This is a genomic window from Enterobacter sp. E1, assembly GCF_016809815.1.
Classification (GTDB): Bacteria; Pseudomonadota; Gammaproteobacteria; order Enterobacterales; family Enterobacteriaceae; genus Enterobacter; species Enterobacter adelaidei.
Map to the genome: position 1 here is coordinate 687,396 of NZ_JAFBJM010000001.1, position 115,343 is coordinate 802,738.

General features: G+C 55.0%; 109 protein-coding genes, 5 tRNA genes and 1 riboswitch (1 of these 115 only partly in view). Of the genes, 52 read left to right on the forward strand and 62 right to left on the reverse strand.

The annotated features are described in order from the left end of the window. Nucleotides 1-411, forward strand: partial view of an undecaprenyl-diphosphate phosphatase gene (gene ybjG, locus JGF26_RS03430; RefSeq protein WP_028019332.1) — the 3' portion only. It extends 198 nt beyond the left edge of the window; the window shows 411 of its 609 coding nt (coding positions 199-609); its start codon lies beyond the left edge, outside the window; the stop codon is at nt 409-411. A 68-nt stretch (nt 412-479) separates the two neighbouring features. After that, nucleotides 480-1,238 carry a DNA-binding transcriptional repressor DeoR gene (gene deoR, locus JGF26_RS03435; RefSeq protein ID WP_028019333.1) on the forward strand — a complete coding sequence of 253 codons (759 nt, stop codon included), beginning with the start codon at nt 480-482 and terminating at the stop codon, nt 1,236-1,238. Between the two features lie 39 nt (nt 1,239-1,277). Here the strand turns inward: deoR and dacC are convergent, their stop codons facing one another. Continuing rightward, nucleotides 1,278-2,483, reverse strand: a complete 1,206-nt coding sequence (gene dacC / locus JGF26_RS03440) for a serine-type D-Ala-D-Ala carboxypeptidase (protein ID WP_128347873.1) — start codon at nt 2,481-2,483, stop codon at nt 1,278-1,280. A 241-nt stretch (nt 2,484-2,724) separates the two neighbouring features. Between dacC and JGF26_RS03445 the strand changes: the two genes are divergently transcribed. After that, complete coding sequence (locus JGF26_RS03445; protein WP_128347872.1) at nt 2,725-3,351, forward strand: glutathione S-transferase family protein; 627 nt, start codon at nt 2,725-2,727, stop codon at nt 3,349-3,351. On the opposite strand, the gene JGF26_RS03450 is transcribed toward JGF26_RS03445, so the two are convergent. Together JGF26_RS03450 and bssR are read right to left on the reverse strand one after the other, a co-directional pair. Further along, complete coding sequence (locus JGF26_RS03450; RefSeq protein WP_134707356.1) at nt 3,352-4,470, reverse strand: PQQ-dependent sugar dehydrogenase; 1,119 nt, start codon at nt 4,468-4,470, stop codon at nt 3,352-3,354. It lies immediately after the preceding gene. Between the two features lie 106 nt (nt 4,471-4,576). Further along, on the reverse strand, nt 4,577-4,960 hold the full coding sequence (gene bssR, locus JGF26_RS03455; RefSeq protein ID WP_028019337.1) for a biofilm formation regulator BssR: 384 nt from the start codon (nt 4,958-4,960) through the stop codon (nt 4,577-4,579). A 216-nt stretch (nt 4,961-5,176) separates the two neighbouring features. Here bssR and rimO point away from each other — a divergent pair, with 216 nt between their 5' ends. Further along, complete coding sequence (rimO, locus tag JGF26_RS03460; RefSeq protein ID WP_028019338.1) at nt 5,177-6,502, forward strand: 30S ribosomal protein S12 methylthiotransferase RimO; 1,326 nt, start codon at nt 5,177-5,179, stop codon at nt 6,500-6,502. A 63-nt stretch (nt 6,503-6,565) separates the two neighbouring features. On the opposite strand, the gene gsiD is transcribed toward rimO, so the two are convergent. Genes gsiD through iaaA form a run of 5 tightly spaced genes read right to left on the reverse strand, consistent with a single transcriptional unit; the run spans nt 6,566 to nt 12,788 of the window. Next, entirely contained in the window at nt 6,566-7,477 is a 912-nt protein-coding gene (gene gsiD / locus JGF26_RS03465; protein ID WP_028019339.1) for a glutathione ABC transporter permease GsiD, read from the reverse strand. 1 nt (nt 7,478) lies between these two features. Beyond that, nucleotides 7,479-8,399 (reverse strand): glutathione ABC transporter permease GsiC, encoded by a 921-nt coding sequence (gsiC, locus tag JGF26_RS03470; protein WP_049005410.1) that lies wholly within the window; start codon nt 8,397-8,399, stop codon nt 7,479-7,481. Nucleotides 8,400-8,404: 5 nt separating this feature from the next. Further along, complete coding sequence (gsiB, locus tag JGF26_RS03475) at nt 8,405-9,943, reverse strand: glutathione ABC transporter substrate-binding protein GsiB (protein WP_134707355.1); 1,539 nt, start codon at nt 9,941-9,943, stop codon at nt 8,405-8,407. A 23-nt stretch (nt 9,944-9,966) separates the two neighbouring features. Then, a complete protein-coding gene (gene gsiA / locus JGF26_RS03480; RefSeq protein ID WP_134707354.1) occupies nt 9,967-11,838 on the reverse strand; it encodes a glutathione ABC transporter ATP-binding protein GsiA in 1,872 nt (623 codons plus the stop codon). An 11-nt stretch (nt 11,839-11,849) separates the two neighbouring features. After that, entirely contained in the window at nt 11,850-12,788 is a 939-nt protein-coding gene (iaaA, locus tag JGF26_RS03485; RefSeq protein ID WP_134707353.1) for a beta-aspartyl-peptidase, read from the reverse strand. Between the two features lie 188 nt (nt 12,789-12,976). Between iaaA and moeA the strand changes: the two genes are divergently transcribed. Together moeA and moeB are read left to right on the forward strand one after the other, a co-directional pair. Further along, nucleotides 12,977-14,209 (forward strand): molybdopterin molybdotransferase MoeA, encoded by a 1,233-nt coding sequence (gene moeA / locus JGF26_RS03490; protein WP_134707352.1) that lies wholly within the window; start codon nt 12,977-12,979, stop codon nt 14,207-14,209. Nucleotide 14,210: 1 nt separating this feature from the next. Further along, nucleotides 14,211-14,963, forward strand: a complete 753-nt coding sequence (gene moeB / locus JGF26_RS03495) for a molybdopterin-synthase adenylyltransferase MoeB (RefSeq protein ID WP_134707351.1) — start codon at nt 14,211-14,213, stop codon at nt 14,961-14,963. An 89-nt stretch (nt 14,964-15,052) separates the two neighbouring features. Here the strand turns inward: moeB and fsa are convergent, their stop codons facing one another. Then, nucleotides 15,053-15,715, reverse strand: a complete 663-nt coding sequence (gene fsa, locus JGF26_RS03500; protein ID WP_023326972.1) for a fructose-6-phosphate aldolase — start codon at nt 15,713-15,715, stop codon at nt 15,053-15,055. Nucleotides 15,716-15,843: 128 nt separating this feature from the next. On the opposite strand from fsa, the gene JGF26_RS03505 reads away from it, so the two are divergent. From JGF26_RS03505 to JGF26_RS03520, 4 genes are all read left to right on the forward strand, one after another. Next, nucleotides 15,844-16,743 (forward strand): glycyl-radical enzyme activating protein, encoded by a 900-nt coding sequence (locus tag JGF26_RS03505; RefSeq protein WP_134707350.1) that lies wholly within the window; start codon nt 15,844-15,846, stop codon nt 16,741-16,743. Nucleotides 16,744-16,747: 4 nt separating this feature from the next. Next, on the forward strand, nt 16,748-19,180 hold the full coding sequence (locus JGF26_RS03510) for a formate C-acetyltransferase/glycerol dehydratase family glycyl radical enzyme (RefSeq protein WP_134707349.1): 2,433 nt from the start codon (nt 16,748-16,750) through the stop codon (nt 19,178-19,180). A 194-nt stretch (nt 19,181-19,374) separates the two neighbouring features. Further along, the gene (locus JGF26_RS03515) at nt 19,375-20,190 is read left to right on the forward strand and encodes a Cof-type HAD-IIB family hydrolase (protein WP_134707348.1); all 816 of its coding nucleotides are present in this window, start codon (nt 19,375-19,377) and stop codon (nt 20,188-20,190) included. Between the two features lie 149 nt (nt 20,191-20,339). Continuing rightward, nucleotides 20,340-21,596, forward strand: coding sequence for a DUF1479 domain-containing protein (locus JGF26_RS03520; RefSeq protein WP_049005400.1), 1,257 nt, complete (start codon nt 20,340-20,342; stop codon nt 21,594-21,596). Here the strand turns inward: JGF26_RS03520 and JGF26_RS03525 are convergent. After that, nucleotides 21,593-22,666 (reverse strand): LacI family DNA-binding transcriptional regulator, encoded by a 1,074-nt coding sequence (locus JGF26_RS03525; RefSeq protein WP_032667016.1) that lies wholly within the window; start codon nt 22,664-22,666, stop codon nt 21,593-21,595. The genes JGF26_RS03520 and JGF26_RS03525 overlap by 4 nt on opposite strands. A gap of 288 nt (nt 22,667-22,954) precedes the next feature. Between JGF26_RS03525 and JGF26_RS03530 the strand changes: the two genes are divergently transcribed. Continuing rightward, nucleotides 22,955-24,256, forward strand: a complete 1,302-nt coding sequence (locus JGF26_RS03530; RefSeq protein WP_028019351.1) for an MFS transporter — start codon at nt 22,955-22,957, stop codon at nt 24,254-24,256. 17 nt (nt 24,257-24,273) lie between these two features. Continuing rightward, nucleotides 24,274-26,637, forward strand: coding sequence for a glycoside hydrolase family 31 protein (locus JGF26_RS03535; RefSeq protein WP_134707347.1), 2,364 nt, complete (start codon nt 24,274-24,276; stop codon nt 26,635-26,637). Between the two features lie 82 nt (nt 26,638-26,719). Here JGF26_RS03535 and JGF26_RS03540 read toward each other — a convergent pair whose 3' ends face one another. After that, the gene (locus JGF26_RS03540; RefSeq protein WP_028021392.1) at nt 26,720-28,315 is read right to left on the reverse strand and encodes an ABC-F family ATPase; all 1,596 of its coding nucleotides are present in this window, start codon (nt 28,313-28,315) and stop codon (nt 26,720-26,722) included. Nucleotides 28,316-28,537: 222 nt separating this feature from the next. Between JGF26_RS03540 and ldtB the strand changes: the two genes are divergently transcribed. Then, a complete protein-coding gene (ldtB, locus tag JGF26_RS03545) occupies nt 28,538-29,458 on the forward strand; it encodes a L,D-transpeptidase (RefSeq protein WP_028019354.1) in 921 nt (306 codons plus the stop codon). Nucleotides 29,459-29,701: 243 nt separating this feature from the next. Beyond that, nucleotides 29,702-30,511 (forward strand): glycosyltransferase, encoded by an 810-nt coding sequence (locus tag JGF26_RS03550; protein ID WP_028019355.1) that lies wholly within the window; start codon nt 29,702-29,704, stop codon nt 30,509-30,511. Nucleotides 30,512-30,519: 8 nt separating this feature from the next. Here JGF26_RS03550 and JGF26_RS03555 read toward each other — a convergent pair whose 3' ends face one another. From JGF26_RS03555 to mntR, 6 genes are all read right to left on the reverse strand, one after another. After that, nucleotides 30,520-31,236 (reverse strand): GntR family transcriptional regulator, encoded by a 717-nt coding sequence (locus JGF26_RS03555; protein WP_028019356.1) that lies wholly within the window; start codon nt 31,234-31,236, stop codon nt 30,520-30,522. A 15-nt stretch (nt 31,237-31,251) separates the two neighbouring features. Beyond that, on the reverse strand, nt 31,252-32,574 hold the full coding sequence (locus tag JGF26_RS03560; protein ID WP_028019357.1) for a PTS transporter subunit EIIC: 1,323 nt from the start codon (nt 32,572-32,574) through the stop codon (nt 31,252-31,254). A 51-nt stretch (nt 32,575-32,625) separates the two neighbouring features. Further along, nucleotides 32,626-34,002 carry a glycoside hydrolase family 1 protein gene (locus JGF26_RS03565; protein WP_128347861.1) on the reverse strand — a complete coding sequence of 459 codons (1,377 nt, stop codon included), beginning with the start codon at nt 34,000-34,002 and terminating at the stop codon, nt 32,626-32,628. A gap of 146 nt (nt 34,003-34,148) precedes the next feature. Further along, on the reverse strand, nt 34,149-35,189 hold the full coding sequence (locus tag JGF26_RS03570) for an aldo/keto reductase (RefSeq protein ID WP_128347860.1): 1,041 nt from the start codon (nt 35,187-35,189) through the stop codon (nt 34,149-34,151). A gap of 101 nt (nt 35,190-35,290) precedes the next feature. Beyond that, nucleotides 35,291-36,391 (reverse strand): anion transporter, encoded by a 1,101-nt coding sequence (locus JGF26_RS03575; RefSeq protein WP_134707346.1) that lies wholly within the window; start codon nt 36,389-36,391, stop codon nt 35,291-35,293. Then, nucleotides 36,388-36,861 (reverse strand): manganese-binding transcriptional regulator MntR, encoded by a 474-nt coding sequence (gene mntR / locus JGF26_RS03580; protein ID WP_028019361.1) that lies wholly within the window; start codon nt 36,859-36,861, stop codon nt 36,388-36,390. Before mntR ends, JGF26_RS03575 begins: the two co-directional genes overlap by 4 nt. 183 nt (nt 36,862-37,044) lie before the next feature. Here mntR and mntS point away from each other — a divergent pair, with 183 nt between their 5' ends. Further along, nucleotides 37,045-37,173: a manganase accumulation protein MntS gene (mntS, locus tag JGF26_RS03585; RefSeq protein WP_032667017.1), complete on the forward strand. Its 129-nt coding sequence runs from the start codon at nt 37,045-37,047 to the stop codon at nt 37,171-37,173. Between the two features lie 283 nt (nt 37,174-37,456). After that, entirely contained in the window at nt 37,457-39,040 is a 1,584-nt protein-coding gene (locus JGF26_RS03590) for a phosphoethanolamine transferase (RefSeq protein ID WP_028019362.1), read from the forward strand. Between the two features lie 106 nt (nt 39,041-39,146). Here the strand turns inward: JGF26_RS03590 and ompX are convergent, their stop codons facing one another. Then, a complete protein-coding gene (gene ompX / locus JGF26_RS03595; protein ID WP_028019363.1) occupies nt 39,147-39,665 on the reverse strand; it encodes an outer membrane protein OmpX in 519 nt (172 codons plus the stop codon). Nucleotides 39,666-40,019: 354 nt separating this feature from the next. Here ompX and rhtA point away from each other — a divergent pair, with 354 nt between their 5' ends. The 6 genes from rhtA to ybiO all read left to right on the forward strand — a co-directional run bounded on the left by rhtA (nt 40,020) and on the right by ybiO (nt 46,618). Then, nucleotides 40,020-40,907 carry a threonine/homoserine exporter RhtA gene (gene rhtA / locus JGF26_RS03600; protein WP_128347857.1) on the forward strand — a complete coding sequence of 296 codons (888 nt, stop codon included), beginning with the start codon at nt 40,020-40,022 and terminating at the stop codon, nt 40,905-40,907. A gap of 299 nt (nt 40,908-41,206) precedes the next feature. Beyond that, on the forward strand, nt 41,207-41,710 hold the full coding sequence (gene dps, locus JGF26_RS03605) for a DNA starvation/stationary phase protection protein Dps (protein WP_010428924.1): 504 nt from the start codon (nt 41,207-41,209) through the stop codon (nt 41,708-41,710). Nucleotides 41,711-42,072: 362 nt separating this feature from the next. Beyond that, the gene (gene glnH / locus JGF26_RS03610) at nt 42,073-42,816 is read left to right on the forward strand and encodes a glutamine ABC transporter substrate-binding protein GlnH (protein WP_023310880.1); all 744 of its coding nucleotides are present in this window, start codon (nt 42,073-42,075) and stop codon (nt 42,814-42,816) included. A gap of 84 nt (nt 42,817-42,900) precedes the next feature. Beyond that, complete coding sequence (glnP, locus tag JGF26_RS03615) at nt 42,901-43,560, forward strand: glutamine ABC transporter permease GlnP (protein WP_003858462.1); 660 nt, start codon at nt 42,901-42,903, stop codon at nt 43,558-43,560. Beyond that, the gene (gene glnQ / locus JGF26_RS03620; protein WP_014069454.1) at nt 43,557-44,279 is read left to right on the forward strand and encodes a glutamine ABC transporter ATP-binding protein GlnQ; all 723 of its coding nucleotides are present in this window, start codon (nt 43,557-43,559) and stop codon (nt 44,277-44,279) included. Before glnP ends, glnQ begins: the two co-directional genes overlap by 4 nt. Nucleotides 44,280-44,404: 125 nt before the next feature. Next, a complete protein-coding gene (gene ybiO / locus JGF26_RS03625) occupies nt 44,405-46,618 on the forward strand; it encodes a mechanosensitive channel protein (protein WP_134707345.1) in 2,214 nt (737 codons plus the stop codon). Nucleotides 46,619-46,665: 47 nt separating this feature from the next. Here the strand turns inward: ybiO and rlmF are convergent, their stop codons facing one another. After that, on the reverse strand, nt 46,666-47,577 hold the full coding sequence (rlmF, locus tag JGF26_RS03630; protein WP_167587147.1) for a 23S rRNA (adenine(1618)-N(6))-methyltransferase RlmF: 912 nt from the start codon (nt 47,575-47,577) through the stop codon (nt 46,666-46,668). Between the two features lie 244 nt (nt 47,578-47,821). Between rlmF and JGF26_RS03635 the strand changes: the two genes are divergently transcribed. The 3 genes from JGF26_RS03635 to ybiJ all read left to right on the forward strand — a co-directional run bounded on the left by JGF26_RS03635 (nt 47,822) and on the right by ybiJ (nt 49,025). After that, entirely contained in the window at nt 47,822-48,088 is a 267-nt protein-coding gene (locus tag JGF26_RS03635) for a YdgH/BhsA/McbA-like domain containing protein (protein ID WP_028019367.1), read from the forward strand. A 124-nt stretch (nt 48,089-48,212) separates the two neighbouring features. Further along, the gene (locus tag JGF26_RS03640) at nt 48,213-48,479 is read left to right on the forward strand and encodes a DksA/TraR family C4-type zinc finger protein (RefSeq protein ID WP_028019368.1); all 267 of its coding nucleotides are present in this window, start codon (nt 48,213-48,215) and stop codon (nt 48,477-48,479) included. A 285-nt stretch (nt 48,480-48,764) separates the two neighbouring features. Beyond that, nucleotides 48,765-49,025 (forward strand): DUF1471 family protein YbiJ, encoded by a 261-nt coding sequence (gene ybiJ, locus JGF26_RS03645; RefSeq protein WP_028019369.1) that lies wholly within the window; start codon nt 48,765-48,767, stop codon nt 49,023-49,025. Between the two features lie 113 nt (nt 49,026-49,138). Here ybiJ and ybiB read toward each other — a convergent pair whose 3' ends face one another. Further along, nucleotides 49,139-50,101 (reverse strand): DNA-binding protein YbiB, encoded by a 963-nt coding sequence (gene ybiB, locus JGF26_RS03650; RefSeq protein WP_134707344.1) that lies wholly within the window; start codon nt 50,099-50,101, stop codon nt 49,139-49,141. Between the two features lie 256 nt (nt 50,102-50,357). Between ybiB and JGF26_RS03655 the strand changes: the two genes are divergently transcribed. From JGF26_RS03655 to JGF26_RS03675, 5 genes are all read left to right on the forward strand, one after another. Beyond that, nucleotides 50,358-50,894 (forward strand): fimbrial protein, encoded by a 537-nt coding sequence (locus JGF26_RS03655; RefSeq protein WP_108090546.1) that lies wholly within the window; start codon nt 50,358-50,360, stop codon nt 50,892-50,894. A 68-nt stretch (nt 50,895-50,962) separates the two neighbouring features. Continuing rightward, on the forward strand, nt 50,963-51,637 hold the full coding sequence (locus JGF26_RS03660) for a molecular chaperone (protein WP_128347853.1): 675 nt from the start codon (nt 50,963-50,965) through the stop codon (nt 51,635-51,637). 27 nt (nt 51,638-51,664) lie between these two features. After that, complete coding sequence (locus tag JGF26_RS03665; protein ID WP_134707343.1) at nt 51,665-54,220, forward strand: fimbria/pilus outer membrane usher protein; 2,556 nt, start codon at nt 51,665-51,667, stop codon at nt 54,218-54,220. 22 nt (nt 54,221-54,242) lie between these two features. Then, nucleotides 54,243-55,229 (forward strand): fimbrial protein, encoded by a 987-nt coding sequence (locus JGF26_RS03670; protein WP_134707342.1) that lies wholly within the window; start codon nt 54,243-54,245, stop codon nt 55,227-55,229. Next, complete coding sequence (locus tag JGF26_RS03675; protein WP_028019375.1) at nt 55,226-55,729, forward strand: fimbrial protein; 504 nt, start codon at nt 55,226-55,228, stop codon at nt 55,727-55,729. Before JGF26_RS03670 ends, JGF26_RS03675 begins: the two co-directional genes overlap by 4 nt. On the opposite strand, the gene dinG is transcribed toward JGF26_RS03675, so the two are convergent. Together dinG and rhlE are read right to left on the reverse strand one after the other, a co-directional pair. Further along, a complete protein-coding gene (gene dinG, locus JGF26_RS03680; RefSeq protein ID WP_134707341.1) occupies nt 55,716-57,893 on the reverse strand; it encodes an ATP-dependent DNA helicase DinG in 2,178 nt (725 codons plus the stop codon). The genes JGF26_RS03675 and dinG overlap by 14 nt on opposite strands. A gap of 97 nt (nt 57,894-57,990) precedes the next feature. Next, complete coding sequence (gene rhlE / locus JGF26_RS03685) at nt 57,991-59,370, reverse strand: ATP-dependent RNA helicase RhlE (protein WP_028019377.1); 1,380 nt, start codon at nt 59,368-59,370, stop codon at nt 57,991-57,993. Between the two features lie 236 nt (nt 59,371-59,606). Here rhlE and cecR point away from each other — a divergent pair, with 236 nt between their 5' ends. From cecR to JGF26_RS03710, 5 genes are read left to right on the forward strand one after another with little or no spacing between them, the layout of a single operon-like run. Further along, a complete protein-coding gene (gene cecR / locus JGF26_RS03690) occupies nt 59,607-60,284 on the forward strand; it encodes a transcriptional regulator CecR (protein WP_049008677.1) in 678 nt (225 codons plus the stop codon). After that, complete coding sequence (hlyD, locus tag JGF26_RS03695; RefSeq protein WP_049008678.1) at nt 60,281-61,276, forward strand: secretion protein HlyD; 996 nt, start codon at nt 60,281-60,283, stop codon at nt 61,274-61,276. The genes cecR and hlyD overlap by 4 nt, the downstream gene beginning before the upstream one ends. Beyond that, a complete protein-coding gene (locus JGF26_RS03700; protein WP_049008680.1) occupies nt 61,269-63,008 on the forward strand; it encodes an ATP-binding cassette domain-containing protein in 1,740 nt (579 codons plus the stop codon). Before hlyD ends, JGF26_RS03700 begins: the two co-directional genes overlap by 8 nt. Beyond that, nucleotides 62,998-64,131, forward strand: a complete 1,134-nt coding sequence (locus tag JGF26_RS03705; RefSeq protein WP_049008681.1) for an ABC transporter permease — start codon at nt 62,998-63,000, stop codon at nt 64,129-64,131. The genes JGF26_RS03700 and JGF26_RS03705 overlap by 11 nt, the downstream gene beginning before the upstream one ends. A gap of 9 nt (nt 64,132-64,140) precedes the next feature. After that, nucleotides 64,141-65,247 (forward strand): ABC transporter permease, encoded by a 1,107-nt coding sequence (locus JGF26_RS03710; protein WP_028019382.1) that lies wholly within the window; start codon nt 64,141-64,143, stop codon nt 65,245-65,247. On the opposite strand, the gene JGF26_RS03715 is transcribed toward JGF26_RS03710, so the two are convergent. Continuing rightward, entirely contained in the window at nt 65,209-65,619 is a 411-nt protein-coding gene (locus tag JGF26_RS03715; RefSeq protein WP_134707340.1) for a YbhQ family protein, read from the reverse strand. The genes JGF26_RS03710 and JGF26_RS03715 overlap by 39 nt on opposite strands. A 133-nt stretch (nt 65,620-65,752) precedes the next feature. On the opposite strand from JGF26_RS03715, the gene JGF26_RS03720 reads away from it, so the two are divergent. From JGF26_RS03720 to JGF26_RS03730, 3 genes are read left to right on the forward strand one after another with little or no spacing between them, the layout of a single operon-like run. Continuing rightward, nucleotides 65,753-66,514: an endonuclease/exonuclease/phosphatase family protein gene (locus tag JGF26_RS03720; RefSeq protein ID WP_134707339.1), complete on the forward strand. Its 762-nt coding sequence runs from the start codon at nt 65,753-65,755 to the stop codon at nt 66,512-66,514. Beyond that, nucleotides 66,511-67,749 carry a cardiolipin synthase ClsB gene (gene clsB, locus JGF26_RS03725; protein ID WP_134707338.1) on the forward strand — a complete coding sequence of 413 codons (1,239 nt, stop codon included), beginning with the start codon at nt 66,511-66,513 and terminating at the stop codon, nt 67,747-67,749. The genes JGF26_RS03720 and clsB overlap by 4 nt, the downstream gene beginning before the upstream one ends. Continuing rightward, nucleotides 67,749-68,711 carry a YbhN family protein gene (locus JGF26_RS03730; protein ID WP_134707337.1) on the forward strand — a complete coding sequence of 321 codons (963 nt, stop codon included), beginning with the start codon at nt 67,749-67,751 and terminating at the stop codon, nt 68,709-68,711. The genes clsB and JGF26_RS03730 overlap by 1 nt, the downstream gene beginning before the upstream one ends. A gap of 77 nt (nt 68,712-68,788) precedes the next feature. Here the strand turns inward: JGF26_RS03730 and JGF26_RS03735 are convergent, their stop codons facing one another. From JGF26_RS03735 to moaA, 6 genes are all read right to left on the reverse strand, one after another. Continuing rightward, nucleotides 68,789-69,496, reverse strand: coding sequence for a Bax inhibitor-1/YccA family protein (locus JGF26_RS03735; protein WP_028019386.1), 708 nt, complete (start codon nt 69,494-69,496; stop codon nt 68,789-68,791). Between the two features lie 64 nt (nt 69,497-69,560). Further along, a complete protein-coding gene (moaE, locus tag JGF26_RS03740; RefSeq protein WP_028019387.1) occupies nt 69,561-70,013 on the reverse strand; it encodes a molybdopterin synthase catalytic subunit MoaE in 453 nt (150 codons plus the stop codon). 1 nt (nt 70,014) lies between these two features. Beyond that, nucleotides 70,015-70,260 carry a molybdopterin synthase sulfur carrier subunit gene (moaD, locus tag JGF26_RS03745; protein ID WP_023310854.1) on the reverse strand — a complete coding sequence of 82 codons (246 nt, stop codon included), beginning with the start codon at nt 70,258-70,260 and terminating at the stop codon, nt 70,015-70,017. Beyond that, complete coding sequence (moaC, locus tag JGF26_RS03750; protein WP_049008689.1) at nt 70,253-70,738, reverse strand: cyclic pyranopterin monophosphate synthase MoaC; 486 nt, start codon at nt 70,736-70,738, stop codon at nt 70,253-70,255. The genes moaD and moaC overlap by 8 nt, the downstream gene beginning before the upstream one ends. Before the next feature lie 3 nt (nt 70,739-70,741). Then, a complete protein-coding gene (gene moaB / locus JGF26_RS03755; protein ID WP_049008692.1) occupies nt 70,742-71,254 on the reverse strand; it encodes a molybdenum cofactor biosynthesis protein B in 513 nt (170 codons plus the stop codon). A 24-nt stretch (nt 71,255-71,278) separates the two neighbouring features. Further along, nucleotides 71,279-72,268: a GTP 3',8-cyclase MoaA gene (moaA, locus tag JGF26_RS03760; protein ID WP_032667018.1), complete on the reverse strand. Its 990-nt coding sequence runs from the start codon at nt 72,266-72,268 to the stop codon at nt 71,279-71,281. Then, nucleotides 72,256-72,390: riboswitch (molybdenum cofactor riboswitch) on the reverse strand. Its footprint overlaps the gene before it by 13 nt. A gap of 225 nt (nt 72,391-72,615) precedes the next feature. Here moaA and yvcK point away from each other — a divergent pair. Next, nucleotides 72,616-73,524 carry a uridine diphosphate-N-acetylglucosamine-binding protein YvcK gene (gene yvcK, locus JGF26_RS03765; protein WP_028019391.1) on the forward strand — a complete coding sequence of 303 codons (909 nt, stop codon included), beginning with the start codon at nt 72,616-72,618 and terminating at the stop codon, nt 73,522-73,524. A gap of 41 nt (nt 73,525-73,565) precedes the next feature. Here the strand turns inward: yvcK and uvrB are convergent, their stop codons facing one another. Continuing rightward, on the reverse strand, nt 73,566-75,581 hold the full coding sequence (gene uvrB / locus JGF26_RS03770; RefSeq protein WP_049006456.1) for an excinuclease ABC subunit UvrB: 2,016 nt from the start codon (nt 75,579-75,581) through the stop codon (nt 73,566-73,568). Between the two features lie 753 nt (nt 75,582-76,334). Between uvrB and JGF26_RS03775 the strand changes: the two genes are divergently transcribed. Further along, complete coding sequence (locus tag JGF26_RS03775; RefSeq protein ID WP_028019393.1) at nt 76,335-77,057, forward strand: ATP-binding cassette domain-containing protein; 723 nt, start codon at nt 76,335-76,337, stop codon at nt 77,055-77,057. Here the strand turns inward: JGF26_RS03775 and bioD are convergent. The 4 genes from bioD to bioB are packed head-to-tail and all read right to left on the reverse strand — an operon-like array spanning nt 77,020 to nt 80,647. Beyond that, a complete protein-coding gene (gene bioD / locus JGF26_RS03780) occupies nt 77,020-77,721 on the reverse strand; it encodes a dethiobiotin synthase (protein ID WP_167587145.1) in 702 nt (233 codons plus the stop codon). The genes JGF26_RS03775 and bioD overlap by 38 nt on opposite strands. Next, on the reverse strand, nt 77,714-78,469 hold the full coding sequence (gene bioC, locus JGF26_RS03785) for a malonyl-ACP O-methyltransferase BioC (protein ID WP_134707335.1): 756 nt from the start codon (nt 78,467-78,469) through the stop codon (nt 77,714-77,716). Before bioC ends, bioD begins: the two co-directional genes overlap by 8 nt. Further along, nucleotides 78,453-79,610, reverse strand: a complete 1,158-nt coding sequence (gene bioF, locus JGF26_RS03790; protein WP_128347841.1) for an 8-amino-7-oxononanoate synthase — start codon at nt 79,608-79,610, stop codon at nt 78,453-78,455. Before bioF ends, bioC begins: the two co-directional genes overlap by 17 nt. Next, complete coding sequence (bioB, locus tag JGF26_RS03795) at nt 79,607-80,647, reverse strand: biotin synthase BioB (protein WP_134707334.1); 1,041 nt, start codon at nt 80,645-80,647, stop codon at nt 79,607-79,609. Before bioB ends, bioF begins: the two co-directional genes overlap by 4 nt. 68 nt (nt 80,648-80,715) lie before the next feature. Here bioB and bioA point away from each other — a divergent pair, with 68 nt between their 5' ends. Further along, on the forward strand, nt 80,716-82,023 hold the full coding sequence (gene bioA / locus JGF26_RS03800) for an adenosylmethionine--8-amino-7-oxononanoate transaminase (RefSeq protein WP_134707333.1): 1,308 nt from the start codon (nt 80,716-80,718) through the stop codon (nt 82,021-82,023). 48 nt (nt 82,024-82,071) lie between these two features. After that, nucleotides 82,072-82,548, forward strand: coding sequence for a kinase inhibitor (locus tag JGF26_RS03805; RefSeq protein ID WP_014883071.1), 477 nt, complete (start codon nt 82,072-82,074; stop codon nt 82,546-82,548). An 84-nt stretch (nt 82,549-82,632) separates the two neighbouring features. Here JGF26_RS03805 and hutH read toward each other — a convergent pair whose 3' ends face one another. From hutH to hutI, 5 genes are all read right to left on the reverse strand, one after another. Beyond that, nucleotides 82,633-84,153: a histidine ammonia-lyase gene (gene hutH / locus JGF26_RS03810; protein WP_134707332.1), complete on the reverse strand. Its 1,521-nt coding sequence runs from the start codon at nt 84,151-84,153 to the stop codon at nt 82,633-82,635. Further along, nucleotides 84,150-85,838 (reverse strand): urocanate hydratase, encoded by a 1,689-nt coding sequence (hutU, locus tag JGF26_RS03815; protein ID WP_134707331.1) that lies wholly within the window; start codon nt 85,836-85,838, stop codon nt 84,150-84,152. The genes hutH and hutU overlap by 4 nt, the downstream gene beginning before the upstream one ends. A gap of 127 nt (nt 85,839-85,965) precedes the next feature. After that, nucleotides 85,966-86,700 carry a histidine utilization repressor gene (locus JGF26_RS03820; RefSeq protein ID WP_108090563.1) on the reverse strand — a complete coding sequence of 245 codons (735 nt, stop codon included), beginning with the start codon at nt 86,698-86,700 and terminating at the stop codon, nt 85,966-85,968. A gap of 19 nt (nt 86,701-86,719) precedes the next feature. Continuing rightward, a complete protein-coding gene (gene hutG, locus JGF26_RS03825; protein WP_134707330.1) occupies nt 86,720-87,658 on the reverse strand; it encodes a formimidoylglutamase in 939 nt (312 codons plus the stop codon). Further along, nucleotides 87,655-88,878: an imidazolonepropionase gene (gene hutI, locus JGF26_RS03830; RefSeq protein ID WP_134707329.1), complete on the reverse strand. Its 1,224-nt coding sequence runs from the start codon at nt 88,876-88,878 to the stop codon at nt 87,655-87,657. The genes hutG and hutI overlap by 4 nt, the downstream gene beginning before the upstream one ends. A gap of 224 nt (nt 88,879-89,102) precedes the next feature. On the opposite strand from hutI, the gene JGF26_RS03835 reads away from it, so the two are divergent. Further along, entirely contained in the window at nt 89,103-90,386 is a 1,284-nt protein-coding gene (locus JGF26_RS03835) for a putative acyl-CoA thioester hydrolase (protein ID WP_134707328.1), read from the forward strand. Between the two features lie 91 nt (nt 90,387-90,477). On the opposite strand, the gene pgl is transcribed toward JGF26_RS03835, so the two are convergent. Further along, nucleotides 90,478-91,473 (reverse strand): 6-phosphogluconolactonase, encoded by a 996-nt coding sequence (gene pgl / locus JGF26_RS03840; RefSeq protein WP_028019406.1) that lies wholly within the window; start codon nt 91,471-91,473, stop codon nt 90,478-90,480. A gap of 140 nt (nt 91,474-91,613) precedes the next feature. Here pgl and JGF26_RS03845 point away from each other — a divergent pair, with 140 nt between their 5' ends. Then, complete coding sequence (locus tag JGF26_RS03845; protein ID WP_028019407.1) at nt 91,614-92,432, forward strand: pyridoxal phosphatase; 819 nt, start codon at nt 91,614-91,616, stop codon at nt 92,430-92,432. On the opposite strand, the gene modC is transcribed toward JGF26_RS03845, so the two are convergent. The 4 genes from modC to JGF26_RS03865 form a co-directional block, all read right to left on the reverse strand. Then, entirely contained in the window at nt 92,433-93,491 is a 1,059-nt protein-coding gene (modC, locus tag JGF26_RS03850) for a molybdenum ABC transporter ATP-binding protein ModC (protein WP_028019408.1), read from the reverse strand. Between the two features lie 2 nt (nt 93,492-93,493). Continuing rightward, nucleotides 93,494-94,183, reverse strand: a complete 690-nt coding sequence (gene modB / locus JGF26_RS03855; protein ID WP_028019409.1) for a molybdate ABC transporter permease subunit — start codon at nt 94,181-94,183, stop codon at nt 93,494-93,496. Then, the gene (gene modA, locus JGF26_RS03860; RefSeq protein ID WP_128347833.1) at nt 94,183-94,956 is read right to left on the reverse strand and encodes a molybdate ABC transporter substrate-binding protein; all 774 of its coding nucleotides are present in this window, start codon (nt 94,954-94,956) and stop codon (nt 94,183-94,185) included. The genes modB and modA overlap by 1 nt, the downstream gene beginning before the upstream one ends. A 179-nt stretch (nt 94,957-95,135) precedes the next feature. After that, on the reverse strand, nt 95,136-95,285 hold the full coding sequence (locus JGF26_RS03865; RefSeq protein WP_008501118.1) for an AcrZ family multidrug efflux pump-associated protein: 150 nt from the start codon (nt 95,283-95,285) through the stop codon (nt 95,136-95,138). A gap of 127 nt (nt 95,286-95,412) precedes the next feature. On the opposite strand from JGF26_RS03865, the gene modE reads away from it, so the two are divergent. The 7 genes from modE to gpmA all read left to right on the forward strand — a co-directional run bounded on the left by modE (nt 95,413) and on the right by gpmA (nt 103,161). After that, nucleotides 95,413-96,201, forward strand: a complete 789-nt coding sequence (gene modE, locus JGF26_RS03870) for a molybdenum-dependent transcriptional regulator (RefSeq protein WP_128347832.1) — start codon at nt 95,413-95,415, stop codon at nt 96,199-96,201. Nucleotides 96,202-96,268: 67 nt separating this feature from the next. Beyond that, nucleotides 96,269-97,741 (forward strand): molybdate ABC transporter ATP-binding protein ModF, encoded by a 1,473-nt coding sequence (modF, locus tag JGF26_RS03875; RefSeq protein WP_028019412.1) that lies wholly within the window; start codon nt 96,269-96,271, stop codon nt 97,739-97,741. Between the two features lie 201 nt (nt 97,742-97,942). Next, the gene (galE, locus tag JGF26_RS03880) at nt 97,943-98,959 is read left to right on the forward strand and encodes a UDP-glucose 4-epimerase GalE (protein WP_128347831.1); all 1,017 of its coding nucleotides are present in this window, start codon (nt 97,943-97,945) and stop codon (nt 98,957-98,959) included. 9 nt (nt 98,960-98,968) lie between these two features. Continuing rightward, nucleotides 98,969-100,015: a galactose-1-phosphate uridylyltransferase gene (gene galT, locus JGF26_RS03885; RefSeq protein ID WP_134707327.1), complete on the forward strand. Its 1,047-nt coding sequence runs from the start codon at nt 98,969-98,971 to the stop codon at nt 100,013-100,015. Nucleotides 100,016-100,019: 4 nt separating this feature from the next. After that, the gene (gene galK / locus JGF26_RS03890; RefSeq protein ID WP_108090572.1) at nt 100,020-101,168 is read left to right on the forward strand and encodes a galactokinase; all 1,149 of its coding nucleotides are present in this window, start codon (nt 100,020-100,022) and stop codon (nt 101,166-101,168) included. Then, nucleotides 101,162-102,202: a galactose-1-epimerase gene (gene galM, locus JGF26_RS03895; RefSeq protein ID WP_134707326.1), complete on the forward strand. Its 1,041-nt coding sequence runs from the start codon at nt 101,162-101,164 to the stop codon at nt 102,200-102,202. The genes galK and galM overlap by 7 nt, the downstream gene beginning before the upstream one ends. A 206-nt stretch (nt 102,203-102,408) precedes the next feature. Beyond that, nucleotides 102,409-103,161 (forward strand): 2,3-diphosphoglycerate-dependent phosphoglycerate mutase, encoded by a 753-nt coding sequence (gpmA, locus tag JGF26_RS03900; protein ID WP_028019417.1) that lies wholly within the window; start codon nt 102,409-102,411, stop codon nt 103,159-103,161. Nucleotides 103,162-103,222: 61 nt separating this feature from the next. Here gpmA and aroG read toward each other — a convergent pair whose 3' ends face one another. Beyond that, nucleotides 103,223-104,275, reverse strand: coding sequence for a 3-deoxy-7-phosphoheptulonate synthase AroG (gene aroG / locus JGF26_RS03905; RefSeq protein WP_134707325.1), 1,053 nt, complete (start codon nt 104,273-104,275; stop codon nt 103,223-103,225). Between the two features lie 183 nt (nt 104,276-104,458). On the opposite strand from aroG, the gene zitB reads away from it, so the two are divergent. Beyond that, nucleotides 104,459-105,388 carry a CDF family zinc transporter ZitB gene (gene zitB, locus JGF26_RS03910; RefSeq protein ID WP_049005796.1) on the forward strand — a complete coding sequence of 310 codons (930 nt, stop codon included), beginning with the start codon at nt 104,459-104,461 and terminating at the stop codon, nt 105,386-105,388. Here zitB and pnuC read toward each other — a convergent pair. The 17 genes from pnuC to cydB form a co-directional block, all read right to left on the reverse strand. Then, on the reverse strand, nt 105,385-106,104 hold the full coding sequence (gene pnuC / locus JGF26_RS03915; RefSeq protein ID WP_028019420.1) for a nicotinamide riboside transporter PnuC: 720 nt from the start codon (nt 106,102-106,104) through the stop codon (nt 105,385-105,387). The genes zitB and pnuC overlap by 4 nt on opposite strands. 22 nt (nt 106,105-106,126) lie before the next feature. Next, the gene (gene nadA, locus JGF26_RS03920; RefSeq protein ID WP_134707324.1) at nt 106,127-107,170 is read right to left on the reverse strand and encodes a quinolinate synthase NadA; all 1,044 of its coding nucleotides are present in this window, start codon (nt 107,168-107,170) and stop codon (nt 106,127-106,129) included. A 163-nt stretch (nt 107,171-107,333) separates the two neighbouring features. Beyond that, nucleotides 107,334-107,409 (reverse strand) — tRNA-Lys (locus JGF26_RS03925). Nucleotides 107,410-107,433: 24 nt separating this feature from the next. Then, nucleotides 107,434-107,509, reverse strand: a tRNA-Lys gene (locus JGF26_RS03930). A gap of 46 nt (nt 107,510-107,555) precedes the next feature. Next, nucleotides 107,556-107,631, reverse strand: a tRNA-Lys gene (locus JGF26_RS03935). 3 nt (nt 107,632-107,634) lie between these two features. Further along, nucleotides 107,635-107,710, reverse strand: a tRNA-Val gene (locus tag JGF26_RS03940). Between the two features lie 27 nt (nt 107,711-107,737). After that, nucleotides 107,738-107,813, reverse strand: a tRNA-Lys gene (locus JGF26_RS03945). A 161-nt stretch (nt 107,814-107,974) separates the two neighbouring features. Continuing rightward, nucleotides 107,975-108,775, reverse strand: coding sequence for a cell division protein CpoB (gene cpoB / locus JGF26_RS03950; protein WP_108090576.1), 801 nt, complete (start codon nt 108,773-108,775; stop codon nt 107,975-107,977). A 9-nt stretch (nt 108,776-108,784) separates the two neighbouring features. Then, complete coding sequence (gene pal, locus JGF26_RS03955) at nt 108,785-109,306, reverse strand: peptidoglycan-associated lipoprotein Pal (protein WP_003858578.1); 522 nt, start codon at nt 109,304-109,306, stop codon at nt 108,785-108,787. Nucleotides 109,307-109,341: 35 nt separating this feature from the next. Continuing rightward, nucleotides 109,342-110,634 carry a Tol-Pal system beta propeller repeat protein TolB gene (tolB, locus tag JGF26_RS03960; protein ID WP_028019423.1) on the reverse strand — a complete coding sequence of 431 codons (1,293 nt, stop codon included), beginning with the start codon at nt 110,632-110,634 and terminating at the stop codon, nt 109,342-109,344. Between the two features lie 134 nt (nt 110,635-110,768). Further along, entirely contained in the window at nt 110,769-112,070 is a 1,302-nt protein-coding gene (gene tolA / locus JGF26_RS03965) for a cell envelope integrity protein TolA (RefSeq protein WP_028019424.1), read from the reverse strand. Between the two features lie 28 nt (nt 112,071-112,098). Further along, nucleotides 112,099-112,527, reverse strand: coding sequence for a colicin uptake protein TolR (gene tolR, locus JGF26_RS03970; RefSeq protein ID WP_003858589.1), 429 nt, complete (start codon nt 112,525-112,527; stop codon nt 112,099-112,101). Nucleotides 112,528-112,530: 3 nt separating this feature from the next. Beyond that, nucleotides 112,531-113,223, reverse strand: coding sequence for a Tol-Pal system protein TolQ (tolQ, locus tag JGF26_RS03975; RefSeq protein WP_008501101.1), 693 nt, complete (start codon nt 113,221-113,223; stop codon nt 112,531-112,533). Next, a complete protein-coding gene (ybgC, locus tag JGF26_RS03980) occupies nt 113,220-113,624 on the reverse strand; it encodes a tol-pal system-associated acyl-CoA thioesterase (RefSeq protein WP_003858593.1) in 405 nt (134 codons plus the stop codon). The genes tolQ and ybgC overlap by 4 nt, the downstream gene beginning before the upstream one ends. 148 nt (nt 113,625-113,772) lie before the next feature. Further along, complete coding sequence (gene ybgE, locus JGF26_RS03985; protein WP_028019425.1) at nt 113,773-114,063, reverse strand: cyd operon protein YbgE; 291 nt, start codon at nt 114,061-114,063, stop codon at nt 113,773-113,775. Then, nucleotides 114,063-114,176 carry a cytochrome bd-I oxidase subunit CydX gene (gene cydX / locus JGF26_RS03990; RefSeq protein WP_003858598.1) on the reverse strand — a complete coding sequence of 38 codons (114 nt, stop codon included), beginning with the start codon at nt 114,174-114,176 and terminating at the stop codon, nt 114,063-114,065. Before cydX ends, ybgE begins: the two co-directional genes overlap by 1 nt. A gap of 14 nt (nt 114,177-114,190) precedes the next feature. Then, nucleotides 114,191-115,330 carry a cytochrome d ubiquinol oxidase subunit II gene (gene cydB / locus JGF26_RS03995; RefSeq protein ID WP_028019426.1) on the reverse strand — a complete coding sequence of 380 codons (1,140 nt, stop codon included), beginning with the start codon at nt 115,328-115,330 and terminating at the stop codon, nt 114,191-114,193. Nucleotides 115,331-115,343 lie beyond the last annotated feature (13 nt).

Sequence of the window (115,343 nt, forward strand, 5' to 3'; positions counted from 1 at the left end):
GCCCTTGCGGTAAGCGTACTGATGAGTTTTGCACTGGGGCATCTGTTCCCGCACGATCGTCCTTTTGTTGCCCACGCTGGCTATACCTTCCTGCATCATGCACCTGATGACTCCTTCCCGAGCGACCACGGCACGGTGATTTTCACCTTTGCACTGGCATTCTTGTTCTGGCATCGCCTGTGGTCTGGTGCACTGCTGATGGTGGTGGCGGCAGCTATCGCCTGGTCTCGTGTTTACCTGGGCGTGCACTGGCCGCTGGATATGGTCGGCGGTTTCCTGGTGGGGCTGATGGGTTGCGTGAGTGCAGCTATCCTGTGGAGCCTCTTTGGTCAGGCGCTCTACCGCGGGATCTCCCACCTCTATCGTATCCTCTTTGCGATCCCGATCCGCAAAGGCTGGGTGCGTGACTAACCCTGGCTCAACAGGTTACACTTGAACCCCCGCCCTGCGGGGGTTCACTTTTTCCACGACGAGGTTCTATGGAAACACGACGCGATGACCGCATAGCTCAGCTGCTACAGGCGCTGAAGCGCAGCGATAAGCTGCATCTGAAAGAGGCTGCCACGCTGCTTGGCGTCTCCGAGATGACTATTCGTCGTGACCTGAACAGCGATAGCGCGCCCGTCGTGCTGCTGGGTGGGTATATTGTGCTGGAGCCACGCAGTGCCAGCCACTACCTGATTAGCGATCAAAAAACGCGCCTGGTTGAAGAAAAACGTAAAGCCGCACGGCTGGCGGCTTCGCTGGTACAGCCGCATCAGACGCTGTTTTTTGACTGCGGCACGACGACACCGTGGATAATCGAAGCCATCGACAGCAGCATTCCTTTCACTGCCGTGTGTTATTCGCTGAACACCTTTCTGGCACTTCAGGAGAAACCCGAGTGTCGGGTGATCCTCTGCGGCGGTGAATTTCACGCCAGCAACGCCATTTTTAAACCGCTTAATCTCCAGGACACGCTCAGCAATTTGTGCCCGGATATCGCGTTTTACTCCGCAGCGGGCGTCAATGTCCGCCAGGGCGCGACCTGCTTTAATCTGGAAGAGTTACCGGTGAAACACTGGGCGTTAAGCGCGGCGCAGTATCATGTGCTGGTAGTGGACCACAGCAAGTTTGGCAAGGTGCGCTCGGCAAGAATGGGAGAGCTGGCGCAGTTCGATGCCATCGTCAGCGATTGCCGTCCGGATGATGAGATAGTCTCCCATGCCAAGGCGCAGCAGGTGAAGTTGATGTATTGAGGTTGTGCCGGGTAAGCGCAGCGCCACCCGGCAAAAAACTTAGCTAAACCAGCTGCCAAACCAGCTATGGAATTTCATTAATACAAAATCCCACATCCGGCTGAAGAAGCCGCCCTCTTCGACCGCCTCCATCACAATCAGCGGACGCTGTTCAATCGACTTGCCGTTAAGCTGGAAATCAATCGTCCCCACCACCTGGCCTTTTTTCAGCGGCGCGGTGAGCTGCGGTTCAGTCAGGGTATAGCTGGCTTTCAGGTTTTTAAGCTGACCGCGAGGAATGGTCACCGACCCAGCCTCACCGGCCCCCAGATTCACTTCGTTCTTGTCACCAAACCAGACGCGCTGACTGACGAACGTGGCATCCGGTTTAATCGGCGTCACGGTTTCAAAGAAGCGGAATCCCCAGGTCAGTAATTTTTCTGATTCGTTAAAACGGATACGGTCGGTTTTGGTGCCCAGTACCACCGAAATCAGGCGCATGTCGCCCTGGGTTGCAGAAGCGACAAGGTTGTATCCCGCCCCGGCCGTGGTACCGGTTTTCATCCCGTCCACGTTGACGTTGCTGCTCCACAGCAGGCGGTTGCGGTTCGGCTGACGAATTTTATTGAAGGTAAACTCTTTCTCTTTGTGGATAGCGTATTCATCCGGCACGTCGTGGATCAGCGCTTTACCCAACAGCGCCATATCACGGGCGGTGCTGAACTGGCCCGGCGCATCAAGACCGTGAACGGTTTTAAAGGTGGTGTTGGTCAGGCCCAGCTTTTGCGCATAGCCATTCATCAGGCCGATAAATGAATCCTGACTGCCGGCGACATAATCCGCCAGCGCGATACAGGCGTCGTTACCGGACTGGATAATCACCCCTTTATTCAAATCAGAAACGGAAACCTGATCGCCTGGTTTGAGGAACATCACTGATGAACCCCTCAGCGCCGGGTTGCCGGTCGCCCAGGCGTCCTTCCCGATGGTAACCATATCATCAAGCTTGATCTTGCCTGCTTTTAACGCCTGGCCGACCACATAGCTGGTCATTATTTTAGTCAGACTGGCTGGATCGAGTTTCTCGTCAGCATTGCCTTCCGCCAGCACTTTGCCGCTGGAGTAGTCCATCAGGATCCAGGCGCGCGCGTCCACCGGCGGCGCTTCGGGCGCAGCCTGCTCAGCTGCGTAAAGAGTTGGTGCAAACAGGAAAAGGAGCGCAGAGCCTGTCGCAAGGCTGCGCAGAGAAGTCATTTTTCGCGTCATAAATGCCACCCGAGTGTCCATTCAAAAATTACGTCACATCACCGTGTCGCAAGAAGCGATGAGTAATAGCGCACTAAAACCGTTAAAGAAACCCAACGAGGGTAAAGTTATTAAAGTTTATGCAATAACATTCAGATACGCTTTGATTAAGGCGATTTTTTTGTCTTCTGTTGCGTAATTGTTAGGTTTATCTCACCATGGCAAAAAGCTGACTCGGATTCACATCTCATCGGGAGTAAATATGATTACGCTGTGGGGCAGGAACAATTCGACCAACGTTAAGAAAGTGCTCTGGACACTGGAGGAGCTTGATTTACCGTTCAATCAAATCATGGCTGGGTTATCGTTTGGTGTGAACAAAGAGGCCGACTATCTGGCCATGAACCCGAACGGCCTGGTGCCGCTGCTGCGCGATGATGAAACAGACGCAACGCTTTGGGAGTCCAACACGATTGTGCGTTACCTTGCGGCTCAGTACGGCCAGGGTCGCCTGTGGGTAGAAAATCCGGCTCGTCGTGCTCAGGGTGAAAAGTGGATGGACTGGGCGAATCAGACGCTTTCGCCAACCCATCGCGTGATCCTGATGGGACTGATCAGAACACCAGAAGCCGAACGTGACTACCCTGCCATCCATGCCGCACAGGATGCCTGTGAAAACCTGTTTGCCATGATGGATGACGAACTGGCGAAGCACAAATGGTTCTCCGGTGACGTATTTGGTACAGGCGATATCGCCGTCGCGCCGTTCGTCTGGAACCTGACCAACATGGGCCTGAAGTGGACGCCGCGCCCTCACCTCGAGCGCTGGTTAAAGCAGCTTAGCGATCGTCCGGCATACCGTAACGTTGTGATGATCCCGGTAACCTGATTACGTTCCGGACGGGCTGACTCTCAGCAGTTGCCCGTCCGTCTCATCGGTCAGGACATACAGATACCCATCCGGTCCCACCCTCACATCACGGATACGCTGCTCCCGGTCGCCCAAAATCCGCCCGTCTTCAGTCACTTTATTGCCGCTCACGCTCAGCACAATAACGTCCTTTTCCTTCAGTGCGCCGATAAACAGTTTGTTTTTCCACTGCGGAAAGACGTTGCTGTTGTAGAACGCCATACCGCTCACGGCGGGCGAAACTTTCCAGACAAACAGCGGTTTTTCGGTTCCCTCAACGTGCTCACCTTTGGCTTCCGGAATTTTCAACCCGCTGTAATTAATGCCGTGCGTTGCCAGCGGCCAGCCGTAGTTTTTTCCTCTCTCCGGGATATTGATTTCATCTCCGCCGCGCGGACCATGCTCGTTAAGCCACAGCGTGTCGCTCCAGGGATTCATCGCCATCCCCTGCGGGTTACGAATGCCGTAAGACCAGATTTCGGGTCGCGCACCGGGGGTATTCACGAAGGGGTTATCCGACGGGACTTTCCCGTCTTCGGTGAGGCGCACCACTTTGCCCTGCAGTTTATCCAGTTCCTGCGCCGTCGGACGCTGATTGTTCTCGCCGAGCCCAATAAAGAGATAGCCTTTACCATCGAACACCAGTCGTCCACCAAAATGGTTCCCGGTAGAGAGTTTCGGCATCTGGCGGAACACCACCTGGAAGGCTTCAATGCGCGTCAGATCGTCGCTCAATCGGCCATAGCCCACCGCCGTTCCGGCTTTGCCGTCACTCCCTGCTTCGGCGAAGCTCAGCCAGATGCGGCGCGATTTTTCAAAATCCGGGGCGAGAGCCACGTCCAGCAATCCTCCCTGACCGTTCGCCCACACCTTTGGCACGCCGACAATCGGAGCGGAAAGCCCGCTCCCGGCCTGCCAGTGTTTGAGTTGACCTCCCCTGAGGGTCACCAGCAGCCCTTTGTTATCCGGCAGAAACGCCAGAGACCAGGGATGATCGAGTCTGTTTTGTAACACCTCGACGTTGACCGCGACCGGTGCAGCAAGAAGAGAAAATGAAAATAACAACGCAGGCAGGAAAATCAACGAGGATCGAGGCATAACGCGCTCCTTTAACGGCATATGGCTTAAAGGTTAGCCATAACGCCCGGGCACGTTATCACTTTTACAAAAGCTTAATCAGAAGGGGGAGTTGCCTCCCCCGGATTCAGTACTGTTCGAGCTTGTCGTGCTCGTTCAGACACATGATGCAAAGAGAGAGCGTTGTCAGGCAGTTTTCAAGCTTCTCCGCGTTAACAGCGATAAAATTCGGGCAGTCGTGGCGTCCGTTCATCAGGCACACCCCTGCAATGGAGAGCACCTCAGCGGCGCGACGGAGCGCTATCAGCTCACTTTCGCAGTATTCCGCTTTCAGGGTCGGTGCTTTTTCACGCATAAAATTACACAGTTCAAACAGATTATCACGCAGATGTTCGCTTTCGCTGACTGACATATACCCTTTTGCCTTCCTCAACTGCAGGTACGCGGCCAGGTCGATTCGGGCGTTGATCAGCTTGTTCAGCAGATCGCGTTTCAGTCTGTCAACGGACATTCTCTTTCCTCCTCTGTCAGCCATTTTGCATATTCAGAGTAAGGTTATTTTTTGTACAATTTAATGCCTCAGATCAATAAAACATAACTGATTAACATCATTTACAATGTTACAACACCAGCCAACCGCATCCACCTTGCAAAGAGTGTATAAATCCCCCGCGATACGCTGTAAAATCCCGCCCTGATAACTCCATAATTGATGAATTTTTAACCTATGAGCAATGTTACGCACCAGCCGAAAATCGGCTTTGTCTCCCTGGGCTGCCCGAAAAACCTGGTGGATTCCGAACGTATCCTGACCGAACTGCGCACCGAGGGCTATGACGTGGTGCCAAGCTACGACAACGCCGATATGGTGATCGTTAACACCTGTGGGTTTATCGACAGCGCGGTTCAGGAGTCACTGGAAGCCATCGGTGAAGCCCTGACTGAAAACGGCAAAGTGATTGTGACCGGCTGCCTGGGCGCGAAAGAGGATCAGATCCGCGAAGTGCACCCGAAAGTGCTGGAGATCACCGGCCCGCACAGCTACGAGCAGGTGCTGGAACATGTTCATCATTACGTGCCAAAACCAAAACACAACCCGTTCCTGAGCCTTGTGCCGGAGCAGGGCGTGAAACTGACGCCGCGCCACTACGCTTACTTAAAAATTTCTGAAGGCTGCAACCACCGCTGCACCTTCTGCATTATCCCGTCCATGCGTGGCGATCTGGTGAGCCGTCCAATTGGCGAAGTGCTGGCGGAAGCGAAACGTCTGGCCGACGCGGGCGTGAAGGAGCTGCTGGTCATCTCCCAGGACACCTCGGCTTACGGCGTGGACGTTAAACACCGCTCCGGTTTCCACAACGGTGAACCGGTGAAAACCAGCATGGTCGGCCTGTGCGAGCAGCTGTCTAAACTGGGTATCTGGACGCGTCTGCACTACGTCTACCCTTACCCGCACGTTGACGACGTGATCCCGCTGATGGCGGAAGGCAAAATTCTGCCGTACCTGGACATCCCGCTGCAGCACGCCAGCCCGCGTATTCTGAAGCTGATGAAACGTCCTGGCTCCGTTGATCGCCAGCTGGCACGCATCAAGCAGTGGCGTGAAATCTGCCCGGAACTGACCCTGCGTTCCACCTTTATTGTCGGCTTCCCGGGTGAAACCGAAGAAGACTTCCAGATGCTGCTCGACTTCCTGAAAGAAGCGCGTCTGGACCGCGTTGGCTGCTTCAAGTACAGCCCGGTAGAAGGCGCAACCGCCAACGAGCTGGCGGACCAGGTGCCGGAAGAGGTGAAAGAGGAGCGCTGGAACCGCTTCATGCAGCTGCAGCAGCAGATCTCTGCCGAGCGTCTGCAGGAAAAAGTGGGTCGCGAGATCATGGTCATCATCGACGAAGTTGATGAAGAAGGCGCGATTGGCCGCAGCATGGCGGATGCCCCTGAAATCGACGGAGCGGTGTACCTCAACGGTGAAACCAGCGTTAAGCCGGGTGATATTATTCGCGTGAAGGTTGAAAACGCGGACGAGTATGACCTGTGGGGTAGCCGGGTTTAATCATCCCACTCCGCTTTTGTATGCCGGGTAAGGCGTAGCCGCCGCCCGGCACATTTCACTGCACTACCCCTTAATCCTCGGATCCAGCGCGTCGCGCAGCCCGTCACCCAGCAGGTTAAACGCCAGCACGGTCAGAAAAATCGCCAGGCTCGGGAAGATCGCCACGTGCGGTGCAATCACCATATCTGCCCTCGCCTCGTTCAGCATTGCGCCCCACTCCGGCGTCGGAGGCTGCGCGCCTAATCCCAGAAACGACAGGCTGGCCGCCGAGATAATCGACACGCCAATACGCATGGTGAAATAGACCACGATGGACGACACCGTCCCCGGCAGAATATGGCTGAACAGGATGGTGGCGTCGCTGGCCCCCATGCTGCGGGCCGACTCGATAAACGTCTGCTGTTTCAGCACCAGCGTGTTGCCGCGCACCAGACGGGCAAAGGCCGGAATGGAAAAGACCGCCACCGCAACGATCACGTTCGCCATGCCGCTGCCCATGATCGCCACCACCGCAATCGCCAGCAGAATACCCGGGAAGGCAAACAATACATCGCAGATACGCATGATGATGCGGTCCCACCAGCCTTCGTAATACCCGGCAACGAGACCCAGCACGGTACCAATGGCCGCGCCGATCAGCACCGCGAACACTCCGGCGGCTAACGAGATCTGCGCCCCTACCAGCACGCGACTAAAAATATCGCGCCCCAGCGAATCCACCCCAAACCAGTGCATCATGGAGGGACCATCATTCAGCCGGTCGTAATCAAAATAATTTTCCGCATCAAACGGCGCTATCCACGGGGCAACGATCGCCAGAATGATGAGCAGTAGCACAAATAACCCCGCCGTCATGGCAACCGGCTGACGGCGAAAGCGCCGCCAGAATTCGGACCACGGCGTGCGGATATGTTCCGGTTTGAGCCCCGGCATAGCGTTTAAAACGGCCTGACGTCGCCAGTTTAACAATCGCATCTTACTTATACCTGATGGCCGGGTTAATGGCGGCGTAGAGCACGTCTACCACTAAGTTGATAAGAATAAACTCCAGCGAGAAAAGCAGGACTTCCGCCTGAATCACCGGGTAGTCGCGCATCTCGACGGAATCGACAAGAAGGCGTCCCAGCCCCGGCCAGTTGAAGACCTTTTCCACCACAATAGAGCCGCCCAACAGGAAGCCAAACTGTAGCCCCATCATCGTCACCACCGGGATCATCGCATTGCGGAACCCGTGCTTGAGAACGACCCACTTCTCGCTAACCCCTTTCGCCCGCGCGGTGCGGATATAATCTTCGCTAAGCACGTCAACGAACGAGGCGCGAGTAAAGCGGGCCATCACCGCCGCAACGGCAGCCCCCAGCGTCATGGAAGGCAGGATGTAATGCTTCCAGGTATCGGCGCCGACGGTCGGCAGCCAGCCCAGTTCGACGGAGAAGATCTGCATCAGCAGCATCCCCAGCGCGAACGCCGGGAAAGAGATACCGGTCACCGCCAGCGCCATACCGAGCTTATCCGGCCAGCGGTTGCGCCAGACGGCCGCGACAATTCCGGCCCCCAGCCCAAACAGCACCGCCCAGCTCATACTGGCTATCGTTAACCAGAACGTCGGCATAAAGCGGCTGGCAATCTCTTCTGATACGGGACGACGCGACACCATCGAAGTACCAAAATCCCCCTGCAAAACGTTGCAGATATAATGGAGAAACTGCATATACAAAGGTTGATCGAGCCCAAGTTGTTTTCGCACCAGCTCAATGACGGCGGCATCCGCTTCAGGCCCCGCAACCAGACGCGCCGGATCGCCCGGCAGCATATGGACAAACAAAAACACCAGCACCGCCACAATCAGCAGCGTCGGGATAAGCCCCAGCAAGCGTTTACAAACATAATTCAGCATGAGTGTTATTTTATATCCGCATCGTCAAAGCTAAAGCCGGTGTCCGGCATGATGTAGAAGCCGGTCAACGCTTTGTTATGGGCCGACACCAGTTTCTCGACCACCAGCGGCACCCACGGTGACTCTTTCCAGATGATATCCTGCGCGTCTTTGTAGAGGCGGGCCTTCTCTTCCGGTTTGGTGGTTTTCAGCGCATCGGCCAGATCTTTGTCCACCTGCGGGTTACTGTAGAACGCGGTATTGAACAGGGTTGGCGGCCAGTTCTGCGAAGCGAACAACGGTGATAACGCCCAGTCGGCTTCACCGGTCGAGGCCGTCCAGCCGGTGTAGAACATCCGCACACCACTCTCTTTTTGCCCTTTACCTTCCACTTCAGCCGCACGCTGTCCGGCATCCATCGCGGTGACCTGCACCTTAATCCCGACCTGCGCCAGCTGCTGCTGGGTGAACTGCAGCACCTTCTGTGCGGTACTGTGATTGTGCGATGACCACAGCGTGGTGCTAAACCCGTTCGGGAAACCCGCCTCTTTCAGCAGCTCGCGCGCTTTGGCCGGATCGTACGGCCACGGCTGATAGTTTTGCGCATACGCGATAGCCGGTGGCAGCACGCCGGTCGCCGGAATGGCATAGCCGGCAAAAGCGACTTTCACCAGCGCCTGACGGTTAATGGCATAGTTGATTGCCTCCCGCACCTTCGGGTTATCGAACGGCTTTTGCGTCACGTTCATGCTGATGTAGCGCTGCATGATGGACGGGCTGGCCACCAGCTCCAGCTTGCTGTTTTTCTGCAAAATGGCGGCCTGCTCATACGGGATCGGGAAAGCAAACTGCGCCTCGCCGGTTTGCAGCATCGCCGCGCGGGTGTTGTTGTCCACCACCGGGCGCCAGGTAATGGTGTCCAGCTTCGGCAATCCCTGCTGCCAGTATCCGGCGAATTTCTTCACCTTCACAAAATCGGTCTGGTTCCAGGTCAGCAGTTCGTAAGGGCCGGTGCCAACAGGGTGGAAGCCGATCTCCTTGCCGTATTTCTTCAGCGCGGCAGGGGAAATCATTGCCGTCGCCGGATGCGCCAGAATATTGATAAACGCGGAGAACGGCTCTTTCAGGGTGATTTTTACCGTCGTCGGGTTGACCACCTCGGTGCTGGCGATGTTTTTATACAGGTTATAGCGCTTGAGGCTATTTTCCGGATTACTGGCGCGGTCGAGGTTAACCTTTACCGCCTCCGCATTGAAATCTGTACCATCCTGGAATTTCACGCCGGTTCTGAGCGTGATGGTATACACCAGCCCGTCGTCGGACACGGTGTACCCCTCAGCCAGCACGTTTTTGAGCTTCATCTCTTTATCCAGGCCGAAGAGACCCTGATAGAACGATTTCGCCACCGCCTGAGAGAGCGTGTCGTTGGCGTCATACGGATCCAGCGTGGTGAAATTGGAGCCGACGGCCACCACCACATCTTTGGCAGCGAACGCGGGGCTAGCGGCCAGGGCTGCCGTCACGCTCACAGCTAACACCCATCTACGCGCGACAAATTTAACCATTGTGTTCTCCTGCCTGTTGTAAGTTATAGCCGCGAAAAGGCGTTGTCCTGACGCGGGGGGGCCACAAAATGGCCCGGACCGACTTCACGCAGCGTGACTCGCTCTACGACCTCGCCGCGTTTACGAATATTGCCCGGCATTTCATCCTGCAGCAGCACGCGCTGGCCGTGACGATGCGCCGGATCGGCAACCGGTACAGCTGCGATAAGCTTGCGCGTGTACGGATGCTGTGGGTTCTCAAACACCGCCCTTCGCGGACCAATCTCCACGATTTGCCCCATCAACATCACCGCCACACGATGGCTGATACGTTCTACCACCGCCATATCGTGTGAGATAAACAGGAAGGCGATGCCCATATCCCGCTGTAAATCGAGCAATAAATTGATGATTTGCGCGCGGATAGAGACATCCAGCGCCGAGACGGACTCATCGGCAATCACCACTTTCGGGTTTAACGCCAGCGCACGGGCAATGCAAATACGTTGCCGCTGACCGCCGGAAAACTCGTGCGGATAACGCCAGGCATGTTCCGGCTTCAGGCCGACGCGTTCCAGCAGCCAGGCCACGCGACGCTGTGCCGCGTCACCTTCGAGCAGGTTATGTACCCGCAGCGGCTCCATAATCGAGTACCCCACCGTATGGCGTGGATCGAGGGAGGCGTACGGATCCTGAAATATAAACTGGATATCCCGCCTTATCGCCTGCAGCTTACTGTCTGGCAACGTATCAATACGTTCGCCGTTAAAGGTAATACTACCTTCCTGAGATTCCACCAGCCGGAGCAACGCGCGCCCGGTAGTGGATTTCCCACAGCCGGACTCTCCCACCAGTGCCAGCGTTTCGCCTGGCCATAAATCAAAACTGACGTTTTCCACTGCATGCACTTCGCGCTTCACGCGATTAAGAATGCCGCTGCGCAGTGGAAAACGGGTGACCAGATCGCGCACCTCCAGAATAGGCTTGCCTGGCACCACCGTGTCCTGCTCGCGTTCCTCCACTTCCGGCCCTGTTGCTTCAGGGGAAATCAACGGGAAGCGGCGCGGTAAATCACTGCCGTTCATGGCCCCAAGACGCGGGACCGCCGCCAGCAGCGCTTTGGTGTAAGGGTGAACGGGCGCGTGGAAGATTTGCTCAACCGTACCGGTTTCCACCGCATTGCCCTTGTGCATCACCAGAACGCGATCGGCAATATCGGCGACCACGCCCATATCGTGGGTGATGAAAATCACCCCCATTTCCATCTCCTGTTGCAGCACCTTGATGAGCTGCAGGATCTGCGCCTGGATCGTCACGTCCAGCGCCGTAGTCGGTTCATCGGCGATCAGCACTGCCGGGCGACAGGAGAGCGCCATCGCAATCATCACCCGCTGGCGCATGCCGCCAGAAAGTTGATGCGGATAACGTGCCAGAATGGTCTGTGCCTCCGGAATGCGCACCAGCTCAAGCATCCGTCTGGCTTCTTTGAGTGCTTCATCGCCGCTCAAGCCCTGATGTAACCGGATGGATTCGGCAATCTGTTCCCCGACCGGGAAGACCGGGTTCAGGGAGGTCATCGGCTCCTGGAAGATCATCGCAATATCCGCCCCGCGCACGCCCTGCATCTGGGCGCCGCTCAGCGTGTTTAAATCAATCACCTGGCGGTTGCGACGGCGCAGGAGTATTTTCTCGCTGCTGATTTGCCCACCTGTCTGTTCCAGCAGGCGCATCAATGCCAGCGCGGTGACCGATTTTCCGGAACCGGATTCACCGACAATGGCCAGCGTTTCGCCGCGCCTGAGCGCGAACGATAAATTCTGTACTGCGGGGATGAACTGCCGCTCTTCCTGAAACGCAATATTCAGTTGATGGACAGCCAGCACTTCGCGGTTGTCCAGCTCTTCACTGTGCGGCACGTGTTGCCCCCTTATTCACGATAGATCCCGGTACTGGGTTCATCACCGGCATATCCCCATGCGCGGTACATGCCTTCGCTGTTGAACGGCAATGCCACATTGCCCTCACGATCCACCGCAATGAGCCCGCCGACGCCGCCGAGCGCAGGCAGTTTTTCCATGACTACCCGCTCGCAGGCCTCAGCCAGACTTAAACCACCGTAATCCATCAGCGCGGTGATGTCATAGGCCGCGAGCGCGCGAATAAACACTTCCCCGGTTCCGGTACACGATACGGCCGCCGTCGCGTTATTGGCATAGCAGCCGGCACCGGGCAATGGACTGTCGCCGACACGTCCCGGCAGTTTGTTGGTCATTCCACCCGTGGAGGTGGCTGCCGCGAGGTTCCCGGCTTTATCGAGTGCCACCGCGCCAACCGTGCCCATTTTGGTGGTTTCATCGAGCGGTGTAGTGTGGTCAAGCTGCGTCATGCCCGCCGAACGGGCTTCCAGAAGCTGCTGGTAACGCTCCGGCGTTGAAAACAGGTCAGGAGAAACAGATTCCATCCCATGTTCAATGGCAAATTTTTCCGCGCCTGCGCCCGTCAGCAGCACATGCGGACTCTCTTCCATGACCAGACGCGCAGCCAGCACCGGGTTCCGTAGATGGCTGACACCTGCCACGGCCCCTGCTTTCAGGGTAATACCGTCCATCACGCAGGCATCCAGTTCGTGCGTTTCATCCCGGGTAAAGACCGAACCGATCCCCGCGTTAAATAACGGGCACTCTTCCAGCAGACGAACCGCCTCGGTGACCACATCCAGCGCGCTTTCGCCCGCTGCCAGCATTTTCTGGCCTGTTTCCACAATGGCATACAGCGCGTCTATATAGCGCTTTTCCTGTTCGGGACTAAGCTGTGCACGGGTGATTGCCCCGGCGCCGCCATGAATTGCGATTACCGCATTACCCATTCGCATCACCCGTTAGCCTGATTCGCGGCTTTTTCTATAAATATCATTATCGTCGATGAAACTTCAGATGATTTTTGAATATAGAAAGACGCAACTGTGATGTAAAGCGTACACCCATCGGGTCATACAGTTAGCCGCACTTTTCTGCCATAATGAGCGCTTTCGTTGTTACTGTGCAGGAGCCCACCATGGATTTTACCGCCGGACTGATGCCGCTTGAGACGGCACTCACGCAGATGCTTGACCGAATTTCCCCGCTGCATGACGTTGAGACGCTGCCTCTCGTGCGCTGTTTTGGCCGTATTGCCGCACGCGATATCGTCTCTCCGCTTAACGTGCCGGGATTCGATAACTCCGCAATGGACGGTTACGCGGTACGCCTGGTGGATCTCCAGACGGGTAACGCCCTGCCGGTGGCAGGTAAAGCCTTTGCGGGTCAGCCGTTTAGCGGTGAATGGCCCGCGGGCACCTGCGTGCGCATCATGACTGGAGCACCCGTTCCGGCAGGCTGCGACGCGGTCGTGATGCAGGAAGAGACTGAACAGACGGACGACGGCGTGCGCTTTATCGCTGGCGTTAAAGCGGGTCAGAATATCCGCCGCACGGGCGAAGACATCACCCTCGGTGCGACCGTTTTTGCCGCCGGGCAAAAGCTGACGGTGGCGGAGCTGCCGGTGCTGGCCTCGCTCGGCATCGCGGACATCGACGTCGTTCGCAAGGTGCGCGTCGCTGTATTCTCCACCGGCGACGAGCTGCAGCTTCCGGGCCAGCCGCTGCAGGACGGCCAGATTTATGACACCAACCGTCTGGCGGTACACCTGATGCTGGAGCAGCTGGGCTGTGAAGTGATTAATCTCGGGATTATTCCAGACGATCCGGAACAACTTCGCGCGGCGTTTATCGAGGCGGATAAATCTGCCGACGTGGTCATCAGTTCCGGTGGCGTCTCCGTGGGCGAAGCGGATTACACCAAAACCATTCTTGAAGAGCTGGGTGAAATCGCCTTCTGGAAGCTGGCTATTAAGCCAGGCAAACCGTTCGCGTTTGGCAAGCTCACGCACAGCTGGTTCTGCGGCCTGCCGGGTAACCCGGTCTCTGCCGCGTTGACCTTCTACCAGCTGGTGATCCCGCTGCTGGCAAAACTTTCGGGCAACCACGCCAGCCCGCTGCCGATGCGCCAGCGCGTACGTGCCGCCACGCGCCTGAAAAAATCACCGGGTCGTCTCGATTTCCAGCGCGGTATTCTGGCGCGCAACGCGGACGGCGAACTGGAAGTGAGCACCACCGGACACCAGGGTTCGCACATCTTCAGTTCCTTCAGCCAGGGCAACTGCTTTATCGTGCTGGAGCGCGAACGTGGCAACGTGGAAGCCGGTGAATGGGTTGAGGTTGAGCGCTTTAACCACCTGTTCGGAGGCTAAGATGACGGGGGAACTGACCGACCAGGAGATGATGCGCTACAACCGCCAGATTGTGCTGCGTGGTTTTGATTTCGAGGGCCAGGAAGCGCTCAAGGCGGCCAGCGTGCTGGTCGTCGGTCTTGGCGGTCTGGGCTGCGCCGCCGCGCAGTACCTTACCGCAGCGGGCGTGGGCAGGATGACGCTGCTGGATTTTGATACCGTGTCAGTGTCTAACCTGCAGCGCCAGACGCTGCACAGCGATGCGACAATTGGCCAGCCGAAAGTGGACTCTGCCCGCACGGCGCTGGCGCGCATCAACCCCAACGTTCAGTTCACCCTGATTAACGCGATACTGGATGACGACGCGTTGCGCGCCCAGATTGCGCAGCACGATTTGGTACTCGACTGCACCGATAACGTGGCTATCCGTAATCAGCTAAATGCAGGCTGTTTTGTCCATAAAACCCCGCTGGTTTCCGGCGCGACGATCCGCATGGAGGGGCAAATCAGCGTCTTCACTTACGCTGAGGGAGAACCCTGCTACCGTTGCCTGAGCCGTCTGTTTGGCGAGAACGCGCTGACCTGCGTCGAAGCGGGCGTGATGGCGCCATTAGTCGGCGTGATCGGCTCATTGCAGGCGATGGAAGCGATCAAAGTGCTGACGCACTACGGCACGCCTGCAGCAGGGAAAATCGTGATGTATGACGCGATGACCTGTCAATTTCGCGAGATGAAGCTGATGCGCAATCCGGGGTGTGAGGTTTGCGGAGGTTAAAGCAAACGGCAACCTTCAGGTTGCCGTTTTAGTGTTTGCTCCCTCTCCCGTCGGGAGAGGGTTGGGGTGAGGGCATCAGACCGTACCCGTCAGATAGACGTCCGACCAAACGCCCCCTGCCAGTCCTGCTCAAACTTCACAATCGCCGCATCCACTGCCGGAGAGGTAATAAACTGCTGCGCCACGTCCAGCGGAAGCGTAATGGACTCACAGCCTGCCAGCAGGCAGTCCAGCGCCTGACGCGGGGTTTTAAAACTCGCGGCCAGCACTTTTGACTGCGGGGCATGCAACGTCAGCAGCTGCTGTAATTCCACTACGGTCTGGATCCCGTCCCCGCCCTGCGCGTCCACGCGGTTAACGTATGGGGCAACATACTCTGCGCCCGCCAGCGCCGACAGCATCCCCTGGGCTGCGCCATACACTGCCGTGCCCAGCGTCGGGATCCCTTCTGCTTTCAGCATCTTGATTGCCGCCAGCCCTTCTGCGGTCACCGGCACTTTCACCACCAGGTCGTTAATGATGGCGCGCAGCTTACGCGCATCTTCCACCATACCTTCCGCGGTAGTCGCCATCACCTGAGCGAACAGACGGCCTTTGCCACCCAGCGCGTCGTGCAGCGCTGGCAGCAGCTCGTCCAGCGGGGTTTTACCCGCAGCAACAATACTTGGATTAGTGGTCACGCCCGCCAGCGGGAAGATACGCGCCAGCTTTTTGACTGCCGCAACGTCAGATGTGTCGAGATAAAGTTCCATGATGTCACCCTCAAAATTAGCCTGCACTTACCCTATCACAGCAAAACCTGCTCAGTAGTTGACCTGCATCAAGATAACTTTCATTCGAAAGTAATTTAATCTTCGTATGCAAGAAGAGAGGCGAAAACATGATCTTCAATATTCAGCGTTACTCCACCCACGATGGCCCCGGTATTCGTACCGTGGTGTTCCTGAAAGGCTGCTCGCTGGGCTGTCGCTGGTGCCAGAACCCGGAAAGCCGCTCCCGCAGCCGGGACGTGCTGTTTGATGCGCGCCTTTGCCTGGACGGCTGCGACCTGTGTCAGCAGGCGGCACCGGGCTGTATCGAACGTGCGCTGAATGGCCTGGTCATCCACCGTGAGAAGCTTGATGAAGCCACGGTCAACGCCCTTACCAACTGCTGCCCGACGCAGGCACTCACCGTCTGCGGTGAAGAGAAGCAGGTGGAAGAAATTATGGCAACCGTGCTGCGCGACAAACCCTTTTATGATCGCAGCGGCGGCGGGATCACGCTTTCCGGCGGCGAGCCGTTTATGAACCCTGAGCTGGCTCAGGCTCTGTTTAAAGCTAGCCACGAACAGGGGATCCACACCGCCGTTGAAACCTGCCTTCACGTGCCGTGGCACTATATCGAGCCCTCATTACCGTATGTTGATCTGTTTCTGGCCGACCTGAAGCATGTGGATGGCGAGGTATTCAAACAGTGGACGGACGGCTCGGCCAAACGGATCCTGAACAACCTGAAACGCCTGGCCGCTGCCGGGAAAGAAATCACCATTCGCGTGCCGCTGATTCAGGGCTTCAACGCCGATGAAGCATCTATTACCGCCATTACCAACTTTGCCGCCGACGAACTCGGCGTCGACGATATTCATTTTCTGCCATACCACACGCTGGGCATGAACAAATACACCCTGCTCGGCCAACCCTACTCTGCCCCTGACAAACCGCTTGATAACCCTGCGCTACTGGACTTCGCTCAGCAGTACGCCTGCCAGAAAGGGTTAACCGCGACCTTACGAGGATAAACCTATGACGACCCTGAATCTCAACACCCTTAGCGAGCGCATTAAAGCGCACAAAAATGCCCTCGTACATATCGTTAAGCCGCCGGTCTGTACCGAGCGCGCCCAGCATTACACCGAAATGTACCAGCAGCATATGGACAAACCGATCCCGGTGCGCCGTGCTCTTGCGCTGGCACATCACCTGGCGGAACGTACTATCTGGATCAAACACGATGAGCTGATCATCGGTAACCAGGCAAGCGAAGTGCGCGCCGCGCCGATTTTCCCGGAATACACCGTCTCGTGGATTGAGAAAGAGATCGACGATCTGGCAGACCGCCCGGGCGCGGGCTTTGCGGTAAGCGAAGAGAACAAACGCGTGCTGCATGAAATCTGCCCATGGTGGCGCGGGCAGACAGTACAGGATCGCTGCTACGGCATGTTCACCGACGAGCAGAAAGGCCTGCTGGAAACCGGCATTATCAAAGCCGAAGGCAACATGACCTCCGGCGACGCGCACCTGGCCGTTAACTTCCCGCTGGTGCTGGAGAAAGGTCTCGACGGCCTGCGCGCCAAGGTGGCCGAACGCCGCACGCGCATCAACCTGACGGTGCTGGAAGACCTGCACGGCGATCAGTTCCTGAAGGCGATTGATATTGTGCTGGAAGCGGTAAGCCTGCACATCAAACGCTTCGCCGATCTGGCGCGCGAGATGGCCTCTACCGAGACCCGCGAAAGCCGCCGCGACGAGCTGCTGGCGATGGCAGAAAATTGTGAAGTGATTGCTCACGAGCCGCCAAAAACCTTCTGGCAGGCGCTGCAGCTGTGCTACTTCATTCAGCTGATCCTGCAGATCGAGTCCAACGGCCACTCCGTCTCCTTCGCGCGTATGGATCAGTATCTCTATCCGTACTACCGTCGCGACGTGGAGCTGAACCAGAGTCTTGATCGCGAGCACGCGATCGAACTGCTCCACAGCTGTTGGCTGAAATTGCTCGAAGTGAACAAGATCCGCTCCGGCTCGCACTCTAAAGCCTCTGCCGGCAGCCCGCTTTACCAGAACGTGACCATCGGCGGTCAGAAACTGGTGAACGGCGAGCCAATGGATGCGGTGAACCCGCTCTCCTATGCCATTCTGGAATCCTGCGGCCGCCTGCGCTCTACCCAGCCGAACCTGAGCGTGCGTTACCACGCGGGCATGAGCAACGACTTCCTCGACGCCTGCGTGCAGGTGATCCGCTGCGGCTTCGGTATGCCCGCGTTCAACAACGATGAAATCGTGATCCCGGAATTCATCAAGCTCGGCGTTGAACGAGACGATGCTTACGACTATGCGGCAATCGGCTGTATCGAAACAGCGGTGGGCGGCAAGTGGGGTTATCGCTGCACCGGCATGAGTTTCATTAACTTTGCCCGCGTGATGCTCGCCGCGCTGGAAGGCGGTCGCGATGCCACCAGCGGCAAAGTCTTCCTGCCGCAGGAGAAAGCGCTCTCTGCCGGTAATTTCGATAACTTCGACGAAGTGATGGCGGCATGGGATAGCCAGATCCGCTACTACACCCGTAAATCTATTGAGATTGAGTATGTGGTGGATACGATGCTGGAAGAAAATGTTCACGACATTCTCTGCTCGGCTCTGGTGGACGACTGCATCGAGCGTGCGAAAAGCATCAAGCAGGGCGGCGCAAAGTATGACTGGGTTTCCGGCCTGCAGGTGGGGATCGCCAACCTCGGCAACAGCCTGGCGGCGGTGAAGAAACTGGTCTTCGAGCAGGGTACGATTGGTCAGCAGCAGCTTGCCGCCGCCCTGGTAGATGATTTCGACGGGCTGACCCACGAGCAGCTGCGACAGCGCCTGATCAACAGTGCGCCGAAGTACGGCAACGACGATGACAGCGTGGACATGCTGCTGACGCGTGCCTATCAGACCTACATTGAAGAGCTGAAGCAGTACCACAACCCGCGCTATGGTCGCGGCCCGATTGGCGGTAATTACTACGCAGGTACGTCTTCCATCTCCGCAAACGTGCCGTTTGGTGCGGCAACGATGGCGACCCCGGACGGACGTAAGGCGCACACCCCGCTGGCAGAAGGGGCAAGCCCGGCCTCCGGTACGGACCACCTTGGCCCGACGGCGGTGATCGGCTCCGTGGGTAAACTGCCGACGGAAGCGATTCTCGGTGGTGTACTGTTAAACCAGAAGCTGAACCCGTCGACGCTGGAAAACGACAGCGATCGCCAGAAGCTGATGGTGCTGCTGCGCACCTTCTTTGAGGTGCATAAAGGCTGGCACATTCAGTACAACATCGTCTCGCGCGAAACGCTGCTGGAAGCGAAGAAACATCCTGACCAGTATCGTGACCTGGTCGTGCGCGTGGCAGGCTACTCGGCGTTCTTCACCGCCCTGTCGCCGGATGCGCAGGACGATATTATTGCGCGTACTGAACATACGCTGTAACGGTGCATCCTCTAAGGGGAAATGCGCAGGCTGATGCCCTCACCCCGCCCCTCTCCCACGGGGAGAGGGAGCAAACACTAAAAACGGCAACCCCGGTTGCCGTTTTGCTTTTACTTTCGAATGAAATTAAATTTGTGCTCTCCGTCACCTTGTTATTAGAATGTTTCAAACGCAGTGATCCAGGAGCGCAATGTATGACCGTAAAAGTTATCGTCACCGATATGGACGGAACTTTCCTTAATGATGCCAAGCAGTACGATCGTGACCGCTTCCAGGCACAGTTTGAACAGCTTAAAGCCCGAGATATTGAATTCGTTGTCGCCAGCGGTAACCAGTATTACCAGCTCATCTCCTTCTTTCCGGAGCTGAAAGATCAGATATCCTTCGTGGCCGAAAACGGTGCACTGGTGTTCGACCACGGCGAGCAGATTTTCCACGGCGAGCTGACGCGTCATGAATCGCAAATCGTGATTGGCGAACTGCTGAAAGACAAAGGGCTGAACTTTGTGGCCTGCGGGCTGGAGAGTGCTTACGTTAGCGACAAAGCCCCGGACTCGTTCGTGGCGCTAATGTCAAAGCACTATCACCGTTTAAAACGCATCAGTGACTACCACGAAATCGACGACGTGCTGTTTAAGTTCTCCCTGAACCTGCCGGACAGCGATATCCCGAATCTTATCGACAAACTGCATGTGTCGCTGGATGGCATTATGAAGCCCGTCACCAGCGGCTTTGGTTTTGTCGATTTGATTATCCCCGGCCTGCACAAGGCCAACGGCATCAGCCGTCTGCTGAAGCGCTGGAAGATCTCCCCTCAGGAGTGCGTGGCTATTGGCGACAGCGGCAACGATGCCGAGATGCTGAAGCTGGTGAAATATTCCTTTGCAATGGGCAACGCGGCAGAAAGCATCAAAGAGATCAGCCGCTACAGCACCGACGATAACAATCATCAGGGTACGCTGAATGTCATTCAGGCAGTGCTCGACGACCATTCTCCTTTCGACGCGTAATCCTCTCCTTGCCGGGGCTTTGCTCCGGCTTTTCCCTTCTTTTCCATCCTGTGGCACACGTCAAGTTTTTAAACTTGCATTAACTTATTTTTAACTTAAAGTATCACTTGTAGATATTTTTACTTTCGAATGAAAGATGCGAGGCGGTTATGACGTTTACCAGTGAAATTTTGCCAGCAGATCACAAAGCAGCAATTCGCCAGATGAAGCGTGAATTACGCGCCCAGATTGGCGACGTTCAGGCAGTATTCAACAAGCTCAGCGATAAAATCGCCACCCGCGTGGCGGAAATCAACGCGCTGAAGAACAAAGGCGAAACCGTCTGGCCGGTGATCCCATTTGCCGATGTAAAAAACGGCACGATTGGTGCGGAACAGCGTGAAGCCGTTAAACGTCGTGGCTGTGCGGTCATCAAGAATCACTTCCCGCGCGAGCAGGCGCTGGCATGGGATCAGTCGATGCTCGACTACCTCGATTTGAACAAGTTTGACGAGGTATATAAAGGACCAGGCGATAACTTCTTCGGCACCTTGACGGCCTCTCGCCCGGAAATTTACCCGATCTACTGGTCGCAGGCACAAATGCAGGCGCGTCAGAGCGAAGAGATGGCGCAGGTGCAGTCGTTCCTGAACCGTTTATGGACATTCGAGAGCAACGGCAAACAGTGGTTCGACCCGGACGTGAGTGTGATTTACCCGGACCGCATCCGCCGCCGCCCGCCGGGAACCACCTCGAAAGGGCTGGGCGCGCATACCGACTCCGGCGCGCTGGAGCGCTGGCTGCTTCCGGCCTATCAGCAGGTCTTTGCCCGAGTCTTCGACGGCAACGTCGATAAATACGATCCGTGGAACGCCGCGCACCGTACCGAAGTGGAAGAGTACACAGTCGATAACACCACCAAATGTTCGGTGTTCCGTACCTTCCAGGGCTGGACGGCGCTGTCGGACATGATTCCGGGTCAGGGGTTGCTGCACGTGGTGCCGATCCCGGAAGCGATGGCTTATATTCTGCTGCGTCCGCTGCTGGATGACGTGCCGGAAGATGAACTGTGCGGCGTGGCTCCGGGGCGCGTGCTGCCGGTTTCAGAGAAGTGGCACCCGCTGCTGATCGAGGCGCTGACCAGCATCCCGGCACTCGAAGCGGGCGATTCCGTATGGTGGCACTGTGATGTTATTCACTCCGTCGCACCGGTGGAAAACCAGCAGGGCTGGGGCAACGTGATGTACATTCCTGCCGCACCGATGTGCGAGAAAAACCTCGCCTATGCGAAGAAGGTCAAGGAAGCGCTGGAAACCGGCGCGTCACCGGGCGATTTCCCGCGTGAAGATTATGAAAAAAGCTGGCAGGACCGCTTTACCGTGAACGATCTCAACATCCACGGCAAGCGTGCGCTGGGCATGGTCTAACTGTCGTATAGCCCTTCCCGCTCAACGGCGGTGCGTCGTTTCCCCTGACGTATCCGCCGTACCGATTCCCGCACGGTCAGCGTGCCGTTGAGCAGCAATGTTCCTACAGGCGCGTCCGGTCGCATCAGCCGCTGCTGAAGCATATGTACCGCTTCCGTTCCCAGTTCATCACGCGGAACATGCACGGCCGTCAGAGGCACATCCTGAATCGCCGCCAGATTAAACCCGTCGATACTCATCACCGACACGTCCTGCGGCACGCGCAAGCCGTGGTTTTGCAGCGCGCTGATGGTGCCCGCCGCCATAAAGTCGCCGCCCACCAAAAACGCGGTAGGTAAATCCTTCCCCTGCATGTCGTCGAGCCAGCTGCTGACCAGCTGTTCCGTTTCGCGGGCGCTGAAGCTGGGCACCACCAGCAGGTCATGTTTATCGCTGAACTTCAGGTTATGGGACAGCCACGCATCGCGGATCCCTGACAGGCGCTGCTCCATGGTGTAGCGTCGCAGACACAGCACGTTCATCACCTCACGGTGTCCCATCTCGAACAGATATTCCGCCGCCCGCTCGCCAATGGCGCGATGATCCGGCGCGACGGCAGGCAGGCGCATATGGCGGTCACGACAGTTAATCAGCATGCAGGGTTTACCCACATCCACCGCCAGATCGTGGATATGCGGATCGTCAATGCCGAGCAGAATGGCTGCCTGGGTATCCGGTTCGTTCATGCGTGCCAGAAAAAGTTGCGCGTCGCTGTCGTTCTCTTCCAGCGCGCAGTAGCGTAACCGCACTTCATGGGATGCCAGCCCTTTACCTACACTCTGGATCACACGGTAGTAAAAGATGTCGGACCGCTCGTCAAACGCCCTCTGGGGGGCAAAAACCACCAGGCTGTTAAGCAGCAGACGCCCTGCCGCCATGCCGTCCATTACCCCCAGCTCGCGCGCGCACGCCAGCACCTTTGTACGCGCTTTTTCGCTGGTATTCGCTTTTCCCGCCAGCACACGCGATACGGTGCTGATTGAGAGCTGCGTTCGGGCGGCGATTTCGGTGATTTTTAGCCTTTTGTCCATTTTGTGATCTGGCTCCATTTGCGAAATGAAAAAATTTTCATAGCGTATCTATCAGGCAGTAACTGACATAAAAGCCATCATGCCAGAGGGTTCAGGTCAGTTATGAGAAATTTTGCACAAAATCCACTATTGCCCACTCATTTTCTCCCTTAAGGTGAACTTGTCACACAACTTCCATACTAGTTGTATACCAATTAAGGCAATATAACCGGATAGAAATCAAAGCCATAAAAAACTGTGTGACACCTGAACCTCCGTCCCCTTACCGTCCGTCTTGTGGAGAGTAAAATGAGTCAGGACATCAATAACACTGTTGCGGCAAGCAAAACCCGTCGCGTCATCAAGAACCTGCGCTGGTACGTGCTGGTGCTGTTCTTACTTGGCGTCACCGTTAACTACATCACCCGAAACTCATTAGGGATCCTCGCCCCGGAACTGAAAGAGAGCCTCGGGATCACCACCGAGCAATACTCCTGGATCGTGGGAGCATTCCAGATCGCCTACACCATTTTCCAGCCTCTGTGCGGCTGGTTGATTGACGTCATCGGCCTGAAGATTGGCTTTATGGTCTGCGCCGGGATCTGGGCGCTGATGTGTATTTTCCATGCAGGTGCCGGAAGCTGGCTGCACCTGGCTATTCTGCGCTTCTTTATGGGTGCCTCTGAAGCCGCCGCTACCCCGGCGAACGCCAAAACCATCGGTGAATGGTTCCCGAAATCAGAGCGACCTGTTGCCGCCGGCTGGGCGGGTGTGGGCTTCTCCATCGGCGCGATGCTGGCCCCGCCTATTATCTACTTCGCGCACGCGTCGTTTGGCTGGCAGGGCGCGTTTATGTTCACCGGCGTGCTGGCGCTGCTGTGGGTGATCCTCTGGTGGGCGTTCTACCATAACCCGGAGCAGCACCCGAACCTCAGTAAGGACGAGCTGGCGTTTATCAAGCAGGATAACGAACCGCCTGCGGTGAAACTGCCCTTCCTGACCGCGCTGAAAACCGTCTCGAAGAACAAACGTTTCTACGGCATCGCCATTCCGGCCTTTATGGCGGAACCCGCCTGGGCGGTACTGAGCTTCTGGGTGCCGCTGTACCTCGCCAAAGAGCACGGCATGGATCTGAAGCAGATTGCGATGTTTGCCTGGCTACCGTTCCTCGCCGCGGATCTCGGTAGCGTGGCGAGCGGCTACCTGACGCGTCTGTATACCCGACTGTTCGGCTGCTCCCGCGTTAACTCGGTGGTCGCAAGCTCCGTGACGGGCGCGTTCCTGATGATCTCTCTGGGCATCGTGGCCATTACCCGCGACCCGTATATCACCATCGTGCTGATCTCCATCGGCGGCTTCGGGCACCAGATTATCTCCTGCATGCTCAGCGCCCTGGTCGTTGAGTCGTTCGACAAAGGCCAGATGGCGACCGTCAACGGCATGCGCGGCTCGGCGGCGTGGATCGCCAGCTTCCTGTTCTCGCTGTTAATCGGTGTAACCGCCGACAAAATCGGCTTTAACCCGCTCTTTATTGCCATGGGCTTCTTTGACCTGATTGGCGCTGTCTTCCTGGTAGCATTTATTGCTGAACGTCGCGCCAAGCGCGCCTGATAGTGGATGTAGTGATTATGAAAACCCTGAAAAACTGGACCATTGATACGCAGTCGGCAAACCATCTGGAACTGCTGGTCGATAACCAGCACCGCTTGTGCCTGTATGTGCTGGAAGAGAATCTGTTCCGTGTACTGATCAAACGCAAAGGCGAACTGGCGCTGGACCGTACCTGGAGCATTGCCCCGGAGCATGACGTGCCGTGGGAAGGTCGCCGTCGCGATGATTTAAGCGGTTTCACTTGTCCTGTCTGGACGCTGACGCAGCAGGATGAGACGTTAACCGTGGCAACCGAACAGCTGCGCGTGACCGTCCACCAGCCGCTGTGGCTCGAATGGCACTACCGTAACGATGCAGGCGAATGGCAACCGCTGGTGAATGACCGTCCGACCAGCGCTTACCTGCTGAACGCCCACGGCGATGGCGTGGCGCACTACCTCAGCCGCCGCAAGGACGAGCGTTTCTACGGCCTGGGCGAAAAAGCGGGCGATCTGCAGCGCAACGGCAAGCGCTACGAGATGCGCAACCTCGACGCAATGGGTTATAACGCAGCAAGCACCGACCCGCTGTACAAGCATATTCCCTTCACTATCGCCCGTCGCGATGACGTGAGTTACGGCCTGTTCTACGACAACCTGAGCAGCTGCTGGCTGGATCTGGGTAACGAAATCGACAACTACCACACCGCCTATCGTCGCTGGCAGGCGGAAGCGGGTGATATTGATTACTACATCTTCACCGGTAAACGCGTTCTGGACGTTACCAAAGCGTTTGTGCGCCTGACCGGGAAAACGCTGTTCGGGCCAAAATGGAGCCTCGGGTACAGCGGCTCGACCATGCACTACACCGACGCGCCGGACGCGCAAAACCAGCTGATGAATTTCATTCGCCTGTGTGAAGAGCACGCCATTCCATGCGACTCGTTCCAGCTCTCGTCGGGCTATACCTCGATCAACGGCAAACGTTACGTCTTTAACTGGAACTACGACAAGGTGCCCCAGCCGAAGGTGATGAGCCAGGCATTCCACGACGCGGGGCTGAAACTTGCCGCGAACATCAAGCCGTGCTTGCTGCAGGATCATCCGCGCTATAACGAAGTGGCAGAAAGCGGCCTGTTCATTCGTGATTCAGAAACCGATGCACCTGAACGTTCCAGCTTCTGGGATGACGAAGGCTCGCACCTCGATTTTACCAACCCGCAGACGGTGCAATGGTGGCAGGAAGGCGTGACCACGCAACTGCTGGAAATGGGCATCGACTCCACCTGGAACGACAATAACGAGTATGAGGTATGGGATGGTGAAGCCCGCTGTTATGGCTTCGGTAAGGAGATCGCCATCAAGCATATTCGCCCGGTGATGCCGCTTTTGATGATGCGCGCCTCGCTGGAAGCGCAGCAGCGTTTCGCGCCGGAAAAACGTCCGTATCTGATCTCCCGCTCCGGCTGCGCCGGGATGCAGCGCTACGTTCAGACCTGGAGCGGCGACAACCGCACCAACTGGGACACCCTGCGCTATAACATCCGCATGGGGCTTGGCATGAGCCTGTCCGGGCTGTTCAACGTCGGTCACGACGTGGGCGGTTTCTCCGGCGACAAGCCGGACGCCGAGCTGTTCGTGCGCTGGGTGCAGAACGGCGTGATGCATCCGCGCTTTACCATTCACTCGTGGAATGACGATCACACGGTGAACGAGCCGTGGATGTACCCTGGCGTCACGCCAGCCATTCGTAGCGCCATTGAGCTGCGCTATCGTCTGCTGCCGTATCTCTACACCCTGCTCTGGCAGGCGCACGCTGACGACGAGCCGATGCTGCGCCCGACGTTCCTCGACCACGAACACGATGCGCAAACCTTCGAAGAGTGCGATGAGTTCCTGCTGGGCCGCGACCTGCTGGTGGCCAGCGTGGTCGAAGCCGGTCAACGCGAGCGCCGTGTCTGGCTGCCGGATAACGACACCGGCTGGTATGATTTTTACACCCACGTGTGGTATGCGGGCGGCCAGTCGATCGTCCTCGACGCACCGCTGGAAAAACTGCCGATGCTGGTGCGCGCCGGTGCCGGTCTGCCGCTCAGCGAACGCATTACCCACGTGTCCGCTGAAAAAGACGATACCCGCGAGCTGAAGCTGTTCCCGGTGAAGGGCGTCGGGACCACCTCGGGCATGCTGTTTGAAGACGATGGTGAAAGCTGGGGCTACCAGAACGGCAATGCACTGTGGGTGGAATGGGAAATGGTGTGCGATGGCGCATCCATCAACCTGAAGGTAAACGCGCGCGGGGATTATCGTCCGGCGTGGAAAGCGCTGAAGGTGTCGCTGCCTGTAGGGGAAAAACGTACGCTGCGGGTGAACGGGGTTGAAGGGGGTGAGTGGGTGCTTTGAGCATTGCCGGGTGGCGGCTTCGCCTTACCCGGCCTACAAACTGACTCGTAGGCCCGGTAAGCGTAGCGCCACCGGGCTTTTTTTAGTTCTCGATACCTTTACTGCGCAGGTAATCTTCGTAGTTACCGGTGAAGTCCACCACGCGTTCTGGCGTAATTTCGATCACGCGGGTCGCCAGCGAGCTGACGAATTCACGGTCGTGAGAGACGAAGATCAGAGTACCCTGGTACATCTCCAGCGCCATGTTCAGCGATTCAATCGATTCCATATCCAGGTGGTTGGTTGGTTCGTCCATCACCAGGATATTTGGCTTTTCCATCATCAGCTTGCCAAACAGCATACGCCCTTTCTCACCACCGGAGAGCACTTTGGCTGGTTTTTTGATGTCGTCCTGGCTGAATAGCAGACGGCCCAGAATACTGCGTACCGCCTGCTCGTCGTCGCCTTCCTGCTTCCACTGGCTCATCCAGTCAAAGACGGTCAGGTCGTTTTCGAACTCGTATTCGTGATCCTGCGCGTAATAACCAATCTGCGCGTTTTCAGACCACTTCACGGTGCCATTGTCCGGCTGCAGTTCGCCGACCAGGGTTTTGAGCATGGTGGATTTACCCACGCCGTTGGCACCGAGGATGGCAATCTTCTCACCCACTTCCAGCAGTAAATTGAAGTTTTTGAACAGCGGACCTTCATCGAAACCTTTAGTAAGGGCTTCCACTTCCAGTGCGTTACGGAAAAGTTTCTTATCCTGCTCGAAACGAATGAACGGGTTCTGACGGCTGGACGCTTTGACTTCTTCCAGCTTGATTTTATCGATCTGGCGCGCACGCGAGGTCGCCTGACGGGATTTAGAGGCGTTAGCGCTAAAGCGGCTGACGAAGGACTGCAGGTCAGCAATTTGCGCTTTCTTCTTGGCGTTATCGGCCAGCAGACGTTCACGCGCCTGGGTTGCAGCCGTCATGTACTCATCGTAGTTGCCCGGATAAACGCGCAGCTCGCCGTAATCCAGATCCGCCATGTGCGTACACACCATATTCAGGAAGTGACGGTCGTGCGAAATGATGATCATGGTGCTGTCGCGATCGTTCAGCGTCTGCTCCAGCCAGCGAATGGTGTCAATGTCCAGGTTGTTTGTCGGTTCATCGAGCAGCAGGATGTCCGGGTTGGAGAACAGGGCCTGCGCCAGCAGCACACGCAGTTTCCAGCCAGGCGCGACTTCGCTCATCGGGCCGTAGTGTTGTTCTACCGGAATGCCAACGCCCAGCAGCAGTTCACCTGCACGTGCTTCCGCAGAATAACCGTCCATCTCACCGTATTGCGTTTCCAGTTCGGCCACTTTATAGCCGTCTTCTTCGCTCATCTCGGCCAGCGCGTAAATACGGTCGCGCTCTTGTTTTACTTCCCACAGCTCCGCGTGTCCCATGATCACCGTGTCGAGCACGGTGAATTCTTCGAAGGCGAACTGATCCTGACGCAGCTTACCGATACGCTCGTTGGGATCGAGCGATACGTTGCCGAGCGTCGGCTCCAGGTCACCGCCGAGGATCTTCATAAAGGTGGATTTACCGCTACCGTTGGCACCAATCAGGCCGTAACGGTTGCCGCCGCCAAATTTGACGGAAATGTTTTCGAACAGCGGCTTACTGCCAAACTGCATAGTGACGTTGCTGGTAACTAACACGGAGAGATTCCTGCGAAAAGTGTGATAAACACGGCATTATGCCACAATTCCGAATTGAGATCCCGCGTTGCCGCAATCCACTAAACTTTAACAAAATCGAAAAAAGTGTGATTTCGTACACATCTGAATTCCCTGTTAGCGGGAATGCACATATAATGCGCTCCCATCACAGATTCAGACTTATCAACTCATCGCCAGAATGGCTTAGATACCTCGCACAACATGAACATGAAATTAACAACGCTTTTTGCGGCGGCGTTAGCCGTAGTAGGTTTTTGTAAGACCGCGTCTGCGGTGACGTATCCCCTGCCAACAGACGGTAGCCGTCTGGTAGGCCAGAACCAGGTGGTGACGGTACCAGAAGGTAACTCTCAGCCACTGGAGTATTTCGCTGCACAGTACCAGCTGGGCCTGTCTAACATGCTGGAAGCGAACCCGGGCGTTGACCCGTATCTGCCGAAAGCGGGTACCGTGCTGAATATTCCACAGCAGCTGATCCTGCCGGATACCGTTCACGAAGGTATCGTCATTAACAGCGCGGAAATGCGTCTGTATTACTACCCGAAAGGCACCAACACCGTTATTGTGCTGCCAATCGGTATCGGCCAGTTGGGCAAAGACACGCCAATGAACTGGACCACCAAAGTTGAGCGTAAGAAAGCAGGCCCAACCTGGACGCCGACGGCCAAAATGCACGCGGAATACATCGCTGCGGGCGAACCGCTGCCAGCCGTTGTACCGGCAGGCCCGGATAACCCGATGGGTCTGTACGCGCTGTACATTGGCCGTCTATATGCGATCCACGGTACCAACGCTAACTTCGGTATTGGCCTGCGCGTTAGCCACGGTTGTGTGCGCCTGCGTAACGAAGACATCAAATTCCTGTTCGAAAACGTACCTGTCGGCACGCGCGTGCAGTTCATCAACGAACCGGTGAAAGCCACGTCTGAGCCTGATGGCAGCCGTTATATTGAAGTGCACAACCCGCTGTCCACCAGCGAAGATCAGATCAACAATAACGAAATCGTACCGGTTACGCTGAACAGCGCAGTGCAGTCAGTAACCTCTCAACCGGACGTAGAGACGACGATTGTTGACCAGGCTGTGCAGAACCGCTCCGGTATGCCGGTGCGTTTGAACTAATCAACCTGCTCCACATAAGTCTCTTAAAAAGACCCCGAGTTATCGGGGTCTTTTTGCTTTCCGAAACCGAACACTCTCATCATGTCTTAATAGCAATTTTGCCATAAGTCCCATTCTTGCCATTTTCTGCTAACCCGGCGGGGTTACATCCGCCCCTCTAAATGTTATGATGCGCGTACTTGTAAAATCAGTTTAATCTGTATTTATCAGGTTTTTTTTATTTCCTGGAGCCCGCTCAGTTTGATGATCAGTATTAACTTAACAACGACAAAATCGCGTCTTTATCTCTGTTCGCAAACAGTGTGGTCACTGGCGAACCAGAGTAAAAAGGTCGATCAAATTGTTGTGTGGGTCTCCAGTACACCTTATCTCAGTGACGAAGGCATCACTGAAGAGCCTGAATGGGCGCAGAAAATTCGCCAGACGGGCACCAATCTGGTCTTTAAATGGGTTAAAAATACCGGACCATATCGGAAATTGTTTCCGGCGCTACAAGCAGCAACGGAAGACGATATTCTGATTTATGCTGACGATGACGCTATCTACAACGAAATTTGGGCGGAAACATTGCTGGATGATTTTTACCGCCACAATCAGGAATTTGTGGTGGCTGCGCGTGTGCGAGAAACGGTAAAAAAGAAGAAAGATCTTCTTGATACCTATCGTAATTTCCCGCTTATCACGGTCCCAAAAGTCGTTGAACAGAACTATATCATCACAGGTCTCGGGGGCGTTGTACTCAAGAAGAGAATGATCCCGGAATATTTCCATTATAACGAGGACTTCATTAAGGTTTGTCCTCGAGCGGATGATATTTGGATCAGCAAACTGATTCAGCTAACCAAAACACCTGTCTATGTTTCTGCGCAAAGCATTCGTTTTGTTCATGAGATAATCCATGACTACGGATTATCACGTGACAATACCAGCAAAATAAAACGTTCCTGGCTTCAAAAAGTCCGTTTTACATTTAAGCCAGGTCAAATCCAGCATCTGTGCCAGAACGATCTTTATATACAAGACACCGACAGCTATTTCGAATCGTGCGCCTGACAGAGTAGCTAGCCGTTATTGACGATCACAATCCCGCCGTGATCGTAACGATAGTGACAGTGGGCATACTCCAGTGGTGTGCCATCTTCCAGATAAATAACCTGCTCCACTTCCAGTACGGGATCGGTCTGCTCGCAGACAAGATGTTGTCTGTCCAGCGTATTGGGTTTTAACGCCCGTACAATCCGGTACGACCCCATAATTTTCAGCCCCAGCGTCTCCTGGACGTACTGAAATACCGAGCCTTCAAGATGGCTTTTCGTCAGTCCGGGGACCAGGTTCATTGGCATCACAGTTGAATCCAGCGACATGGGTTCACCGTTGAGCAAACGTAAACGAATAAAGTCATAGACAGGCGCATCGGCGTTAATCATCAGCGATGCCTGCTCTTTCTCGTTCGGGAAACGCAGCTCAAAGTGAACAACCTGGCTGGTCACCGTTCCCAAATGTTCCCACGTTTTAGTCGCCCCAAAGTAATCACTGCCGGAGAGATCCCACTGTGAAAGCTGGAGGAAATTTTTGCGGATGAATGTCCCCTGCCCCTGGCGGGTATAAACCAGTCCTTCCACAATCAGCTGCCGCATTGCCTGCTGGATGGTCATCCGGCTGGAGTTGAACTCCGCCGCCAGCGCAAACTGATCCGGCAGCGGTTCATTGGCGGCATACTGCTGACTGATAATGCGTTTCTTAATTTCCCGCGCTATGGTGATGTACTTCGCCGCCATCGTCCTTCCTTTCTGCTAGTTTTCTATCCCGCTGTTTTTCAACGCCACTCTCTCGGCAATTTTGAGGAAAGGCAGGTAGAAGAATACACCAAAAACAATGATTGCCAACTGCACCACCACCGCTCGCCAGTCTCCTGCTGTCGCCAGCCAGGCACTCAGGATGGGTGGCGTTGTCCAGGGAATCATCACTACACAACGCGACATTAATCCCAGCGTGGTACAGAGCCAGGCAAAGTAGATGCCAATGGCAGGCAAAAGTACAAAGGGGATCATCAACGGCAGGTTAAACACTATCGGCAAGCCAAAAATGACCGGCTCGTTGATGTTAAACAGGCCTGGCGCCAGCGACAGGCGCGCCACCTGTTTCGCCGATTTTTGCCGCGAGAAGATAAAAATAGCTATCAACAGGGAAATGGTGCTGCCCGTGCCACCCACCATGCCAAACGTCGGCACGAAGATGTTATTGATGATGTGTGGGATTGGCTGACCGTTAGCAAAGGCCAGCATGTTCTCATTGGTGTTGATCAGCAGGAACGGCTCCAGCACCACGCTATTGACCACCGACTGATGAATACCGAGCGTAAACAGGAAATTACCAAAACTGTAAATAAAGATCGTGCCCGGCAGACTGGTGTTGATGAGTCGAAGTGGCTGCTGAATAAAGGTCGTGATCAGGTGGATCAAATCCGTATGCAGCACGCTTGCCAGCAGAGCCGCCAGTACCGCAAACAGAGAGAGCGTGAGAATAGTTGGGATCAGCGCGGTAAACGATTTACTCACCGCAGGTGGCACATTCTCTCCGAGCGAAATATGCAGTGCTTTCAGGCGCGAAATAGCAATAAACAACTCCGTTGAAAGCAAACCAATCAACACCCCGGCGAAAATCCCGGTGGAGCCGATATTGGCAAACGTCAGCACCTGGGTGACGTTCACCGTGGTATCGCTGCCGACGGGCGTGAGCTGTAAGCGCATCGGCATCATGATGATAAAACTGCTGACGGCGATAACCACTGCCGAGACCGGATTGTCGAAATCTTTGTTGCGCGCCAGCGACCAGGCAATCATTGGAGCCAATAGCAGCGCAGCGATATTCAGCGTGCCGTTGATTATCGCCTCCCCCCACAGCTTACATTGTGCCAGCGTGTCGCCTTCAAAGATCCACGGAAAGACCACGTTATTCACCAGCACCGCCAGACCCGCGAGGATGAAAATTGGCATTACCGTGGCGAAAGCATCGCGCAGGGAACGCAGGTGCACCTGGTTTGCCAGACGCGCCGAGAACTCTACAAATTTATCGACAAAGGACTGCATATGCGGTGTTATTTTTGTTTCAGACATAGCGGATATTTCCCATCAATCAGTCACAAAAACGGCCCGGCAGCGTACAACTTACATCTCGCGTCCGTTGGTATGAATAACCTGTTTTAACCACGCGTAACTTTTCTTGGGCACACGTTTCAGGTCTTTCAGGTCATGGTTTTCACGGTTGACGTAAACCACACCGTAGCGTTTACGCATGTCCCCCTGAGAGCTGAGAATGTCGATGAGGCCCCAGCCGAGATAGCCGATCACCTCCGCCCCGTCCTCGAACATCGCCTCCTTCATGGCCTCGATATGCGCCCGGTGGTAGTCGATACGGTAGGCGTCATCAATCGGGTTCACGCCGTCCCAGGACTCAATCACCCCAATGCCGTTCTCGATCGGGAACACCGGCAGGCGCCAGTCGTTGGCGTAGCGGGTGATGATGGTGCGGAAGCCCAGCGGATCGATCTGCCAGTTCCATTCGGTGGCCTTCAGGTACGGGTTGTTTTTCTCGCCGTGCAGCAGGTAATAGTTCACCGGTGTGCCTTCGGGGATTGCATCACTGTCCAGGGTTTTACTGGCGTAGTAGCTGAACGCCATGAAGTCGTTTTTAGTACGCGCCAGAAGCTGGAGATCGTCGGCACGGTAGATGTCACTAAAGCCTTCCTGCTCCACCACTGCCAACACCGCCGGGCTGTAGCCCTGACCGGCAAACACTCGCAGCAGGTTTTGGTTGAGGAATTCATCGTATTGTTGTGCACAGAATATATCGCGCGGTTTGCAGGTGGCCGGGTAGATCAGCTGATGCGCCAGCATGCCGCCCATCAATTTCCCCGGTTTGGTCTGGTGCAGATACTCAGTCAACGCCATGTGCGCCACCATTGTATGGTGCTGTAGCTCGTACAGCTCGCGCAGGGTTTTCTCCCCTTTCATGTAGCCGGATATCCGGAAGGCTTCCGGCATATGGAAGATATTCTGCTCGTTGAAGGTCAGCCAGTACTTCACGCGATCGCCGAAGCAGTCGATCATCTTTTTGCCATAGCGAATAAAGGCATCCATCACATGGCGATCGTTAAAACCGTTGTACTCCTGCGCCAGCGCCAGCGGCATATCGAAGTGGTAGAGACAAATCATCGGCTCAATACCACGAGCAATCAGATCGTCAATAAAGCGGTCATAAAAGGCGATACCTTCGTCATTAAAGTCACCATCACCCTGCGGGCAGACGCGGCTCCAGGCGATCTGAAAGCGATAGCAATTCATGCCCAGATCCTGCATCAGATCGAAATCTTCCCGATAACGGTGGTAAGAGTCCGTTGCGACTTTCCAGTCAGAGACGTTTTCTCCGGCCTCACGAATGTCATATACCGACATCCCCTTCCCGCCCTCGTTCCATGCGCCTTCCGTCTGCATGCTCGATACCGAGTTACCCCATAAAAAGTTGGCTGGCAGTAATTGATTCATCGTCCCCTCTCTTATGACTAGTCATTTAAAATTTCATGACTAGTCATATAGGCGAAGATGAAAAATCAATCAAAGAGGAGGATCGTTTTTTGTGAGCAATGCAGAAAAAAAAACCGGTGAGCAAACTGTCACCGGGATAAGAGAGGTTATTGTTGCATTAACTGATTGCGGCGATATTCTCCCTGCCGCTCCAGCATCCAGCCAGGATATTCGCGTGGCAACGCGCTTACGGCATCGAGCTGTTTTAGCTCTGGTTCGCTCAGGCTGATCCCGGTCGCGGCAATATTATCGTCCAGTTGCTCAACACGTTTGGCACCAATTATCACGCTGGTCACGGCTTTTTGATGCAGCAGCCACGCCAGCGCGATTTGCGCGACGGAGACGCCCTTGCTTTCGGCGATAGTGCGCATCACGTCCACGCAGTCGAAGGCGCGCTCTTTATTCACCGGCGGGAAGTCGAACTCCAGACGACGGCCACCTGTTTCGCTCTGCCCGTCGCGGCCATATTTTCCGCTCAGCAGGCCGCCAGCCAGCGGGCTCCAGACCATCAGCCCGACCCCTTCGCTCTGCATCATCGGTACCAGCTCACGTTCAAGATCGCGTCCGGCAATGGTGTAATACGCCTGCAGTGACGCGAAACGCGCCAGCCCAAGACGTTCAGACATGCCGAGCGCTTTGGTAATTTGCCACGCCGCCCAGTTCGAGACGCCGATATAACGTACATGACCTTGCTGCACCAGATTATCCAGCGCATAGAGCGTCTCTTCGATGGGTGTTGCAGGGTCGAAACCGTGTAGCTGATAGAGATCGATATGATCGAGCTGGAGGCGGCGCAGGCTCTCTTTTACGCTGCTGATGATGTGATAGCGGGAACTGCCGCGTGAGTTCACCCCTGCCGTGCCCGTTTCACCGAACACTTTGGTGGCAACCACCACGTTCTCGCGCGGTACTTTCAGGTTTTTCAGCGCCTGACCGGTGATCTCCTCTGACCGCCCTTCAGAGTAAACGTCCGCGGTGTCGATAAAGTTGATCCCGGCATCCAGCGCGCGGCCCACAAGCTGCTCGGCGTCGCGTTGCTGCAGTTGACCAATTTTGCCCCACATCCCCCCTTCTCCACCGAAGGTCATGGTGCCGAGGCACAGTTCGGAAACAAACAGACCGGTATTGCCCAGTTTTTGATAACGCATACGACACACCTCTCAATGTTCATCCAATGGCGACCAGAGAGTTATACCTCTCTGGTTCTCATTGCGAATGTGTCGTTTCTGTCTATTTCTTGCCCATTTCTCTAAAGCAGTAAAAAGCCTGCCAGTGCCGCCCAAATCAGCATTGGGATCGACCAGACATGGAAGCGCCACCAGATACGGCGATCGTTAGCCATACGCAAGGCAATCAAATTGGCCAGCGAACCGGGCAGGAGCCCAAATCCGCCGATGTTAACTGCCCAGGCCAGGAGCGTGTCAGGTGGCACATAGTTGAGCAGCAGAATGGTGGCAGGCACATTACTGATAAACTGAGACAGGCCAATCGCCGTCAGCCACAATCCAGGCTGGGAAAGCGTGCTGACACTGTGAAGAACGTTTTGCAGTACCGGAAGCTGGATAAGGAGATGCACATCAATAAACATCGCCATGAAGACCAGCAGCAACGTCCAGTCCACGCTCACCAGAACGCGCCGCGCCAGGACGACAAACCCCGCGGCCACGAGCAGGACGCCCACCAGCTCATATTTCAGCTCCAGCGCGAACAGAAAGACGATATACAGTCCCAGGCAGCTCCAGACCAGACGAGGCTGCCACTGCGGGCCCGTGGTTCCGCTGTGGTATTGCAGTTTTTTATCAGGAAAAGCAAACCAGCAAACCGCCAGTAGCGACAGCATCATCACCAGCGCCAGTGGAGCCATCTGCCAGGTAAAGGCGGCGAACGACAGACCGGAACGTCCCCAGAGAAGGATATTTTGTGGGTTACCAATGGGGGTCAAAAGAGAACCGGCATTCACGGCCAGCGCTTCAAAGATGATCAACCTGCTTACCGGGATCTCACAAAGCTTTCGCAGCGTGAGCGTGAGGGGCACGATGATAAACAGTGCTACGTCGTTGGTCAAAAAGGTCGACAGCACCGCGGCGGAGAAGACCATAAACAGTGACAACTTACGCTCGGTAGCAAAGCGGCGCACCATTTTGCGTCCCAGTACGTCAAAATAGCCGCTCAGCTCAACACCTTTGGTGAGCATCATTAAACCGCTCAGGGTAATGATGGTTCGCCAGTCAATCGCCGCAGGCCAGGCATGTGGTGCAAAAGGGACAAAGAGACTTAACCCTGCGCCAACAATTAATAAGAGATGAAAGAAACGGTCGCGTGCCAGGGCCTGTAATCCAGGAATGTTCATTCAGCGGAGGAACCATATTTAAGAGTAAATTCACGGAACTTAACCAGCGTCTCTTCGCTAACGTGGTGTTCCATTCCTTCCGCATCCCGGCGGGCGATCTCCGGGCTAACGCCCAGCACCAGTAAAAAGTTCTCAACGAGCTGGTGACGCTCGCGGCTCTCCTGCGCAAGCTTCTCCCCCTCCGGCGTCAGAAAAACACCGCGCCAGGGAATCATTTCAATGAGCCCCACAGAAGCCAGTCGCTTTAACATTTTTGCAACGGTAGGTTGCGAAACCCCCAGTCTGGCAGCCATATCAACCTGACGCGCTTCCCCGACCTCACGGATCAGATCGGAAATCAGCTCCACATAATCATCAATCAGTTCACGCCGGTGCGCTTCACGTACCTGGCGGAACCCTTCAACGTGCTCTTCAACATTCACCAGTTGCGTCGTTTTTCTCATCGTTGGCTTACCTGCGCGACGGTTCATTGTACTTCCTCAGTGGGGTGACGCTTCCAGCGCCCGGTATCGAGAGCGCACATTGTAAACCATCACTCTGTAAGCACAAAAAATTAACGAAATAGCCATAGCTATACAATATAGCCTGTGCTATATCTGTATGTAATGCAGTCACCCTTCACGGATCGAAGGGATCTAAAATCAGGAGGTCTTATGAACGAATTCAAGAGGTGTATGACCGTGTTTACTCACTCCCCCTTCAAAGTGCGCTTAATGCTGTTGAACATGCTGTGCGATATGTTTAACAACAAGCCGCAACAGGACGACAAACCTTCTCACTAAGCGGCGTTGCGGTACGCCGCTTCATTTTTCCGTCACAATCCCCCTGTACAATGGCGTTTAGCCGCCTTATTCCCGATCTTTTTTACGGATTTGCAATCCCCTTCGCAAAACATCTGCTTAGCAACTGTTGATATTATTTACTACTCGCACTATCTTCTTGCAGCCCTGCACAATTTGCGGCTCGCTGAAGCGGACCCTCATTCCCTCTCCACGCACTGTCAGGCAGGTTATGACCCTTGACGCCAGGGTGAGCACATGGCGTTTTTATCCATGATAGTGACCTATGAATTTAACCCTGATAGATACCGTTGTTACCCGCAGCCGGGCCTTAAGCCCGTGGACGGGGTTTTACTTTTTGCAGTCATTGCTGATTAACTTTGCGCTTGGCTATCCCTTTAGTCTGCTCTATGCGGTCGCTTTCACCTGCATTTTGCATTTGCTGTGGCGAGCCGCACCGCGCGCGCAAAAAACGGTAATCGGGATCTGTTCCCTGGTCGCTGCGCTCTATTTCCCGTTTGGTCAGGCTTACGGCTCACCAAACTTTAACACCCTGCTGGCGCTGCACTCGACCAACATGGAAGAGTCGACGGAGATCCTGACGATCTTCCCGTGGTACAGCTACGTGGTTGGGCTCTTTATTTTCGCGTTGGGCGTTATCGCCATCCGTCGTCAGTCGGGCGAAAAAAAATCCTGGGGTAAGATCGAAATACTCTGTCTGGTGTTCAGCATTGCCGTGGCGTTTGTTGCCCCCATCCAGAATATTCCCTGGGACGGTAAGCTAAGGCTCATCAATATCGGCTATCCGGTTTTCCGCTTCGTGAAAGACGTCGTTGTAAATAATAAAGAGGTTCTCGACGAGCAGGCCCGCATGGCTGAACTCTCCAATATGAAAGACACCTGGAACGTGCTGGCCGTTAAGCCGAAATATCACACCTATGTGGTGGTGATTGGCGAAAGTGCACGTCGGGATGCCATGGGGGCGTTTGGAGGACACTGGGATAACACGCCGTTTGCCAGTTCGGTTAATGGCACACTGTTTACCGATTATGTCGCGGCCAGCGGTTCAACGCAGAAATCGCTCGGCCTGACGCTCAACCGTGTGGTTGATGGCAAGCCACAATATCAGGATAACTTTGTCACCCTGGCAAACCGCGCGGGTTTTCAGACATGGTGGTTCTCCAATCAGGGGCAAATTGGTGAATACGATACGGCCATTGCCAGTATCGCTAAGCGTGCTGATGAAGTGCAGTTCCTGAAAAGCGGCGACTTTGAAGCCGACAAAAATACGAAAGACGAAGCGCTGCTGAAAATGACGTCGCAGGTCTTTGCCACCCCGCGTACTCAGCCTCAGTTGATTGTCCTGCACCTGATGGGATCGCATCCTCAGGCCTGCGATCGCACTGGAGGGAAGTACGCCGAGTTCGTGCAGTCCAAAGAGACCTCTTGTTATCTCTATACCATGACGCAAACCGACGACTTGCTCAGCAAGCTGTATGAGCAGTTACGCAATACGGGTGACAGTTTCTCGCTGGTCTATTTCTCAGATCACGGGCTGGCGTTTAAAGAACGTGGAAAAGAGGTGCAGTATCTGGCGCACGATGACAAGTTCCAGCAGAACTTCCAGGTACCCTTTATGGTGCTGTCGAGTGACGATAAAACGCATCGCGTCATTAAAGCCCGACGTTCGGCTAATGATTTTCTGCAGTTCTTCTCGCAGTGGACGGGGATCTCTGCTGAGCAGATAAAAACGGGGTACCCCTTTGTCTCAGGTAAGAAGGCCCCCCCAGTTTACGTTACCAACTTCAAGTTACAGAAAGTTGACTACAACCATCTGGGTACGGATATCTTCGATATTAAGAGTAAGTAAGCTGAGCGGTAATGCCCTCATCCTGACTATCTTCCACAAGAAGTGGGAACGAAGATAAAAAAAATCCGCCACATTGGGCGGATTTTTTATTAGCTCACCGGAGTGATTAGAAGCGGTAACCTACGCCCGCGATCCAGGTGCCAACGTCAACGTTGCGGATACGGCTCTGCTCATAAGAGAAGTCCAGAGCAACGTCCTGGATTGGGTTGAACTGCAGGCCTGCGCCATAGGAGAAGCCGTAGTCGCTGTTGCTTGCAGTGCGGTTCGCACCCTGGTTTTCGGTCTGCTGGAATTTACCGTAGCCAACACCTACAACACCGTAGATGCTTGCCCAGTCGTTCAGACGGTAAGCTGGACCAGCAGTGATGCCGTAGTACTGGCTTTTATTGTACGCGCCGTTGTCAGAACGATCTTTCTCGGTGTAGGTGAAAGAACCGATCACGCCCAGTGGGTTGTTGTCCTGCTCGTAGCGGTACTTCAGGTTGAAACCGTTAGCTTTGTTCATCACGCCCTGATAGTCGCTCTGAGCGTAACCACCGGTAACGGTAGAAGTCGCAGCTACAGCGGTACCTGCGGAAACAGCCAGTACAGCGGCCAGTGCTGAAAGACATGCAATTTTTTTCATAACCACCTCAAATGTGCTTCAAGTAAGTCCGTAAGTTTTAAATATATCAAAAAAATTTGCGAAACTCTTTGTGATTCGTGATGTCTAAAGGTTCCTTTCCTGTAACAGAACGTTTCCAGCTTCAGCTATCTCTTTCAAATCACATGTAATTTTCACTACAAAACGCCCATAGTGCGCGCCTGTGCTGTTACATTCATCCAGATTATTCCTAATCTGACAGGCGATAAATCCAACAACGCTTAACCATTTTACGGATTTCACATGGTTTTTTTTCAACGGCGTCTCAACCGTTGCAGCATAATTCCTTTACACTGCAACCTTTACTTCATTTGACATAAGCTGACAGGAGAAAGGATGCCTGGGTTATCCCGCACATCGTCGGTCTGGTTGCCGGTAGCAGTCATACTCATCGCAATGTTGTCCATTCAAAGTGGTGCCTCGCTGGCAAAATCTCTTTTTCCGCTGGTTGGTGCTCCTGGGGTCACTGCCCTGCGCATCGTGTTGGGAACGGCGATACTGGTGGTTATTTTCAAACCCTGGCGTTTACGCTTCAAAAAAGAGCAGCGTTTACCCTTGCTGTTTTATGGGCTTTCCCTGGGAGCGATGAACTACCTGTTCTATCTCTCCATCCAGACGATCCCGCTGGGGATTGCCGTTGCGCTGGAATTTACCGGCCCGCTGGCCGTGGCGCTCTTCTCCTCGCGCCGCCCTGTTGATTTTATCTGGGTCGTATTAGCCGTTCTGGGGCTATGGTTCTTGCTGCCGTTGGGTCAGAATGTTTCTGAGATTGATCTGACAGGTGCGGCGCTGGCCTTAGGCGCCGGTGCCTGCTGGGCTATCTATATACTCACCGGTCAGCGCGCTGGGGAAGAGCATGGCCCGGCGACCGTCGCATTGGGTTCATTGATTGCAGCCATCGTGTTTGTGCCCATCGGTATGGCCCAGGCAACGGAATCTATCTGGCAATGGTCAGTCATGCCGATTGGTCTGGCGGTCGCTATTCTCTCGACCGCTCTCCCCTATTCTCTGGAAATGATCGCCCTTACGCGCCTGCCGACGCGTATTTTCGGCACCCTGATGAGTATGGAGCCTGCGCTTGCCGCAATCTCCGGGATGGTGTTTCTTGGCGAAACCCTGACATTGACCCAGACGCTGGCGCTCTGCTCGATTATAGCGGCCTCAATGGGTTCGACGCTGACCATGCGTTCTGAACCTAAAGTTGAAAAGGTCGATATCAACTAAGGCCATATATTCTGCATGGCTTCCGCGCCATGCAGAATAAAGCTCAACTCGCCAGGATTTATAATTTCATTCACAGTTTGTCATATTATCGAAATATCTTTCCACACTCTTACACCCCAGTAAAAATTAAGATCAATCTGTATTGAATAGAAGATTTCTATTTAATTTCAATACATTAAATACTCAACCTTCTTCTTGCTATTAAACTGATAGGTATAGCCAAACCGCAGACAAAAAAACCGGTGCTATACTTAGTTCCGTAATTACCTGGGACATAAACATCAAGAGGATATGAGATTATGAGTACCGCTAAACTGGTGAAAACGAAAGCGTCTAATCTGCTTTATACCCGTAACGATGTATCGGATAGCGACAAAAAAGCGACCATTGAGTTGTTGAATCGCCAGGTGATCCAGTTCATCGATCTTTCGCTGATCACCAAACAGGCCCACTGGAATATGCGCGGTGCAAACTTTATTGCCGTTCATGAAATGCTGGATGGCTTCCGCACAGCACTGGTTACCCACCTTGACACGATGGCGGAACGTGCGGTTCAGCTAGGCGGCGTGGCGCTGGGCACCACGCAGGTGATCAACAGTAAAACCCCGCTGAAAAGTTATCCGCTGGATATCCATACCGTTCAGGATCACCTGAAAGAGCTGGCAGACCGCTACGCGATAGTCGCAAACGATGTACGTAAAGCGATTGGCGAAGCGAAAGACGAAGATACCGCGGACATTTTCACCGCCGCGTCGCGTGATTTGGATCAGTTCCTGTGGTTCATCGAATCTAACATCGAGTAATTCATACGAATTTTCTATCCAACCCTCGCCCTTCAGTGAGGGTTTTGCACATCTATGGTGCACGTTTTTTGCCTGAGTTCGTGCAAAAGTGAAGAAATTGTAATAATCACCTCACACAACCGTTAACGGAAGATTGTTTTTTCGTCAGAATTTACGCTAAATATCTCCCCGTCAGTTGAGCCAAACGAGACGCACCAAAACGGTGCTTCACTTTGGTGCAATAAGCCATCATTGCCCCATTTATTGTGCAATGCATGACATCATCCCCTTTGCAAAACAATAGCTTGTAAAGTTGGCACGATTTTTTCATTGTGCCACCTGTTCTCGCAGGGGATCGCCCCGTGGATATAAAAGGAAATGCTATGAAGTCTGTATTAAAAGTTTCACTGGCTGCACTTACCCTGGCTTTTGCGGTGTCCTCTCAGGCTGCCGACAAACTGGTTGTGGCGACCGACACGGCGTTCGTTCCGTTTGAATTCAAACAGGGTGATAAATACGTTGGTTTTGATGTGGATCTGTGGGCCGCTGTCGCAAAAGAACTCAAACTGGATTACACCCTGAAGCCAATGGACTTCAGCGGCATCATCCCGGCACTGCAAACCAAGAACGTTGATCTGGCGCTGGCAGGCATCACCATTACCGATGAACGTAAAAAAGCGATCGACTTCTCTGACGGCTACTACAAAAGCGGCCTGCTGGTGATGGTCAAAGCTGACAATAACGACGTAAAAAGCGTGAAAGATCTCGACGGTAAAGTGGTGGCAGTGAAGAGCGGCACCGGTTCTGTTGATTACGCAAAAGCAAATATCAAAACCAAAGACCTGCGTCAGTTCCCGAACATCGACAATGCATACATGGAACTCGGCACCAACCGTGCTGATGCAGTTCTGCATGATACGCCAAACATCCTTTACTTCATCAAAACAGCGGGTAACGGCAAGTTCAAAGCTGTCGGTGAATCTCTTGAAGCACAGCAGTATGGTATCGCGTTCCCTAAAGGCAGCGATGACCTGCGTACAAAAGTTAACGGCGCGCTGAAAACGCTGAAAGAGAACGGCACCTACAACGAAATCTACAAAAAATGGTTCGGTACTGAGCCTAAATAATAATACGTAACAATGACGTTCACTCGGGGGCGACCTTTCGCCCCTGATATTTTTGAAACACGGTAACAGTAACAGGAAAATATCATGCAGTTTGACTGGAGCGCCATCTGGCCTGCCATTCCACTCTTGCTTGAAGGCGCCAAGATGACCCTGTGGATTTCGGTCCTGGGTCTGGTTGGTGGGTTGATAATCGGTCTTGTCGCCGGTTTCGCCCGCACCTACGGTGGCTGGATTGCAAACCACATCGCACTGGTTTTCATCGAAGTGATCCGCGGCACCCCTATTGTCGTGCAGGTCATGTTCATCTACTTCGCCCTGCCAATGGCCTTCACCGACCTGCGTATCGATCCTTTCAGTGCGGCCGTCGTGACCATTATGATCAACTCAGGCGCCTACATTGCGGAAATCACCCGCGGTGCAGTGCTGTCGATTCATAAAGGTTTCAGTGAAGCCGGTCTGGCGTTAGGCCTTTCACGTCGCGAAACGATCCGCCACGTGATTTTGCCTCTGGCACTTCGCCGTATGCTGCCACCACTCGGTAACCAGTGGATCATCAGCATTAAAGATACGTCGCTGTTCATCGTTATCGGCGTGGCTGAGCTGACCCGTCAGGGGCAGGAGATCATTGCTGGCAACTTCCGCGCGCTGGAAATCTGGAGTGCGGTGGCCGTTGTCTACCTGATCATTACTCTGGTTCTGAGCTTTGTTCTGCGTCGTCTTGAAAGAAGGATGAAAATCCTGTGATTGAATTTAAAAACGTTTCCAAGCACTTTGGCCCAACCCAGGTGCTGCACAATATTGATTTGAACATTAAGCAGGGTGAAGTGGTGGTCATTATCGGGCCATCCGGTTCCGGTAAATCGACGCTGCTGCGCTGCATCAACAAGCTGGAAGAGATCACCAGCGGCGATCTGATCGTCGATGGTCTGAAAGTGAATGACCCGAAAGTGGACGACCGCCTGATTCGTCAGGAAGCGGGTATGGTGTTCCAGCAGTTCTACCTGTTCCCGCACCTGACGGCGCTGGAGAACGTGATGTTTGGCCCACTGCGCGTGCGCGGTGCCAACAAAGCGGCGGCGGAAGCACTGGCAAAAGATCTGCTCGCCAAAGTCGGTCTGGCAGAACGTGCGCACCACTACCCTTCCGAGCTGTCCGGCGGTCAACAGCAGCGTGTGGCTATTGCCCGCGCGCTGGCGGTCAAACCGAAAATGATGCTGTTTGATGAGCCAACCTCTGCGCTTGACCCGGAACTTCGCCACGAAGTGCTGAAAGTCATGCAGGATCTGGCAGAAGAAGGAATGACGATGGTTATCGTGACCCACGAAATCGGCTTTGCTGAGAAAGTGGCGTCCCGCCTGATCTTTATTGATAAAGGCCGTATCGCGGAAGACGGTAACCCGCAGGAATTGATTGCGAACCCGCCAAGCCAGCGTTTGCAGGAGTTCCTGCAGCACGTCTCCTGATCTCTTGCTTTACACGTAAGCCGGGCATGCCCGGCTTTTTTACGCCAGATTGTTCCCCAAAAAAACCCTCTGCTCTCCGCACTCTATACTTATCATTTTGCACGATATTTTCACCGGAGGGCGCCGTGCCGTGGTTCCTGCTGCTGTTGATAAGCCTGTTTAGTGTGCCATCTCTCGCCGTGGCGATCCCCGGTGTCACTACCGGAACCACTGCTACCCAGCAAAATGCGCCGCCGACGGAACCGGATGTTGAACAAAAAAAAGCGGCTTACAGCGCGCTTGCTGACGTCCTCGAGAACGACACCTCCCGGCAGGAACTCATTGGTCAGTTGCGGAAAGTGGCCGCCACGCCGCCGCAGGCGTCGGTGCCAACCCTCACACCTCCGCAAGTGGAGGAGCAAAAAACGGTGCTGGAAAACGTCACTGACGTGAGCCGCCACTATGGGGAAGCACTCTCCTCGCGCTTCGCTCAGCTTTACCGCAACCTGATTGGCTCACCGCATAAGCCCTTTAACCCACAAACGTTTACCGCCGCTGCTACACAGTTCCTGATGCTGGCGGGCGCGGTTTTTCTTTTTTACTGGCTGGTGCGCCTGTGCGCATGGCCGCTGTACCGCAAAATGGGGCAATGGGGGCGCAGGAAGAATCAGCAGAAAAGCAGCTGGCTGCACCTGCCGTTGATGATAGCCTCAGCGTTTATCATTGATTTACTGCTGCTGGCGTTGACGCTGTTTTTAGGCCAGATGCTGGCCGACAAGCTGAATGCTGGCAACAAAACCATCGCCTTCCAGCAATCACTTTTCCTGAATGCCTTTGCCCTGATCGAGTTTTTTAAAGCGCTGTTGCGGTTACTCTTTTGTCCGCGCGTACCGGCGTTGCGACCTTTCACCATCGGGGATGTGAGCGCAAAATACTGGGCACTGCGTCTCAGCGTGCTCAGCGGGTTGATTGGCTATGGTCTGCTGGTTGCCGTGCCGATCATCTCCAACCAGGTGAACGTCCAGTTTGGTGCGCTGGCAAACGTGCTGATCATGCTCTGTATTACCGTCTGGTCGCTGTACCTAATCTTTCATAATAAAAGGGCGATTACCGCAAGTCTGCTGCATCTGGCCGACCGTTCTCTCTCGTTCTTTAGCCTCTTTATTCGCGCTTTTGCGCTGGTGTGGCACTGGCTGGCAAGCGCTTACTTTATCGTGCTGTGCTTCTTCTCGCTGTTCGATCCCGGCAACAGCCTGAAATTTATGATGGGAGCGACGTTCAAAAGTCTGGCCATTATCGGCATCGCGGCATTTGTGTCGGGGTTGTTGTCCCGCTGGATCTCGAAAACCATCACCCTCTCGCCTCAGGTACAGCGAAATTATCCGGAACTGCAAAAACGGGTTAACGGCTGGATGTCCGTCTCACTCAAAGTGGCGCGCATTTTGACCGTCTGCGTGGCGGTAATGCTGCTTCTGAATGCATGGAGCCTGTTTGATTTCTGGAACTGGCTGCACAACGGTGCGGGTGAAAAAACGGTCGACATTCTGATTCGCATTGCGCTAATTTTGTTCTTCTCCGCCGTCGGCTGGACGCTGCTGGCGAGTCTTATTGAGAACCGTCTGGTATCGGATATACACGGCAGACCGCTGCCCAGCGCGCGCGCGAGGACGCTGTTAACCCTGTTCCGCAACGCGCTGGCGGTGATAATCAGCACCATCACCATCATGATTGTGCTCTCGGAAATCGGCGTGAATATCGCCCCGCTGCTGGCGGGGGCCGGTGCTCTGGGGCTGGCCATCTCCTTCGGTTCGCAAACGCTGGTGAAGGATATTATTACCGGCATCTTTATTCAGTTTGAGAACGGGATGAATACGGGCGATCTGGTGACGATTGGGCCATTAACCGGCACGGTAGAGCGGATGTCCATTCGCTCTGTCGGCGTGCGTCAGGACACCGGTGCATACCATATAATTCCCTGGTCTTCGATCACCACCTTCGCCAACTTTGTGCGCGGCATTGGTTCCGTCGTGGCGAACTACGATGTGGACCGTCATGAAGATGCAGACAAAGCTAAACAGGCGCTGCGCGATGCGGTGGAAGAACTGATGCAGATGGAGGATATTCGCGGGCTGGTGATCGGGGAGCCATCATTTGCCGGCATTGTCGGGCTGACGAACACGGCATTTACCCTGCGCGTCTCGTTCACCACGCAGCCGCTGAAGCAGTGGACGGTGCGCTTTGCCCTCGACAGCATGGTGAAAAAACATTTTGACCTGGCGAATGTGCGGATGCCTGTACAGACGTATCAGTTACTGCAGCCCCCCGCATCGCCGCTCCCACCGCAGGAGCCGACGCTGTAGCCTGGTTGCCGGGTGGCGGCTTCGCCTGACCCGGGCTGCGAGACATATTATTTGCGGCGCTTGTTATCGTCCATAAACGACCAGGCGATAAAGCGACTCTGTTTCTGACCTTGCGCCATCTCTTTTTTCACCACTTTCACGGCACCCGCTTCGGTCAGGGCACGGTAGAGTGGCGGCAGGTTATCTCCACGGGAAACCAGCGTCGTGAACCACTTCACCTGGCGGCCAAACTGCTTACTTTCATCAATCATGCGCAGGATAAAGGCGACTTCACCGCCCTCGCACCACAACTCCTGCTGCTGTCCGCCAAAGTTCAGCGCCGCATCTTCCGCCTGCCCCAGATTGCGGCGCTTACGTTCGCTGCCCGCACGAGCCGCTGCCGCTGAATCATGGAACGGTGGGTTGCACATCGTGGCATCGTAGTTTTCGTTTTTGTGAATAATGCCGTTGAATATCGAGGCCGCATCTTTCTGACGACGCAGACGAATGGCGCGGCTTAATCCTGGGTTCGCGCTGATAATCGCCTGGGCGCTGGCAAAGGCCTCGGCACCGATTTCACTCCCGGTAAAACGCCACTGATACTCATGAGCGCCAATCAACGGATAGATCAGGTTTGCCCCGGTACCGATATCCAGGACGGTGGCTTGCTGCGGAACAACACCGCCACGGTCGTCAGCAAGGAGATCGGCCAGGTGGTGAATGTAATCAGCACGCCCCGGTACAGGAGGACAGAGAAAGCCTTCCGGAATATCCCAGTGAGCCACTCCGTAAAAATGCGCCAGCAGGGCTTTATTCAGTATTTTAACTGCCTGGGGGTCAGCAAAGTTCACCGAAGGCTCGCCCGCAGGCGTCTGAACAATATAGTCCTGCAGTGGAGGGCAGCTCTGGCATAACGCATTCATGTCGTAGCGGCTGCGATGGCGATTTCGTGGGTGCAATCCCGGCTTTTGGGAAGTCATGGCATTCTCCTTTAAACAGCGGCGTAAGATACCCTTTGCAGGCCCAACGGTAAATCTTTCTCTTTGATGCTCAAAAAAGCGACAAAAATCAATCACCTTTATGTCTATGATCTGTCAGTACATTGTCAATTTTCGTTGTTCAAAAAATAAGCAGATCATCATCAAATATTTGCGCTAAGTCACATTCGTCAGGCTTCTAAACTTAAAGGGAAATCACCTGTTGTTTCCTCATGAGGATGTGATTATGAAAAAGTATCTAGCCCTTACTGTAATCGCAGCCGCCCTGGCGACCGCGTCTTTCTCCGCTATGGCCGTTCAGTCACTGACCCAAAGTACCGATACTAGCCAGCTACGTCCTGCGGGCACCGTTTCGGTTAGCCGCGCTAGCAACCTTGACGATCTGCAGGATAAATTGGCCGAAAAAGCGCGCCAGGAAGGTGCAAAAGGATATGAGATCAATTCTGCGAGCGGCAATAACCATCTGTTTGGCACTGCGACCATCTATAAATAATCCGACGTCCACTCAACACGCTGCATCTGCAACACAGATGCAGTTTTCCCTCCCCGATACCTTGACTGTTCATTTTTTAACCCCATATTGAGCGTATCACTTCAAGAGATTCCAGGAGGAGTTCATGGCTTCCGGTTGGGCGAATGACGACGCCGTTAACGAACAGATCAACAGTACGATTGAAGATGCCGTTGCCCGTGCTCGCGGTGAAATTCCGCGCGGCGAAAGTTTATCGGAATGCGAAGAATGTGGAGAACCCATTCCAGAGGCACGACGTAAAGCCATTCCAGGCGTGCGGCTATGCATAACCTGCCAGCAGGATAAAGATTCAAAAATGTCATTAAATTCGGGATATAATCGCAGAGGTTCGAAAGACAGCCAGTTACGTTGACTCTCCTTTACGTAAGCTAACCACCCAAACGCATTCCTTTACTCTCACGATTTTTAGTGAAACGCGTAGCAAAATGTGCCCTTCTCAACGCTTCTGTAAAGCGCTTCAACAAGAAGTGTAAAGTGGCACTTTGAATTTATTAATATTCAATAAGTTATTTGTCATTCAATTTTTTTGAGCAACCACGTCAATTCTCTTCGATTTTATCCTCCACAAAAAAGCGTGATACTTATCACATCGACGGAACATCGTCCCCTTAACAGAATAACCTGCGAGAGATTAACTATGAAAACCATCAAATATGCTGTTGCTGCTGTTGCCCTGTCCGCTCTGTCTTTTGGCGCATTTGCTGCAGAGCCTGTCTCTTCTACTCAGGCCCAGGGCATGAATAAAATCGGTGTGGTAAGTGCAGAAGGCGCGACCACGCTGGACGGTCTGGAAGCCAAACTGGCTGAAAAAGCCGCAGCTGCCGGTGCAAGCGGGTACACCATCACCTCCGCTAACACCAACAACAAGCTGAGCGGTACTGCGGTTATTTACAAATAATCGAACGAATTATGCTCCACCCTCACCGTACCCTCTGGTGAGATGCTCCACCCCTCATTGACCCTGTTGTTACCCTTGCTTGCCCGTCCGCCACTGGACGGGCTTTTTTTTGCTTAAAACGCCTCTTCAACGCGTTTTAGCCCTGCTTCGATCGTTTCAACTTCCCCGGTAGCCAGCAAACAACAGGCCATCTGTAGCTTGAGGGAATGCGGAACGGGCACATTTCCGGCAAGGCACTGCTCAATCCAGTGCGCGGTGGTGTGCGGATCTTTTGCTTCAGGCAATATCACGCCGCTATTTTCGTCCCCACGCTCCAGAATGGCGCGCGTACCGACGGAATCAATCAGCACCACCTGAGGGCAGCGCTGCGGGTTAGCATAAACCTCGCCCTCTGTGCCATGCATCAGCAATGCCCTGCCCCCAATGTCCTCAAAGAATTTACCCACACGCGCAACATATTCCGGGTGAGAAACACTGGAAAGACGCAGAGCGGCATCTTCACCAAAAGGTGTCGCCAGTTTCGCCAGGGTGTGCGCGCTGTTACGCACCCCCATGCGCCAGCGCATATCAAGCTGCTTTTCCAGCGGTGGGCAAAGTGCACCGACAGGGATGTAAACCGGTTGATGACCATCCAGTTTCGCCTGTGCCTGGCCAGCATGTCGTGTTGGCGCGATCCCCAGCATCCCGAAAATGGTCTCCGTCAGTACGCGCGTAGGATCTTCGCTCACGCCGTGAACCACCACCGGAAACCCGAGTTTGTGTAATAAGATAGCCAGCAGTGGAGTGAGGTTTGCCTGCTTGCGCGCACCGTTATAGCTCGGGATCACAATCGGCATCGGTTTTGCCACCGGCGGCGTTAAGCGCAGCGTATGCGCCTGCATGGCTTCATAGAAGCCGCGCATCTCCGCTTCACCTTCTCCCTTGATACGCAGCGCAATCAGAATGCCCCCCATCTCCAGGTCAGGAACCTCACCATTGAGCATATGGGTGTAAAGCGCACGAGCGGTTTCATGGTCCAGATCGCGGGCATGATTTTTTCCGCGCCCTACTTCTTTGATAATTTTGCGATAATCCACGACATCTCTCCTGAAAACATCATCTTGTTAACAATATAGCCCTGAAGAACCTACAGACGTTAGTTTTTTTCAACCGGATCAACCTTCTGTTTTTATGATGAAAAGTGAAACTCAAGCACTATTTCAATTATTTGTAATTCCGCCAGAAGATTCTTAATACGTCATTATTTGCTTAAATAGCCAGCGGAAAGTCATTAAGGGTCACTGGTGAAAACGTCCAGGCAGCGTTCTCACCAGAAACATACCAGGATTTGTTATGAACAAGGTTGCTTTAGGTTTATTCATCGCCGCAATAGTGGGATGTTCTGCATCTGCATTAGCGGCAACAAACGGTGAAGGTCAGATAAACTTCACCGGGGAAATAATTGATTCTGCTTGTCAGGTAGTTAATGGGTTAAGTAATCCATTAAATGTTCAGCTAGGTAAAGTGTCTAAAACGGTATTTACCGGTGCGGGCTCTACCAGCACGTTAACGAAGTTCGATATTCAGCTAAAAGATTGTCCGGAAACCGTTACCTCCGCTGCGATTAACTTCGGCGGGACGCCGGATGCGAATAATAACGCCACGCTGGCATTAACGCCGGATGTGGATGCTGCAACAGGTGTGGCTATTCAACTGGTTGATGCTTCTGAACAACCCGTGAGTCTGTATACGCCGTCTCAGCAATATCCGTTAGCCTCCGGCACGACGGTCAACGACCTGATATTCGGCGCACGGTATATTCAAACCGGGGCCGCAATTACCGCAGGTCCGGCTAACTCTGTATCGACCTTCACCGTTATCTATAACTGATATTATCCATCCTGAGATATTAACGTTTTTATCGGCGTTAATATCTCTTCTTTTTTTGAGAAATAGTTATGCGCCACGGTTATTTACTGAGCACTCTTTTACTGGCAGCCGCCACTGCGCATGCAGGTGTTATTATTAATGGCACCCGTCTGGTCTACCATGGAGATAAAAAGGAGTCCTCTCTTGGCCTTTCAAACCCAGATACAACGGATTATCTGGTACAGTCCTGGGTCGACTCTGGCGGTAAAAACCTGGCCAAAGCCCCCTTTTTGATCACACCCCCGCTTTTTCGTCTTGATGCACAAGAGGATAACGTGCTGCGCGTGGTACGCACCGGTGGAAATTTACCGGAAGATCGTGAATCACTGTACTGGTTAAATATCAAAGCCATTCCCTCTTCAAAACATGTTGAAGGGATGAATACCCTGCAAATTGCCATTAATACGCGCATAAAATTGTTGTATCGCCCTACTTCAGTTAAAGGTAAACCTGAAGATGTCGCAAATAAACTTGAGTGGCATCGTGAAGGCAACGATCTGGTCGTCAATAACCCAACGCCATTCTATATGAATTTCCAGAAGGTGACGCTGAACGGCCATAAAGTGGATAAAGCCACGTGGGCAATACCTGAAACGGAAACACATTTTGCCTTACCTGGCAACGTCAGCGGTTCCACTGTCGCGTATTCCATTATTACGGATTACGGCAGTATCAGCCAGACATGGTCGAAATCAGTCCACTAATATTACGCGCAGACAATTACTATAATCATGTACAGCCATAAAAAGCCGTTCACCTGCCGAATTTCATCACTGCTGGTCATTTTATGTGGCCTGGCGCTGGCGATCTTTGCACAGCAGGTTATGGCTGATGATTATTTTAACCCGGCATTACTGGATATTGATAATCCTCAACAGGGAAAGACCGATCTGTCCGTTTACGAAAAAGGACCAGGGCAGGCACCGGGAAAATATCAGGTCGCCATTTTTATTAATAACAATAAAATTGATACACGTGACGTCACGTTCAAATTACAAAAAGATCCGCAAGGTAATAACTCTCTTCAGCCCTGCTTTAGTCTGAGCGACTTAAAAAGCCTGGGTATCAAAACCCAAAAATATCCAGAGCTGATGGCAAAAGGCCAGTGCGCTGATTTAAACACCATCCCGGCAGCCTCCGCGTCGTTCCACGTTCGCAATCAACAGCTGCTGCTCAGTGTTCCGCAACTGGCACTAGGCCAGGTTCCACGGGGCTATATCGACCCAAAAGAGTTCGATGAAGGGATCACGGCTGGTCTGCTCAATTACAGTGCGACCGCGAGCCAAAGCCACGCGCTGCAACAGGGTGAACAGGATACCAGCAGCCAGTACGTCAATCTCCGGCCTGGCCTTAACATTGGCGCATGGCGGTTGAGAAACTACTCGACATGGAACCGCAGCACCACGGGTAAAGAACAACAGCAGACGTTTTCATCCATTTATACCTACGCCCAGCGCGATATTGTGGCGATGAAAAGCAGCCTGACGGTCGGACAAAGTTCTTCCCCTGCCGACGTGTTTGATAGCGTGCCTTATACCGGCGTACAGCTTAACTCCGACAGCGACATGCTCCCGGACAGCGAGAAAGGGTATGCCCCGATTATTCGCGGTACAGCACACAGTAACGCTCTGGTGATGGTGCGACAGAACGGTTACGTCATTTATCAAAATACCGTTGCGCCCGGTGCGTTTGAGATCAACGACCTCTACCCGACAGGCAGCAGCGGCGATCTTCAGGTGACGGTAAAAGAAACAGACGGCAGCGAAAGCCATTTCGTGGTGCCCTACGCTTCAGTACCGGTACTCCAGCGTGAACATAACCTGCGCTATAGCGTCACTGCTGGCCGTTATCGATCATATGACAGCGATGTAGAGAAAACGCCGTTTGCCCAGGGCAGCGCAATTTATGGTTTACCGTATGGTTTCACTGCCTATGGTGGGGTTCAGCAGAGTAACCATTATCAGTCCCAGGCGCTGGGCGTGGGGAAAAACATGGGTGATTTAGGCGCCTTTTCCATCGACGTGACCCGTGCAAAAGCCCTGCTTAAAAAGCAACAGGCCAGCAAAGGCCAGTCCTGGCGTGTGCGTTACAGCAAAGATTTTGCAGGCTCCGGTACCAACTTCTCTCTCGCGGGCTATCGCTACAACAGCAAAGGGTTTTACACCCTGGAAGACACCATGGAGTCCTGGACCCGCTCGGACGACTGGTCTGCCCCACAACAGCGTCGCGCGCGGACTGAAGCCACCATCGACCAGACGCTGCCCAAAGGGTGGGGGTCCGTCACCCTGAGCATGGTGAAAGAGACCTACTGGAGCCAGAGTCAGGACATGACCTCCATGAGCGTCAGCTACAACAACAGCTGGCATGGAGTGAGCTACAGCCTGAGCTACAGCCTGAGCTACAGCATGAACAAAAATACTGACGACAGCGACGAGAACGGGGAGTCGGTCACAAACGACAACCAGTTCTCTCTGAGTGTCTCCGTTCCGCTTGACCACTGGATGCACAACACATGGGCTACGTACAATCTGAATAACACCAAAGAGGGTACCACGCAGAATATTGGCCTGAACGGCACGGCGCTGAAGGAGGAGAATCTCAACTGGAATATTCAGGAAGGGTTGAGCACAACCGGCAGCGGTAATTCCACCAGTGCGAATGCCGACTATAAGGCAACCTATGGCGAAGTGAGCGGCGGTATTAGTCAGGATAAATATCAGCGCACGGTGAACATGGCTCTGCAGGGTGGCGTCGTGGCGCATGCTAACGGCATCACGTTAAGTCAGCCTCTAGGGGAAACCATCGCTCTGGTAAAAGCGCCGGGGACCCATGGCACACATATCACCAACCAGACGGGAGTCGAGACCGATTTCCGTGGCTATACCGTTGTGCCATTTGTCACCGCCTATCGCCATAACACCATTTCGCTGGACACCGAAACGCTACCAGAGGATGCCGACGTGACCCACGCCGCGCAGATTGTCACCCCGACACGTGGGGCAGTCGTTCGGGCGAGCTTCAACACCCGTGTGGGACGTCGGGTATTGATGACGTTGACGCAAAACGGTAAACCGCTTCCCTTTGGCGCAACCGTCACCACCGACGATAAGGACAGCGAGTTCATTGTGGGCAGCGACGGCCAGACCTATCTCTCTGGCCTGGCTCAACACGGCACACTCTCGGTCTCATGGGGCCAGGAAGCCAGCGAACATTGCGTCGCGCAATACGTGCTACCGGAAGATAAAAACAAGAACTCCGTCATTAACGCTGCCGCGCAGTGTAACTGATCCATCGTACAGGCTTATGACAATGCAGATAGTAAAACAGTGTTTTTTCTTTTTGATTCTGGCGACAGCAGCGCTGTTCATGCCACATGCGAAGGCGACCTGTAACTCAACAGATTTGCCCAAGCAGATCAACGTCGCCTCAATTTCAGTCTCCACCTCGCTTGCTGTCGGTGCGACCATTCCCGGAACCGAGCAAACGGTGCACATTTCAGGGAACTGTACCAGCCCGGATGACAACGGTTTGCCCATTGTTTCCTGCTACTACGGAACCGGGAATGAAATTTCTGGACTCACTGGCGTCTACGAGTCCGGTGTCCAGGGGATTGGCGTTGCGCTGATGAACGACAAAGGTCAGCGTATCACCGGCGCAGGCGGGGTGTACTGCAATTCCACCAGCACGCCGCTGGGCTATGTCTCGGATAACGATCAGCGAACGTTCAGCTTTGACGTCACCCTTGAACTGGTGAAAACGAGCAATACCGTCACGTCCGGTACGCTTGCGCAGGATCAAACCAAATTCGGGATTGGGGTCTACCAGCATGAAGGGATCGGCAGCCCTAACACGATCTCTTACGCCGGTAATGTGACCCTGAAAGAAGTCACCTGCTCCGTTTCCCCCAAAAGTCTCACCGTGACGCTGGGTGATTTTCCGGTCAGCGACTTCACCGGGACAGGAACCCTGACGTCGCCTCATACATTCGACGTTAACATCAACTGCAACGACACCGTGCAGCCTGAAGCGATGATCACGAGTGCAAATGGCTATGATACGAACTTCCCGGGCGTCATCAACTTGACTCAGGAAACCGGTGTCGCAACGGGTATAGGGGTTCAAATGCTCTTTGACGGAGAGATCCCTGATTTTGGTACATACAGGAATACTGCCGGAATTGCGCAAGCCAATGAAACGCTGGCGATTCCTTTTCAGGTTCGTTACGAGCAAACCGCAGCCGACGTCACACCAGGCAGCGCCAACAGTATTGCCACCATCACGCTGGGGTATAAATGACAAAATATCTTCCGATTTTGCTGTTTGGCCTGGCATCTCATGCCTTTGCAGACGAAATTCAGGTGCTCATGCAGGGCAATATTTTTGCCAATACCTGTTCCGTTGACAGCGCCAGCCAGAATTTAACTGTCGATCTCGGTCAGGCGACGTCAGGTGATTTTAAAGACATCGGCGACACGGGGGTATGGAAAAACGTTGATTTAACTCTCTCGAAATGCCCGGCCACCACAACCCTCGCCACCGCCACGTTTCACGGACAGGCGGATGGCGCACATCCGACAAAATTTGCGAATAACGGCACGGCTGGCGGCCTGGCTCTCGAACTTGCCGATCGTCAGGATCACATCCTTATCGCTCCTCAGGCCAGCTTTAGCGTACTGATCAATCAAAGCGATCATACGGCAGACTTCCCCTTAGCTGCGCGTTACTACGCCACCTCAATGCCCGTCACCGCCGGCACGTTCAACAGCGTCGTGCAGGTGACCTTCACTTACCAGTAGGACCGCGCCCCTTAGCACGGAGGCTTTTCTTGCGCCCGACAGGCAATTTGGCCGGGCGTTTTTTTACCTCAGGCACTTCCGGTTGTTCGATGGGGAAAACGGGCAAAGCATTCAACAGCCGCTGACCGTAATTTTTGGTGAGCAAGCGTTTGTCGTAAATCACCACCTCACCCCAACAACCATGGCTACGGATCAGACGCCCCACCTGCTGGATCAGGTTAAACGATGCCGCGGGTAAGCTCTGCACCTCAAACGGATAGCGGTTAAGGCTTTTCAGCCATTCCCCTTCGGTGATCACTACCGGGCTGTCGATCGGCGGGAAGGCGATTTTATGGATATGCACCTGCGTCAGGTAGTCCCCTTTCAAATCCAGACCTTCAGCAAACGACTGCAAACCTACCAGCACGCTGCGCTCACCGTTATCAATGCGTTTACGGTGCGTCTCCACCAGCCGATAGCGCGGCTGATCGCCCTGCACCAGTAACAGTAAACGCAGATCGGTAACGTGCTCCAGGAAACGCTGCATCGCTCGCCCACTGGCAAATAACACCAGCATCCCGGGGTACTTTTTGCTTTCAACCTGCTCGCGGAAGTAGGCTGCCATCTCGGCAATATGCTGCTCTTCGTTGTCGATAAGCGGCTCATACTTCATGCGCGGGATCACCAACTTGCCCTGCTCACAGTGGTTAAACGGTGAGTCCAGCGCCACAAAGCGATCGCCCGCTTTCTCTTTCAGGCCGCTCATCTCCTGCAAACGCGAAAAACTGTTCAGGGAACGCAGTGTGGCCGATGTGACCACCACATGCGGCACGCTTCGCCAGATAAGTTTTTCCAGCTGATCGGCCACGCGAATACCTACGCAGTGGAAAAAGAGGTGCACTTGTCCGTCACGCACTTCGCGGGTGGCCCATTTGGTGACGGGGGCACCCGACGCCTGCGCCATCGACGCCAGCCGCCACAGCTTGCTTTGCGCTTCGAACATACCGAGTGCGCGGTTCATCTGGAGCAATATGCGGTGCAATCGCACCACATCGTGTGAACCGGTTTTCTCACTGAGATCGTTTAAAAACATCTCCGCCAGTCCGCGCAGCTTTTCAAGATGCTTCGCCAGCTGCTGACAAATCTCCATCACTTCATCCGGGAGTTCGCCCATCGCAAAGCGGTGTTCAGCCTCCTGCGTTGCCGGAAGCCAGAGATTGAGGATGTTATTGAGTGAGGCAATAAGGCTATACACCTCTTCGCAGTGTTCGCTAAGACGCTCAGGCACCGCCAGCGGTGGCGTGGTTTTCGGGCGGAACTGCTCCATGCAGGTTGCCACCAGCTTGCAAAAGAGATCCAGCTGCAGGCGGAACCACGGTGCGGTAATTTCGGCACTCATTTCCAGCGCGTCCCGCGCCACGTCCGGCAGATGGTGACCTTCATCAAGCACCAGAAGCAGGTTTTTGGGCTCCGGCAGCACCGCTTCGCTCTCGAGCGCCGCCATCACCAGCGCATGGTTGGCGACCACCACTTCCGCTTCCTGAATTTCACGTCGGGCGACAAAGAACGGGCACTCCCGATAGTAGTGGCAGTTGCGGTTCAGACAACTCGCTTTATCGGTGCTGAGCCTGCGCCATAAGTCATCGCTAATTGCCTGACTGGTGTGATCGCGCAGACCATCCCATTTGTAGCCATCGAGATCGGCTTTTAGCTTTGCACACTGTTCCTGCTCGGCCTTGTTGTTCGGCGTCAGTTCGTCATCGAGAAACGCCAGCAAATCTTGCTGATTAGGCTCGCTGCTGGCAAGTGCCGCCAGGTTACGCGGGCAGACGTAGCGCCCGCGTCCGAAAGCGGCCGTAAAACGCAGATCGGGGATGATTTTGCGCAGCAGCGGTAAATCTTTGCTGAAGATCTGATCCTGCAGCGCCACGTTGGCGGTGCTGACTACCAGCGTTTTGTCCTCTTCCCGCGCAATCGCGATGCCGGGAATGAGATACGACAAGGTTTTCCCGACGCCGGTTGGGGCTTCAATCGCCAGATGTCGCCCGTCGTCCCCGGCGAGCGTTTTTGCCACGTCAGCAATCATCTGCCGCTGCGGTGCTCGGGGGATAAAGTCGGGTATCTGCTGCTGTAGCGCCTTATACCATGCGCCAATTTGCGCCTTGAGCGCCGCGGTTAAAGCCATTGGAAAACCTGAAATACTGTATAAACAGCCACTATTGTGGCACTTTCTCTTTGTTGTCGCAAAAAGAAAAGCCCGGCTCTACGACCGGGCTTCCAGATTACTGCGGATTAGCAGGTTTACGCGGGCGGCGTCGGCGCTGCCCTTCCCCTGCTGGCTTGCCTTCGCCGCTGCGCCACGGGTTTTCACCGGCGGGTTTGGCTTCGTTGCTACGACGCGGCGGTTTGCCCGCTGATTTCGGTGCACCACCGTCGGCACGACGCGGCTGCTGACCGCGACCGCCGCCGCCCTGACCACGCCCCCCCTGACGACCGTTCTGAATCGGCTCAGCTTTAATCGACGGGTCAACTTCATAGCCCGGCGTTTGAATGCGCGGGATCTCTTTCTTCAGCAGGCGTTCGATATCACGCAGCAGCTTGTGCTCATCCACGCAAACCAGAGAAAGCGCTTCACCCGTTGCCGCCGCACGACCGGTACGGCCGATACGGTGGACATAATCTTCCGGCACATTTGGCAGCTCGTAGTTCACCACGTGCGGCAGCTCTTCAATGTCGAGACCACGGGCAGCAATGTCGGTCGCCACCAGCACGCGGATGTCGCCAGATTTGAAGTCCGCCAGCGCGCGGGTACGTGCCCCCTGGCTCTTGTTACCGTGAATGGCGGCACTGCGGATGCCATCTTTATTCAGCTGTTCCGCCAGGTGGTTCGCGCCGTGCTTGGTGCGGGTAAAGACCAGCACCTGCTGCCAGTTGCCCTGGCCGATCATCTGGGAGAGCAGTTCCCGCTTACGCTTTTTGTCAACGAAGTGAACGTGCTGGGTCACCTGCTCGGAGGCGGTGTTGCGACGCGCCACTTCCACTTCCAGCGGGTTATGCAGCAGCTTTTCTGCCAGCGCCTTAATCTCGTCGGAGAAGGTCGCGGAGAAGAGCAGATTCTGACGACGCGGTGGCAGTTTAGCCAGCACGCGGCGAATGTCGTGAATAAAGCCCATGTCGAGCATGCGGTCGGCTTCGTCCAGCACCAGAATTTCGACGTTATCCAGTTTCACCGCGTTCTGGTGTTCCAGATCCAGCAGACGACCCGGCGTTGCCACCAGCACGTCCACACCGCCGCGCAACTTCATCATCTGCGGGTTAATGCTTACACCACCGAAAACCACCAGCGAGCGAATGTTGAGATAGCGGCTGTAGTCACGCACGTTCTCGCCAATCTGAGCTGCGAGCTCACGGGTTGGGGTGAGGATCAGCGCACGAACCGGACGACGGCCTTTAGCATGCGGCTGGTTCTTTACCAGCAGCTCTAACAGCGGCAGGGTAAAACCGGCGGTTTTACCGGTACCGGTCTGGGCGCTGGCCATCAGATCGCGGCCCTGCAAGACGGCGGGGATAGCCTGCTGCTGGATTGGGGTTGGCTCGACGTAGCCCTGCTCTGCAATCGCACGCAGAATTTCCGGGTTCAGGCCAAGGGAATCAAAAGACATAAAAACTCCGAACCGCCCCGACCATCACAGGTGTAGTTTTCAGGGAGATATAACAATGGTAAGGACAAAAACCACAATGTCGTGAAGCAGCGGAGTGTAGCAGCTTTTGTGACGTGGCGCATAAAATATCCCTCAGCCATTCATCAACGAAATTTTTTCCGCCAGGGAGACAACTGGACAAAATGGTGAACCGGGCATAATGTTAATCAATCGATTGATTAATTTTTAATGCTGCTATGAATACAACCCCGACAACAACCAAAGGTGAACAGGCTAAAAGCCAGCTTATCGCCGCCGCCCTGGCACAGTTTGGCGAGTATGGTTTGCATGCCACGACGCGCGATATTGCGGCACTGGCCGGGCAGAACATTGCAGCCATACCCTACTATTTTGGCTCAAAAGAGGATTTATACCTCGCCTGTGCCCAGTGGATCGCCGATTTCATCGGCACGCAATTTCGCCCGCACGTTGAAGAAGCCAGCGGGCTGTTAAGCCAGCCTTCGCCCGATCGCGCCGCCATTCGCCAGCTAATTCTCAACGCCTGCCACAATATGATCCGCCTGCTGACGCACGACGATACGCTCAACCTGAGTAAATTTATCTCCCGCGAGCAGCTCTCCCCTACTGCCGCGTACCAGCTCGTGCACGATCAGGTGATTGCCCCGATGCATACTCACCTGACCCGGCTGATCGCCGCCTATACCGGGCGGGATGCCAACGATACCGAGACAATTTTGCATACCCACGCCCTGCTGGGTGAAATCCTCGCCTTCCGTCTGGGGCGGGAGACTATCCTGTTACGCACCGGCTGGACACAATTTGATGAGGATAAAGCCGCGCAGATTATTCAGGTCATCACCTGTCATCTCGATCTGATCCTGCAAGGTTTAACGCAAAGGAGCCTGAAGTCATGAAAAAACCTGTCGCCATCATTCTGGTGGTTGTTGTTTTGCTTGCTGCAGGAGTCGGTGGCTGGCTGTGGTATCAGAGCCACCAGGAGAGAAGCCTGACGCTGTACGGTAACGTTGATATTCGCACGGTGAATATGAGCTTCCGCGTGGGGGGGCGTCTGGCATCGCTTAACGTTGATGAAGGCGACACAATTACGCGCGGCCAGACGCTGGGTATGCTGGATAAATCCCCTTACGAGAACGCGTTGATGCAGGCAAAGGCAGGCGTATCTGTCGCCCAGGCACAATATGACCTGATGCTGGCGGGTTATCGCGATGAAGAGATTGCCCAGGCCGCCGCAGCGGTCAAACAGGCGCAGGCGGCTTACGACTACGCGCAGAACTTCTATGCCCGTCAGCAGGGGCTGTGGAAAAGCCGCACCATTTCTGCCAATGACCTCGAAAATGCCCGTTCTTCCCGCGATCAGGCGCAGGCCACGCTGAAATCCGCCCAGGACAAACTGAGTCAGTACCACACCGGTAATCGCCCGCAGGACATTGCCCAGGCGAAAGCCAGCCTTGAACAGGCTCAGGCGCAACTTGCCCAGGCCGAACTGGATCTTCACGATACCACTCTGGTTGCACCGTCTGACGGTACGCTGATGACCCGCGCCGTGGAGCCAGGCAGCATGTTAAGCGCGGGCAGCACCGTTTTAACGCTCTCGCTGACCCGTCCGGTCTGGGTGCGTGCATACATCGACGAGCCGAATCTCGGCCAGATGCAGCCGGGACGCGAGCTGTTGCTCTATACCGATGGTCGACCGGACAAGCCGTATCACGGCAAGGTGGGCTTCGTTTCCCCAACTGCCGAATTCACACCGAAAACCGTTGAAACGCCGGACCTGCGTACCGACCTGGTCTATCGCCTGCGTATCATCGTGACTGATGCGGACGACGCGCTGCGTCAAGGCATGCCTGTCACCGTAAAAGTAAACAACGGGGAACGACATGAATGACGCGGTTATTGAGCTCAGCAATCTGGTCAAACGCTTCCCGGGAATGGACAAACCGGCCGTCGCACCGCTGAATTGCACCATTCAGAAGGGCTATGTCACCGGACTGGTCGGTCCGGACGGTGCCGGCAAAACCACGCTAATGCGAATGCTGGCGGGGTTACTTAAGCCGGATGACGGAACCGCCAGCGTGCTCGGGCTCGACCCGATCAAGGATGACAGCGCGCTCCACGCCATGCTCGGCTATATGCCGCAGAAGTTTGGTCTGTATGAAGATCTGACGGTAATGGAAAACCTGAATCTGTACGCGGACCTGCGCAGCGTCACCGGCGAAACGCGACAGAAAACCTTCGCGCGCCTGCTGGAATTCACCTCCCTCGGCCCGTTCACCGACAGGCTGGCGGGTAAGCTCTCCGGCGGCATGAAACAGAAACTGGGGCTGGCCTGTACGCTGGTCGGTGAACCGAAAGTTCTGCTTCTGGATGAGCCGGGTGTCGGCGTTGACCCCATTTCTCGCCGTGAATTGTGGCAGATGGTGCACGAACTGGCAGGCGACGGGATGCTGATCCTCTGGAGCACCTCCTACCTTGACGAAGCTGAGCAGTGCCGGGATGTGCTGCTGATGAACGAAGGTGAACTGCTTTATCAGGGTGAGCCGACGACACTGACACAAAGTATGGCCGGGCGCAGTTTTCTGTTGCACAGCCCGCAGGAATCCAACCGCAAACTGCTGCAGCGGGTGCTGAAATTGCCGCAGGTCAGTGACGGGATGATTCAGGGCCGTTCGGTACGCGTGATCCTCAAGAAAGAGGCAACCGTCGACGACATTCGCCGTGCGCAAGGTATGCCTGAGATCGAGATGGAAGAGACCGCACCGCGCTTCGAAGATGCGTTTATCGATCTGCTGGGTGGCGCGGGAACGTCAGAATCTCCCCTCGGGGCGATCCTGCACACGGTTGAAGGTACGCCGGGCGAAACGGTGATTGAAGCCAAATCCCTCACTAAAAAGTTTGGTGATTTCGCCGCCACCGATAACGTGAATTTCGCGGTGAAGCGCGGTGAGATTTTTGGCCTGCTCGGGCCGAATGGTGCCGGGAAATCCACCACCTTTAAGATGATGTGCGGTTTGCTGGTACCTACCGCCGGTAAAGCGCTGGTACTGGACATGGACCTGAAGATCAGTTCCGGCAAAGCGCGTCAGCATCTGGGCTATATGGCGCAGAAGTTCTCGCTGTATGGCAACCTGACCGTCGAGCAGAATCTGCGCTTTTTCTCCGGCGTGTACGGCCTGCGCGGGCGGGCGCAGAACGAGAAAATCCGCCGCATGAGCGACGCATTCGGGTTAACCAGCATTGCCTCTCACGCAACGGATGAACTGCCGCTCGGCTTCAAACAGCGACTGGCGCTGGCCTGCTCGCTGATGCATGAGCCCGATATTCTGTTTCTTGATGAGCCTACGTCCGGCGTTGACCCCCTCACCCGTCGCGAGTTCTGGCTACATATCAACAGCATGGTTGAAAAAGGGGTTACCGTGATGGTGACAACCCACTTTATGGATGAGGCTGAGTACTGCGACCGTATCGGGCTGGTCTATCGCGGCAAGCTGATTGCCCACGGTACGCCAGATGACCTGAAAGCACAGGCCGCCGACGATGAAGTCCCGGACCCGACGATGGAGCAGGCGTTTATCACCCTCATCCACGACTGGGATAAGGAGAATGCCCATGCACAATAACGCCATTTCCTGGCGCAGGGTGCGCGCGCTGTGCATCAAAGAGACACGCCAGATCGTGCGTGACCCCAGCAGCTGGCTGATTGCGGTAGTGATCCCCCTGCTATTGTTGTTTATCTTTGGCTACGGTATTAACCTCGACTCCAGCAAGCTCAGAGTCGGTATTTTGCTGGAACAGCAGAGCAAAGAGGCGCTGGATTTCACCCACGCGATGACCGGCTCACCCTACATTGACGCCACCATCAGCGACAATCGTCAGGAACTGATCCAGAAGATGCAGGCCGGGAAGATTCGCGGTCTGATCGTCATTCCGGTGGATTTTGCCGCCAATATGGCGCGGGCGAATACCGATGCACCGATCCAGGTGATCACCGACGGCAGCGAGCCAAACACCGCGAACTTCGTGCAGGGCTACGCGGAGGGGATCTGGCAGCTGTGGCAGATGCAGCGCGCTGAAGACCGGGGTGAAACGTTCGACCCTCTGATCGACGTGCAGACCCGCTACTGGTTTAACCCCGCCGCCATCAGTCAGCACTTTATTATTCCTGGCGCGGTGACGATTATCATGACGGTCATTGGCGCGATCCTGACCTCGCTGGTGATCGCCCGCGAGTGGGAGCGTGGCACCATGGAGGCGCTGCTTTCTACCGAAGTGACGCGTGTCGAGCTGCTGCTGTGCAAACTTATCCCCTACTACTTCCTCGGCATGCTGGCGATGCTGCTCTGTATGCTTGTGTCGGTATTTATTCTCGGTGTGCCGTACCGCGGCTCGCTGGTCGTGCTGTTCTTTATCACCAGCCTGTTTCTGCTCAGCACGCTCGGCATGGGGCTGCTTATCTCCACCGTCACCCGCAACCAGTTTAACGCCGCCCAGGTGGCGCTCAACGCCGCTTTTTTACCGTCGATTATGCTGTCCGGGTTTATTTTCCAGATCGACAGCATGCCCGCCGTGATCCGCGCCGTGACCTACATTATTCCGGCGCGCTACTTCGTGAGCACGCTGCAAAGCCTGTTCCTCGCGGGAAATATTCCGGTGGTGCTGATTATCAACACGCTGTTCCTGATGGCGTCGGCAACGATGTTTATTGGCCTGACGTGGATAAAAACCAAACGGCGGCTGGATTAAGGAGCGAACATGTTTCACCGTTTATGGACATTGATCCGCAAAGAGCTGCAATCGCTGCTGCGAGAGCCGCAAACCCGTGCCATTCTGGTGTTGCCGGTACTTATTCAGGTTTTACTGTTTCCGTTTGCCGCCACGCTTGAGGTGACGAACGCCACCATTGCCATCTACAACGAAGACAACGGTAAACACGCCGTTGAGCTGACGCAGCGTTTTGCACGCGCAAAAGCCTTTACCCATATTCTGCTGCTGAAAAGCCCGCAGGAAATCCAGCCCACTATCGACACACAAAAAGCGCTGCTGCTGGTGAGATTCCCGGCAGATTTTTCCCGTAACCTGGACACTTTCCAGACCGCCCCCATGCAGTTGATCCTCGACGGACGTAACTCCAACAGCGCCCAGATCGCGGCCAACTACCTGCAACAGGTGGTCAAGAATTACCAGCAGGAGCTGATGGAGGGCAAACCCAAACCAAATAACAGCGAGCTGGTGGTGCGTAACTGGTATAACCCGAATCTGGATTACAAATGGTTTGTGGTACCGTCGCTGATCGCCATGATCACCACGATTGGGGTGATGATTGTCACCTCTCTGTCCGTCGCCCGCGAGCGCGAACAAGGGACACTGGATCAGCTGCTGGTTTCTCCGCTCGCCACCTGGCAAATTTTCGTCGGTAAAGCGGTTCCGGCCCTGATTGTTGCCACCTTTCAGGCCACCATTGTACTGGGCGTGGGTATTTGGGCGTACCAGATCCCCTTCGCCGGATCGCTGGCGCTGTTTTACTTCACGATGGTGATTTATGGTCTGTCACTGGTGGGATTTGGACTGCTGATTTCAGCGCTCTGCTCCACGCAGCAGCAGGCGTTTATCGGGGTATTCGTCTTTATGATGCCTGCGATTTTGCTTTCGGGGTATGTTTCCCCTGTCGAGAACATGCCGGTGTGGTTGCAGGATTTAACGTGGATAAACCCGATTCGACACTTTACGGATATCACCAAGCAAATTTATCTGAAGGATGCGAGTCTGGATATTGTGTGGGGAAGTTTGTGGCCGCTACTGGTCATAGCGGCCACGACGGGCTCAGTGGCGTACGCGATGTTTAGACGCAACATTGCGTAGCTTTTTCTCTTTGGTCAGTAACGAGACCACCGCAGGCCCTGCGAGGATTGCCAGACCGGCCAGGGCCAGCAGCAGGTTGTTTTGCAGCACACGGGACAACAACCAAAGCACAATCATCGAGGCACCAAAGTACCAGGTGGTGGTGAGCTCTTCGAGCACATCACCCACCTCACGCCAGCGTGCTTCATGGTGGCGCTGTAAGAACAACATCGACAGTACGGTGACGCCGTAGAGGACGCACAGTCCCAGGCCAACACGCACCAGCGTGCCGCTCATCCAGCCCATCACCAGTACGGCCACGACCAGTAAATGCAACATTATCTGCCAGCAACTGAGGCCAGTTGCGACACGAACACGTTGTTGCCACTTCATGGCTTCTCTCCTGAAGGATTTTTCTCTGCTTATTCAGACTACCGCACTTTACGGAAAATTCCGTAACACCGCATCTTTTTGTGACGCCGACTACACTTTATTTTCATCGGGATAGACACTCAGGAAGGAGCTTATGACGCCAAAAATGCAGCATTTCTCGCTTAACGTGCTGACAATAAACATTCATAAAGGCTTCACAGCATTTAACCGCCGCTTCATTTTACCGGAGCTGCGCGACGCGGTACGCACCGTCAATGCGGACATTGTTTGCCTGCAGGAGGTAATGGGCGCACACGAAGTGCATCCGCTCCACGTTGAGAACTGGCCCGACACGCCCCACTACGAATTTCTGGCCGACACCATGTGGAGTGATTACGCTTACGGACGCAACGCGGTCTATCCGGAAGGCCATCACGGCAACGCGGTGCTGTCACGTTTCCCGATTGAATATTACGAGAACCGCGACGTTTCCGTAGGGGAAAGTGAAAAACGCGGCCTGCTTTACTGCCGTATCACTCCGCCCGACCTTGAGCTTCCCCTCCATGTCGGCTGTGTTCATCTCGGTCTGCGCGAAGCCCATCGCCAGGCGCAGCTGAACATGCTGGCCGAGTGGGCTAATACACTTCCCGAAGGTGAACCGGTGATCGTGGCCGGTGATTTCAACGACTGGCGACAGCGGGCGAACCATCCGTTGAAAGTGAATGCCGGGCTGGAAGAAATTTTCACCCGCGCGACCGGCAGACCCGCGCGCACCTTTCCGGTACGTTTCCCCTTGCTGCGTCTTGACCGGATCTACGTGAAAAATGCTCACGCCAGCAGTCCTACCGCCCTGGCGCTACTCAACTGGCGACATCTCTCCGACCATGCCCCGCTCAGTGCGGAGATCCACTTATGAAATGTTCCTGGCAAGATGGCAACCGGATCACGCTGCTGGTTAATGGGGACGAGTATTACCCGGCCGTGTTCAAAGCGATTGACCATGCAAAGCAGAAAGTGATCCTCGAAACCTTTATCTGGTTCGAAGACGACGTCGGTAAACAATTGCACAGCGTGCTGCTGCGCGCCGCCCGGCGTGGTGTCAATATTGAAGTCCTCCTGGACGGCTATGGTTCACCGGATCTCAGCGACGCCTTCGTCAATGAACTCACTTCAGCGGGTGTGATCTTCCGCTACTACGATCCCGGCACTCGCCTGTTCGGCATGCGTACCAACCTTTTCCGCCGGATGCACCGCAAAATTGTGGTGGTGGATGAGACGGTGGCGTTTGTCGGCGGCATTAACTACTCCGCTGAGCATATGTCCGATTACGGCCCGGAAGCGAAACAGGATTATGCGATCCGCATCGAAGGGCCTGTGGTTCAGGATATCCTGCAGTTCGAACTGGAAAACTTGCCCGGTAAAGAGGTTGCACGTCGCTGGTGGAAACGCCGCCATCGTCCGGAAGAGAACCGGAATCCCGGTGAAGCGCAGGCGCTGTTCGTCTGGCGGGATAACGCCGAGCACAGAAACGACATTGAGCGTCATTATCTGAAGATGCTCGCCAACGCGAAGCGCGAGGTCATCATCGCCAACGCCTACTTTTTCCCGGGCTATCGTCTGCTGCATGCCATGCGCAATGCGGCCCGACGGGGTGTGCGTGTGAAGCTGATTGTGCAGGGCGAGCCGGATATGCCGATAGTCAAAGTCGGCGCACGGCTGCTGTATCACTATCTGGTGAAAGGCGGCGTGCAGATTTACGAATACCGCCGTCGCCCGCTGCACGGCAAAGTCGCGCTGATGGACGATCACTGGGCAACCGTGGGCTCCAGTAACCTTGATCCGCTAAGTTTATCGCTCAATCTTGAAGCGAACCTGATCATTTACGATCGCCGGTTTAACCAGACCCTGCGGGATAACCTGCAGGCGTTGATCGTCAACGACTGCGTGCGCGTGGATGAATCTATGGTGCCCAAACGCACCTGGTGGAACCTGGGCATTAGCGTGGTGGTGTTCCACTTCCTGCGTCATTTCCCGGCGATGGTCGGCTGGCTGCCGGCGCATACGCCAAAACTGGCGCTCGTGGAGCCGCCTGTGCAGCCTGAAATGGAAACCCAGGATCGCGTTGAAGCACAAGACGGAGGGAAAACCTGATGTCAAAATCGCATCCGCGCTGGCGGCTGGCAAAAAAAATCCTCACCTGGATCTTCTTTATTGCAGTCGCCGTGCTGCTGGTGGTGTACGCGCAGAAAGTTGACTGGGAAGAGGTGTGGAAAGTTATCCGCAACTACAACCGGCTGGTACTGCTGGGTGCAGTTGGGTTGGTCATTATCAGCTATCTGATGTACGGCTGCTATGACCTGCTGGGCCGCGCCTATTGCGGCCACAAGCTGGCTAAACGCCAGGTTATGCTGGTGTCGTTCATCTGTTATGCCTTTAACCTGACGCTAAGCACCTGGGTCGGGGGGATTGGCATGCGCTATCGCCTCTATTCGCGGCTGGGACTACCGGGCGGAACCATCACGCGCATTTTCTCGCTCAGCATTACCACCAACTGGCTGGGGTATATCCTGCTCGGCGGGGTGATTTTTACCCTCGGCGTGGTGCAGTTGCCCGCGCACTGGTATATCGATGGGACCACGCTGCGTATTCTCGGCATCGTGTTGCTGCTGATTATCGCTTTTTATCTGTGGGCCTGCGCCTTCGCTAAACGCCGTCATATGACCATTAAAGGGCAAAAGCTGGTATTACCTTCATGGCGCTTCGCGGTGTTGCAGATGGCGGTATCCAGCGCCAACTGGATGGCGATGGGGGCGATTATCTGGCTGTTGATTGGCGAAAATGTGAACTACTTCTTCGTGCTCGGCGTGTTGCTGGTGAGCAGTATTGCCGGGGTGATTGTCCATATTCCGGCAGGGATCGGCGTGCTGGAGGCGGTGTTTATCGCGCTGCTGGCCGGGGAACATGTCTCTCAGGGGACAATTATCGCTGCCCTGCTGGCCTACCGCATGCTGTATTACTTCCTGCCGCTGGTGCTGGCAACGGTCTGTTATCTGATGCTGGAGAGTCGGGCGAAAAAGCTGAGAGCGAAGAACGAGAAGGCGTTGGCAAAATAAAAGCAAAACGGCAACCAGGTTGCCGTTTTTAGTTTCGTATACCGGGTAAGGCGCAGCCGTCACCCGGCAAAACAACCTTAACGACGGTTGCCGAGGATACGCAGCAGCATCAGGAACAGGTTGATAAAGTCCAGATACAGCGTTAGCGCGCCCAGGATCGCGTATTTGCGCAGGTTCGAACTGTCGCGGACGTCAATCTGCTCTCCGATGTTTTTCAGCTTCTGGGTGTCATACGCCGTCAACCCAACGAAGATCACCACCCCGATATAGGTCACCGCCCACATCAGCGCTTCACTTTTCAGCCACAGGTTCACCAGAGACGCCAGCACAATCCCAATCAGCCCCATAAACAGCATACTGCCAAAGCCGCTCAAATCGCGTTTGGTGGTGTAACCATAGAGGCTCATCGCCCCAAACATCCCGCCGGTCACCACAAAGGTACTGGCGATGGAAGAGTAAGTGTAAACGATGAAAATGCTGGAAAGCGTCAGCCCGGTCAGCGCCGAGTAGAGCATAAACAGCGTGGTCGCCATGCCGGCGCTGAGCTTTTGCACCAAGCCTGAAAGGACGAACACCAACGCTAGCTGGGCAATAATCAGCCCAAAGAAGGTAATTTTGCTGGAGAAGATAAACATCATCAGCTCCGGTGTATTGGCCGCATACCACGCGATAAACGCGGTCAGCAACAGGCCAACCGTCATCCAGCCATACACCTGAGCCATATACGTCTGCAGGCCGCTACGGGTCTGCTGTACTATTGAATCGGAACGCGGAAATCGGTCCATGATTCACTCCTGATTAAGTTTAAGTAGACACACACGTTAAGATTAACACATCCACGTAAACCGACTACCAACGGCTGGCGGCGTGTTTGTCGCTATCACGAGATTCAACCCAGCGGTCACCTTCCGGGGTGGCTTCACGCTTCCAGAACGGCGCTTTGGTTTTGAGGTAATCCATAATGAACTCCCCTGCCGCAAACGCGCTGCCACGGTGTGCGCTGGTCACCCCGACGAAGACAATTTCCTCGCCAGGCCACATCTCGCCGATGCGGTGAATCACCGTTACTCGTCCGAGTGGCCAGCGCCCGCGCGCTTCTTCCACAATCGCCGCCAGCGATTTTTCCGTCATGCCCGGATAGTGCTCCAGGGTCAGTGCTTTCACGCTGTCACCCAGGTTGTGGTTACGCACTTTGCCGGTGAAGGTCACCACCGCACCGTCTTCATCACGCTCCGCCAGCCAGCTATATTCTGTACCCACGCTGAAGCGCTCAGGACCTACCAGAATTCGGGTTTCCGCCATTTTAGCCCCCGGTCACCGGTGGGAAGAACGCCACTTCATCCCCTGCGTTCAGCGGATGGGTGAATTCAACCAGCGTCTGATTCACGGCGGCCAGCAGCTTGCCTTCGTCCAGCGCCAGCGCCCAGCGGTCGCTTTGTGCGGCAAGATGCGCGCGCAGGGCGGCAACGTTTTCGAAGGACGCATCCAGCGTCAGGCTGTCGGTATTCACCAGCTCGCGCACCTGGGCAAAAAAGAGCACCTTAATCATGGCTGTCCACCTTAAAATCGCCGGATTTGCCGCCGCTTTTCGCCAGCAGGCGAACCGGGCCAATCACCATATCTTTTTGCACCGCTTTGCACATGTCGTAGATGGTCAGCGCGGCAACGGAGGCCGCCGTCAGGGCTTCCATCTCCACGCCCGTTTTGCCGGTTAAGCGGCAGAGTGATTCAATGCGCACGCGGCTGTGCTCTGGCTGCGCCTGCAGATTCACTTCCACCTTGCTCAGCATCAGCGGATGGCACAGCGGGATAAGATCCCAGGTCCGTTTGGCGGCCTGAATCCCGGCGATGCGGGCGGTGGCAAAGACGTCGCCCTTATGGTGGCTACCGTCGATAATCATCGCCAGGGTCTCCGGCAGCATGGTGACGAACGCTTCCGCGCGCGCCTCGCGCACCGTTTCGGCTTTGGCGGAAACATCCACCATATGCGCTTCGCCAGCGGCGTTTATGTGGGTCAGTTGCGACATAGCTTATTTCTTTAAATGAGGATGGAAATTACACGGACGGGTTCGGGCATCCAGCTGCGGGGCGATGATGTTTTCCCACGCGGTGCGGCAGGCTTTCGTCGAGCCGGGCATGGCGAAAATCAGGGTGTTGTTCGCGACACCCGCTACCGCACGCGACTGCAGCGTGGAGGTACCAATCTCTTCAAACGAGAGCATGCGGAACACTTCACCGAATCCTTCCACTTCACGATCGAACAGGGGGACCAGCGCCTCCGGGGCTTGATCGCCTGCCGTAAAGCCCGTACCGCCGGTAACCAACACCACCTGCACGTCATCGCTGGCGATCCACTGAGAAACCTGCGCGCGAATGGCGTAGCGGTTCTCTTTCACAATCGCTTTATCAACAATCTTATGGCCCGCTTCGTGGGCTGCATCACGCAACCAGTGGCCGGAGGTATCATCCTCTTCGCCACGGCGGTCGGAAACGGTAAGAATGGCAATACGTGTCGGGATAAATTCCGCGCTAACCTGACTCATCTTCTGATTCCCTCTTAAGCCTGATTACCCGCCAATATAGGACAGGTTTTGAGTAATACCGGTGTTGCCCTGGTGCAGGAAGTGGGTCTGTTTTTTATGCGTCAGGGCTTCAGAGATGCGTGCTTCAAGCGCATCCTGCTGCGCATCGTCTTCCAGCAGATCGCGAAGGTCCACGCCGCCATCGCCGAACAGGCAGAGATGGAGTTTGCCCACGGAGGAGACGCGAAGACGGTTGCAGCTGGCGCAGAAGTCTTTCTCATAGGGCATGATAAGCCCAATCTCCCCTTCGTAATCCGGGTGACAGAAGACCTGCGCCGGGCCGTCGCTGCGCTGGCGGATCTGATGGAGCCAGCCGCGTTTCAGCAGCTCGTCGCGCAGCACCATGCCGGAGATGTGATGACGACGGAACAGCTCGCTGCCCTCGCCGGTTTCCATCAGCTCGATAAAGCGCAGTTGAATGGGACGGGATTTGATCCACGCCAGGAAGGTGTCCAGCTGATGATGGTTTACATCGCGCATCAGCACCGTGTTGACTTTGACTTTTTCAAAGCCAGCCGTGAACGCGGCGTCGATACCGTCCATGACCTGCTGGAATTTATCCTGCCCGGTAATGGCGTGGAACTGACGGGCGTCCAGGCTATCGACGCTGACGTTAATCGCCGTCAGGCCAGCGTCACGCCAGTTCGCCACATCGCGGGCCATGCGGTAGCCGTTGGTGGTGACCGCAATCTGGCGGATACGTTCGTTTTCACGCACGGCGGCAATGATGTCGGGGAAGTCGCGACGCAGCGAGGGCTCGCCCCCGGTCAGACGCACTTTTTCCGTGCCGAGTTCAGAGAATGCACGCGTCACGCGCCGCACTTCATCCACGGAGAGAAAGCCGTTATTGGTGACGCTGCCCGGTTTGTAGCCATCGGGCAGACAGTAGGTGCAACGGAAGTTGCACACGTCGGTAATCGACAGACGTAAGTAATAAAACTTACGCGCGAAAGCATCAGTAAGTTGTGAAGCCATGTACACCTTTCCAGATACGGGAGGCACAGTCATTTCTTTCTGTACCCTGGTGGCAAATTCGCCACGGCCAGAGCGCCATATCTTTCGACACAGGCACAAGGGCTAGAGTGTATGTTTTCAATTTTGAAAACGTGGTTATGGCGATAGTAGCGCGGAAATTCTGACTGCGCCATTATCGCTTTTCGCTATATAATCATCTATATAACGAATCAATCCTGCATTTTCACTACAGAATACCTAAAAACCGCACTTTCACATTGATATACGTCATTTTGCATCGGCTGAGGCATCGTCTTTTAGGGGTAGTTAGGTTACTGTTACGCGATCAAACGTGATAAGGAATACGTATGCGCAATCGCACTTTTGCGGATCTTGACCGGGTAGTCGCTCTTGGCGGAGGCCACGGTCTGGGTCGGGTGATGTCCTCTTTGTCGTCGCTCGGCTCAAGGTTGACAGGGATAGTAACCACCACCGATAACGGTGGCTCAACCGGACGCATCCGTCGTGCCGAAGGCGGCATTGCCTGGGGAGACATGCGCAACTGTCTGAACCAGTTAATTACTGAACCGAGCGTTGCTTCGGCGATGTTTGAGTACCGTTTTGGCGGTAATGGCGAACTTTCCGGGCATAACCTCGGAAACTTAATGTTAAAGGCGCTTGATCACCTGAGCGTACGGCCTCTGGAAGCCATCAATTTAATCCGTAATCTGCTTAAAGTGGATGCATTCCTGATCCCTATGTCTGAACAACCGGTTGACTTGATGGCAATCGATGCCGAAGGACATGAAGTTTACGGCGAGGTGAATATTGACCAACTCGTCCTGCCGCCAACAGAGTTAATGACCTACCCGAGCGTACCCGCCACGCGAGAAGCGGTGGAGGCAATCGGGGAAGCGGATCTTATCCTGATCGGTCCGGGCAGTTTTTATACCAGCCTGATGCCGATTCTGCTGGTGAAAGAGCTGGCACAGGCGCTGCGACGCACCCCTGCCCCGATGGTTTACATCGGTAACCTGGGCCGTGAGCTGAGCCCTGCAGCGGCGAGCTTGTCACTGCCGGACAAACTGAATTTAATGGAGCATTACGTCGGGAAGAAGATCATTGACGGTGTGGTAGTCGGGCCGAAAGTTGATGTATCCGGTATCGGCGATCGTCTGGTAGTGCAGGAGCCGCTGGAGGCCACAGACATCAAATACCGCCATGACCGCCACCTGCTGCGTGAGGCGCTGGAGAAAGCGATTCAGGCGCTGGGATAACCAAATATCCCCGGTGGCGCTGCGCCACCGGGCAAAATCCACTACGATGCCGCGATGAAAAGATCCCGCAACTGATGCAACTGGTCGCGGATCTGCGCCGCCTCTTCGAACTCAAGATTCTGCGCGTGCTGCATCATCTGCCCTTCCAGCTCGTGGATTTTCTGCTGCAACGCTTTCGGCGTCAGCACGACGGTATCCTCTTCCACCACTGAACGCGCCTTGCCGCGACCTTTCGTTTTGGTCTTCGCAATGTTCTGACCCAGCGCCAGGATATCCACCACCTTCTTGTTCAGCCCCTGAGGGATGATGCCATGCTCTTCGTTGTAGCGCTGCTGCTTCTCGCGGCGGCGCTCCGTTTCACCAATCGCTTTCGCCATCGACGGCGTAATTTTGTCGCCGTACAGAATCGCTTTACCGTTAACGTTACGCGCGGCGCGGCCAATGGTCTGAATCAGCGAACGCTCAGAACGCAGGAAGCCCTCTTTGTCTGCATCCAGAATCGCCACCAGCGAGACTTCCGGCATGTCCAGACCTTCTCGCAACAGGTTGATCCCCACCAGCACGTCGAACTCACCCAGACGCAGATCGCGGATAATCTCCATACGCTCAACCGTATCAATATCCGAGTGCAGATAACGCACCTTCTCGCCGTGCTCTTCCAGATACTCGGTCAGGTCTTCTGCCATGCGCTTGGTGAGCGTGGTCACCAGCACGCGCTCGTTAATTGCGGAACGGGCGCGGATCTCGGAAAGCAGGTCATCCACCTGCGTCGCCACCGGCCGAACTTCAATGACCGGGTCCAGCAGCCCTGTTGGACGCACCACCTGATCAACCACCTCGTCGCCTGATTTCTCCAGCTCGTAGTTGCCTGGCGTTGCCGACACGTAAATGGTTTGCGGCGCTAGCGCCTCGAACTCTTCAAACTTCATCGGACGGTTATCCAGCGCCGATGGCAGTCGGAAACCATACTCCACCAGCGTCTCTTTACGCGCGCGATCACCGCGATACATCCCGCCGATCTGTGGGATAGTGACGTGGGATTCGTCGATCACCAGCAAACCGTCTGCCGGGAGGTAATCAAACAGCGTCGGCGGCGGCTCGCCCGGCCCGCGCCCGGAGAGGAAGCGTGAGTAGTTTTCGATGCCGGAGCAGTAGCCCAGCTCGTTCATCATCTCAAGGTCAAACTGGGTACGCTGGCTCAGACGTTGCTCTTCCAGCAGCTTATTGTTCGCCAGCAGCACCTTACGGCGCTCGGCCAGCTCCACTTTGATCTCCTCCATCGCCTGCACGATACGCTCGCGTGGCGTGACGTAGTGCGTTTTCGGGTAGATGGTGAAACGCTGGATCACCGACTCGATGTGGCCGGTCAGCGGGTCAAATAGCGACAGGCGTTCAACTTCTTCGTCAAACAGCTCGACGCGCAGCGCCATGTCATCCGATTCTGCCGGGAAGATGTCGATCACCTCGCCGCGTACGCGGAAGGTGCCACGCTGGAACGCCTGGTCGTTGCGGGTGTACTGCAGCTCTGCGAGACGGCGTAAAATCGCACGCTGATCGATGATCATCCCCTGCGTCAGGTGCAGCATCATCTTGAGATACAGATCCGGATCGCCCAGACCGTAGATCGCAGAAACAGACGCCACCACCACCACATCACGACGCTCAAGCAGCGCCTTCGTTGCGGAAAGACGCATCTGCTCAATGTGTTCGTTTACCGAGGCATCTTTCTCAATGAAGGTGTCAGAACTCGGCACATAGGCTTCAGGCTGGTAGTAATCGTAGTAGGAGACAAAATATTCCACCGCGTTGTCCGGGAAGAACTCTTTCATCTCACCATAAAGCTGCGCGGCCAGGGTTTTGTTGGGGGCAAGCACCATTGTGGGACGCTGGAGGTCCGCGATAACGTTGGCAATGGTAAACGTTTTGCCCGAGCCGGTTACCCCCAGCAGCGTCTGGTGCGCCAGCCCATCTTCCAGCCCCTCCTCCAGACGACGGATCGCCTCAGGCTGATCGCCAGATGGACGGAAAGCAGAATTCAATTTGAACGGTTTACTCATGGGCGACAACCTGATGACGTTATAAGCGGCAGGTGAGTAATTTTACTCCTTGTTGCCAGGAATGCCAGTAAAAAACACTGGATGAAAAACCAGTAGCATGTCAGGATATTTAGAGTAGCGTCTGAATGATTAGCGCAATAGCGGTCAAAGTTTGGACTCTGACAACATAAAACACCACCCGGGCCAGGTTATCCCCAGAACTTTTTCTTTTTTAACATTTGTCAAGCCAGGTAATGATAGTTTTATGGCAACCGGTGACACTTTCATTACGGGAATTGCTTTTATCTAACCAATTAAATAATAAGCGATATTTCCTAAAGCCGCGTTTCGCGCCAATTTGGGCGTAAGCCGCGTCTTCTCTCGCTTATCGCGTGTTTTCTAACTCTAATGCACATGGTTATCCACAGGAATAGTGGATAACTGCTTCCAGCCCGTGCAGACTGCCGCTCAGCAAATTCCCGGATTTTCCCATGAGACAGCAACAAAAAATTTTTATAGCTATTTTTTGATGATTAACAGTTGCGTCATTCATAACCAACCGATGGGATCTTGCTCACATTTCCGTCATTTCCTGCCTTGCACCACAACTCAACATCTCCGGCACCGTCGATGTGCAAATCGTCAATTTGTCATCCCGCAACGTTGAGGCTTACTCCTAAAAAAGCTCTTTTTTTAATCACTTTCAGGTTTATGGCAGGAGTTTTGCACAATCAAAAATGAGCCTCACCTACACACATTTTTAAGGAGAGAAAGATGTTGAGTCTGCGTGCAGTGAATCAGTTTTACGGAAGCCAACATACGCTATGGAACGTGGATTTAGATTTTCCGCAGGGGATGTGTACAGGCGTAGTTGGCCTGCCGGGAATGGGAAAAACCACGCTCATGAATTGCATCGCCGGCAAATTGCCCGTCGAGAGCGGCACGATTATCTGGCATGAAGCAGGGGCCCCGCCATGTGATTTGCTCAACCCGCCATCAGAACAACGTTCAGACCCGAAAATAGGCTATGTCCCGCAGGACAGGCGGATTTTCTCCCAGTTAACGATCGAGGAGAATCTGCATATTGCCATGCGGGCAACGGGAAAACCCGACCCGGAAGCAAAAAGCGATGTTTACGACCTTTTCCCGGAGCTCTACGCGCTGCGACAGACCCGCGCCAACGCGCTCTTACCGGACGACCAGTATCAGTTGGCTCTGGCCAATGCGCTGGTGAATCGCCCGCAAATGCTGATTCTGGATGAACCCATGCATGGTGCAGGTCATGGCTTTGCACAGAAACTGGGGCAGCTGCTGGCGCGCTTAAACCGGGAGTTAGGTATGACGGTGTTATTAGCTGAACAGCAGCTGTCGTTTATCCGCCGGGTTGCGGACCGTTTCTGTATGCTCTATCGCGGGCGTAACGTGGCGCAGGGCCACGTTAAGGAACTGGATGACGAGCTCATCGCTCACTGGATGTCGCGGGAAGCAAGACGCTGAGATCGAGATAATGACCCGTTTCGGCATTTTCCGCGCCGTCAGCAAGCCAGGGAATTTCCCCGAGGCACGGCGCGGGAAGGACACGCCTGAGCGTAGCCAGATACTCCTGGTGCCGTTTACCCGGTTCAACCACATCGTTGGCAATCCAGCCCGCCAGACGCAGTCCAGCCTGCTGTACGGCCTGTGCGGTCAACATAGCGTGATTGATGCAGCCCAGCTTGACGCCGACAACAAGAATGACCGGGAGCCGCTCGGCCTGTACCCAGTCAGCAAATGTCTGCGTGTCCGAAAGCGGCGTAAACCAGCCGCCTGCCCCCTCCACCAGCACCCAGTTTGCCTGGTTTTCCAGTGTCCGCAACCCGGCAGACAGCGCGGTGAAATCAATCGGTCGGCCTTCGTCGGCGCTGATAATGTGCGGCGACGTCGGCTCGGCGAAGGTGTAGGGATTCACCGCTGAATAGTCGAGTTTAAGGGTGCTGTTACGCTGCAGCGCCAGCGCGTCGGTGTTGCGTAACCCTTCCGCAGTCATCTCGCTGCCGGAGGCAACAGGCTTATAGCCAGCAGTTGTTTTTCCCCTCTGACGCGCCGCCTGTAACAGTGCAGAACTGGCAACTGTTTTGCCCACTTCCGTATCCGTTCCGGTGACAAAATAACGTTCAGTCACGTTCGATAATCCCATGAAAAAGTTGATAAGAGAGCGGGAAATGCCCCCGCTGCTGTGGCCAGGCCAGCTCCAGGTGTTGCAACTGCCCACGAGTGAGAGGCTTTTTCTCGCGTCCGGCATGCAGGTGCGTGGCACCAATGCCCTTGAGCGAGCGCATGGCACTGACGGCATCGCTGAAATTGAGGGTGATGACCTGCACCGTGCTTCGATAGCGCCAGCCTGCCAGCGCCTGCGTGACCTGATCATGCGATAAAAATCGGTTGGCATGCGGCTGTTCATCCACCGCTCGCCACGCCTGATCCAGCTCCGGTAGCGAGCTTTCCAGCAGCGTGGTAAAGGCCACCTTGCCACCCGGACGGGCCACGCGGTAAAGCTCGCTTAACGCCAGTGGCAGGCTGTTACACCATTGCACTGCCAGATGGCTCCAGACCAGATCAAATTGTGCCTCAGCCAACGGAATGGCCTCGATATCCGCCACCAGATAGTGATGCGCAGCCTGCTGATGACGCGCCTCATCAAGCATGTCTGATGACAGGTCAATGGCCGTAACGTGGCTTCCCGACTCGCGCCAGTATCGACTATTCCCGCCGGGACCACATCCGGCATCCAGCACCTGCGCAAAACGGCTCGCGCCGAGTAAAGCCAGTAACCCCCGTGCACTCTGGCGCTGGAGTTCATCATGCTGCGAATAGCTGCGTGCCGCCCGGCCAAACGCTGCCGCAATGGCCTGTTTATTGACTGGCGACATACAGAGCCTCCAGAAGTGCCGAAATGTCCTCTGCTTCGTGCGCCGCCGTCAGGGTCAGACGCAAACGCGCCGTGCCCGGTGGCACGGTGGGTGGACGAATGGCAGTGACCCACATTCCCTTCTCGCGCAGCGTCTCTGCCAGCGTGAGGGCCAGACTGTTTTCACCCACGATCACCGGCTGGATGGCGCTTTGCGAATCGGTACTGCGGAAAGGAAGATGGCACAACCCCTGACGAAAACGCTGAATATGCTCCGCCAGACGCGCACGACGTTCTTTGCCTTCCTGGCTGCGGATCACCGCCATTGACGCAGATAACGCCACGGCTTGGGCGGGTGGCATGCTGGTGCTGTAGATCAAATGCCGGGCGAACTGCAACAGATAGTCAGCAACGGACTCACTGCACAATACAGCGGCTCCGCTCACGCCAAAGCCTTTGCCGAAGGTCACAATCAGCAGTTCCGGCTTCACGCCTTGCTGGTGCGCGCTGCCGCGCCCTTCATCCCCCATCACACCAATACCGTGGGCATCGTCGACCAACAGCCAGGCGTTTTGCCTTTTTGCTGCCTCGTGCAGCGCGGCAAGCGGCGCACTGTCACCGTCCATGCTGAACACCCCTTCCGTGACTGCCAGTTGTTGCCCGTCGCAGGGTTTATCCAGCAGCATAGCAAGCTGTCCCGCATCGTTATGGGCAAAACGGCGCAGCTGAGCCGGGCTCAAATTTGCCGCCTCCAGCAGCGAGGCGTGGCTTAAACGGTCGGCGACAATGCGGTCATCTTTTCCCATCAGGGCAGCGATAACCGCCTGATTGGCGGCAAAACCAGAGATAAACAGCAATGCACGCGGGTAACCCAGCCAGTCCGCAAGCTCCTCCTCCAGCGCCTGATGCGCTGTAGTGTATCCGCTAACATGTCCCGAACCGCCGCTACCCACGCCAAATCGCTCCGCCCCCTGCTGCCAGGCGCGAACGATGGCCGGATGCTGGCTCAGCCCGAGATAATCATTGCTGGAGAAATTACAAAACTGCCGGTTATCACGGGTAAGAAAACGGCCTGCACCGTTTTCAACCACCCTGCGGACGCGAAACGCCTCTGCCGCCCGGCGCTCTTCCAGCGCGGAATGGATACGTGCCTGCCAGGTCATATGGCTGCCGCGTTGTAGAACTGGTCGGTGTCGGCGTTGAAAATCTGCTGCTCCAGCTGCTGCTGTTGCTCGTTATCACCCGTCAGCACCTCGGTCTGATGCGGGTTAAGCCCCAGCTTACGGAACAGCTGAACGTCTTTGTCCTCTTCCGGGTTCGGTGTGGTCAGCAGCTTGCAACCGTAGAAGATGGAGTTGGCCCCGGCCATAAAGCACATCGCCTGGGTCTGCTCGTTCATCTGCTCGCGACCGGCGGAGAGGCGAACGAAAGAGGTCGGCATCATGATACGCGCCACCGCAATGGTGCGGATAAAGTCAAATGCATCCACGTCTTCGTTATCCGCCAGCGGCGTGCCTTTGACCTTCACCAGCATGTTGATCGGCACGCTTTCCGGCGGCGTTGGCAGGTTCGCCAGCTGCAGCAGCAGGCCCGCGCGATCTTTCACCGTTTCACCTAAGCCCACAATACCGCCTGAACAGACCTTAATACCGGCATCACGGACTTTATCCAGCGTGTCCAGACGCTCCTGGTAGGTTCGCGTGGTGATGATATTGCCGTAAAACTCTGGCGACGTGTCGAGGTTGTGGTTGTAGTAATCCAGGCCTGCCGCAGAGAGGCGCTGCGCCTGCTCTTCATTCAGCGTGCCAAGGGTCATACAGGCTTCGAGTCCCATCTCCTTAACGCCCTTTACCATCTGCTCCAGATACGGCATATCGCGATCGTGCGGGTTTTTCCACGCGGCGCCCATGCAGAAGCGGGTCGAGCCAGCGTTTTTCGCCTTACGGGCGGAGTCTAGCACCTGCTCGACTTCCATCAGCCGTTCAGATTCCAGACCGGTTTTATAACGCGCGCTCTGTGGGCAATATTTGCAATCTTCCGGGCAGGCACCGGTCTTAATCGACAGCAGCGTACTGACCTGTACATGGCGGGGGTCGAAGTGCTGACGATGTACCTGCTGGGCTTCAAACATCAGCTCAAGGAAAGGCTTGTTAAATAATTCAGTGACTTGCGACATCGTCCAGCGTGCGTGGTGAGCCATTGGGCTTCTCCAAAGGGTTTTGTTAATTTTCGGTTCGGTTTATACTCGTAAACCTAAAACTTTTCAAAATGGTTTACAAGTCGATTATGACCCAGGACGATCTCGCCTTCGACAAGCAGCATATCTGGCACCCTTACACCTCCACCACCCGCCCCCTTCCCGTTTATCCGGTGGCTTCTGCTCACGGTTGCGAGCTACACCTCGCCAGCGGTGAGCCGCTGGTTGACGGGATGTCTTCCTGGTGGGCAGCTATTCACGGGTACAACCACCCGCGCCTGAATGCGGCGATGAAAGCGCAGATTGACCAGATGTCGCACGTGATGTTTGGCGGGATAACCCATCAGCCCGCGGTGGATTTATGCCGTCGCCTGGTGGCGATGACGCCTGAATCGCTTGAGTGCGTGTTCCTGGCCGACTCCGGCTCCGTGGCGGTGGAAGTGGCGATGAAAATGGCGCTGCAGTACTGGCACGCGAAGGGCGAAACGCGCCAGCGGTTCCTGACCTTCCGCAACGGCTATCACGGCGATACCTTCGGGGCGATGTCGGTGTGCGATCCGGACAACTCCATGCACAGCCTGTGGAAGGGGTATCTGCCGGAAAACCTGTTTGCTCCGGCCCCGCAGAGTCGCTTCGACGGCGTGTGGAACGAGATGGACATGGTCGGTTTCGCCCGCCTGATGGCGGCGCATCGTCACGAAATCGCCGCGGTGATCCTGGAGCCTATTGTGCAGGGTGCCGGCGGGATGCGGATGTACCACCCGGAGTGGCTGAGGCGTATCCGCAAGATGTGCGATCGCGAGGGCATTCTGCTGATTGCCGATGAGATCGCCACCGGTTTTGGCCGTACGGGTAAGCTGTTTGCCTGTGAACATGCGGGCATCGCGCCAGATATTCTGTGTCTGGGTAAAGCGCTCACCGGCGGTACGATGACGCTTTCCGCCACACTCACCACCCGTCACGTTGCCGACACCATAAGCGACGGTGAAGCGGGCTGCTTTATGCACGGCCCGACGTTTATGGGCAATCCGCTGGCCTGTGCGGTGGCGAGCGAAAGCCTTGCCATTCTGGAAAGCGGCGAGTGGCAAACGCAGGTTGCGGCGATAGAGACGCAGTTGAAAGAAGAGCTGAGCGCCGCCTCGGGTGCGAATTTTGTGGCGGACTTACGCGTGCTGGGCGCCATTGGTGTGATTGAAACCACCCATCCGGTGAATATGGCAGCGCTGCAGCGCTTCTTTGTCGAACGTGGCGTCTGGGTTCGCCCCTTCGGCAAGCTTATCTATCTGATGCCGCCGTATATCATTACGCCCGTTCAGTTGCGTAAGCTCACCGACGCTGTCGTCGAAGCCGTTAATCTTCCCGCGCATTTCGCGATTTAACCCTATGCATTACACTTTCTGCACGAGTGATTAACGAGGGTAAAGCGTATGAAAATCATCAGTAAAGATCTGCGCGACGGTGAAAAACTGCCGGAGCGTCATGTTTTCAACGGCATGGGGTACCAGGGGGATAATATCTCCCCGCATCTGGCGTGGGACGAGGTTCCGGCCGGAACCAAAAGTTTTGTGGTCACCTGCTACGACCCGGATGCACCGACAGGCTCAGGCTGGTGGCACTGGATTGTGGCGAACCTGCCCGCCGACACACGCGTACTGCCACAGGGTTCCGGCTCTGGCCTGGTTGCTCTGCCTGAAGGCGCGATTCAGACCCGTACCGATTTTGGTAAAGCGGGTTACGGTGGCGCAGCACCGCCAAAAGGGGAAACCCACCGCTATATCTTCACGGTGCATGCGCTGGATGTGGACAAGATTGAGGTGGATGAAGGGGCGAGCGGCGCGATGGTGGGGTTTAACGTACATTTCCATTCACTGGGCAGCGCGTCGATTACGGCGATGTATTCATAAAAAAAGCCGGGTGGCGGCTACGCCTTACCCGGCCTGGATTTCGCACTCGTAGGCCCGGTAAGCGCAGCGCCACCGGGCAAAAAATCACAGCACCGAAGGCAACAGCCCCACCAGCCGCCCTTCTTCCAGAAGCTGCATCGCTTTATCAATATCCGGCGCAAAGAAGCGGTCGTCGTCATAATGCGATACATGCTCGCGCAGCGCATGACGCGCCTGTTCCAGCAGCGGACTGGATTTCAGCCCTTCGCGCAGATCGATTCCCTGACACGCCGCCAGCCATTCCACCGCCAGCACGCCACGGGTGTTGGATGCCATCTCCCACAAACGACGCCCGGCAGCCGGAGCCATCGAAACGTGATCTTCCTGGTTTGCTGACGTTGGCAGGCTGTCCACGCTATGCGGATGCGACAGGGCTTTGTTCTCGCTCGCCAGCGCCGCCGCCGTCACCTGGGCAATCATAAAGCCCGAGTTAACCCCGCCGTTACGTACCAGGAACGGTGGCAGCTGAGACATGTGCTTATCCATCATCAACGCAATGCGACGCTCGGACAACGCACCGACTTCAGCAATCGCCAGGGCAATGTTATCCGCCGCCATTGCCACCGGCTCGGCGTGGAAGTTGCCCCCGGACACCACTTCATTTTCCTGCGCGAATACCAGTGGGTTATCGGACACCGCGTTGGCTTCCACCAGCAATACCTCTGCCGCCTGGCGCAGTTGCGTCAGGCACGCGCCCATTACCTGCGGCTGGCAACGCAGGGAATATGGATCCTGCACCTTTTCACAGTTGTGGTGTGAATCTGCAATACCACTGGTTTCGGTGAGTACATGACGGTACATCGCGGCGGCATCAATTTGCCCACGCTGGCCGCGCACCTCGTGAATACGCGCGTCAAACGGGCGACGCGAGCCCAGTACGGCTTCAGTCGTCAGGGCACCGCACACCACTGCTGAGGCGAACAGATCTTCAGCCTCAAACAGGCCGCGTAAAGCGAATGCCGTCGACGCCTGAGTACCGTTCAGCAGCGCCAGCCCCTCTTTTGCCGCCAGGGTGATCGGGTTCAACCCGGCTTTTTTCAGCGCCTCTTTCGCAGGAAGCCACTCACCCTGCCAGCGCGCCTGCCCTTCACCGAGCAGCAGCAGGGACATGTGCGCCAGCGGCGCGAGATCGCCGGATGCACCGACAGAACCTTTTGCCGGGATCCACGGATAGACTTCTGCGTTCACCAGCGCCATCAACGCCTGGATCACGCTCAGGCGAATGCCCGAGAAACCGCGCGCCAGGCTGTTGATTTTTAGCACCATCATCAGGCGGACAATCTCATCATCCAGCAGCTGACCAACCCCCGCCGCGTGTGAAAGCACCAGCGAACGCTGTAAGTTCTCCAGATCGTGTGTCGCAATACGTGTCTGCGCCAGCAGCCCAAAACCAGTGTTGATCCCGTAGGCGGTGCGCCCTTCGGCAACAATGGCTTCGACGCAGGCAACGCTGTCGTTGATCGCGGCGTGGGCACTTTCATCAAGCGAGAGCGTGACCGGTTGACGCCAGACGTTACGCAGTTGTTTGAGCGTCAGTGAGCCGGGGGTAAGTGTTAAGGCGTTCATTCATGATTTCCTTGTGTGGCAGCGATCATCGGCAGGTTTAGCCCCTGCTCTTTGGCACATTCAATGGCAATCTCGTAACCAGCGTCTGCGTGACGCATCACGCCGGTTGCCGGGTCGTTGTGCAGCACGCGAGCGATACGCGCAGCAGCTTCATCCGTTCCGTCACAGACAATAACCATCCCGGAATGTTGGGAGAAGCCCATCCCCACGCCGCCACCGTGGTGCAGCGATACCCAGGTCGCGCCGCTGGCGGTATTCAGTAAGGCGTTCAGCAAAGGCCAGTCGGAGACTGAATCCGAACCGTCGCGCATGGCTTCGGTTTCACGGTTCGGGCTGGCAACGGAACCGGAGTCCAGATGGTCACGACCAATCACAATCGGCGCGGAGACTTCGCCGCTGCGCACCATTTCGTTAAAGGCCAGACCCAGTTTTTGCCGCCACTCCAGCCCTACCCAGCAGATGCGCGCCGGTAAGCCCTGGAAGTTGATGCGCTCGCGGGCCATATCCAGCCAGTGGTGCAGGTGTTCGTCATCCGCGACAATCTCTTTCACTTTGGCGTCGGTTTTGTAGATATCCTCCGGGTCACCGGACAGGGCAACCCAGCGGAACGGACCGATACCGCGGCAGAACAGCGGGCGAATATAAGCAGGAACGAACCCCGGGAAGTCGAAGGCATTATTCACGCCCATCTCTTTCGCCATCTGGCGGATGTTGTTGCCGTAATCAAAGGTAGGAATGCCCATCTTGCTAAAGGCGAGCATGGCGGAGACGTGTTCTGCCATGGAACGTTTGGCAGCAAGAACCGTACCTTCCGGGTCGGTTTCCGCTTTTTGCTGGTAGGCTTCCCACGTCCAGCCTTTTGGCAGGTAACCGTGCAAAGGATCATGAGCGCTGGTCTGGTCGGTAACCAGATCCGGACGGACGCCGCGGGCGACGAGTTCAGGAAGAATATCTGCCGCGTTGCCGCACAGGGCAATCGACACCGCTTTGCCTTCAGACGTGTATTTTTTGATACGCGCCAGCGCATCGTCCAGGCTGGTTGCCTGTTCGTCGACGTAACGGGTACGCAGACGGAAATCAATGCGGCTCTGCTGGCACTCAATGTTGAGCGAGCACGCGCCGGCAAGCGTGGCGGCCAGCGGCTGCGCCCCCCCCATGCCGCCCAGACCCGCGGTCAGCACCCAGCGGCCTTTCAGCGAGCCGTTATAGTGCTGGCGACCGGCTTCCACGAAGGTCTCGTAGGTGCCCTGGACAATTCCCTGGCTGCCGATGTAGATCCAGCTACCCGCGGTCATCTGGCCATACATCGCCAGCCCTTTAGCGTCCAGCTCGTTAAAATGTTCCCAGGTGGCCCAGTGCGGCACGAGGTTAGAGTTAGCAATCAGCACGCGCGGCGCGTTCTTGTGCGTTTTGAATACGCCAACCGGTTTGCCGGACTGCACCAGCAGGGTTTCGTCGTGTTCGAGGTGAGTCAGAGATTTTACAATTGCGTCATAGCACTCCCAGTTGCGCGCGGCGCGGCCTATGCCGCCGTAGACCACCAGCTCGTGGGGGTTCTCCGCGACCTCAGGATCAAGGTTGTTCATCAACATGCGCAGCGGGGCTTCGGTGAGCCAGCTTTTTGCGGTAAGGGTGGTGCCGCGCGGAGCGCGGACATCCTGCTGGCGGTATTTACCTGACGACATTGTGTGCTCCTCATACGGGACAGATGATGCATTTAGATATACTTGTATAGACAAGCACACACAAGGTCAGTTTTAACAAAAAAGATACAATTTTGTTATATTGCGTTAGCTATCACGCTTTTAAAACTTATGACATAAAGTGGCCCTGCAGCCGGTAACGGTTACCCGGGAAAAGCAGCCGGGCATGCGACACAATTTGCGATGACGACCATGTACGACGACGGATCAGCAGGCATGGATCGTGCTCTTTAATGCGCAGCCGTTCACACTCCTGCGGCGTGGCGCGCACGGCCTCCACAATGTGCTCCCCTTCCGTCAGCGGTGCAACAAGCGAAAGGTAGGCGTGCGGCGTGGTGTGGGTGTAATCCTGGTTCAGGTAGTCCGGTATCCGTTCGGCGTTAACGCAGCGATCTTCAATCTGCACCGGAATGTCGTTTTCGAAATGCACCATCACGGAGTGGAAGATCCGGCTCCCCTCTTTGACATTCAGCTCTACGGCCTGCTCGGCGCTGGCCTGGGTCTCTTCGAGCACCAGCACCTCACAGCGGTGCTGATGGTTACGCGCGGTGATCTCATCGGCAATACTGCGGATTTCAAACAGGGCAGATTGCCCTTTCGGTTCTGCCACAAACGTTCCGACCCCCTGCAAGCGCACCAGAAGACCTTCGTCGGTCAGTTCGCGCAGCGCCCGGTTGACGGTCATCCGGCTAAAACCAAACTGCGCCACCAGCTCGGCTTCCGAGGGAATGCGATCGTGCGGCCGCCAGACGCCGGTGGCGATTTTTTCGCTTATCGCCTGCTTCACCTTTTCGTAGAAAGGTGCGGGAGGGCTCGACTGCGGCAGAGGTGAGCGTGAAAACATCGTGACTCCTTGAATAGTGTTATGCCCACCAGTGAGCAATTTGCCAGGCCAGACGGGCGGCAAGCTTTGCGCCCTGTCCGTCCCGATCGTACTGCGGGTTAAACTCTACCAGATCGGCGGCCTGTAGCTTACCGCTGCGGCAGATTTGTTCGATAACCGGCAGAAGATCCAGCACCGGTATGCCTAACGCGGCCGGTGCGGACACGGCAGGCATTTCGCTCGCGGGGAGGACGTCCAGATCGATCGTCAGATAGATACGATCGGCCTGCGCCAGCACCTTTTCCAGTGCGGGTAGCGCATCGCGCCTGAAATGGAGATCTTCCACCAGCGTGACGTTCAGGCGTTCGGCCTCATCCCACAGCGCCAGCGTGTTCGCCGCCCGGCTCACGCCAAAGCAGGCGTACTGAAACTCCCGCCCGCGCTCATCGCAGTAATGCGCCAGCTGGCGAAACGGGGTGCCGGACGTCGCCCGGTCGGCCTTGCGCAGGTCAAGATGGGCATCAAGATTGATCACCACCACGCGCTCGCTCGGGAACGCATCCAGAATGCCCCGACCATGCGCCCACGCGGTCTCATGACCGCCGCCAAAGACCAGCGTGCGCATTCCGGACTGCTGGCAGGCCGTGACGGCATCGCTTAACGCCTGCTGTGCCGCTTCCAGCTCGTCGCCTTCAACATAAAACGAGCCCATATCCGCCAGCCGTTCGTGCCCCTGATGGCTTGCCATATTCGCCAGCGCTTTCCGCAGCATATCCGGTGCCTGCACGGCGCCGGGCCTGCCATGATTGCGTTTAACCCCTTCATCACATTCAAAGCCTATCAGCGCGATGCCGGATGGAAGCGGCGTGAAATTCGGCTGCTGCCGTATCGTCTGAAAAATGCGCTTTGCGTTGCTGGCCTCGGCGCTGTCGTCGCGCCCCTGCCAGACCGTTTCGGCTACCGGCCGCCATAACCTCATACTGCCTCCCCACGGAAAATACGTTGATATAGCGGATTGCGTCCCGGCTCGTAGACCATCTCAACCGGATGGTGAGCATCCCAGACGATAAAATCAGCGACAAACCCTGCCCGCAGCTGTCCGTGGGTTGCGCCACGGCCCAGCGCCTGCGCGGCATGGCGCGTGACGCCAGCCCAGGCCTCTTCAGGAGTCAACCCAAACTGGACGCAGGCCATGTTCATCGCCAGGTGCAGGCTGGCAAACGGGCTGGTTCCGGGGTTATAGTCGGTCGCGACGGCCATCGGTACCCCCTGTTTTCTGAGCTGTTCAACCGGCGGACGCTGGCGCTCCTGAAGAAAATAGAACGCGCCCGGCAACAATACGGCAACGGTCCCGCTTTGCGCCATCGCCTGAACGCCTGCATCATCCAGGTATTCGATATGATCGGCCGACAGCCCCTTATATCGGCTGACAAGCGCTGCGCCACCCAGATTTGAGAGCTGTTCAACATGCCCCTTCACCGGGATACCGAGCGCGGTTGCCGCCTTAAAGAGGCGCTCGGTTTGCGACGGGGTAAAGCCGACGTTTTCGCAAAATACGTCGACAGCTTCAAACAATTCTTTTTGCCACAGCACGGGCAATATCTGCTCACAGACCAGCGTGAGGTACGCATCCGGATCCTGTCGGAATTCCGGCGGAACCGCATGAGCCGCCAGCAGCGTTGGGCTGATATCAACCGGATTATTGAGGCTCAGCTGGCGTGCAACCTGCAGCATCTTCTCCTCGGCATCGGCATTTAGCCCGTATCCGGACTTGATTTCAACCGTGGTGACACCTTCATTCATCAGACGCTGAAGCCGCTGCTGGGCCAGTTTAAGCAACGTTTCCGGTGAACTGTTGCGCGTCGCCGTCACGGTAGCGTTAATCCCGCCTCCCTGGGCGCTGATTGTTTGATAAGAGACACCGTTCAGACGCTGCTCCCATTCTGCCGCGCGATCGCCGCCAAACACCAGGTGGGTATGGCAGTCAATCAGGCCTGGTGTAACCAGACGTCCCTGAAGATCGACGCTGTGACGGTGTCCTGAAGGTATTTCAGATTCAGGGATCACGGCCTGAATGGTTTGGCCGCGCACCACCAGAGCGTGTTGCTCTTTCAGGCCATACGGCGCGGCGCCTTCCGGATCCATCGTTGCCAGTCGCGCATTTCGCCATATTACATCGTCGGAATGAAGCTGCTGCATGGGTATTCCACTTGTCATGGGTTGTATAGACATTTATTTTCATCCACTGCCCGCTGTCAACCGTCCTGATGGAAAATGTTATTTATTTGTGATGACTTTCCCGCCCCCCGAGGGCAAAAAATGCAACTTTTACCCTTTTTAACTTCCCGTTTCGCTCAACTTAGTATAAAAAAGCAGGCTATTTCGTCTATCCCGTTAAGACTTGCATACCCAGGAGCTTTACCTTGAACATTTCCAGGATTTCCCGTCTGGCGTTAGCACTCGCCTTTGGCGTGACATTATCCGCATGCAGTTCAACACCACCGGATCAGCTGCCTTCTGAGCAGGTAGCACCGGGTACCGCCTCCCGCCCGATTTTGTCCGCTGATGAAGCGAAGAACTTCGACCGTGCACACTACTTCTCGGCGATGGAACCCAACGCTGCGCCGTGGACACCGTCTTCTATTAACCTGCCAAAACAGCCTGACTTCGTCGTTGGACCAGCAGGTGCGCAGGGTGTAACGCATACCTCTATTCAGGCTGCGGTTGATGCTGCCATCACGAAGCACAGCGCTTCTCGCCAGTACATCGCGATCCTGCCAGGCGAATATGAAGGCACCGTTTACGTTCCGGCGGCACCAGGCAGCATTACCCTTTACGGTCTGGGCGAAAAAGCGATCGATGTAAAAATTGGCCTGGCGATTGATTCAGAAATCGACAGCAACGCCTGGCGTCACCTGGTGAACCCAGCCGGTAAATATATGCCGGGCAAACCTGCGTGGTACATGTTTGATAACTGCCAGAGCAAACGTTCTGCCACCATTGGTGTGATGTGCTCAGCGGTATTCTGGTCTCAGAATAATGGCTTGCAGCTGCAAAACCTGACCATTCAGAACACCCTGGGTGACAGCGTCGATGCAGGTAACCATCAGGCCGTCGCGCTGCGTAGCGATGGTGATAAAGTACAGATCAACAACGTTAACATTCTCGGCCGTCAGAACACCTTCTTCGTGACCAACAGCGGTGTACAGAACACCCTGCAGAACAACCGCCTGACCCGTACGCTGGTGACTAACAGCTACGTCGAAGGTGATGTTGACCTGGTATCCGGTCGTGGCGCGGTGGTGTTTGATAACACCGACTTCCGCGTGGTGAACTCGCGTACTCAGCAGGAAGGCTATGTCTTTGCACCAGCGACGCAGTCTAACCTGTTCTTCGGTTTCCTGGCCGTAAACAGCCGCTTTAACGCTGCCGGTGACGGCGTGGCGCAGTTGGGCCGCTCACTGGATGTGGACTCTGCAACCAACGGTCAGGTGGTGATCCGCGACAGCGTGATCAACGAAGGCTTTAACATGGCGAAGCCGTGGGCGGATGCCGCGATCTCCAAACGTCCGTTCTCCGGCAATACCGGTGCGGTGGACGATAAAGGAAACGTGCAGCGCAACCTGAACGACGCTAACTTCAACCGCATGTGGGAATACAACAACCGCGGTCTGGGTAGCAAAGTGGTTGCTGAGCCGAAGCAGTAAGATGTTTTGCCGGGTGGCGGCTTCGCCTTACCCGGCTTACAGAGATAAAAAAACCTCGCATTCGCGAGGTTTTTTTATCTCTGTAAGCCGCTTAGTGGGCGTTAACCACCACCCACATTGGCCCCTGGCCTACCGCATAGCGTCCTTTCTCTTCCAGCAGGCCCTGTTCGCCTTTGATTTCATACAGCGCGATGTGGTGGGATTTCTGCCCTGCTGCGATCAGATATTTACCGCTGTGGTCGATATTAAAACCGCGCGGCTGAGTTTCCGTTGGCTGGAAGCCTTCAATCGCCAGCACGCTGCCATCTTCCGAGACGCTAAACACGGTAATCAGGCTGGAGGTACGATCACAGGCGTATAAATGGCGGCCATTTGGCGTAATGTGAATATCCGCAGCCCAACGGGTGTCAGAGAAGTCAGACGGCATCATATCCAGCGTCTGCACGCACTCAATCTGGCCGTTAGGATCTTTCAGTTCCCAGACGTCCACCGAGCTGTTCAGTTCATTGACCACATAGGCGTACTGCTGGTTCGGATGGAAAACCATATGACGCGGGCCCGCGCCTTCAACGGTAGTGACTTCAGCAGGAGTCTGTGCCACCAGGTGACCATCGTCGCTCAGGGTGAACAGGCAGATGCGATCCTGCTTCAATGCAGGTACCCACAGTGTACGGTTATCCGGCGTGATATTCGCCGAGTGGCAACCTTCCAGCCCTTCCACCACATCGACAGTTTCAACCGGAATACCGTTTTCCAGACGCGTTACGCTGACACAGCCTGCGTTATACGAGCCACTAAAGACAAAATTGCCTTTACGATCGGTTGAGATATGGGTTGGGCTGCCCGGCAATGGCGCTTCGGCAGTGTAAGTCAGCGCGCCGTCGTCCGGAGAGATGCGGTAGGCCAGCACGCGAAACTCCGGGCGCACACCCACGTACAAGAAACGTTTATCCGGACTGATGACCATCGGCTGCACCTGCCCTGGGACATCAACAACCTGCACCAGCGTGAGTGACCCTTCGGTATTTAAACGCCAGACATGGATCTGCTGGCTCTCAGGACTGGCGGTATAAACGGTTTGTTTCATGAATATTCACTCCTCACTGCGCATGAAAGTAGTTAACTTTTGACGGTGAATGCTGAATTGTCGACAGGAATTTTGAAGCATCCGCCTCTCGGTGTACCATCCCATCAAAACGTAAATTCAATATTAACCCGGAAAAACAAATGACCTCGCGTGTGATTGCTCTGGATTTAGACGGTACCTTACTGACGCCGCAAAAAACCCTCCTCCCTTCCTCCCTTGAAGCGCTTAAACGCGCGCAGGAAGTGGGATATCAACTCCTTATCGTAACGGGTCGACATCACGTTGCCATTCACCCTTTTTATCAGGCACTGGCGTTAGATACACCTGCAATTTGTTGTAATGGCACTTATTTGTATGATTATCAGGCAAAAAAGGTTCTGGCATCCGACCCGCTGCCGGTTCCTCAGGCGCTGCAATTGATTGATCTGCTGGATGAACACGCCGTACACGGCCTGATGTATGTGGATAACGCGATGGTCTATGAACGCCCGACCGGCCATGTGATCCGCACCAGCAACTGGGCGCAGTCCCTGCCTGAAGCCCAGCGTCCGGTCTTTACCCAGGTATCCTCTCTGCGCCAGGCCGCGCAGGATGTTGATGCCATCTGGAAATTCGCGCTGACGGATGAAGACACCACCAAACTGAATACCTTCGCAAAACATGTGGAAGAAACGCTGGGCCTGGAGTGTGAATGGTCCTGGCATGACCAGGTTGATATCGCCCGCAAAGGTAACAGCAAAGGCAAGCGTCTGACACAGTATGTGGAATCTCAGGGGTGGTCGATGCGTGACGTGATCGCTTTCGGCGATAACTACAACGACATCAGCATGCTGGAAGCCGCCGGTACCGGCGTGGCGATGGGCAATGCCGATGATGCAGTGAAAGCGCGCGCTAACGTGGTGATTGGCGATAACACCACTGACAGCATCGCGCAGTACATTTATACCCACCTGCTGTAATCAGGCGGTGATCGAGACGCTCTTAATTTGCGCGTAAAGCCACAGGCCGGGTTTGATCCCTAATTCATCTCTGGCCCACGGGCTGATACGCGCCCAGAGCGTCCTGCTGCCGACCTCAAGCTTTACTTCTACCTGGCCGTTATCATCAAAACACTCCGCCACTTTCGCACGCAGAATATTTCGAATACTGGTCTGCAACGGCGGTTGCAGCACCAGCGAAACATCCGACGCCTGAATGCGAATACGTAGCGCAGACTGCAGCGGTTTGTCGATTTTGTTGACCCACAGATGCTGATCGCCCAGTGCCAGCGCGGTCATTGCGTAATGTGGATGGTGTTCCAGCACGCTGACTTTGAGGATGCTGCTCTGCTGCTCCCGGGGTAACCAGGGGTGCATCACGCTGCTGCCCCACACCTCTTCCAGGTTGCCGAAGGCCTTAACGCTGCCCTCTTCCAGCACCAGCACTTTATCAGCCAGATGCAGGATCTCATCCAGCGAGTGGCTAACGTAGAGCATCGGAATATTAATTTCGCGCGTCAGGCGCTGCAGATACGGCAGGAGTTCACGTTTACGCGGAATATCCAGCGAGGCCAGCGGTTCATCGAGCAACAGCAACTCTGGCGCGGTCAGCAACGCGCGGCCAATCGCCACACGCTGTTTCTCACCGCCGGAAAGCGAGGATGGCAGCCTGTCCAGCAGCTGTTCAATCCCTAAAAGGGTCACCAGCTTATCAAACTGCCCGGCCATGCTTTTCGCCATGCCGTAACGCAGATTCCCGCGCACGCTGTAGTGCGGGAATAATCGTGCATCCTGAAAAACATAGCCGATACGGCGTTTATCCGGCGAAAGATATACCTTATTTTCCACGTCATTTAAGACGCGGTTATTTAATACAATGCGCCCTGATTGCGGGCGGGTCAGGCCGCTGATCGCATTAATCAACGACGTTTTCCCCGCGCCAGACACGCCAAAGATGGCGGTAATGCCGCTGGCTGGCAGCGTCTCGTTAATCGTCAGGGTATGATTTCCCAGCGTCTGGGTAAATTGAAGCTCCAGCATGACTATTTCCCCATCCGCTCACGGCTGAGTCGCGCCAGCCATTCCGACACCAGTAATGATACCAGCGCTAATACGATTGAGATGATGCACAGTCGCGCTGCGGCGTTTTCTCCACCTGGCGTCTGAATCAGGGTATACATGGCCGACGGAATCGTTCGCGTCTCACCGGGGATGTTCGACACAAAGGTAATGGTCGCACCAAACTCGCCCAGCGAGCGGGCAAAGGCCAGCACCGTACCGACAATAATACCGGGTAATGTTAGCGGCAGCGTAATGGTAAAGAAGACGCGCCAGCGCCCGGCACCCAGCGTGCGGGCCGCCTGTTCCAGTTTGAGATCCACCCCCTCCAGCGCCAGACGGATAGCCCTGACCATCAGAGGGAATGACATCACAGCCGCCGCCAGCACCGCTCCGCGCCAGCTAAAAGCGAACGTCAGCCCAAACCAGTCATAGAGTTTCTCACCGATAAAACCGCGACGTCCCATTGAAATCAGTAACAGATAACCGACCACCACGGGCGGCAACACGAGGGGAAGATGAAGCACACTGTCCAGCAGGGCTTTGCCTGGAAACTTACAGCGGACCAGTAACCAAGCAAAGAAGATCCCAAAGGGCAAACTCAGCACGACTGCCAGGGAAGAGACTTTAAGGCTCAGCAGCACGGCCTGCCATTCAGGATCGGTCAATATCATCAGTGAGTTGTAAATCCATAACGTTTAAAGATTGCAGAGGCTTCTGGTCCTTTCAGATAATCATAAAAGGCAGAAACCGTCGCATTTTTATGTCCATCAACAATCGCAACAGGGTATTCCACTTTCTTGTGGGAGTCTTCCGGGAAGGTACCTACTACTTTGACACCTTTGCTGGCAACGGCATCGGAACCGTAGACAATACCCAGTGGAGCTTCGTTGCGTTCTACCAGCGCCAGCGCACCGCGGACATCTTCAGCCGGGGCCAGTTTCGGTGACAATGTCTCCCATGCGCCCAGTTTTTGCAGTGCTTCTTTGGCGTAGATCCCGGCCGGTACGTGCTCAGGATCCCCCACCGCCAGGCGGCCACCGTTTAGCAGGCTGATCCAGTTGGTCTCTTTGTTGATGGTGATGTCAGCCTGCGCGCTGGCTTTTGGCGCCACCACTACCAGGCTATTCCCCAGCAGCGTTTCGCGGGTCGCCGCATCAATCGCTTTCTTCTCCACCGCGTAATCCATCCACTTCTGGTCAGCCGAGATGAACAGATCCGCCGGCGCACCCGCTTCTATCTGACGTGCCAGCGTCGAGGAAGACGCAAAAGAGGAGACTACATCAACGTTCTTCTCTTTTTTATATACCGCCGCGATATCCTGCAGCGCGTTGGTCAGCGACGCCGCCGCAAAGACCGTAATTTTACCGTCGTCCGCCAGCGCGTGGCCGGTAAGTGAAAGCGTCAGCGTTGCCCCTGCGAAAAGGCGTACCCAGGTACGTGCCATTTTTTAACTCCTGTGAGTAGCGTTATATACACATTAATATAACGATAACGTCAGGGAGATCCCAGCGTTAAATCGTACCGCTGAAGGGGTAAACCAGTGTGATACGTTAAATATTATCGGCGAAAACGGGAAAATCTTGAGAGCAAAACGCCCGGACTGGCCGGGCGTTTTGTGGGGAATTAATGCTGCTTTTTAGCCTGGTCTCGGTGACCAATGTTCGAGAAGACGTTGAACACTTCACCCAGGCCGTAGATGGCACCGAGGATGATGGCCATCACTACTGGTACCATGATCACGGCAAATACCAGACTTTTTAACAACTCTAACATGGTTTTCTCCAGAGATTGTGAATAGCTTATTCTACCCTTTCAAGTGAGAAAAACATCCCCTTTTGTGCGGTACCCTTTGCGCCCTGCACCATTTGGGTCACAATACTCTTTTTGCCAGGATACTGTTATGCAGGCCGAAATTCTCCTCACTCTCCGACTTCAGCAAAAGCTTTTCGCCGATCCGCGTCGTATCACCCTGCTTAAACAGATAGAACAAACAGGCTCGATTAGCCAGGGGGCAAAAAACGCCGGTATCAGTTACAAAAGTGCCTGGGATGCCATCAACGAGATGAACACCCTGAGCGAGCAAGCGCTGGTGGACAGAGCTACAGGCGGCAAAGGCGGCGGCGGTGCAGTGGTTACGCGTTTTGGGCAGCGTCTGATTCAGCTTTACGATCTCCTGGCCCAGATCCAGCAAAAAGCGTTTGATGTGTTGAGTGATGACGACAATCTCCCGCTGGACAGTTTGCTGGCTGCCATATCCCGTTTCTCGTTACAAACCAGCGCCCGTAACCAGTGGTTTGGTACGGTAACGGCACGCGATAATCTCCAGGTGCAGCAGCATATCGAGATCCTGCTTGCCGATGGGACTACCCGCCTGAAAGCCGCAATAACGGCGCAGAGTGCAAAACGTCTTGAGCTGAATGAAGGTAAAGAGGTGCTGGTGTTACTGAAAGCGCCGTGGGTCAATATCACGAGCAATCCCGATACAGCTAAGGCAGCCGATAACCAGCTTCACGGTGCAATCACCCATATTGAACGCGGTGAGGAACAGTGTGAAGTGCTGATGACCCTGGCGGACGGACAAATGCTCTGCGCGACGGTACCGCTCAGCGAGGCTGACGGATTAGAGGAAGGTGCTGTAGTCACCGCATATTTCAACGCAGACCGGGTGATTATCGCCACATTGTGCTGAGCACATTGACAATCGTACCGACAGTGAGTATCCCTGACATCTGTTGCTGCAAAAAATGGGATAAATCATGTCATCATTGCATATTTCGCAAGGCACGTTTCGTCTTAGCGATACCCGAACACTGACGATTGCCGATTTGGCAATTCGCGCAGGTGAAAGCTGGGCATTTGTCGGCACGAACGGGAGCGGTAAATCAGCCCTTGCCCGCGCGTTAGCCGGCGAGCTCCCTCTCCTCAAGGGTGAATATCAGCGCCATTTTACGCGCCTGACACGTCTGTCATTTGAACAACTGCAAAAGCTGGTCAGTGACGAATGGCAGCGTAACAACACCGATTTACTCAGCCCTGGCGAAGAAGATACCGGCCGTACGACGGCGGAAATTATTCAGGATGAGGTGAACGATCCCGCCCGTTGCCAGCACCTGGCAGAACAGTTCGGCATCACCGCCCTGCTGGACCGGCGCTTTAAATACCTTTCAACCGGCGAGACGCGGAAAACGCTGCTTTGTCAGGCTTTGATGAGCGAACCAGAGTTGTTGATCCTTGACGAACCGTTCGATGGTCTTGACGTGCAGTCTCGCGCCCAGCTGGCAACGCTGCTGGCTTCGCTTAACCAGCAGGGGTATACCGTTGTGCTGGTGCTTAATCGCTTCGATGAAATTCCGGATTTCATCCAGAATGCAGGTGTGCTGGCCGACTGTATTTTGACTGAAACAGGCCAAAAATCAGTACTGCTTAAGCAGGCATTAATTGCGCAACTCGCACACAGTGAACAGCTTGATGGAATCACGCTTCCGGAACCCGACGCCCCTTCAGCTCGTCATGCGCTTGATCCCCACCATCCGCGCATCGTGCTGCGTGATGGCCTTGTCTCTTATGACGATCGCCCGATCCTTAACCATCTCAGCTGGACGGTCAATCCTGGCGAGCACTGGCAGATTGTTGGCCCTAATGGTGCGGGTAAATCAACGCTACTGAGCCTGATCACCGGGGATCACCCGCAGGGTTACAGTAACGATCTCACGCTGTTTGGCCGGCGTCGCGGCAGCGGCGAAACCATCTGGGATATCAAAAAGCATATCGGGTATGTCAGCAGCAGCCTGCATCTCGATTACCGGGTCAGCACAACGGTGCGCAATGTGATCCTCTCCGGGTATTTTGATTCCATCGGCATTTATCAGGCGGTATCGGACAAACAGCACAAGCTGGCTCAGCAATGGCTGGATATTCTTGGAATGGATACCCGGGTCGCTGACGCGCCGTTTCATAGCCTGTCGTGGGGGCAGCAGCGGCTGGCGCTGATCGTTCGCGCCCTGGTGAAACATCCTACGCTTCTGATCCTCGATGAACCCCTGCAGGGACTGGACCCGCTGAACCGACAGTTAATCCGCCGCTTTGTGGATGTCCTCATTAGTGAAGGCGAAACGCAACTGCTGTTTGTTTCACACCATGCCGAAGACGCCCCCTCCTGCATCACACACCGTCTGGAGTTTGTCCCTGACGGTGAACGCTATGATTATCTGCTAAGCAAAATCGACTAAACTCCGGAGGGCGCCGCCCTCCGTTTTTCAGATAACCTGCACTAAGACATCGCTATCCCTTTGATCTACAATGCCACACGACATCTGAAAATCGGTATTTAAAAACAGTGTAAACGATTCCACTATTTTATCCCATGTCACACTTTTAGCGACTCTGTTATGCTATGGTTATTACATACCATAAGCCCAATGGAGCGAAATATGCGAGTTCTGGTAACAGGTGGTAGCGGTTACATAGGAAGCCATACCTGTGTGCAACTGCTGCAAAATGGTCATGATGTCATCATCCTCGACAACCTGTGCAATAGTAAGCGCAGCGTGCTGCCTGTGATTGAACGTCTTGGCGGGAAACAGCCAACGTTCGTGGAAGGCGACATCCGCAATGAAGCGCTGATGACCGAGATCCTTCACGACCACGCCATTGAAACGGTGATCCACTTCGCCGGTCTGAAAGCGGTCGGCGAATCCGTTGCGAAACCGCTGGAGTATTACGACAACAACGTCAACGGCACCTTGCGTCTCATCTCCGCCATGCGTGCGGCAAACGTTAAAAACTTTATCTTCAGCTCATCCGCCACCGTCTATGGTGACCAGCCAAAAATCCCTTACGTTGAAAGCTTCCCAACCGGTACGCCGCAAAGTCCGTATGGCAAAAGCAAACTGATGGTGGAACAGATCCTGACCGATCTGCAAAAAGCGCAGCCGGAGTGGAGCATCGCGTTGCTGCGCTACTTCAACCCGGTCGGCGCCCATCCGTCAGGCGATATGGGTGAAGATCCACAGGGCATTCCGAATAACCTGATGCCGTATATCGCGCAGGTAGCGGTGGGCCGTCGTGACTCACTGGCGATTTTTGGTAACGACTATCCAACCGAAGATGGCACCGGCGTGCGTGATTACATCCACGTTATGGATCTGGCCGACGGGCACGTGGCGGCCATGCAGCAACTGGCAAATAAGCCAGGCGTACATATTTACAACCTCGGCGCCGGTATTGGCAGCAGCGTGCTGGATGTGGTTAACGCCTTCAGCAAAGCCTGCGGTAAACCGGTCAATTATCACTTCGCACCGCGTCGTGAGGGTGACCTCCCTGCTTACTGGGCCGATGCCACCAAAGCCGATAAAGAGCTTAACTGGCGTGTGACCCGCACGCTGGATGAAATGGCACAGGATACCTGGCACTGGCAGTCCCGCCACCCACAAGGTTATCCGGACTAAGGATCCGTCATGACTTCATTTAATCCCGTCGATCATCCGCATCGTCGTTTTAACCCGTTAAGCGGGCAATGGATTTTAGTTTCTCCGCATCGCGCCAAGCGCCCCTGGCAGGGGGCGCAGGAGACGCCTGCGAAACAGACGCTGCCACAGCATGACCCGGACTGCTTCCTGTGTCCGGGCAACACCCGCGTCACCGGAGATAAAAACCCGGACTACAAAGGCACCTTCGTCTTTACCAACGATTTTGCCGCCCTGATGACCGACACGCCGGACGCGCCGGAAAGCCACGATCCGCTGATGCGCTGCGAAAGCGCGCGCGGAACCAGCCGCGTGATCTGCTTCTCGCCCGATCACAGCAAAACGCTGCCAGAACTGAGCGTGGACGCGCTGAAAGAGGTCGTCAGCACCTGGCAGGCGCAAACCGCCGAGCTGGGGCAGAGCTATCCGTGGGTGCAGGTGTTCGAAAACAAAGGCGCGGCCATGGGCTGCTCGAACCCCCATCCGCACGGCCAGGTCTGGGCGAACAGCTTCCTGCCTAACGAAGCCGAGCGTGAAGACCGTCTGCAGAAAGCGTATTACGCGGAAAACGGCTCGCCGATGCTGGTGGATTACGCGCAGCGTGAGCAGGCAGACAGCAGCCGCACCGTGGTGGAAACCGAACACTGGCTGGCCGTGGTGCCTTACTGGGCAGCCTGGCCCTTCGAAACGCTGTTGCTGCCAAAAGCTCACGTGCAGCGCATTACAGATCTTAGCGACGTGCAGCGCGACGACCTTGCCCTGGCACTGAAAAAACTGACCAGCCGTTATGACAATCTGTTCCAGTGCTCCTTCCCGTACTCCATGGGCTGGCACGGCGCACCGTTTAACGGCGAAGAGAATCAACACTGGCAGTTGCATGCCCATTTCTATCCGCCGCTGCTGCGTTCTGCGACGGTACGTAAATTTATGGTGGGCTATGAAATGCTGGCGGAAACGCAGCGTGACCTGACGGCGGAACAGGCGGCAGAACGTCTGCGTGCCGTTAGCGACGTCCACTATCGCGAATCAGGAGTCTAAAAAAATGAGTCTGAAAGATAAAACACAATCCCTGTTTGCTGAAAAATTTGGCTACCCTGCCACCCACGTTATCCAGGCACCTGGCCGCGTTAACCTGATCGGTGAACACACCGACTATAACGACGGTTTCGTGCTGCCGTGCGCCATCGATTACCAGACCGTCATCAGCTGTGCAAAGCGTAACGACCGCAACGTCCGCGTGATTGCGGCGGATTATGATAATGAAACGGACGAGTTTTCCCTCGATGCCCCGATTGTGACGCACGACAGCCAGCAGTGGTCTAACTACGTACGCGGCGTGGTGAAGCACCTGCAGAAACGTAACAAGAACTTTGGCGGCGCCGATCTCGTTATCAGTGGCAACGTACCACAGGGGGCAGGCTTAAGCTCCTCTGCCTCTCTGGAAGTCGCCGTGGGAACCGTGTTCCAGCAGCTTTATCATCTGCCGCTGGATGGCGCGCAAATCGCTCTGAACGGTCAGGAAGCAGAAAACCAGTTCGTGGGCTGCAACTGCGGCATTATGGATCAGTTGATCTCCGCGTTGGGCAAAAAAGAGCACGCGCTGCTGATCGACTGCCGCTCGCTTGGCACCAAAGCCGTTCCGCTGCCAAAAGGCGCCGCGGTCATTATTATCAACAGCAACTTTAAACGCACGCTGGTGGGGAGCGAGTACAATACCCGCCGCCAGCAGTGCGAAACCGGTGCGCGCTTCTTCCAGCAACCCGCCCTGCGCGACGTGACGCTTAATGAATTCAATAAGGTGGCCCACGAGCTGGATCCGGTCGTCGCCAAACGCGTTCGTCACGTGCTGACGGAGAACGCCCGAACCGTCGAAGCCGCGTCCGCGCTGGCGAAAGGCGATCTGAAACGTATGGGTGAGTTGATGGCGGAATCGCACGCCTCCATGCGCGATGATTTCGAGATCACCGTTCCGCAAATTGACACCCTGGTGGACATCGTCAAAGCCACCATCGGCGAGAAAGGTGGCGTGCGTATGACCGGCGGTGGCTTCGGTGGCTGCATTGTTGCCCTGGTGCCGGAAGAACTGGTTCCTGCCGTCCAGCAGGCGGTAGAGAAACAATACGAAGCGAAAACAGGTATTAAAGAAACGTTCTACGTGTGTAAAGCATCACAAGGAGCCGGACAGTGCTAAACGAAACACCTACCCTTGCACCGGATGGTCTGCCATATCGCCTGTTAACCCTGCGCAACAGCGCGGGGATGGTGGTTACGCTGATGGACTGGGGTGCAACCCTTCTTTCTGCCCGCGTACCGATGCCGGACGGCAGCGTGCGCGAAACCCTGCTCGGCTGTGCTTCACCTGAGCAGTACATCAATCAGTCCGCCTATCTGGGCGCGTCTGTAGGGCGCTACGCTAACCGCATCGCGAAGAGCCGTTTTGAACTCGACGGCGTGGAGTATTCTCTGCTTCCAAGCCAGGGTGAGAACCAGCTGCACGGCGGTCCGGACGGGTTTGACAAACGCCGCTGGAAGATTGTTCGGCAAAACGATGGGGAAGTGTTGTTCTCACTGGATTCGCTTGATGGCGATCAGGGCTTCCCGGGGAACCTTATCGCCTCCGCGCGCTTTACGCTGACCGACGACAGCCGTATCGCCATTGAATACCGTGCGACGGTCGACAAGCCGTGTCCGGTCAACCTGACCAATCACGCGTACTTTAATCTGGACGGTAACCAGTGCGACGTGCGTAACCACAAGCTGCAGATCCTGGCGGATGCGTATTTGCCGGTTGACGAGATGGGAATTCCTTATCAGGGCCTCAAAGACGTGAGCGGAACCAGCTTTGACTTCCGCAGCGCGAAGACTATCGCCCAGGATTTCCTGAGCGATGACGATCAGCGCAAGGTGAAAGGTTACGACCACGCTTTCCTGCTGCAGGCAAAAGGTGATGTAAAAAAACCTGCCGCACAGGTCTGGTCTGCGGATGAGAAGCTGCAGATGACGGTGTATACCACAGCCCCTGCCCTGCAATTCTACTCAGGCAACTACCTTGGCGGCACGACGGCACGCGAACATGATGAATACAGCGACTGGCAAGGACTGGCGCTGGAGAGCGAGTTTCTGCCGGACAGCCCCAATCATCCGGAATGGCCGCAGCCAGACTGTGTGCTGCGCCCGGGAGAAGAGTACGTCAGCGTGACGGAATACCATTTTATCCCGCATTGATTTCCAGCCCTCCTGTCGGAGGGCTTTTTTCTGCTCGCCTTGCTGAAAATAGCGCCGATCGCAGACAAAATCATAACCCTGGATTCACAAGCATCTTACACTCAGAGACTATTTTCGCTATGGTTAGGGTTAAGCGTTGCTGGTGGCACCGCCACGGCAATATAATGAGAATTGTTATCATTCTAAAAATGCTTGAGGAGTAAGAGATGGCTATTACTAAGCTGGTTCTGGTGCGTCACGGCGAAAGCCAGTGGAACAACGAAAACCGCTTTACCGGTTGGTACGACGTTGATCTGTCCGAGAAAGGCGTAAGCGAAGCAAAAGCAGCAGGTAAACTGCTGAAGGAAGAAGGCTTCAGCTTTGATTTTGCTTACACCTCTGTGCTGAAACGTGCCATCCACACCCTGTGGAACGTGCTGGACGAACTGGATCAGGCCTGGCTGCCGGTTGAGAAATCCTGGAAACTGAACGAGCGTCACTACGGTGCGCTGCAGGGCCTGAACAAAGCGGAAACCGCTGAGAAATATGGCGACGAGCAGGTTAAACAGTGGCGTCGTGGCTTCGCAATCACCCCACCAGAGCTGAGCAAAGATGACGAGCGTTACCCGGGTCACGACCCGCGTTATGCGAAACTGACCGACGCTGAGCTGCCAACCACCGAGAGCCTGGCGCTGACCATCGATCGCGTTGTGCCTTACTGGAACGAAACAATTCTGCCACGCCTGAAAAGCGGCGAGCGCGTGATCATCGCAGCTCACGGTAACTCCCTGCGTGCGCTGGTGAAATACCTTGATAACATGGGTGAAGACGAAATCCTCGAACTGAACATCCCGACTGGCGTACCGCTGGTGTATGAGTTCGACGAAAACTTCAAGCCAATCAAACACTACTATCTGGGTAACGCAGAAGAGATCGCGGCGAAAGCAGCGGCCGTTGCGAACCAGGGTAAAGCGAAGTAATTTTCGCCGGACATAAAAAAAGCGCGGAACCTTCCGCGCTTTTTTATTTGTGCCTGATTATTCAGCCGCGACGGGCTTTTACCGCATTCGCCAGCTGACGCAGGATCGTGTCGGTATCTTCCCAGCCGATGCAGGCATCCGTCACGCTCTTGCCATAGACAAGCGGCTCGCTGCCTTCCAGATTCTGGTTACCTTCAACCAGATGGCTTTCGATCATCACCCCAATCACCGCCTTCTCACCGCTGGCAATCTGCTGGCAGACATCTGCCCCCACTTCCATCTGCTTTTTAAACTGCTTGCTGGAGTTGGCGTGGCTGAAGTCGATCATCACCTGCGGTGGCAGCCCGGCCTTGTCCAGACCGACTTTCACTTCCGCCACATGTTTTGCACTGTAGTTTGGCTCTTTGCCGCCGCGCAGAATGATATGGCAATCACCGTTACCGCTGGTGTTAACGATGGCGGAGTGACCCCATTTGGTCACAGAGAGGAAGCAGTGCGGTGCCCCGGCAGCGTTGATAGCGTCAATAGCTACCTTGATAGTGCCATCAGTCCCGTTTTTAAACCCAACCGGGCAAGAGAGACCGGACGCCAGTTCGCGGTGAACCTGCGATTCCGTGGTACGTGCGCCAATTGCGCCCCAGCTCATCAGGTCTGCCAGGTATTGCGGCGTGATCATGTCCAGAAACTCACCGGCTGCCGGCAGGCCACTGTCGTTGATCTCCAGCAGCAGCTTGCGCGCAATGCGCAGACCGTCGTTAATCTGGAAGCTGTTGTCCATGTGCGGATCGTTAATCAGCCCTTTCCATCCCACGGTGGTACGCGGTTTTTCAAAGTAAACGCGCATGACGATTTCCAGCTCGTCTTTCAACTCTTCTCGCAAGGTGAGCAAACGGGCCGCGTACTCTTTCGCGGCTGCCGGGTCGTGAATAGAACAAGGACCAATCACCACCAGAAGACGATCGTCATTACCTTTCAGGATCTTATGGATCGCTTTACGAGCATGAGAAACCGTGTTTGCGGCATTTTCAGTGGCGGGGAATTTCTCAAGGAGTGCTACAGGAGGTAATAACTCGTTGATCTCTTTGATACGTAAATCGTCATTCTGATAATTCATTTTCTTTCCAGCTCTGCCATAACTCTAGTCGTGAATGCAATCCTTTCAATCTAACTTGCTCGCCGCTTAGTGTAAACCACCTTTTACACTCTCTCCCGAATTTGCAGAAACAGACCCAAAAATAGGTTTGTCTAACACATTAAAAACTCTACACTTAACCTAAAATGAACCAGGAAAATAGATATGGCGCACTCTCATTCTCACGCTTCCGGGGACGAAAACGCTAAACGACTGATGCTAGCCTTTGGCGTCACCGCAACCTTCATGATTATCGAGGTCATTGGCGGCCTGGTTTCCGGCTCTCTGGCGCTTCTGGCCGATGCCGGACATATGCTGACCGATGCCGCCGCCCTGCTCTTCGCCCTGCTGGCCGTGCAGTTTGCTCGTCGTCCACCGAATGCGCGCCACACCTTCGGCTGGCTGAGGCTGACCACTCTCGCCGCGTTTGTTAACGCCATTGCACTGGTGGTCATTACCGTTCTTATCGTCTGGGAGGCCTTCCAGCGTTTCAGACACCCGCAACCCGTTGCGGGGATGACAATGATGGTCATCGCCGTGGCAGGGCTGTTGGCTAATATTCTGGCTTTCTGGATTTTGCACCGAGGAAGTACGGAAAAGAACCTCAACGTGCGTGCGGCGGCCCTGCATGTGCTGGGTGATTTGCTCGGTTCAGTGGGCGCGATTGTGGCCGCGCTGGTAATCCTCTATACCGGCTGGACGCCTGCCGACCCGATTCTTTCAGTGCTGGTGTCGTGTCTGGTGCTGCGTAGCGCCTGGCGACTGCTGAAGGAGAGCGTCAATGAACTGCTTGAAGGTGCACCAACATCAATAGATATTGCTGAGTTGAAACGTAACCTGCACCGCTCTGTCCCGGAAGTCCGCAATGTGCATCACGTGCATGTCTGGCTGGTGGGAGAGAAACCGGTTATGACATTGCACGTTCAGGTGATCCCACCTCATGACCATGATGCGCTGCTTGAACGGATCCAGCACTTTCTTGAACATCACTATGAGATTGGTCATGCGACCATCCAGATGGAGTATCAGCCATGTAACGGGCCGGACTGCCACCTGAATGAGGCGCAGTCCGGCCATTCACATCATCACCATTAGCTGGAAAGCGCGTGAGATCCTCGCTCACGCGCGCTGTTAATCCACATCCGGCTACCGTTTAGCGCGATGAAGGTCAGCAGCAGATATTCCAGTGACATCGCATAGACGCCCTGCAGGGCGAAGATCACCACGCTGATGACATTGATGATGACCCACAGCAGCCAGTTCTCAACGTATTTACGGGTCATCAGGATCATCGCGGCAATCGACAACACCATCATGCAGGAATCCCAGAACGGGAAAGCATCTGGCTGAAGCGAAGGCATAGCCACATTCAACCCCATACCAGACATCACCGACACCGCTATGCGGGTCAGGAAAGCAAATACCGGGTTGATGTAGACGGTCATTAAACCAATGGCGACCACGCAGGCGACAAACCAGGCGATAGCTTTAGGCAAGGGCAGCCAGCGGATTTGCAGCTCGGCCTCCTGCTGGCTGTTCTGACGCGACCACGCGTACCAGCCGTAAATGTTGGCAGCGAAAAAGAACAGTTGCAAAAGCAGGCTGGCGTACAGCTGGATCTGGAAGAAGATAATCGCAAACAGCGTAACGTTAATCAGCCCAAACGCGTAATTGCTGATCTTCTCAAGGCTCGCCAGCCAGATACACAATAATCCCGCCAGCGTACCAACGGCCTCAATCCATGACAGGTCATAGCCACCTGCACCAATCGGTATATGAACCAGAATGTTCTGCGTGCTAAAAAAATCCATCTTTTCCCCAGGGCATTTTGAATTAAGTACGTAGTGTAGCCGCAAAATCCAGCATGCGGTTAAGCGGAATTAACGCACCTTCACGCAGAGCGGCATCCACATGGATTTCATGTGCTGCACCGCCTGTCTCAAGCCCTTCGGCAATCGCCTTCAGGCCGTTCATCGCCATCCACGGACAATGTGCGCAGCTGCGACACGTTGCCCCCTCACCCGCTGTAGGCGCTTCCAGAAGCTCTTTCTCCGGCACGGCCTGCTGCATCTTATAGAAGATACCGCGATCGGTCGCCACGATGAGCTGTTTATGGGGTAGCGTTCTGGCCGCGTTGATAAGCTGGCTGGTTGAACCCACGGCATCCGCCATGTCGACAATAGACTGCGGTGATTCAGGATGAACAAGAATGGCGGCGTCAGGATAAAGCGCCTTCATGCGCGCCAGTGCCTGGGTTTTGAATTCATCGTGCACAATGCAGGCGCCCTGCCAGCAGAGAACATCTGCCCCCGTCTGCTTCTGGACATAATTTCCGAGATGGCGATCGGGCGCCCAGATAATTTTCTCGCCCAGACTGTCCAGATGTTCAATCAGCTCAACGGCGATACTTGACGTGACCACCCAGTCAGCCCGCGCTTTTACCGCCGCAGAGGTATTAGCGTAGACCACCACGGTCCGGTCAGGATGGGCGTCACAGAAGGCCGCGAATTCGTCAATCGGGCAGCCAAGATCGAGTGAGCACTCAGCATTAAGCGTCGGCATCAGAATGGTTTTTTCAGGGCTCAGGATCTTCGCCGTTTCGCCCATAAAACGTACGCCAGCAACCAGTAACGTCGAAGCGGGATGTTTTGCACCGAAGCGTGCCATTTCCAGTGAGTCAGAAATACAGCCTCCGGTCTCTTCCGCCAGCTGCTGAATTTCCGGGTCGGTGTAGTAATGGGCCACCATCACCGCGTCTCGCTCTTTGAGAAGTCGCTTGATCTTCTCACGGTAGAATTGCTTTTCATCCAGGCTCAGCGGGACAGGCTTTGGCGGAAACGGATAGATTGCGGCTTCAGGATCAAACATCACACTCATTATGGCTTCTCGTTTTACTGGCTTAACAATATTGCCTTTCTTTTGCATGACATAGCAAAACGGACGGCAATTGTGTTTTGTATACTAAACAAGATAGCGAATTTGAGAGGAAATGTCATCGGAATGGATAGCAAAAAGGCGCCTTTAGGGCGCCTTTTTACACTGGTGGGTCGTGCAGGATTCGAACCTGCGACCAATTGATTAAAAGTCAACTGCTCTACCAACTGAGCTAACGACCCCTTGCGGGAATTTTTTCTTCGAAGTGGTGGGTCGTGCAGGATTCGAACCTGCGACCAATTGATTAAAAGTCAACTGCTCTACCAACTGAGCTAACGACCCATTCGGGTGCTGACTTCGAAGATTTTTACTCGGTGCCACTTTAAAGTGGTGGGTCGTGCAGGATTCGAACCTGCGACCAATTGATTAAAAGTCAACTGCTCTACCAACTGAGCTAACGACCCGAGTGGTGGGTGATGACGGGCTCGAACCGCCGACCCCCTCCGTGTAAAGGAGATGCTCTACCAACTGAGCTAATCACCCACTCTGTACTGCCGGTAATGCGTTAAGTGGTGGGTCGTGCAGGATTCGAACCTGCGACCAATTGATTAAAAGTCAACTGCTCTACCAACTGAGCTAACGACCCACTTTTACGCTGTTTTCACGTTGTTTGATATCCCGTGGCAACGGCGGCATATATTACTGATTTAAGAATTCAGCGCAACAAAAATTTCGATGAAGATCACTTAACTGCTTAGTAATCATGCTGCACGACCAGAAATAACGCGATTTCTGGTCATGCGATAATCATCCCATCGAATTCAGACGTTTTTGCGCCTGCTTAGCACCTTCGGTACCTGGGAATTTTGAGACCACCTGCTGATAAACCGCTTTGGCTTTCGCAGTGTCGCCTTTGTCCTGCATGATCACGCCGACCTTATACATCGCATCTGGCGCTTTTGGCGATTTCGGGTAATTTTTCACCACAGAGGCAAAATAAAACGCCGCATCGTCCTTTTTACCCTTGTTGTAATTCAGCTGACCAAGCCAGTAGTTCGCATTTGGCTGATAAGTGGAATCAGGGTATTTCTTAACAAAGTTCTGAAACGCCGCAATCGCGTCATCCTGACGAGATTGATCCTGTACCAGGGCAATGGCCGCGTTATAGTCTGTATTCGCGTCACCGCTTTGTACAGGTGCTCCTGTTGAAGCAGAAGCATCAGCCGCTGGGGCTGGCGCAGAAGTCGCCGCTCCGCTCTGATCGCCTGCTGCCGGCTGTGCTTGTGCTGCACCACCACCACTGCTCAGGCTATCAATCTGCAACAAGATTTGCTTCTGGCGTTCCACAACCTGATTAAGCTGATACTGGCTTTCCTGAATTTGGCCACGGAGAGAGTCAATATCGTTTTGGTTATCGGAAAGTTGTTGCTGGAGTTGGGTTAAAAGCTGGCTGTGAGCGTTAGAAATACGCTCGAGTTGAGTGACCCGGTCTTCTACCGAGCCTGAGCCGACACTACTGATTGGTGCCTGAGCAAAAGCGGCCCAGGGGGCCGCTATTCCAACCAGTAACGACAGACTCAACAGATGATGTCTGAAGTTACTGCTCATGCAATTCTCTTAGTAAACCAGTACGGCACGACGGTTTTTGGAGTAAGCCGCTTCGTCGTGACCCAGTACTGCAGGTTTTTCTTTACCGTAAGAAACGATGGAGATCTGGTCAGCAGAAACGCCTTTACCCTGCAGGTACATTTTAACAGCGTTAGCACGACGTTCACCCAGGGAGATGTTGTACTCAGGAGTACCACGTTCGTCCGCGTGACCTTCTACGGTGACTTTGTAAGATGGGTTGCTACGCAGGAAGTTAGCGTGCGCATCCAGCATCGCAGCGAAGTCAGAACGGATGTCGTATTTATCCAGATCGAAGTAAACGATGTTGTTCTGCTGCAGCTGCTGCATCTGAAGACGCGCTTGCTCTTCAGAAGACATGTTGCCATTGCCGTTCGCGTCCATACCGGTGCCGGCACCCATCATGCCTTCGCCGCTCTGGTCATTGCTTGCGTTCTTGTTGGAAGAACACGCTGCGATTGCCATTACAGGCAGAGCGATCATCAGCCCCTTCAGCACTTTGTTCAGTTGCATTTCTATGATTCCTTTAGTAATCAATTAATTATTATTTACAGATACGGCGACCAGGCAGGTGATTTTACCTGTCCATCAGTTGCCGGAATACGCGCTTTGAAACGCCCATCTGTAGAAACCAGATTCAGCACAGATCCCATCCCCTGAGAAGAGCTGTAGATTACCATCGTGCCGTTAGGTGCCAGACTTGGCGTTTCATCCAGGAACGTTGACGACAGAACTTGCACGCCACCCGCTACCAGATCTTGTTTGGCAATGTGCTGCTGCCCACCGTTGGAGCTCACCATTACCATAAACTTACCGTCGCTGCTCACGTCTGCGTTCTGGTTCTGTGTACCTTCCCAGGAAATACGCTGCGGAGCACCGCCGTTGACATTCACTTTATAGATTTGCGGACGGCCTGCCTGGTCAGAGGTAAATGCCAGATTTTGGCTGTCCGGGAACCATGAAGGTTCGGTATTGTTGCTACGACCATCAGTCACCTGGCGAATCTGGCCAGAACCAATGTCCATCACGTACAGGTTCAGGCTACCGGTTTTAGACAGCGCAAACGCCAGTTTAGACCCATCCGGAGAGAATGAAGGTGCACCGTTGTGACGAGGGAACGACGCAACCTGACGAACAGCACCGTTTGCCAGTGTCTGGATAACCAGCGCTGAACGGCCGCTTTCGAAGGTTACATACGCCAGCTTAGAACCGTCCGGAGACCATGCTGGAGACATCAGAGGCTGGGAAGAACGTTTCACCAGGAACTGGTTGTAACCGTCGTAGTCAGAGACGCGCAGTTCGTAAGGGAACTGACCACCGTTGGTCTGAACCACATAGGCAATACGGGTACGGAATGCACCTTTAATGCCTGTCAGTTTTTCGAATACCGCATCACTGGCAGCGTGAGCCGCGTAGCGCAGGTACTGCTTAGTGACCTTGTAGGAGTTCTGTGCCAGAACGGTACCCGGCGCACCACCGGTATCAACCAGTTGCCAGGCCACGTTGTAAGAGCCGTCCGGGTTAGGCGTAACCTGACCCACAACCACGGCATCAATTCCCAGAGCAGACCATGCAGCAGGCTGTACTTCCTGCGCACTGCCCGGCTGCTGAGGCAGACGAGAACGGTCTAACGGGTTGAATTTACCACTGTTACGCAGGTCAGCCGCCACGATGCCACCAGCATCTTCAGGCGCAGCGCCAGGACCGGCCCACTGGAACGGAACAACCCCGATTGGGCGTGCCGAGTCCACCCCCTGGGTGATCTCGATACGTACTTCTGCGTGCAGTACTGCTGCCCACAGCATTAAAAAACCAAATGCTACACGTAATGCCTGCTTCATCATATCTCCCTTATCCGGGTAACCTTACCCACGATAATTTAGCAGAATGTTAACAAACCCAAATAGACAAAACTACCTGAACCCTGTGACTAAACCTGGTCTATTTTTCCCCGTTTGCACGGGGAAAATGTAACTTAAGGTTTGAAGTCCAGCGGTGCATTTTTGAAGACTTCATAGACTGCCTGAGACGGCGGTTTAGGCATCTTCGCCTGACGCGCTGCCGCCAGAGCCGCAGTACATAAAGCCGGGTCGCCACCTTCAGACTTAATATCTAACAGCATGCCGTCTGGAGCCAGTTTTATACGCAACGTACAGGTTTTGCCGGCATAAGACGACGCATCATAGAATCGGCTTTCAATAGCGGATTTAATCTGCGAGGCATAACCGTTGATTTCAGCTCCTGACGCGCCGTTACTCTTAGTGTTACCACTTCCCGTCGGTGCTGCGTTGTTTCCTTTCGCCCCACCACCAGTTTTCGGCGCATTCTTACCAGAACTGAGATCGCCCAGCAGGTCGTCAACGCCCGCAGCGGCAGCGGCTTTCTCCGCAGCAGCAGCCTTTTTCGCAGCCGCTTTTTCAGCCGCGGCTTTCTTATCGGCAGCAGCCTTCTCAGCTGCAGCTTTTTTGTCAGCTGCAGCCTTTTCAGCGGCTGCCGCTTTCTCTGCAGCGGCTTTCTCTGCGGCAGCGGCTTTCTTCGCGGCGTCAGCAGCAGCTTTTTTCTCTGCTTCCTGAGCAGCTTTCTTAGCGGCTTCGGCTTCAGCTTTCTTCTGAGCATCAGCAGCGGCTTTCTTCGCGGCTTCTGCTTCAGCTTTCTTCTGAGCATCAGCGGCGGCTTTTTTCGCGGCTTCTGCTTCAGCTTTCTTCTGAGCATCTGCGGCGGCTTTCTTCGCGGCTTCCGCTTCAGCTTTCTTCTGAGCATCAGCAGCGGCTTTTTTCGCCGCTTCGGCCGCTAATTTGGCCTGGGCATCAGCCTGCGCTTTGGCGTCCGCTGCGGCTTTTGCTGCCGCTTCTTCTGCCTGCTTTTGCTGTTCCTGGGCTTTCTTCGCAGCCTCTTCAGCTTGTTTCTGCTGCTGTGCCTGCTCTTTCGCCGCTTCCTGCGCCTGCAAACGTTCTTTCTCAAGCTGCTTCAAACGCTCCTGCTCTGCGGCCTGCTTTTCACGCAGTTCTTCCGCTTGCTGTTGCGCCTGTTTTTCACGCTGCTCTTCAGCCCGTTTGGCACTCGCCTTCTGCTGTTGTTGGCGATTATAGTTCTGTACTACCGCACCGGGATCCACCATCACGGCGTCAATGGAAGAGCCTCCACCGCCGCCGGCTGATGCATCAATATGCTCGTCGAACGAACTCCAGATCAGCGCTGCAAAGAGAATAACGTGCAGCACTGCGGAGACGATTATCGCTCGCTTAAGCTTGTCGTTCTGTTCGGTTGCCTTTGACACTATCGGTTCCCAAAAACTACGCGGATGATCAAATAGGTTGAGTCATTAAGCCAACTGACTTAACACCCGCACTATGTAGCAAGTTCAGCGCTTTAATAATTTCATCGTATGGTACGTCTTTCGCGCCACCGATTAAGAAGACCGTTTTCGGATTTGACTCCAGGCGACGCTGTGCTTCAGCAATAACCTGCTCAGGAGGTAACTGATCCATACGATCTTTTTCTACCACCACGCTGTATTGCCCTACGCCGGAAACCTCAATGATGACCGGAGGATCGTCATTGGTGCTCACCGCCTGTGATTCTGTCGCATCCGGCAGATCCACTTCCACGCTCTGGGTAATGATTGGCGCTGTCGCCATGAAGATCAGCAGCAGAACCAACAGCACGTCCAGCAATGGAACGATATTGATTTCGGACTTGAGCTCGCGACGACCTCGTCCACGCGATCTGGCCATGGTTTACCCCTTGTTACTCTCGGTGCTGGTAAACGCCTGACGGTGCAGAATCGCAGTGAACTCTTCCATAAAGTTGTCGTAGTTCAGTTCCAGTTTGTTCACGCGCTGGTTCAGACGGTTGTACGCCATAACCGCTGGGATTGCCGCAAACAGACCGATAGCGGTCGCAATCAGTGCTTCTGCAATACCCGGGGCAACCATCTGCAATGTCGCCTGCTTCACCGCACCGAGTGCGATGAAGGCGTGCATGATCCCCCACACCGTACCAAACAGACCGATATACGGGCTGATAGAACCTACAGTCCCCAGGAAAGGAATGTGCGTTTCAAGGTTTTCCAGTTCACGGTTCATGGAGATACGCATCGCACGCGAGGCACCTTCTACAACCGCTTCCGGCGCATGATTGTTTGCACGATGCAGACGCGCAAACTCTTTGAAACCGCTATAGAAAATTTGCTCGGAGCCTGTAAGGTTTTCACGGCGTCCCTGGCTTTCCTGGTACAGACGAGAAAGCTCGATACCCGACCAGAACTTATCTTCAAACGCTTCAGCTTCACGGCCAGCGGCATTGAGGATACGCGTTCTCTGGATGATGATGGCCCAGGATGCGATTGAAAAACCAATCAAAATCAACATGATAAGTTTAACCAGAAGGCTTGCCTTCAGGAACAAATCAAGGATATTCATGTCAGTCACTGCTTAAACTCCGCGACAATAGACTTAGGAAGCGCACGAGGCTTCATTATGGTTGGATCAACACAGACAATCAGTACCTCAGCTGAGTTCAGTACGGTGTTCTCTGCATTGACTATCCGCTGCGTGAAAACCAGTGAGGTCCCGCGCATTGATGTAATTTCAGTTTGGACTTCGAGCATATCGTCGAGTCTGGCAGGCGCAAAATACTCAAGCGTCATCTTGCGTACCACGAAGGCAACTCGCTCAGCCAACAGCACCTGTTGACTAAAGTGATGATGGCGCAGCATCTCTGTGCGTGCCCGTTCATAAAAAGCAACGTAGCTGGCGTGGTAAACCACACCACCGGCATCGGTATCTTCGTAGTAGACACGAACCGGCCATCGAAACAGCGTTGTATTCACTTTACATCCCGGTAATGCAATAAAAGTTAACTCTTTTAAACTTCGCTACTATACGCGCGGGAAAGGTGGTTTGGAATGGGAGAAAGTAAACGGAGAGTAAATTTTTATGGGCTCGGGTAAGCCCATAACGTTAACGGACATTTCTTATTCAGAAGAAGAAGAAAATCAATCCAGCAAGCAGAACGAGATCGGCAATCAGCGGACAGAAGATGCCCTGCCAGTGAACAGCTTTCGGACGAAAGCCCACGCCGTGAATCACACCTGCGCACACCGCCCACATAATGAGGAAACCGTGCCAGATTTCAAGCTCGCTGGTTTTCGCTGCAAAGCGCGAAGGGTCCCAGAAGATACAACCTGCCAGCAGTAATGCCATCACTAAAGAAAGCGCCCGTAACGGGCGCTTATCCATTACCGCATATAACCTTGCGATAATGTTCATTAGTGTTTTTCTTCACCCGCTTTAGTCGCTTCAACGTGCTCAAGCGCCAGGGCAGTGATGACACCAAAAGCACAGGCAAGAAGCGTCCCTAAAATCCATGCGAAATACCACATATTCAGCTCCTTACTTAGTACATAGAGTGGGTGTTGCTTTCGATATGTTCTTTAGTAATACGTCCGAACATTTTCCAGTAACACCAGATGGTGTAGGCCAGAACAATCGGCACGAATACGCAAGCAACATAGGTCATTAAGTTCAGCGTCATATGGCTGGAAGTCGCATCCCACATGGTCAAGCTAGCATTCAGCATGGTGCTGGATGGCATGACGAATGGGAACATTGCAATACCTGCAGTCAGGATGATGCACGCCAGGGTCAGTGAAGAGAACACAAACGCCAGGGCACCTTTTTCCAGACGAGACGTCAGAACCGTCAGCAGCGGCAGCAGCACACCCAGAGCCGGGATAGCCCACAGTGCAGGCGTCGTGTTGAAGTTCACCAGCCATGCACCGGCCTGACGCGCCACTTCTTTGGTCAGCGGGTTAGACGGCGCAGTATGGTTAATGGCAGATGTCACCACGTAACCATCAATACCGTACACCACCCACACACCGGCCAGGGCGAAGCAGACCAGCGTGACCAGCGCAGCAACCTGAGCCGTCGCGCGAGAACGCAGGTGCAATTCACCGACAGTACGCATCTGCAGATAGGTTGCCCCCTGAGTGATGATCATCGCTACGCTCACCACACCCGCCAGCAAACCAAACGGATTCAGCAACTGGAAGAAGTTACCGGTGTAGTAAAGACGCATGTATTCGTCCAGGTGGAACGGTACGCCCTGCAACAGGTTACCGAACGCCACGCCGATCACCAGCGGTGGAACGAAGCTACCAATGAAGATGCCCCAGTCCCACATGTTGCGCCAGCGGGTGTCTTCAATCTTGGAGCGGTAGTCGAAACCAACCGGACGGAAGAATAAAGACGCCAGCACCAGAATCATCGCCACATAGAAACCGGAGAACGCAGCCGCGTAGACCATCGGCCAGGCAGCGAACAGCGCGCCACCTGCGGTGATCAGCCACACCTGGTTACCGTCCCAGTGCGGGGCGATGGAGTTGATCATGATTCGACGCTCGGTGTCATTACGACCGAGGAAACGGGTGAGCATCCCCACCCCCATGTCGAAACCATCCGTGACAGCGAAACCGATCAGCAGAACGCCGATCAACAGCCACCAGATAAAACGCAATACTTCATAATCGATCATTTGATGACTCCTG

Bases quoted from the DNA above. Each gene is read 5' to 3' on its own strand.
- deoR (WP_028019333.1), top strand. From the start codon at position 480: ATGGAAACACGACGCGATGACCGCATAGCTCAGCTGCTACAGGCGCTG.
- dacC (WP_128347873.1), bottom strand. From the start codon at position 2,483: ATGACGCGAAAAATGACTTCTCTGCGCAGCCTTGCGACAGGCTCTGCG.
- JGF26_RS03445 (WP_128347872.1), top strand. From the start codon at position 2,725: ATGATTACGCTGTGGGGCAGGAACAATTCGACCAACGTTAAGAAAGTG.
- JGF26_RS03450 (WP_134707356.1), bottom strand. From the start codon at position 4,470: ATGCCTCGATCCTCGTTGATTTTCCTGCCTGCGTTGTTATTTTCATTT.
- bssR (WP_028019337.1), bottom strand. From the start codon at position 4,960: ATGTCCGTTGACAGACTGAAACGCGATCTGCTGAACAAGCTGATCAAC.
- rimO (WP_028019338.1), top strand. From the start codon at position 5,177: ATGAGCAATGTTACGCACCAGCCGAAAATCGGCTTTGTCTCCCTGGGC.
- gsiD (WP_028019339.1), bottom strand. From the start codon at position 7,477: ATGCGATTGTTAAACTGGCGACGTCAGGCCGTTTTAAACGCTATGCCG.
- gsiC (WP_049005410.1), bottom strand. From the start codon at position 8,399: ATGCTGAATTATGTTTGTAAACGCTTGCTGGGGCTTATCCCGACGCTG.
- gsiB (WP_134707355.1), bottom strand. From the start codon at position 9,943: ATGGTTAAATTTGTCGCGCGTAGATGGGTGTTAGCTGTGAGCGTGACG.
- iaaA (WP_134707353.1), bottom strand. From the start codon at position 12,788: ATGGGTAATGCGGTAATCGCAATTCATGGCGGCGCCGGGGCAATCACC.
- moeA (WP_134707352.1), top strand. From the start codon at position 12,977: ATGGATTTTACCGCCGGACTGATGCCGCTTGAGACGGCACTCACGCAG.
- moeB (WP_134707351.1), top strand. From the start codon at position 14,211: ATGACGGGGGAACTGACCGACCAGGAGATGATGCGCTACAACCGCCAG.
- fsa (WP_023326972.1), bottom strand. From the start codon at position 15,715: ATGGAACTTTATCTCGACACATCTGACGTTGCGGCAGTCAAAAAGCTG.
- JGF26_RS03505 (WP_134707350.1), top strand. From the start codon at position 15,844: ATGATCTTCAATATTCAGCGTTACTCCACCCACGATGGCCCCGGTATT.
- JGF26_RS03510 (WP_134707349.1), top strand. From the start codon at position 16,748: ATGACGACCCTGAATCTCAACACCCTTAGCGAGCGCATTAAAGCGCAC.
- JGF26_RS03515 (WP_134707348.1), top strand. From the start codon at position 19,375: ATGACCGTAAAAGTTATCGTCACCGATATGGACGGAACTTTCCTTAAT.
- JGF26_RS03520 (WP_049005400.1), top strand. From the start codon at position 20,340: ATGACGTTTACCAGTGAAATTTTGCCAGCAGATCACAAAGCAGCAATT.
- JGF26_RS03525 (WP_032667016.1), bottom strand. From the start codon at position 22,666: ATGGACAAAAGGCTAAAAATCACCGAAATCGCCGCCCGAACGCAGCTC.
- JGF26_RS03530 (WP_028019351.1), top strand. From the start codon at position 22,955: ATGAGTCAGGACATCAATAACACTGTTGCGGCAAGCAAAACCCGTCGC.
- JGF26_RS03535 (WP_134707347.1), top strand. From the start codon at position 24,274: ATGAAAACCCTGAAAAACTGGACCATTGATACGCAGTCGGCAAACCAT.
- ldtB (WP_028019354.1), top strand. From the start codon at position 28,538: ATGAACATGAAATTAACAACGCTTTTTGCGGCGGCGTTAGCCGTAGTA.
- JGF26_RS03550 (WP_028019355.1), top strand. From the start codon at position 29,702: ATGATCAGTATTAACTTAACAACGACAAAATCGCGTCTTTATCTCTGT.
- JGF26_RS03555 (WP_028019356.1), bottom strand. From the start codon at position 31,236: ATGGCGGCGAAGTACATCACCATAGCGCGGGAAATTAAGAAACGCATT.
- JGF26_RS03560 (WP_028019357.1), bottom strand. From the start codon at position 32,574: ATGTCTGAAACAAAAATAACACCGCATATGCAGTCCTTTGTCGATAAA.
- JGF26_RS03565 (WP_128347861.1), bottom strand. From the start codon at position 34,002: ATGAATCAATTACTGCCAGCCAACTTTTTATGGGGTAACTCGGTATCG.
- JGF26_RS03570 (WP_128347860.1), bottom strand. From the start codon at position 35,189: ATGCGTTATCAAAAACTGGGCAATACCGGTCTGTTTGTTTCCGAACTG.
- JGF26_RS03575 (WP_134707346.1), bottom strand. From the start codon at position 36,391: ATGAACATTCCTGGATTACAGGCCCTGGCACGCGACCGTTTCTTTCAT.
- mntR (WP_028019361.1), bottom strand. From the start codon at position 36,861: ATGAACCGTCGCGCAGGTAAGCCAACGATGAGAAAAACGACGCAACTG.
- mntS (WP_032667017.1), top strand. From the start codon at position 37,045: ATGAACGAATTCAAGAGGTGTATGACCGTGTTTACTCACTCCCCCTTC.
- JGF26_RS03590 (WP_028019362.1), top strand. From the start codon at position 37,457: ATGAATTTAACCCTGATAGATACCGTTGTTACCCGCAGCCGGGCCTTA.
- ompX (WP_028019363.1), bottom strand. From the start codon at position 39,665: ATGAAAAAAATTGCATGTCTTTCAGCACTGGCCGCTGTACTGGCTGTT.
- rhtA (WP_128347857.1), top strand. From the start codon at position 40,020: ATGCCTGGGTTATCCCGCACATCGTCGGTCTGGTTGCCGGTAGCAGTC.
- dps (WP_010428924.1), top strand. From the start codon at position 41,207: ATGAGTACCGCTAAACTGGTGAAAACGAAAGCGTCTAATCTGCTTTAT.
- glnH (WP_023310880.1), top strand. From the start codon at position 42,073: ATGAAGTCTGTATTAAAAGTTTCACTGGCTGCACTTACCCTGGCTTTT.
- glnP (WP_003858462.1), top strand. From the start codon at position 42,901: ATGCAGTTTGACTGGAGCGCCATCTGGCCTGCCATTCCACTCTTGCTT.
- rlmF (WP_167587147.1), bottom strand. From the start codon at position 47,577: ATGACTTCCCAAAAGCCGGGATTGCACCCACGAAATCGCCATCGCAGC.
- JGF26_RS03635 (WP_028019367.1), top strand. From the start codon at position 47,822: ATGAAAAAGTATCTAGCCCTTACTGTAATCGCAGCCGCCCTGGCGACC.
- JGF26_RS03640 (WP_028019368.1), top strand. From the start codon at position 48,213: ATGGCTTCCGGTTGGGCGAATGACGACGCCGTTAACGAACAGATCAAC.
- ybiJ (WP_028019369.1), top strand. From the start codon at position 48,765: ATGAAAACCATCAAATATGCTGTTGCTGCTGTTGCCCTGTCCGCTCTG.
- JGF26_RS03655 (WP_108090546.1), top strand. From the start codon at position 50,358: ATGAACAAGGTTGCTTTAGGTTTATTCATCGCCGCAATAGTGGGATGT.
- JGF26_RS03660 (WP_128347853.1), top strand. From the start codon at position 50,963: ATGCGCCACGGTTATTTACTGAGCACTCTTTTACTGGCAGCCGCCACT.
- JGF26_RS03665 (WP_134707343.1), top strand. From the start codon at position 51,665: ATGTACAGCCATAAAAAGCCGTTCACCTGCCGAATTTCATCACTGCTG.
- JGF26_RS03670 (WP_134707342.1), top strand. From the start codon at position 54,243: ATGCAGATAGTAAAACAGTGTTTTTTCTTTTTGATTCTGGCGACAGCA.
- JGF26_RS03675 (WP_028019375.1), top strand. From the start codon at position 55,226: ATGACAAAATATCTTCCGATTTTGCTGTTTGGCCTGGCATCTCATGCC.
- dinG (WP_134707341.1), bottom strand. From the start codon at position 57,893: ATGGCTTTAACCGCGGCGCTCAAGGCGCAAATTGGCGCATGGTATAAG.
- rhlE (WP_028019377.1), bottom strand. From the start codon at position 59,370: ATGTCTTTTGATTCCCTTGGCCTGAACCCGGAAATTCTGCGTGCGATT.
- cecR (WP_049008677.1), top strand. From the start codon at position 59,607: ATGAATACAACCCCGACAACAACCAAAGGTGAACAGGCTAAAAGCCAG.
- hlyD (WP_049008678.1), top strand. From the start codon at position 60,281: ATGAAAAAACCTGTCGCCATCATTCTGGTGGTTGTTGTTTTGCTTGCT.
- JGF26_RS03700 (WP_049008680.1), top strand. From the start codon at position 61,269: ATGAATGACGCGGTTATTGAGCTCAGCAATCTGGTCAAACGCTTCCCG.
- JGF26_RS03705 (WP_049008681.1), top strand. From the start codon at position 62,998: ATGCACAATAACGCCATTTCCTGGCGCAGGGTGCGCGCGCTGTGCATC.
- JGF26_RS03710 (WP_028019382.1), top strand. From the start codon at position 64,141: ATGTTTCACCGTTTATGGACATTGATCCGCAAAGAGCTGCAATCGCTG.
- JGF26_RS03715 (WP_134707340.1), bottom strand. From the start codon at position 65,619: ATGAAGTGGCAACAACGTGTTCGTGTCGCAACTGGCCTCAGTTGCTGG.
- JGF26_RS03720 (WP_134707339.1), top strand. From the start codon at position 65,753: ATGACGCCAAAAATGCAGCATTTCTCGCTTAACGTGCTGACAATAAAC.
- clsB (WP_134707338.1), top strand. From the start codon at position 66,511: ATGAAATGTTCCTGGCAAGATGGCAACCGGATCACGCTGCTGGTTAAT.
- JGF26_RS03730 (WP_134707337.1), top strand. From the start codon at position 67,749: ATGTCAAAATCGCATCCGCGCTGGCGGCTGGCAAAAAAAATCCTCACC.
- JGF26_RS03735 (WP_028019386.1), bottom strand. From the start codon at position 69,496: ATGGACCGATTTCCGCGTTCCGATTCAATAGTACAGCAGACCCGTAGC.
- moaE (WP_028019387.1), bottom strand. From the start codon at position 70,013: ATGGCGGAAACCCGAATTCTGGTAGGTCCTGAGCGCTTCAGCGTGGGT.
- moaD (WP_023310854.1), bottom strand. From the start codon at position 70,260: ATGATTAAGGTGCTCTTTTTTGCCCAGGTGCGCGAGCTGGTGAATACC.
- moaC (WP_049008689.1), bottom strand. From the start codon at position 70,738: ATGTCGCAACTGACCCACATAAACGCCGCTGGCGAAGCGCATATGGTG.
- moaB (WP_049008692.1), bottom strand. From the start codon at position 71,254: ATGAGTCAGGTTAGCGCGGAATTTATCCCGACACGTATTGCCATTCTT.
- moaA (WP_032667018.1), bottom strand. From the start codon at position 72,268: ATGGCTTCACAACTTACTGATGCTTTCGCGCGTAAGTTTTATTACTTA.
- yvcK (WP_028019391.1), top strand. From the start codon at position 72,616: ATGCGCAATCGCACTTTTGCGGATCTTGACCGGGTAGTCGCTCTTGGC.
- uvrB (WP_049006456.1), bottom strand. From the start codon at position 75,581: ATGAGTAAACCGTTCAAATTGAATTCTGCTTTCCGTCCATCTGGCGAT.
- JGF26_RS03775 (WP_028019393.1), top strand. From the start codon at position 76,335: ATGTTGAGTCTGCGTGCAGTGAATCAGTTTTACGGAAGCCAACATACG.
- bioC (WP_134707335.1), bottom strand. From the start codon at position 78,469: ATGTCGCCAGTCAATAAACAGGCCATTGCGGCAGCGTTTGGCCGGGCG.
- bioF (WP_128347841.1), bottom strand. From the start codon at position 79,610: ATGACCTGGCAGGCACGTATCCATTCCGCGCTGGAAGAGCGCCGGGCG.
- bioB (WP_134707334.1), bottom strand. From the start codon at position 80,647: ATGGCTCACCACGCACGCTGGACGATGTCGCAAGTCACTGAATTATTT.
- bioA (WP_134707333.1), top strand. From the start codon at position 80,716: ATGGTTTACAAGTCGATTATGACCCAGGACGATCTCGCCTTCGACAAG.
- JGF26_RS03805 (WP_014883071.1), top strand. From the start codon at position 82,072: ATGAAAATCATCAGTAAAGATCTGCGCGACGGTGAAAAACTGCCGGAG.
- hutH (WP_134707332.1), bottom strand. From the start codon at position 84,153: ATGAACGCCTTAACACTTACCCCCGGCTCACTGACGCTCAAACAACTG.
- hutU (WP_134707331.1), bottom strand. From the start codon at position 85,838: ATGTCGTCAGGTAAATACCGCCAGCAGGATGTCCGCGCTCCGCGCGGC.
- JGF26_RS03820 (WP_108090563.1), bottom strand. From the start codon at position 86,700: ATGTTTTCACGCTCACCTCTGCCGCAGTCGAGCCCTCCCGCACCTTTC.
- hutG (WP_134707330.1), bottom strand. From the start codon at position 87,658: ATGAGGTTATGGCGGCCGGTAGCCGAAACGGTCTGGCAGGGGCGCGAC.
- hutI (WP_134707329.1), bottom strand. From the start codon at position 88,878: ATGCAGCAGCTTCATTCCGACGATGTAATATGGCGAAATGCGCGACTG.
- pgl (WP_028019406.1), bottom strand. From the start codon at position 91,473: ATGAAACAAACCGTTTATACCGCCAGTCCTGAGAGCCAGCAGATCCAT.
- JGF26_RS03845 (WP_028019407.1), top strand. From the start codon at position 91,614: ATGACCTCGCGTGTGATTGCTCTGGATTTAGACGGTACCTTACTGACG.
- modC (WP_028019408.1), bottom strand. From the start codon at position 93,491: ATGCTGGAGCTTCAATTTACCCAGACGCTGGGAAATCATACCCTGACG.
- modB (WP_028019409.1), bottom strand. From the start codon at position 94,183: ATGATATTGACCGATCCTGAATGGCAGGCCGTGCTGCTGAGCCTTAAA.
- modA (WP_128347833.1), bottom strand. From the start codon at position 94,956: ATGGCACGTACCTGGGTACGCCTTTTCGCAGGGGCAACGCTGACGCTT.
- JGF26_RS03865 (WP_008501118.1), bottom strand. From the start codon at position 95,285: ATGTTAGAGTTGTTAAAAAGTCTGGTATTTGCCGTGATCATGGTACCA.
- modE (WP_128347832.1), top strand. From the start codon at position 95,413: ATGCAGGCCGAAATTCTCCTCACTCTCCGACTTCAGCAAAAGCTTTTC.
- modF (WP_028019412.1), top strand. From the start codon at position 96,269: ATGTCATCATTGCATATTTCGCAAGGCACGTTTCGTCTTAGCGATACC.
- galE (WP_128347831.1), top strand. From the start codon at position 97,943: ATGCGAGTTCTGGTAACAGGTGGTAGCGGTTACATAGGAAGCCATACC.
- galT (WP_134707327.1), top strand. From the start codon at position 98,969: ATGACTTCATTTAATCCCGTCGATCATCCGCATCGTCGTTTTAACCCG.
- galK (WP_108090572.1), top strand. From the start codon at position 100,020: ATGAGTCTGAAAGATAAAACACAATCCCTGTTTGCTGAAAAATTTGGC.
- gpmA (WP_028019417.1), top strand. From the start codon at position 102,409: ATGGCTATTACTAAGCTGGTTCTGGTGCGTCACGGCGAAAGCCAGTGG.
- aroG (WP_134707325.1), bottom strand. From the start codon at position 104,275: ATGAATTATCAGAATGACGATTTACGTATCAAAGAGATCAACGAGTTA.
- zitB (WP_049005796.1), top strand. From the start codon at position 104,459: ATGGCGCACTCTCATTCTCACGCTTCCGGGGACGAAAACGCTAAACGA.
- pnuC (WP_028019420.1), bottom strand. From the start codon at position 106,104: ATGGATTTTTTTAGCACGCAGAACATTCTGGTTCATATACCGATTGGT.
- nadA (WP_134707324.1), bottom strand. From the start codon at position 107,170: ATGAGTGTGATGTTTGATCCTGAAGCCGCAATCTATCCGTTTCCGCCA.
- cpoB (WP_108090576.1), bottom strand. From the start codon at position 108,775: ATGAGCAGTAACTTCAGACATCATCTGTTGAGTCTGTCGTTACTGGTT.
- pal (WP_003858578.1), bottom strand. From the start codon at position 109,306: ATGCAACTGAACAAAGTGCTGAAGGGGCTGATGATCGCTCTGCCTGTA.
- tolB (WP_028019423.1), bottom strand. From the start codon at position 110,634: ATGAAGCAGGCATTACGTGTAGCATTTGGTTTTTTAATGCTGTGGGCA.
- tolR (WP_003858589.1), bottom strand. From the start codon at position 112,527: ATGGCCAGATCGCGTGGACGAGGTCGTCGCGAGCTCAAGTCCGAAATC.
- ybgE (WP_028019425.1), bottom strand. From the start codon at position 114,063: ATGAACATTATCGCAAGGTTATATGCGGTAATGGATAAGCGCCCGTTA.
- cydX (WP_003858598.1), bottom strand. From the start codon at position 114,176: ATGTGGTATTTCGCATGGATTTTAGGGACGCTTCTTGCCTGTGCTTTT.
- cydB (WP_028019426.1), bottom strand. From the start codon at position 115,330: ATGATCGATTATGAAGTATTGCGTTTTATCTGGTGGCTGTTGATCGGC.